Source organism: Hydrogenophaga sp., assembly GCF_030651625.1.
Classification (GTDB): Bacteria; Pseudomonadota; Gammaproteobacteria; order Burkholderiales; family Burkholderiaceae_C; genus Hydrogenophaga.
On record NZ_JAUSCF010000030.1, the window covers coordinates 1 to 113077 of the forward strand.

At 61.8% G+C, this 113077-nt stretch carries 111 protein-coding genes and 1 tRNA gene (1 of these 112 cut by a window edge); 50 read left to right on the forward strand and 62 right to left on the reverse strand.

Annotated features, from left to right (window positions below):
• The first annotated feature begins 166 nt into the window (after nt 1-166).
• The 7 genes from Q7V46_RS13615 to Q7V46_RS13645 all read left to right on the forward strand — a co-directional run bounded on the left by Q7V46_RS13615 (nt 167) and on the right by Q7V46_RS13645 (nt 6030).
• Nucleotides 167-403, forward strand: a complete 237-nt coding sequence (locus Q7V46_RS13615) for a hypothetical protein (protein WP_304914096.1) — start codon at nt 167-169, stop codon at nt 401-403.
• Nucleotides 404-408: 5 nt separating this feature from the next.
• The gene (locus Q7V46_RS13620) at nt 409-1143 is read left to right on the forward strand and encodes an ABC transporter ATP-binding protein (RefSeq protein ID WP_304914299.1); all 735 of its coding nucleotides are present in this window, start codon (nt 409-411) and stop codon (nt 1141-1143) included.
• A 309-nt stretch (nt 1144-1452) separates the two neighbouring features.
• Nucleotides 1453-2394, forward strand: a complete 942-nt coding sequence (locus Q7V46_RS13625; RefSeq protein ID WP_304914097.1) for a fumarylacetoacetate hydrolase family protein — start codon at nt 1453-1455, stop codon at nt 2392-2394.
• Between the two features lie 11 nt (nt 2395-2405).
• Nucleotides 2406-3407, forward strand: a complete 1002-nt coding sequence (locus tag Q7V46_RS13630; RefSeq protein WP_304914098.1) for a fumarylacetoacetate hydrolase family protein — start codon at nt 2406-2408, stop codon at nt 3405-3407.
• A 34-nt stretch (nt 3408-3441) separates the two neighbouring features.
• Entirely contained in the window at nt 3442-4554 is a 1113-nt protein-coding gene (locus tag Q7V46_RS13635) for an FAD-dependent monooxygenase (RefSeq protein ID WP_304914099.1), read from the forward strand.
• A 61-nt stretch (nt 4555-4615) separates the two neighbouring features.
• The gene (locus tag Q7V46_RS13640; RefSeq protein ID WP_304914100.1) at nt 4616-5182 is read left to right on the forward strand and encodes a cupin domain-containing protein; all 567 of its coding nucleotides are present in this window, start codon (nt 4616-4618) and stop codon (nt 5180-5182) included.
• 266 nt (nt 5183-5448) lie between these two features.
• Complete coding sequence (locus Q7V46_RS13645; RefSeq protein ID WP_304914101.1) at nt 5449-6030, forward strand: TetR/AcrR family transcriptional regulator; 582 nt, start codon at nt 5449-5451, stop codon at nt 6028-6030.
• A 25-nt stretch (nt 6031-6055) separates the two neighbouring features.
• Here Q7V46_RS13645 and Q7V46_RS13650 read toward each other — a convergent pair whose 3' ends face one another.
• The 3 genes from Q7V46_RS13650 to Q7V46_RS13660 are packed head-to-tail and all read right to left on the reverse strand — an operon-like array spanning nt 6056 to nt 8235.
• Complete coding sequence (locus tag Q7V46_RS13650; RefSeq protein ID WP_304914300.1) at nt 6056-6907, reverse strand: ABC transporter substrate-binding protein; 852 nt, start codon at nt 6905-6907, stop codon at nt 6056-6058.
• A gap of 5 nt (nt 6908-6912) precedes the next feature.
• Nucleotides 6913-7284 carry a Rieske 2Fe-2S domain-containing protein gene (locus Q7V46_RS13655; protein ID WP_304914102.1) on the reverse strand — a complete coding sequence of 124 codons (372 nt, stop codon included), beginning with the start codon at nt 7282-7284 and terminating at the stop codon, nt 6913-6915.
• Between the two features lie 12 nt (nt 7285-7296).
• A complete protein-coding gene (locus Q7V46_RS13660; RefSeq protein WP_304914103.1) occupies nt 7297-8235 on the reverse strand; it encodes a VOC family protein in 939 nt (312 codons plus the stop codon).
• 346 nt (nt 8236-8581) lie between these two features.
• Here Q7V46_RS13660 and Q7V46_RS13665 point away from each other — a divergent pair, with 346 nt between their 5' ends.
• The 5 genes from Q7V46_RS13665 to Q7V46_RS13685 all read left to right on the forward strand — a co-directional run bounded on the left by Q7V46_RS13665 (nt 8582) and on the right by Q7V46_RS13685 (nt 13279).
• Nucleotides 8582-10060 carry an NAD-dependent succinate-semialdehyde dehydrogenase gene (locus Q7V46_RS13665; RefSeq protein WP_304914301.1) on the forward strand — a complete coding sequence of 493 codons (1479 nt, stop codon included), beginning with the start codon at nt 8582-8584 and terminating at the stop codon, nt 10058-10060.
• A 74-nt stretch (nt 10061-10134) separates the two neighbouring features.
• The gene (locus Q7V46_RS13670) at nt 10135-11139 is read left to right on the forward strand and encodes an ornithine cyclodeaminase family protein (RefSeq protein WP_304914104.1); all 1005 of its coding nucleotides are present in this window, start codon (nt 10135-10137) and stop codon (nt 11137-11139) included.
• Nucleotides 11140-11172: 33 nt separating this feature from the next.
• Nucleotides 11173-12183: a dihydrodipicolinate synthase family protein gene (locus Q7V46_RS13675; RefSeq protein WP_304914105.1), complete on the forward strand. Its 1011-nt coding sequence runs from the start codon at nt 11173-11175 to the stop codon at nt 12181-12183.
• Nucleotides 12180-13160, forward strand: coding sequence for a tripartite tricarboxylate transporter substrate binding protein (locus Q7V46_RS13680; RefSeq protein ID WP_304914106.1), 981 nt, complete (start codon nt 12180-12182; stop codon nt 13158-13160). Before Q7V46_RS13675 ends, Q7V46_RS13680 begins: the two co-directional genes overlap by 4 nt.
• Before the next feature lie 29 nt (nt 13161-13189).
• Nucleotides 13190-13279: a PLP-dependent transferase gene (locus tag Q7V46_RS13685; protein ID WP_304914107.1), complete on the forward strand. Its 90-nt coding sequence runs from the start codon at nt 13190-13192 to the stop codon at nt 13277-13279.
• 89 nt (nt 13280-13368) lie between these two features.
• Here the strand turns inward: Q7V46_RS13685 and Q7V46_RS13690 are convergent, their stop codons facing one another.
• Both Q7V46_RS13690 and Q7V46_RS13695 read right to left on the reverse strand, forming a co-directional pair.
• Nucleotides 13369-14010, reverse strand: coding sequence for an FMN-binding negative transcriptional regulator (locus Q7V46_RS13690; protein WP_304914108.1), 642 nt, complete (start codon nt 14008-14010; stop codon nt 13369-13371).
• Between the two features lie 10 nt (nt 14011-14020).
• A complete protein-coding gene (locus Q7V46_RS13695) occupies nt 14021-14671 on the reverse strand; it encodes a LysE/ArgO family amino acid transporter (protein WP_304914109.1) in 651 nt (216 codons plus the stop codon).
• A 73-nt stretch (nt 14672-14744) separates the two neighbouring features.
• On the opposite strand from Q7V46_RS13695, the gene Q7V46_RS13700 reads away from it, so the two are divergent.
• Nucleotides 14745-15641 (forward strand): LysR family transcriptional regulator ArgP, encoded by an 897-nt coding sequence (locus Q7V46_RS13700; protein WP_304914302.1) that lies wholly within the window; start codon nt 14745-14747, stop codon nt 15639-15641.
• Between the two features lie 50 nt (nt 15642-15691).
• Here the strand turns inward: Q7V46_RS13700 and Q7V46_RS13705 are convergent, their stop codons facing one another.
• Entirely contained in the window at nt 15692-16576 is an 885-nt protein-coding gene (locus Q7V46_RS13705; protein WP_304914110.1) for a LysR substrate-binding domain-containing protein, read from the reverse strand.
• Between the two features lie 189 nt (nt 16577-16765).
• On the opposite strand from Q7V46_RS13705, the gene Q7V46_RS13710 reads away from it, so the two are divergent.
• The 9 genes from Q7V46_RS13710 (at nt 16766) to Q7V46_RS13750 (ending at nt 24517) form a co-directional block, all read left to right on the forward strand.
• Nucleotides 16766-17515 carry an SDR family NAD(P)-dependent oxidoreductase gene (locus Q7V46_RS13710; protein ID WP_304914111.1) on the forward strand — a complete coding sequence of 250 codons (750 nt, stop codon included), beginning with the start codon at nt 16766-16768 and terminating at the stop codon, nt 17513-17515.
• A 13-nt stretch (nt 17516-17528) separates the two neighbouring features.
• Nucleotides 17529-18380, forward strand: a complete 852-nt coding sequence (locus Q7V46_RS13715; protein ID WP_304914112.1) for a transketolase — start codon at nt 17529-17531, stop codon at nt 18378-18380.
• Nucleotides 18377-19375, forward strand: coding sequence for a transketolase family protein (locus tag Q7V46_RS13720; RefSeq protein WP_304914113.1), 999 nt, complete (start codon nt 18377-18379; stop codon nt 19373-19375). Before Q7V46_RS13715 ends, Q7V46_RS13720 begins: the two co-directional genes overlap by 4 nt.
• Before the next feature lie 129 nt (nt 19376-19504).
• Nucleotides 19505-20482 (forward strand): TRAP transporter substrate-binding protein, encoded by a 978-nt coding sequence (locus tag Q7V46_RS13725; RefSeq protein WP_304914114.1) that lies wholly within the window; start codon nt 19505-19507, stop codon nt 20480-20482.
• Entirely contained in the window at nt 20479-21042 is a 564-nt protein-coding gene (locus Q7V46_RS13730) for a TRAP transporter small permease (RefSeq protein ID WP_304914115.1), read from the forward strand. Before Q7V46_RS13725 ends, Q7V46_RS13730 begins: the two co-directional genes overlap by 4 nt.
• Nucleotides 21039-22298, forward strand: coding sequence for a TRAP transporter large permease (locus tag Q7V46_RS13735; protein WP_304914116.1), 1260 nt, complete (start codon nt 21039-21041; stop codon nt 22296-22298). The genes Q7V46_RS13730 and Q7V46_RS13735 overlap by 4 nt, the downstream gene beginning before the upstream one ends.
• A 43-nt stretch (nt 22299-22341) precedes the next feature.
• On the forward strand, nt 22342-23256 hold the full coding sequence (locus tag Q7V46_RS13740) for an NAD(P)-dependent oxidoreductase (RefSeq protein WP_304914117.1): 915 nt from the start codon (nt 22342-22344) through the stop codon (nt 23254-23256).
• Between the two features lie 94 nt (nt 23257-23350).
• Complete coding sequence (locus Q7V46_RS13745) at nt 23351-23689, forward strand: hypothetical protein (RefSeq protein WP_304914118.1); 339 nt, start codon at nt 23351-23353, stop codon at nt 23687-23689.
• Nucleotides 23690-24517, forward strand: a complete 828-nt coding sequence (locus Q7V46_RS13750; protein WP_304914119.1) for an SDR family NAD(P)-dependent oxidoreductase — start codon at nt 23690-23692, stop codon at nt 24515-24517.
• A 366-nt stretch (nt 24518-24883) separates the two neighbouring features.
• Here Q7V46_RS13750 and Q7V46_RS13755 read toward each other — a convergent pair whose 3' ends face one another.
• From Q7V46_RS13755 to Q7V46_RS13775, 5 genes are all read right to left on the reverse strand, one after another.
• Nucleotides 24884-25324, reverse strand: a complete 441-nt coding sequence (locus tag Q7V46_RS13755) for a hypothetical protein (RefSeq protein WP_304914120.1) — start codon at nt 25322-25324, stop codon at nt 24884-24886.
• A 199-nt stretch (nt 25325-25523) separates the two neighbouring features.
• On the reverse strand, nt 25524-26327 hold the full coding sequence (locus Q7V46_RS13760; protein ID WP_304914121.1) for a hypothetical protein: 804 nt from the start codon (nt 26325-26327) through the stop codon (nt 25524-25526).
• Between the two features lie 118 nt (nt 26328-26445).
• Nucleotides 26446-26973 (reverse strand): hypothetical protein, encoded by a 528-nt coding sequence (locus Q7V46_RS13765; RefSeq protein WP_304914122.1) that lies wholly within the window; start codon nt 26971-26973, stop codon nt 26446-26448.
• A gap of 205 nt (nt 26974-27178) precedes the next feature.
• Nucleotides 27179-28654, reverse strand: coding sequence for an Arm DNA-binding domain-containing protein (locus Q7V46_RS13770; RefSeq protein WP_304914123.1), 1476 nt, complete (start codon nt 28652-28654; stop codon nt 27179-27181).
• Entirely contained in the window at nt 28647-28892 is a 246-nt protein-coding gene (locus tag Q7V46_RS13775; RefSeq protein ID WP_304914124.1) for a hypothetical protein, read from the reverse strand. The genes Q7V46_RS13770 and Q7V46_RS13775 overlap by 8 nt, the downstream gene beginning before the upstream one ends.
• Nucleotides 28893-29034: 142 nt before the next feature.
• Between Q7V46_RS13775 and Q7V46_RS13780 the strand changes: the two genes are divergently transcribed.
• Complete coding sequence (locus Q7V46_RS13780; protein WP_304914125.1) at nt 29035-29229, forward strand: hypothetical protein; 195 nt, start codon at nt 29035-29037, stop codon at nt 29227-29229.
• 819 nt (nt 29230-30048) lie between these two features.
• Here the strand turns inward: Q7V46_RS13780 and Q7V46_RS13785 are convergent.
• The 4 genes from Q7V46_RS13785 to Q7V46_RS13800 form a co-directional block, all read right to left on the reverse strand.
• Nucleotides 30049-31056 (reverse strand): DUF4238 domain-containing protein, encoded by a 1008-nt coding sequence (locus Q7V46_RS13785; protein WP_304914126.1) that lies wholly within the window; start codon nt 31054-31056, stop codon nt 30049-30051.
• A gap of 89 nt (nt 31057-31145) precedes the next feature.
• Nucleotides 31146-32057: an AbiJ-NTD4 domain-containing protein gene (locus Q7V46_RS13790; RefSeq protein WP_304914127.1), complete on the reverse strand. Its 912-nt coding sequence runs from the start codon at nt 32055-32057 to the stop codon at nt 31146-31148.
• Nucleotides 32058-32069: 12 nt separating this feature from the next.
• Nucleotides 32070-33599 carry a UvrD-helicase domain-containing protein gene (locus Q7V46_RS13795; protein ID WP_304914128.1) on the reverse strand — a complete coding sequence of 510 codons (1530 nt, stop codon included), beginning with the start codon at nt 33597-33599 and terminating at the stop codon, nt 32070-32072.
• A complete protein-coding gene (locus Q7V46_RS13800; RefSeq protein WP_304914129.1) occupies nt 33596-35455 on the reverse strand; it encodes an ATP-dependent endonuclease in 1860 nt (619 codons plus the stop codon). Before Q7V46_RS13800 ends, Q7V46_RS13795 begins: the two co-directional genes overlap by 4 nt.
• 715 nt (nt 35456-36170) lie before the next feature.
• On the opposite strand from Q7V46_RS13800, the gene Q7V46_RS13805 reads away from it, so the two are divergent.
• Both Q7V46_RS13805 and Q7V46_RS13810 read left to right on the forward strand, forming a co-directional pair.
• Nucleotides 36171-37400 carry a hypothetical protein gene (locus tag Q7V46_RS13805; protein WP_304914130.1) on the forward strand — a complete coding sequence of 410 codons (1230 nt, stop codon included), beginning with the start codon at nt 36171-36173 and terminating at the stop codon, nt 37398-37400.
• Nucleotides 37397-39655, forward strand: coding sequence for a hypothetical protein (locus tag Q7V46_RS13810; RefSeq protein ID WP_304914131.1), 2259 nt, complete (start codon nt 37397-37399; stop codon nt 39653-39655). Before Q7V46_RS13805 ends, Q7V46_RS13810 begins: the two co-directional genes overlap by 4 nt.
• Before the next feature lie 188 nt (nt 39656-39843).
• Here Q7V46_RS13810 and Q7V46_RS13815 read toward each other — a convergent pair.
• From Q7V46_RS13815 to Q7V46_RS13935, 25 genes are all read right to left on the reverse strand, one after another.
• A tRNA-Met gene (locus Q7V46_RS13815) sits at nt 39844-39920 on the reverse strand.
• Between the two features lie 17 nt (nt 39921-39937).
• Nucleotides 39938-40333, reverse strand: coding sequence for a 50S ribosomal protein L17 (gene rplQ / locus Q7V46_RS13820; protein WP_304914132.1), 396 nt, complete (start codon nt 40331-40333; stop codon nt 39938-39940).
• A gap of 72 nt (nt 40334-40405) precedes the next feature.
• Complete coding sequence (gene rpoA / locus Q7V46_RS13825) at nt 40406-41392, reverse strand: DNA-directed RNA polymerase subunit alpha (RefSeq protein WP_304914133.1); 987 nt, start codon at nt 41390-41392, stop codon at nt 40406-40408.
• Between the two features lie 90 nt (nt 41393-41482).
• Nucleotides 41483-42106 carry a 30S ribosomal protein S4 gene (gene rpsD / locus Q7V46_RS13830; protein ID WP_304914134.1) on the reverse strand — a complete coding sequence of 208 codons (624 nt, stop codon included), beginning with the start codon at nt 42104-42106 and terminating at the stop codon, nt 41483-41485.
• Nucleotides 42107-42270: 164 nt separating this feature from the next.
• Nucleotides 42271-42675: a 30S ribosomal protein S11 gene (gene rpsK, locus Q7V46_RS13835; protein WP_304914135.1), complete on the reverse strand. Its 405-nt coding sequence runs from the start codon at nt 42673-42675 to the stop codon at nt 42271-42273.
• Nucleotides 42676-42693: 18 nt separating this feature from the next.
• On the reverse strand, nt 42694-43059 hold the full coding sequence (gene rpsM / locus Q7V46_RS13840; RefSeq protein ID WP_304914136.1) for a 30S ribosomal protein S13: 366 nt from the start codon (nt 43057-43059) through the stop codon (nt 42694-42696).
• A gap of 22 nt (nt 43060-43081) precedes the next feature.
• The gene (gene rpmJ, locus Q7V46_RS13845) at nt 43082-43195 is read right to left on the reverse strand and encodes a 50S ribosomal protein L36 (protein WP_084236402.1); all 114 of its coding nucleotides are present in this window, start codon (nt 43193-43195) and stop codon (nt 43082-43084) included.
• Nucleotides 43196-43393: 198 nt separating this feature from the next.
• The gene (gene secY, locus Q7V46_RS13850; RefSeq protein ID WP_304914137.1) at nt 43394-44707 is read right to left on the reverse strand and encodes a preprotein translocase subunit SecY; all 1314 of its coding nucleotides are present in this window, start codon (nt 44705-44707) and stop codon (nt 43394-43396) included.
• A gap of 22 nt (nt 44708-44729) precedes the next feature.
• Complete coding sequence (rplO, locus tag Q7V46_RS13855) at nt 44730-45161, reverse strand: 50S ribosomal protein L15 (RefSeq protein ID WP_304914138.1); 432 nt, start codon at nt 45159-45161, stop codon at nt 44730-44732.
• 16 nt (nt 45162-45177) lie between these two features.
• A complete protein-coding gene (rpmD, locus tag Q7V46_RS13860; RefSeq protein WP_304914139.1) occupies nt 45178-45360 on the reverse strand; it encodes a 50S ribosomal protein L30 in 183 nt (60 codons plus the stop codon).
• A gap of 11 nt (nt 45361-45371) precedes the next feature.
• Entirely contained in the window at nt 45372-45890 is a 519-nt protein-coding gene (gene rpsE, locus Q7V46_RS13865; protein WP_068174947.1) for a 30S ribosomal protein S5, read from the reverse strand.
• An 18-nt stretch (nt 45891-45908) separates the two neighbouring features.
• Nucleotides 45909-46274: a 50S ribosomal protein L18 gene (gene rplR / locus Q7V46_RS13870; protein ID WP_304914140.1), complete on the reverse strand. Its 366-nt coding sequence runs from the start codon at nt 46272-46274 to the stop codon at nt 45909-45911.
• A gap of 11 nt (nt 46275-46285) precedes the next feature.
• Entirely contained in the window at nt 46286-46819 is a 534-nt protein-coding gene (rplF, locus tag Q7V46_RS13875) for a 50S ribosomal protein L6 (RefSeq protein ID WP_304914141.1), read from the reverse strand.
• A 23-nt stretch (nt 46820-46842) separates the two neighbouring features.
• Nucleotides 46843-47238, reverse strand: coding sequence for a 30S ribosomal protein S8 (gene rpsH / locus Q7V46_RS13880; RefSeq protein ID WP_304914142.1), 396 nt, complete (start codon nt 47236-47238; stop codon nt 46843-46845).
• A gap of 18 nt (nt 47239-47256) precedes the next feature.
• A complete protein-coding gene (gene rpsN, locus Q7V46_RS13885; RefSeq protein ID WP_304914143.1) occupies nt 47257-47562 on the reverse strand; it encodes a 30S ribosomal protein S14 in 306 nt (101 codons plus the stop codon).
• An 8-nt stretch (nt 47563-47570) separates the two neighbouring features.
• The gene (gene rplE / locus Q7V46_RS13890) at nt 47571-48110 is read right to left on the reverse strand and encodes a 50S ribosomal protein L5 (RefSeq protein WP_304914144.1); all 540 of its coding nucleotides are present in this window, start codon (nt 48108-48110) and stop codon (nt 47571-47573) included.
• Between the two features lie 2 nt (nt 48111-48112).
• On the reverse strand, nt 48113-48433 hold the full coding sequence (gene rplX, locus Q7V46_RS13895; RefSeq protein WP_304914145.1) for a 50S ribosomal protein L24: 321 nt from the start codon (nt 48431-48433) through the stop codon (nt 48113-48115).
• A gap of 9 nt (nt 48434-48442) precedes the next feature.
• Nucleotides 48443-48811, reverse strand: coding sequence for a 50S ribosomal protein L14 (gene rplN / locus Q7V46_RS13900; protein ID WP_300861544.1), 369 nt, complete (start codon nt 48809-48811; stop codon nt 48443-48445).
• Nucleotides 48812-49007: 196 nt separating this feature from the next.
• Nucleotides 49008-50594: a glycerol-3-phosphate dehydrogenase/oxidase gene (locus Q7V46_RS13905; RefSeq protein ID WP_304914146.1), complete on the reverse strand. Its 1587-nt coding sequence runs from the start codon at nt 50592-50594 to the stop codon at nt 49008-49010.
• 71 nt (nt 50595-50665) lie between these two features.
• On the reverse strand, nt 50666-52399 hold the full coding sequence (locus Q7V46_RS13910) for an ABC transporter substrate-binding protein (protein ID WP_304914147.1): 1734 nt from the start codon (nt 52397-52399) through the stop codon (nt 50666-50668).
• Between the two features lie 108 nt (nt 52400-52507).
• A complete protein-coding gene (locus Q7V46_RS13915; RefSeq protein ID WP_304914148.1) occupies nt 52508-52816 on the reverse strand; it encodes a DUF2160 domain-containing protein in 309 nt (102 codons plus the stop codon).
• 141 nt (nt 52817-52957) lie between these two features.
• Nucleotides 52958-53770 carry a carbohydrate ABC transporter permease gene (locus tag Q7V46_RS13920; RefSeq protein ID WP_304914149.1) on the reverse strand — a complete coding sequence of 271 codons (813 nt, stop codon included), beginning with the start codon at nt 53768-53770 and terminating at the stop codon, nt 52958-52960.
• A gap of 29 nt (nt 53771-53799) precedes the next feature.
• On the reverse strand, nt 53800-54693 hold the full coding sequence (locus Q7V46_RS13925) for a carbohydrate ABC transporter permease (RefSeq protein ID WP_304914150.1): 894 nt from the start codon (nt 54691-54693) through the stop codon (nt 53800-53802).
• A gap of 126 nt (nt 54694-54819) precedes the next feature.
• Nucleotides 54820-55896: an ABC transporter ATP-binding protein gene (locus tag Q7V46_RS13930; protein WP_304914151.1), complete on the reverse strand. Its 1077-nt coding sequence runs from the start codon at nt 55894-55896 to the stop codon at nt 54820-54822.
• On the reverse strand, nt 55896-56972 hold the full coding sequence (locus tag Q7V46_RS13935; RefSeq protein WP_304914152.1) for an ABC transporter ATP-binding protein: 1077 nt from the start codon (nt 56970-56972) through the stop codon (nt 55896-55898). Before Q7V46_RS13935 ends, Q7V46_RS13930 begins: the two co-directional genes overlap by 1 nt.
• 162 nt (nt 56973-57134) lie before the next feature.
• Between Q7V46_RS13935 and Q7V46_RS13940 the strand changes: the two genes are divergently transcribed.
• From Q7V46_RS13940 to Q7V46_RS13975, 8 genes are all read left to right on the forward strand, one after another.
• Complete coding sequence (locus Q7V46_RS13940) at nt 57135-57917, forward strand: DeoR/GlpR family DNA-binding transcription regulator (protein ID WP_304914153.1); 783 nt, start codon at nt 57135-57137, stop codon at nt 57915-57917.
• Nucleotides 57918-57946: 29 nt separating this feature from the next.
• Complete coding sequence (glpK, locus tag Q7V46_RS13945) at nt 57947-59440, forward strand: glycerol kinase GlpK (RefSeq protein ID WP_304914154.1); 1494 nt, start codon at nt 57947-57949, stop codon at nt 59438-59440.
• A 163-nt stretch (nt 59441-59603) separates the two neighbouring features.
• Nucleotides 59604-60431 (forward strand): pyrroline-5-carboxylate reductase, encoded by an 828-nt coding sequence (gene proC, locus Q7V46_RS13950; RefSeq protein WP_304914155.1) that lies wholly within the window; start codon nt 59604-59606, stop codon nt 60429-60431.
• 793 nt (nt 60432-61224) lie between these two features.
• Complete coding sequence (locus tag Q7V46_RS13955; RefSeq protein WP_304914156.1) at nt 61225-61968, forward strand: Crp/Fnr family transcriptional regulator; 744 nt, start codon at nt 61225-61227, stop codon at nt 61966-61968.
• A gap of 144 nt (nt 61969-62112) precedes the next feature.
• Nucleotides 62113-63072 (forward strand): Crp/Fnr family transcriptional regulator, encoded by a 960-nt coding sequence (locus Q7V46_RS13960; RefSeq protein ID WP_304914157.1) that lies wholly within the window; start codon nt 62113-62115, stop codon nt 63070-63072.
• Nucleotides 63073-63379: 307 nt separating this feature from the next.
• The gene (locus tag Q7V46_RS13965; RefSeq protein ID WP_304914158.1) at nt 63380-67681 is read left to right on the forward strand and encodes an ATP-binding protein; all 4302 of its coding nucleotides are present in this window, start codon (nt 63380-63382) and stop codon (nt 67679-67681) included.
• Nucleotides 67678-68502 (forward strand): response regulator, encoded by an 825-nt coding sequence (locus Q7V46_RS13970; protein WP_304914159.1) that lies wholly within the window; start codon nt 67678-67680, stop codon nt 68500-68502. The genes Q7V46_RS13965 and Q7V46_RS13970 overlap by 4 nt, the downstream gene beginning before the upstream one ends.
• A complete protein-coding gene (locus Q7V46_RS13975) occupies nt 68502-69272 on the forward strand; it encodes a Crp/Fnr family transcriptional regulator (protein WP_304914160.1) in 771 nt (256 codons plus the stop codon). Before Q7V46_RS13970 ends, Q7V46_RS13975 begins: the two co-directional genes overlap by 1 nt.
• 716 nt (nt 69273-69988) lie before the next feature.
• Here the strand turns inward: Q7V46_RS13975 and Q7V46_RS13980 are convergent.
• The 3 genes from Q7V46_RS13980 to Q7V46_RS13990 form a co-directional block, all read right to left on the reverse strand.
• Nucleotides 69989-70930: a UbiA family prenyltransferase gene (locus Q7V46_RS13980; protein ID WP_304914161.1), complete on the reverse strand. Its 942-nt coding sequence runs from the start codon at nt 70928-70930 to the stop codon at nt 69989-69991.
• Between the two features lie 150 nt (nt 70931-71080).
• Nucleotides 71081-71584 carry a Dps family protein gene (locus Q7V46_RS13985; RefSeq protein ID WP_304914162.1) on the reverse strand — a complete coding sequence of 168 codons (504 nt, stop codon included), beginning with the start codon at nt 71582-71584 and terminating at the stop codon, nt 71081-71083.
• A 32-nt stretch (nt 71585-71616) separates the two neighbouring features.
• Nucleotides 71617-72576, reverse strand: a complete 960-nt coding sequence (locus Q7V46_RS13990) for a hydrogen peroxide-inducible genes activator (RefSeq protein ID WP_304914163.1) — start codon at nt 72574-72576, stop codon at nt 71617-71619.
• Nucleotides 72577-72710: 134 nt separating this feature from the next.
• On the opposite strand from Q7V46_RS13990, the gene Q7V46_RS13995 reads away from it, so the two are divergent.
• Nucleotides 72711-73247 carry a hypothetical protein gene (locus tag Q7V46_RS13995; RefSeq protein ID WP_304914164.1) on the forward strand — a complete coding sequence of 179 codons (537 nt, stop codon included), beginning with the start codon at nt 72711-72713 and terminating at the stop codon, nt 73245-73247.
• A gap of 90 nt (nt 73248-73337) precedes the next feature.
• Here Q7V46_RS13995 and Q7V46_RS14000 read toward each other — a convergent pair whose 3' ends face one another.
• Nucleotides 73338-75788, reverse strand: coding sequence for an ATP-dependent DNA helicase RecG (locus Q7V46_RS14000; protein WP_304914165.1), 2451 nt, complete (start codon nt 75786-75788; stop codon nt 73338-73340).
• Nucleotides 75789-75891: 103 nt separating this feature from the next.
• Here Q7V46_RS14000 and Q7V46_RS14005 point away from each other — a divergent pair, with 103 nt between their 5' ends.
• On the forward strand, nt 75892-76509 hold the full coding sequence (locus Q7V46_RS14005; RefSeq protein WP_304914166.1) for a flavin reductase family protein: 618 nt from the start codon (nt 75892-75894) through the stop codon (nt 76507-76509).
• A 78-nt stretch (nt 76510-76587) separates the two neighbouring features.
• A complete protein-coding gene (gene queA, locus Q7V46_RS14010; protein WP_304914167.1) occupies nt 76588-77688 on the forward strand; it encodes a tRNA preQ1(34) S-adenosylmethionine ribosyltransferase-isomerase QueA in 1101 nt (366 codons plus the stop codon).
• On the opposite strand, the gene Q7V46_RS14015 is transcribed toward queA, so the two are convergent.
• The 3 genes from Q7V46_RS14015 to Q7V46_RS14025 all read right to left on the reverse strand — a co-directional run bounded on the left by Q7V46_RS14015 (nt 77680) and on the right by Q7V46_RS14025 (nt 79935).
• Nucleotides 77680-77991 carry a non-heme iron oxygenase ferredoxin subunit gene (locus tag Q7V46_RS14015; protein ID WP_304914168.1) on the reverse strand — a complete coding sequence of 104 codons (312 nt, stop codon included), beginning with the start codon at nt 77989-77991 and terminating at the stop codon, nt 77680-77682. The two genes, queA and Q7V46_RS14015, sit on opposite strands and share 9 nt — an antisense overlap.
• 133 nt (nt 77992-78124) lie before the next feature.
• Nucleotides 78125-78619, reverse strand: a complete 495-nt coding sequence (locus Q7V46_RS14020; RefSeq protein WP_304914169.1) for an aromatic-ring-hydroxylating dioxygenase subunit beta — start codon at nt 78617-78619, stop codon at nt 78125-78127.
• The gene (locus tag Q7V46_RS14025) at nt 78616-79935 is read right to left on the reverse strand and encodes an aromatic ring-hydroxylating dioxygenase subunit alpha (RefSeq protein WP_304914170.1); all 1320 of its coding nucleotides are present in this window, start codon (nt 79933-79935) and stop codon (nt 78616-78618) included. Before Q7V46_RS14025 ends, Q7V46_RS14020 begins: the two co-directional genes overlap by 4 nt.
• A 267-nt stretch (nt 79936-80202) precedes the next feature.
• Here Q7V46_RS14025 and Q7V46_RS14030 point away from each other — a divergent pair, with 267 nt between their 5' ends.
• The 4 genes from Q7V46_RS14030 to Q7V46_RS14045 all read left to right on the forward strand — a co-directional run bounded on the left by Q7V46_RS14030 (nt 80203) and on the right by Q7V46_RS14045 (nt 83878).
• Complete coding sequence (locus Q7V46_RS14030; protein WP_304914171.1) at nt 80203-81147, forward strand: LysR family transcriptional regulator; 945 nt, start codon at nt 80203-80205, stop codon at nt 81145-81147.
• Between the two features lie 111 nt (nt 81148-81258).
• Complete coding sequence (locus tag Q7V46_RS14035) at nt 81259-81411, forward strand: hypothetical protein (protein ID WP_304914172.1); 153 nt, start codon at nt 81259-81261, stop codon at nt 81409-81411.
• A 46-nt stretch (nt 81412-81457) separates the two neighbouring features.
• Entirely contained in the window at nt 81458-82648 is a 1191-nt protein-coding gene (gene tgt, locus Q7V46_RS14040; protein ID WP_304914173.1) for a tRNA guanosine(34) transglycosylase Tgt, read from the forward strand.
• Nucleotides 82649-82696: 48 nt separating this feature from the next.
• Nucleotides 82697-83878 (forward strand): nitrate/nitrite transporter, encoded by a 1182-nt coding sequence (locus Q7V46_RS14045; protein ID WP_304914174.1) that lies wholly within the window; start codon nt 82697-82699, stop codon nt 83876-83878.
• Nucleotides 83879-83885: 7 nt separating this feature from the next.
• Here Q7V46_RS14045 and Q7V46_RS14050 read toward each other — a convergent pair whose 3' ends face one another.
• The 8 genes from Q7V46_RS14050 to Q7V46_RS14085 all read right to left on the reverse strand — a co-directional run bounded on the left by Q7V46_RS14050 (nt 83886) and on the right by Q7V46_RS14085 (nt 94844).
• Nucleotides 83886-85046 (reverse strand): response regulator, encoded by a 1161-nt coding sequence (locus Q7V46_RS14050; protein WP_304914175.1) that lies wholly within the window; start codon nt 85044-85046, stop codon nt 83886-83888.
• A 27-nt stretch (nt 85047-85073) separates the two neighbouring features.
• Nucleotides 85074-87974 carry a PAS domain S-box protein gene (locus tag Q7V46_RS14055; RefSeq protein WP_304914176.1) on the reverse strand — a complete coding sequence of 967 codons (2901 nt, stop codon included), beginning with the start codon at nt 87972-87974 and terminating at the stop codon, nt 85074-85076.
• 9 nt (nt 87975-87983) lie between these two features.
• Nucleotides 87984-88394, reverse strand: coding sequence for a hypothetical protein (locus Q7V46_RS14060; protein WP_304914177.1), 411 nt, complete (start codon nt 88392-88394; stop codon nt 87984-87986).
• A 139-nt stretch (nt 88395-88533) separates the two neighbouring features.
• Nucleotides 88534-89169: a response regulator transcription factor gene (locus Q7V46_RS14065; protein ID WP_304914178.1), complete on the reverse strand. Its 636-nt coding sequence runs from the start codon at nt 89167-89169 to the stop codon at nt 88534-88536.
• Nucleotides 89166-91796, reverse strand: coding sequence for a PAS domain S-box protein (locus Q7V46_RS14070; RefSeq protein WP_304914179.1), 2631 nt, complete (start codon nt 91794-91796; stop codon nt 89166-89168). The genes Q7V46_RS14065 and Q7V46_RS14070 overlap by 4 nt, the downstream gene beginning before the upstream one ends.
• 162 nt (nt 91797-91958) lie before the next feature.
• Nucleotides 91959-93005: a serine endopeptidase gene (locus Q7V46_RS14075; protein WP_304914180.1), complete on the reverse strand. Its 1047-nt coding sequence runs from the start codon at nt 93003-93005 to the stop codon at nt 91959-91961.
• A gap of 500 nt (nt 93006-93505) precedes the next feature.
• On the reverse strand, nt 93506-94345 hold the full coding sequence (locus tag Q7V46_RS14080) for a dioxygenase (protein ID WP_304914181.1): 840 nt from the start codon (nt 94343-94345) through the stop codon (nt 93506-93508).
• Between the two features lie 43 nt (nt 94346-94388).
• Nucleotides 94389-94844: a DoxX family protein gene (locus Q7V46_RS14085; RefSeq protein WP_304914182.1), complete on the reverse strand. Its 456-nt coding sequence runs from the start codon at nt 94842-94844 to the stop codon at nt 94389-94391.
• Nucleotides 94845-94965: 121 nt separating this feature from the next.
• On the opposite strand from Q7V46_RS14085, the gene Q7V46_RS14090 reads away from it, so the two are divergent.
• Nucleotides 94966-95883, forward strand: a complete 918-nt coding sequence (locus Q7V46_RS14090) for a LysR family transcriptional regulator (protein WP_304914183.1) — start codon at nt 94966-94968, stop codon at nt 95881-95883.
• Between the two features lie 290 nt (nt 95884-96173).
• Here the strand turns inward: Q7V46_RS14090 and Q7V46_RS14095 are convergent, their stop codons facing one another.
• Nucleotides 96174-97583 (reverse strand): DUF2130 domain-containing protein, encoded by a 1410-nt coding sequence (locus tag Q7V46_RS14095; protein WP_304914184.1) that lies wholly within the window; start codon nt 97581-97583, stop codon nt 96174-96176.
• 461 nt (nt 97584-98044) lie between these two features.
• Between Q7V46_RS14095 and Q7V46_RS14100 the strand changes: the two genes are divergently transcribed.
• Nucleotides 98045-98797 (forward strand): ProQ/FINO family protein, encoded by a 753-nt coding sequence (locus Q7V46_RS14100; RefSeq protein WP_304914185.1) that lies wholly within the window; start codon nt 98045-98047, stop codon nt 98795-98797.
• Nucleotides 98794-100056, forward strand: coding sequence for an MFS transporter (locus tag Q7V46_RS14105; RefSeq protein ID WP_304914186.1), 1263 nt, complete (start codon nt 98794-98796; stop codon nt 100054-100056). The genes Q7V46_RS14100 and Q7V46_RS14105 overlap by 4 nt, the downstream gene beginning before the upstream one ends.
• 7 nt (nt 100057-100063) lie before the next feature.
• Here the strand turns inward: Q7V46_RS14105 and Q7V46_RS14110 are convergent, their stop codons facing one another.
• Genes Q7V46_RS14110 through Q7V46_RS14120 form a run of 3 tightly spaced genes read right to left on the reverse strand, consistent with a single transcriptional unit; the run spans nt 100064 to nt 103436 of the window.
• Nucleotides 100064-101365 (reverse strand): FIST N-terminal domain-containing protein, encoded by a 1302-nt coding sequence (locus Q7V46_RS14110; protein WP_304914187.1) that lies wholly within the window; start codon nt 101363-101365, stop codon nt 100064-100066.
• A 54-nt stretch (nt 101366-101419) separates the two neighbouring features.
• Entirely contained in the window at nt 101420-102577 is a 1158-nt protein-coding gene (locus Q7V46_RS14115) for a PhaM family polyhydroxyalkanoate granule multifunctional regulatory protein (RefSeq protein ID WP_304914188.1), read from the reverse strand.
• A gap of 19 nt (nt 102578-102596) precedes the next feature.
• Nucleotides 102597-103436, reverse strand: coding sequence for an enoyl-CoA hydratase/isomerase family protein (locus Q7V46_RS14120; RefSeq protein WP_370690347.1), 840 nt, complete (start codon nt 103434-103436; stop codon nt 102597-102599).
• Nucleotides 103437-103538: 102 nt separating this feature from the next.
• On the opposite strand from Q7V46_RS14120, the gene Q7V46_RS14125 reads away from it, so the two are divergent.
• Both Q7V46_RS14125 and Q7V46_RS14130 read left to right on the forward strand, forming a co-directional pair.
• Nucleotides 103539-103892 carry a TraR/DksA family transcriptional regulator gene (locus Q7V46_RS14125; RefSeq protein ID WP_304914189.1) on the forward strand — a complete coding sequence of 118 codons (354 nt, stop codon included), beginning with the start codon at nt 103539-103541 and terminating at the stop codon, nt 103890-103892.
• Between the two features lie 284 nt (nt 103893-104176).
• Nucleotides 104177-104614, forward strand: a complete 438-nt coding sequence (locus Q7V46_RS14130; RefSeq protein ID WP_304914190.1) for a VOC family protein — start codon at nt 104177-104179, stop codon at nt 104612-104614.
• A gap of 317 nt (nt 104615-104931) precedes the next feature.
• On the opposite strand, the gene Q7V46_RS14135 is transcribed toward Q7V46_RS14130, so the two are convergent.
• Entirely contained in the window at nt 104932-105942 is a 1011-nt protein-coding gene (locus Q7V46_RS14135) for a fumarylacetoacetate hydrolase family protein (RefSeq protein ID WP_304914191.1), read from the reverse strand.
• 231 nt (nt 105943-106173) lie between these two features.
• On the opposite strand from Q7V46_RS14135, the gene Q7V46_RS14140 reads away from it, so the two are divergent.
• From Q7V46_RS14140 to Q7V46_RS14155, 4 genes are all read left to right on the forward strand, one after another.
• The gene (locus Q7V46_RS14140) at nt 106174-107067 is read left to right on the forward strand and encodes an IclR family transcriptional regulator (RefSeq protein WP_304914192.1); all 894 of its coding nucleotides are present in this window, start codon (nt 106174-106176) and stop codon (nt 107065-107067) included.
• Nucleotides 107068-107072: 5 nt separating this feature from the next.
• Complete coding sequence (locus Q7V46_RS14145) at nt 107073-108329, forward strand: DUF3108 domain-containing protein (RefSeq protein WP_304914193.1); 1257 nt, start codon at nt 107073-107075, stop codon at nt 108327-108329.
• A gap of 213 nt (nt 108330-108542) precedes the next feature.
• Nucleotides 108543-108827, forward strand: coding sequence for a DUF3567 domain-containing protein (locus Q7V46_RS14150; RefSeq protein ID WP_304914194.1), 285 nt, complete (start codon nt 108543-108545; stop codon nt 108825-108827).
• 154 nt (nt 108828-108981) lie between these two features.
• Complete coding sequence (locus tag Q7V46_RS14155) at nt 108982-110133, forward strand: ABC transporter substrate-binding protein (RefSeq protein WP_304914195.1); 1152 nt, start codon at nt 108982-108984, stop codon at nt 110131-110133.
• A 2-nt stretch (nt 110134-110135) separates the two neighbouring features.
• Here Q7V46_RS14155 and Q7V46_RS14160 read toward each other — a convergent pair whose 3' ends face one another.
• A complete protein-coding gene (locus Q7V46_RS14160) occupies nt 110136-111221 on the reverse strand; it encodes an AbrB family transcriptional regulator (RefSeq protein WP_370690350.1) in 1086 nt (361 codons plus the stop codon).
• A 60-nt stretch (nt 111222-111281) separates the two neighbouring features.
• On the opposite strand from Q7V46_RS14160, the gene Q7V46_RS14165 reads away from it, so the two are divergent.
• Nucleotides 111282-112154, forward strand: a complete 873-nt coding sequence (locus tag Q7V46_RS14165) for a ChaN family lipoprotein (RefSeq protein ID WP_304914197.1) — start codon at nt 111282-111284, stop codon at nt 112152-112154.
• A gap of 182 nt (nt 112155-112336) precedes the next feature.
• Here Q7V46_RS14165 and Q7V46_RS14170 read toward each other — a convergent pair whose 3' ends face one another.
• A protein-coding gene (locus Q7V46_RS14170) for an aminotransferase class III-fold pyridoxal phosphate-dependent enzyme (protein ID WP_304914198.1) crosses the window boundary here: on the reverse strand, nt 112337-113077 show its 3' portion. 600 nt of this gene lie beyond the right edge of the window; the window shows 741 of its 1341 coding nt (coding positions 601-1341); its start codon lies off the right edge, out of view — the gene reads right to left on this strand; its stop codon occupies nt 112337-112339.

Here is a 113077-nt window from a genome sequence, read left to right on the forward strand (position 1 = left end):
CCATCGTTCTTGCGACCCGTGACCAGGCGCCGTACCACCTCTGCGTCGATCTCTGACATACGTGTCCACCTTGTTCTACATGGACACGTAGCTTCCCCTCTCAAGCGCTCTGTGGGAAGACGTAGTTGGATGACCGCTTACCATAGGGGAACCCCGCCTAGTGCTCATGGACGAACCTGCAGCGGGTCTGAACATGTCCGAGAAGGCCGAGATCGCAGATCTGATCAAGGGCATTGCAGCCCAGGGGGTTTCAATCGTGCTGGTCGAGCACGACATGAAGTTGGTAATGGGTGTGTCGCAAAGGTTGCTGGTCCTCAACCACGGTCGCCGCCTTGCCTTCGGTGCCACGAACTTAGTGCGCCAGGATCCGGCCGTTATAGAAGCCTATTTGGGTGCAGCATGACCGAACTGCTTCGCATTGAGGGACTTTCAAGCTACTACGGACGTATCCAGGCTCTGGACTGCGTAAAGCTGGAAGTCGGAGCCGGTGAGCTGGTAGCGCTAATTGGTGCAAACGGGGCGGGCAAAAGCACGCTCTTGCGTTGCATCTCTGGTGTTCAACCGGTGTCGGCTGGATGCATCCATTTCGGAGGCCGTGACATCTCCCGCATGCAGCCCAAGGGGCGCGTGCAAGCGGGCATTTGCCAAGTACCGGAAGGACGGCAGGTATTCGGACCAATGTCGGTTGAAGACAACCTGACACTCGGAGCCTTCTGCCGGCCACGGGACAAGTCGGTCGCGGTGGATCTGGACGCCGTGTACACAATGTTCCCAGTGTTGTACCAGAAGCGAAATCTCGCGGCAGGCACCCTGTCGGGTGGACAACAGCAGATGCTCGCTATGGGTCGCGCGCTTATGGGGCGCCCTCAGCTGCTGCTGCTCGACGAGCCTTCAATGGGGCTGGCCCCGCTCATAGTGCGAGAGATATTCGAAATCATCGGGCGACTGCGATCTCAGGGAACAACGATTCTCCTCGTCGAACAGAACGCGCACTTCGCGCTTTCTGTAGCGGATCGCGGGTACGTGATCGAAACCGGTCGCATCACACTGACAGGTGCGGGGCATGACCTGATCGCACGCCCAGAGGTGCAAGCCGCCTACCTCGGTATGCAGGATCCTGCGGAACGCGAACACCCGGGCTAAGCGGGCCGTCTTGCTTGACTTCTTCTAACCGGAAGTATTGTGGTGGGCGTCACCCACTAAGACGCCTGGCGGCGACAGATGACATGTTTTAGATACGATCCGTATCGCTGTCACAACGTGCGATCTTCGAACAAGTCTTGCTATGAGATTATAGAAATATTACTTTGCAATACTAGGGAAAACACCAGTATGTTTTGTTTATTTCGAGACGCATAGTATCGTAATCAAAACAGCCGTTTTATTGGAGCTATTGTGAAACTTGGAAGGTTTGTTATCCAGGGCCTCGACGGCCCAGTCCAGCGCATCTGCATGGTGCTGCCAGAGCAATCTCGTGTGATCGACCTGCGCGCGGCCGAAGCCTTGCGACAGCAGTCGCGCGGCGCCAGCCGTGATGCAGCCCTGCGCTACGCCTCGATCTTGTTCCCTGAAAGTATGTCGGCCGCCATCGCTCTGGGGGAGCAGTTTCTGGAAACGGCGGCAGAAGCCGCGCTCAAGCACGGGGATGACGCATCCCTTTCGTTTGAAGGGCTGCATTGGGGCTCGGCTTGTGATCCGTCTGTCGTGCGTGACGGCCTTACCTTCGTGAAGCACATCCGGCAGTTCCATGAACGCATGAATCTCACCCCCGCACCTGCGCTGCTGCAAGTGCCCGGCTACTTCAAGGGCACACCGTGGACGGTGATAGGCCATGATGCCGAGGTGCCCTGGCCAGCCCGCGCGGAGAAGATGGATTACGAACTGGAGATCGGCTGGGTCATGGGGCGTACCGCTCACAACATCACTCCGGATACCGCGCGATCCCACCTGTTTGGCGTCACCATATTCAACGACTTCTCTGCTCGCGACCTGCAGGCCAACGAGTTCGCAATCGGCATGGGGCCCACCAAAAGCAAGGACTTTGCCTATGGCATCGGCCCCTGGATTACCACGATCGACGAATTCCCCCGACTGGACAACATACGCATGTCGGTGCGAGTCAACGGGGAAACCTGGGGCGAGGGCGACAGCTCGGAGTTGCTCTGGAGCGTTGAAGAATTGATCGCTTACGTCTCGCTAGGCGACCATGTGCAGCCGGGCGACGTTATCGGCTCCGGCACCATGGGCAACGGCTCTGCACTGGAATTGGGTCGCAGCCTCACACCTGGCGACATCGTGGAGCTGGAGGTGTCGGGCGTCGGCGTCCTGCGCAACCGGATGGGGCCGCGCCAAGAGGGCACCTGGTGGCCTACTCCGCGCAAGCCCTTCATGTAAGCGGACGAGCGATGAAATTTGCCCTGGGTACTTTCTCTCGGCAGGGTGAGCCGCGCTTCGCCGGCCTCTGTTTTGGCGAACACGTACTTCCCTTAGGTGACGTACACGCCAATGCCGTGCGGTGCGGAGCCCGGTGGTCCAGCAGGGTTTCGGTTCTCGAGCTCCTGCAGGACTGGCCTACCAACCTGGCGGTGATGCGCACGCTGGCGGATCAGTTGTCCCCCAAACACCCTGGCTCGTTGCTGATGTCCAGCCTTCAGGTCCATGCGCCTGTTGACCTGCCGCGTCAAGTATTGTGCACTGGAGCGAACTACCGTAAGCATGTGGTGGACCTCACTCTGGACATGGGCGTCGGCCCGGCGGGTCTTAAAGGTGACGCACTGCGAAAGTGGGCGGAGGAGATGATGGACGAGCGGGCGAACAACGGGGAGCCCTATGTTTTCCCGAAGCTGCCTTCAGCCATCACCGGTGCCTTCGACCCAGTCGTCCTTCCCGACACCACACAAAAGCCGGATTGGGAGCTGGAGCTCGCGGTGATCATTGGTCGCCCGGCTCGCAACGTTTGCCGTGCTGATGCGCTCAGCTATGTCGCCGGATACTCGATCGTAAATGACGTCTCTGCACGCGACCTAATTGCCCGCACTGACTACAAGATGCTGGGCACCGACTGGCTGCGGTCCAAGTCACCCCCCACTTTCATGCCCTTTGGCCCAACCCTGGTGCCGGCATGCTTTGTGTCGGACCCACAGAACCTTCGCATGAACCTGAAGCTGAACGGTCAGACCATGCAGGACGAGTCCACGGCCGACATGCTGTTCGACGTGGCGCGACAGATTGAATACATCAGCTCGCACGTCGCGTTGTGGCCGGGTGATCTCATCGCTACCGGCTCACCTGCAGGTAACGGCACCCATTACAACCGCTTCCTCCGGCATGGCGACGTGATGGAAGCGGAAATCGAAGGCTTGGGCAGGCAACGCAACGCTTGCGTGCGGCACGAGCAGAACAATTAAATCCATCACCCTCTGGCGAACAAGGAGACATGACATGACACAAAAGAAAAAGGTACTGGTAGTGGGCAGCGGCATAGGTGGCTCCACCCTGGCATACACATTGCAACGAGCAGGTATCGACGCTCACTGCATTGACATCAAGTCGTGCATACCGATGACCGGATCGGGCATCAATTTGATGCACAACACACTGCGCGCTTTGGGCAGCATCGGACTTGCAGAGCAATGCATGGACAGCGGATTTCCCTTTCAAGCATTCAAGCAGCATGCAGCCTCCGGTCAGTTGCTAATGACCAACCCCGCACCTGCTTGCTGCGGTATCCGAAGGCCCGAACTTGCCCGGATTCTCGAGTCAGCAGCCGAGGGGGTTGGTGCCGTGCTCGAAAAGGATCTGACCGTTACCGATCTGACGGACCGCGCCGACCAGGTTGAAGTCACACTGTCGGACGGTCGCCAGCAGTCCTACGACCTCGTGGTGGCGGCGGATGGCGCCTATTCGAAACTTCGCGACCGGATCTTTGGCCCGGAACACAAGGTCTGGTTCGCAGGCCAGAGCTGCTGGCGCTTCAACGCGCCCCGACCCAACGACGTAGATGCCTTCTGCCTGTGGCGCTCAGCCGACGGCAGACGCACCGTGGGAGCTTTTCCCACCTCGAAGGAGACTTGCTACTTTTTCTTCCTTGAGAGCAGCGATAAACACCTCCATCTTGACAAAGACCAGTTGCACACACTGCTGTTCGAGAGGCTTGCAGCTTTCAGTGCACCCGCCCTACGCGACTCCCTCGCACACGTGACCTCCGCGAATCAGGTGATTTTTCGACCCTTTGATATCAATCTGGTGCCGCCTCCATGGCACAGAGGAAGGGTAGTCCTACTGGGTGACGCAGCGCATTCACCTACCCCTCAGATGACGTCCGGTGGCGGCATGGCCATCGAGGATGCGGTGGTGCTCACCGAATGCCTCTCACAGACTGCAAGTGTCCCTGAGGCATTGCAGAGCTATTCGAATCGCCGGTTCGAACGGGTGAAGACCGTATGGGATGCGTCACTACAGCTTTGCCGGTACGAGCAAGAGCCCGTACCAAATCCACAGCGGTCGGCGGCTTTGTTGCTGCAGACCTATCAGTACCTCGGTCAGCCCATGTGATTACCCAACCGACTCCCAACAAAAACCAACAAAACCAACAGATCCAACAGAAAGACCAGGCGTGACCACTGCAACCATCAATGAGAGTCAACCGACGAAGACATCGGGGCCACGGCGACCTGTTCGCCGAATCGTGACCGGCGAAAACGCGGCGGGCAAATCCATATTTCTTTCGGACGGGCCAGCCCCGAACCATACAAGTGGCGTTGGTTCTCCACTGGCCCATGTGGTCTGGGTGACGGGCGATGCCGCAGCGCCCGGCTCTGACCCGGCGCCTGCCGGTCAAGCCTTTGGTTTTCATTCAAAAGGTGGCTCTTTGCTGCGCATCGTCGATTTTCCGCCCGACGAGAGCTACGACACCGAAGAGCTTGCACGCTTCCTAGACGAGCATGGTGTTCGTGACAACGACAATGCCCGTCACTTCTGGTTTCACAAGACCCAATCTCTAGACTATGCCATCGTCCTAGAAGGAGAAATATTCGCCCTGATGGACGAAGGCGAAACTCTGATGAGACCGGGCGACATCCTGATCCAGCGGGCCACCAACCACAGCTGGTCGAATCGTTCCGGCAAACCCTGTCGGATGGCCTTCGTTCTGCTAGACCTTGAGCATGGCGCTAAGGACTGAGATCGGCCCAGGCTTGCAGTTGCAGCGCATCTACAACGTCCGAAGCCAAGCGCTGGGTCTGGGTTGGTGCTGGGTATGCATGTCCCGGATAATGGTCTTGTCATATTCGATCGCGGACCACCTTGCCTACCAAATCGACCTCTAAAGGCGCTGCGGCCAAAGCCGGCATCTCAGCATCCATCCGTAAACCTGTGCGCTCAGGCAACGCCGGCACCGGTTCCCTTCGGGCTCGCCCACCCGGAAGAGCGCGTAGCGACACCTCCAGGGTGGCCATTCTCGATGCCACGCTCAAGCTCCTGGAAACGACTCCGCTGCAGCAGATATCCATCGAATCCATCGCACGCGAGGCTGGCGTTGGCAAAGCGACTATCTATCGCTGGTGGGAATCGAAGGCCGCAGTGGTCATCGAGGCATTTGTGCGCGCTCACGTTAGCCACACGCCGATGCAAAAAGGTGGGAGTCCGCGTGCGGCACTGACCCGTCACATCCATCTGCTGGTCGACGAGTACAGTGGATGGTCGGGACGCATCGTCGCACAGATCCTCGCAGAGGGACAAGGTGACAGGGACGTGCTGCGCGAGTTTCGGGAGCGCTTCTGGTACGGGCGTCGTGCGGTGGTCCGCGAGGTAGTGGAGGATGCCCGTCGCTGCGGTGAATTCCGCATTGACATGGATGCGGAGCTGCAAATGGACGTTCTCTACGCGCCCATCTACTTCCGACTGCTGGTGGGTCACCTTCCCCTCGACAAGAAGTTCGCGGAAACACACTGCACCACAATGATGCAGATGCTTGCCCCACCCGATTCAAACCTTGGGGCAAAGCCTACGCCCAGGCGCAAGGCAGCCTGATTTTGAAGCTCAATGCACTCCTGCTTTAGGCTTGAGGCAGCAAAGAAATATCGACAAGTCGTTCATAGGTGGTTTCTGCACCAGGCAGCCCTGCGCTGCGACGTTGTTCGATCAACAAGGCCACGCCAGCCGGATCAGGCTGCAGCGAAGCCGCCGTAGTGCGGATCATGACCTCGACTGCAGGCGCAGGAAAGCCAAAGTGGGTCAATACCTGGCGCGCCGTGCCTGGATCCCTGACCATCCGAATGCGTGCCTCGTCCAATGCACCTATCCAGGCCGTGAGCACTGGACGCAACTGCTCTATAGTGCGTCCGCTCACCACCAGACCTTGCCCGGGAAATGAGGGATAGCGATCCTGAATGCTGGCAAGGCGGCTCATGCCTGCCTCGATCGCCATAGCATCGAATGGCGGGCCCAGCAAAGTGGCGTCACCTCGGCCGCTCACCATAGCATCGAAGCGCTCCTTCACGCCACCCACCGGTGCAAGCGAATAGGCATGTTGTCCCAATCCGGCTTCAGCCAGCATCGCGCGCAGGGCAACGATGAAACCATTGCTCGGCCCGTCAACCAGGACGGTTGCGCCGCGCAGATCATCCAGATGGTTCAAACCGGGCCGGGAAATTATTGACAACGGCGTAGTGCTCTCCAATTGTGCAACGACGCGAAGGTCCTGGGGACCCATACGCAGGTTCCAGTCCATCACGTTGTCCATCGCGGTGACTACAGCATCCGCCGCGCCTGAGGCGAGCGCATCGAACTGCATGTCGGACGAAGCGTTGCGCTCGGCCTGAAGTGTCAGCCCCTCTGACAGCTTCCAATTTTCGGCAAGGATGGCCAATGGCGAAGGAACGAACCAAAGCAATCGGAGTGTGCGCACGGCTTTCAACCCTTGTCCTCCAGTTTGGACGCTTCCGCGGGAATGACCGCATGAATGCGCCACTCGGCGTCGATATCCAGTTTCACTGGTTGAAGCGAATCACCCAGGCAGGGGCCGTGGGTACAACGACCCGTATGAATCTCGAACTCCGCGCCGTGACCGCTGCACACGATGCGGGTGGCATCCCGATTCAAGTAAGCATCACGTCGCCAGGCCATTGGACTCCCTGGCCAATGTGGGCAGTCGTTCAACCAGGCGTGCAAGCGCCCTTGGTGCTTCACCACGAACAGCTTGTCACGACCAGGGCTTTTGTATGTGAAGCCCATGGCAGAGCCATCCTCGAGTTCGTCGACGTGACACAGAGGTATTCGGATCATGTCCAGATCAGTCTAGCCAGCGTTGGGCGGTGGACCGCCTGGGGCCCATTTTTCACGCCAGTCAAAGAGGAAGATCTGCGAAAGGTCGGTTTCTGCCATCACTTCGCGCGGCACCCAACTGTCATCGTGAAGGTCCATATCCGCGTCATATTCGATGTGACAACCGAACGGGGTGTTGAAGTACCAGAACCAGTTGGAGCCAAAGCGGTGCCGGCCCGGCCCCCAGTAAGACTGGTACCCCTTTTTCGCCAGCTCCCATCCGGCGGTCATCACCTCACCAGGTCCACCCATATGAAACGTAAAGTGCTCGCAGCCCTGCATGTGAGGTGGGGTCTGGATGAGGAACAGCGTATGGTGTTCGATCGTGCCAGCTGGTCTCAGGAACGGCCCCATGCCAATAAATCGATCACTCACACGGAAGCCCAGTCTTTGGGTGTAGAAGGCTTCAGTGCGCTCGATATCCGGAACGAAATACACCACGTGGGACAAGGTGCGCGGCCGAGGTTGCGCGCTTGGTCCCGCGGCGGGTGATACGGGAGTGTTGACTTGTCGATTCAGATCTCCTGGAGCATTAATCCGTTCTGCTGGGAGACCGACTGGACGCCGCTGGGTGACCTTGAAGCCCAGCACGAAGCCAACATCATCCACGCACTCGAGCGAACCGTCTGGCAAGTGCTTGACTTCCCTGTCACGCCCGACCTCATCGGCGATCGCGCGCAGGGTCGCAGCATCAGCGACCCCATACACCGTCTTGCGAAGCAAGTTCGCCGTATCCAACGTCTTGAGGGGGAGCGTGGGATCGCTTTCCTCCTTTACAACAACGGCAGTGCCATCAAGCGCTTCGAAACGTCCTTTCCCTTGCGACAGCAGGCCGTAGTCGACAAGGAACTGCTCGCAGGCCGTGACGTCTTTTACGCCGAATACAAGCTCGTCTGGTCCGATGATGTTCATGGAATCACTCTCCTTGGGAAATGTGCTTAAGGTCAGCTTAGGCGCTAATGGCATGACTGGCTTTGGGACACTATCAACTCTTAAATACGATACGCTCAGTCTCGTTATCTGATAATGTCATGCAGGGTGACGATGACCGGTATCGGGAAAAACCCGAATACCTCTGAGAAGACACATACAGACTCAAGCAAGAAGCGGGTCTCTAGTGGTTAGGGTTTTCCCAGGGTTCAAAACCTTAGGTCATTTATACAATACGTTCCGTATCGCATTTAATCTGTGCACACCTGCGGATCTGGCGCGCATCCAGACCCTGGGCTTCGGAACAGAAACCTCCTCAAGGATTGTCGTGATTCAACATCTTTTCAAGAACCCCACTCTGTTCCGCCAGGCTGCACTGATCGACGGGCAATGGATCACCGAGACGCCACACGGGCACACGGAACTGCACAACCCTGCCACTGGCGAAGTTCTGGCCAAGCTGCCGCGTTGCAAAGAAGCCGAGACCACGCGAGCTGTCGTCGCAGCGGACAAAGCATTTCGGATGTGGCGCAAGACCACGGCCAAGCATCGCTCTCAAGTTGTGCACCGTTGGTGGGAACTCATCGTCGAAAACAAGGAGGACCTGGCTACTCTAATCACGCTGGAGGAAGGCAAGCCATTGTCGGAGGCGCGTGGAGAGATCGACTACGCTGCCGGGTTTGTGCAATGGTTTGCCGAAGAAGCAAAGCGGGTGCGCGGCGACGTGATCCCCTCACCCAGGGAAACACAGCGCATCGTCACGCTCAAACAGCCCATCGGCGTGTGCGCGGCCATCACCCCCTGGAACTTTCCTGCGGCCATGATCACCCGCAAAGCCGGACCCGCGTTGGCCGCAGGTTGCACGATGGTCGTCAAGCCTGCCAGTCAGACGCCGCTGACCGCATTGGCTCTGGGAGAACTGGCGATGCAAGCGGGATTCCCGCCCGGTGTGTTCAATGTGCTCACAGGCAACGATACGCGTGCAATTGGCGGTGTGTTGACCTCCCACCGCTTGGTGCGCAAGGTGACATTCACTGGTTCGACCGAAGTCGGCAAGGTGCTGTTGGAGCAGTCTGCCTCGTCCATCAAGAAATGTTCAATGGAGTTGGGAGGCAATGCGCCCTGCATCGTGTTCGACGACGCCGACATTGACATCGCCGTTGAGGGCATTCTGGTCGCGAAATTTCGCAACACTGGTCAGTCGTGCATTGCAGCAAACCGTGTGATGGTGCAGGAGGGAATCTACGATGCACTGGCAGCGCGTCTGACTGCGCGAGTGAAGCAGTTCAAGGTCGGTAACGGGCTGGAAGATGGTGTGCAGATTGGCCCGATGATTGACGCAGGTGCGGTGAGCAAGGTCGAGGAGCATGTCCAAAATGCTGTGGCTGGCGGTGCGCGCGTGTTGACAGGTGGCAAGCGCCACGCGCTTGGCGGCGGCTTCTATGAACCTACCGTGCTGGCAGACGTGACAGTGGGCATGGCCGTGGCGGTCGAAGAGACCTTCGGACCGGTGATGCCACTGGTGCGCTTCAGCACCGACGACGAAGCCATCATCATGGCCAATGACACCGAGTTCGGTCTAGCTTCTTATCTATTCAGCAAGGATGCAGCGCGCATCTGGCGAACGGCCGAGGCAATTGAATCCGGCATGGTGGGCATCAACACCGGCATGATCTCTAACGAGCTCGCTCCGTTTGGTGGCATCAAGCAAAGCGGACTGGGTCGGGAAGGTTCTCACTATGGCATCGATGAGTACCTTGAGCTGAAGTACCTGTGCTGGGACGGTCTACAACCCGCATTCGGCTGACCTGGACCTCATACACCCTTGAGGGCATGAAACGTATCCCCTGCATAGCCACAGTCCCCATTGATACCAAATCCATGACCACACTTTCTAACAGCCCAGTCTTCGTATCCGGTGAAGTCGTCCGCCAAGTATTTACTTGGAGCGAAGCAATCGAGTCACTGCGCGCCACCTACCGACTGCCCCCGCAAGCGGGTACCTCGCCGCCTCGCACCGTTGCCACCGTTGGCAAAGCCTGGCTGCGCACCCTACCCGCGTTTCCGCCGACTGGCCGCTACTTCGGGGCCAAACTGATGGGCGCAGGCGTACAAGGGGTTTCCGCTGGAGTCGAGTACGTGATCGTTTTGTTTGATCGAGAAACGAGCCGGATCGCGGCCTTTCTCGACGCGAATGCCATCACAGCCTTCCGCACAGCGGCCACTTCAGCTCTTGCACTGGATGGTCTTGCAAGGGCAACCCCAGCACGCCTCGCGGTGCTGGGCAGCGGTCTGGAGGCCTCCAATCATGTAAGGGCCTTTGCAGCGGTACGCAAGCTGACGGAAGTTGTAGTACACAGCCCCACTCCAGAGCGCCGTACGGCTTTTGCCGAGGCATTAACACGCGACCTAGGTGTGCCCGCGCGCGCCGTGGCGAGCGGGGAGGCTGCCGTGGACGGTGCCGACATCGTACTTGCAGCAGCACGCTCCCAGGGCGAAAAGCCGATTCTCTTCGGCAACTGGCTTCAGCGGCATGCCACAGTGGTCTCAATCGGGTCCACCATTCCGCAGCAGCGCGAGATTGACGCCAGTGTGGTCGAGCGCAGTGACCTAATCATCTGCGACAGCCTTGAAGAAGTGCTGACCGAGACCGGCGACATGATCGCTGCCGAGGCCGCCGGTATCAAGTTTCACGCAAAGTCTTTCAGCCTCAACGATCTGGTGAGCGGTTCCTGTGAGGACCGCGTGCGCGCAGCCGACATTCGCATGTTCAAGTCAGTTGGAGGCGGACTTCAAGACATCGTTGTCGCGGAGCTCCTTGTGCGCAAGGCGTTGGAGGCGGGCCTTGCCACGTCGCTTCCTATCCAGTTCGAATCCAAGCGCTGATGCGCAACCATCCACCCAACAGAGGAGTACAAAATGGCTAAATACAACCGTATGCAAGCGCGCGAATGGGCGCGTGAGCACATGAACGGAGTCGCAAACGTCACGATCCCAACAATGACGTCCGACTTCCAGCGCATCAACGCCAAGGCGGCAAGACACGACGTTGAAACGGCAATCGGCCATGGCTTTGTCGGCACGTTGGCTTGTTCCGAGCACGCGATTACCCTCGCTCAGTACGCTGAATTCACGCGGGCTATGGTGGAGCAGGCTGACGGGCGCATTATGGTAATTCACCATGCGGTGTTCAATTCGCTTGAAGAAAACATCGAGGCGGCCAAGCTTGCCGAGGAAGCCGGCGCGGATCTGGTCCTGCTTGGCTACCCGCCTTTCTTCCACCCCACTTCGCTGGAGGATATATACACCTACACAAAAGCGTTCTGCGACGCGACCAACCTGGGTGTGATCCTCTTTCCGGTACCGGCCTGGGGATTCAGCAGCCTCCACCCTGCGGACATTCCCCTGCCCCTTTTGCGGAGGCTGGTAGACGATTGCCCGAACGTAGTGTCAATCAAAGCCGAAGGCGGCATGCCATACATCATGTCGGCCATCGAGGTGCACCGTGAGTTCCACAAGGAAGTGGTGATCTCCTGCCCCTTGGAATACGAGTACGTTCCACTCGCGCAGGTGATCCCCATACCATTCTGTGGCACAAACTACTCAGCCTACTTCGGCCCCTGGCTTCCGAGCGTGCACAAGCTCATTCAAGCGGGCAAGTACGATGAAGCTACTCAGGCTTGGTACAAGATCGATCCTGCACGCAAGGCATTCGGTAGCCTGCCGATGGCAATGAGCGGCCTCCTCAATCGGACCATCTGGAAGTACCAGGCCTGGCTTCAAGGCTACAACGGCGGTCCCATCCCGCACCCGACACCACGCCTGCATGCTCGCGATATGGCGGCGTTGCGTCGCGGTCTCGAGGCCTCCGGCCTGACGCCCACGTCCGAACCCGACGAGGCCTTCTTCGTCGGACGGAATCCGCTATGAGCACGTCGCGCCGCCAACTGCTTGCACTTGGCGCCATGGCCGCATTTCCCGGCCTGTCGCTCGGCCAAGTGCGCGAAACGTACCCATCTCGGCCGCTGCGGCTAGTCGTACCGGTGCCACCAGGCGGCCCGGCTGATCTGGCTGCTCGAGCGATTGCCGAACGTCTACGCGAAGAACTGGGCCAACCAGTGGTTGTGGACAACCGGGCTGGAGCGGCGGGTACGCTGGGCTCTTCTCTTGCCCTTCAGGCTCCTTCTGACGGTTACACGCTATTGCTGTCCTTGCCTTCGGCACAGATCACCGCGCCGCTTCTGTTCGCGAAGCCGCCCTTTGATGGCGCAAAGGACTTCACCGCCATAGGCCAGTTTCTACGCACAACGGCCGTTCTCTTGGTGAACAAATCCGTGCCCGTTAGTAACTTCCAGGGTCTGGTGAACCATGTCAAGGCTCGACCTGGGCAATTGAACTACAGCTCGACAGGTATCGGCAGCAATCCACACTTGATGATGGAGCTGGTCAAACAAACCACCGGCATGCACATCGTCCACATTCCCTACAAGGGCGGAGCCCCCATGCTGCAGGCCGCAATAGCCAACGAGGTGCAGGTGCTTTTCGGTGAACTGTCCACCGCGATGCCTTGGATCCAGGCAGGCCAACTGAAACCGTTGGGTATCGTTTCCCGCAAGCGCTCTGCCCTGCTGCCAGACGTGCCGTCACTTGTCGAAGAACAAGTGATCGATGCTCCAGCGGACTTTTGGATGGGTTTGGCAGGCCCACCACGCATGCCCGCTGACAGGGTGCAACAACTAAACCAAGCCTTGGCAAAGGCCGTTGAACACCCCGAGATGAAACAGTTCTTCGCGAAGACGGCAACCGAGGCGGCATTCACCACACCCGAGTCCTTCGCCGCTCTTTGGCAGGCGGAACAAAGCCGGTGGGAGAACCTGATTAATACTCGCAAGATTCGAGTCGAGTAGCGACTTGCAAGTGAATGGTGGGCGTGAACATGGATTTGATCCGTCTGTCTGTTGGACTCGAAGATCCGGAAGACCTGCTGGCCGACTTGAAACAGGCCCTGGATCCGTTGAGCGCATAGCAGCTTGGAGAGTCCGTCCGAGGGGCTTGCAGCCAAGTTCAATCGATTCCTAGATTCACCTAGCTCCGGGGGGATCCCTGGACTCTTGGTCAGCCTGCTTCTATTTCCTTACGCACGAGTCCTGCCATGACATGCGCCTGGGTGTCGGGCTCCTGCATCAAACCCTCGACCGTGCCCAAACGGTCTTCATGATTCTCATCCTGGCTGACCTTGAGCCTGCCTTCCATACGCCCGATCACTATTTCGATGCCGACAATCGCCCCCAGCATCTTTCGAACGTAATCGTCAGGCGCATCGGCAACGCTCCAAGGATTGGACCGAGACCTTTCCTGTGACTCCGTCAGGCGCTGAAGCATGTCCAGTATCCAGTCGGGATCTTCCACCGCGCGTGCCGCACCATGCGCATGAACTGTGACGTAGTTCCAAGTGGGAACGACCTTGCCGTGCGTGCGCTTGCCCGGGTACCAACTCGGGGTGATGTAGGTCTGCGCACCCATGAACATCACGACGGAAGGCATACCCACACCCAGCTGTCTCCAAACCGGATTGGCGCGTGATACATGACCGATCAACCGCCCATACGGTCCAAGTGTTCTGTCCAGGATGAACGGGATGTGATTGGCGACCAAGGCTCCATCTTCCTGGCAGACCCAGGCACCCAGAGCGTGATGTTCAATGTGCGTTTGCATCGCCTCCAAGTCGGTCAAGGCATGGTATTTTGGAAGGTACATCTGAATCTCCTCAGGCCACAATCAGCGCGTGGCGCACCAGCAGAGCTGAGAGCACCCACATGGTGACGCCGATGAGTCCGTCCAGCACTTGCCAGGCCCGTGGTCGGGCAAACCACGGGGCGAGCCACCGAGCGCCAAAACCCAGCAATGTGAACCACGCCATGCTTGCCGCGCTGGCCCCTGCCACGAACCAGCCTTGCAGCATGGCGGGCTGTTGCGCGCCGATGCTACCCACGAGCAACACAGTATCCAGATAGACGTGCGGATTGAGCAAGGTAAACGCGGCAGCCTGAGCCAGCGCCGCACCTCGATGCAGGCCATCGCCGCCGGGCGCAGCCTGCAAGCGACCTGCGTGTCGGACTCTCAGCAGCGCTTTCCATCCGTACCATGCAAGAAACAAGGCGCCCGCCAATGCCAATGCACGTGCCAGTTGGGGCCGATCGCCCAAGGCTTGGGCCATTCCGAAGACACCCGCAGCAATCAGCACTGCGTCGGCCACACCGCAAAACAGCACGACACTGCCCACGTGTTCACGACGCAAACCTTGCCGCAAGACAAATGCGTTTTGAGAGCCAATGGCCACGATGAGCCCGAAGCTCAGTGCGAGGCCTTGCAGGAAGACCGGCCATGCGACGGCCATGGTGGAGGGAAGCGAGTTCATTCGCATAGCTTGCCGAAGTGGCCTCATGAATGCAAACTACATTTCATTAGCCAACATTAGCAATACTTACTTCATGCTGGACTACCCTTCGCTGTACGCCCTCGCCGCCGTGTTGCGCGAAGGGAGCTTCGAGCGCGCGGCTCGCACACTTCATGTCACACCTTCGGCCATCTCTCAGCGCATTCGGTTGCTGGAAGAGCGTGCAGGCTGCGCGCTGGTGATCCGTGGTCAACCCTGTGAAGCAACTGAAACGGGACGCCAACTGTGCCAGCACGTCGATCGAGTTCTTTTGCTTGAACACGAGCTTCAAAGCAACGTTCCCTCACTTTTGCGTGATGAACAGCTCTGGATAAATGTGCCTATCGCAGTGAATGCGGACAGTCTGGCCACCTGGTTTGCAAAGGCCATGCCTCAGATGGTGGTACACGGGCCGGTCCTGTTGCAACTGTCCGTGGACGATGAGGGCCACACAACAGAATGGTTGCGCAGCGGCTCGGTACTGGCCGCCGTCACAGCCACTGAACAGCCAGCGGTCGGCTGCAGCAGTCAGCCCCTGGGTGCAATGAGGTACGTGGCGGCAGCCAGTCCGAGCTTTGTGGCGCGCCATTTTCCGAATGGTGTTGACCTAGAAGGCCTGCGCACAGCCCCAAGTCTTCGGTTCAACGCTAAGGATGAGCTTCAGCAACGGTGGATCATCCGCCTGTGCGGCCACCAGGTGGAGCCGCCTCGCCACGCACTGCCATCACCACAAGGGTTTGTGGCAGCTGCCATGGCTGGAATGGGCTGGGCGATGCATCCATTGGCTTTGATTGCGGATCAGCTGCGCAGCGGACAAATGGTCGAACTGGTGCCGAATACCCCTCTGGATGTACCCTTGTACTGGCAGCACACCAGGGCCGCCTCCACGTTGCTCGACTCCTTGACAAAAACTGTGGTCAAAGCCGCAAGCGAAGAGTTGCGGCAAGCGTAGTGGCTGCATCGATAGATTCACCGCCAAAGCGTCGTTTATCGCCCTAAAGCTCAAGTCTTCGCTGCTTCGCTGTGCAACCAGGACAAGAACGCTTCGACGGCGGGACGTTTGGCATGGCGCTCAGGGTATACGGCGAAGTGCGCCTTCACCCGGATCGCCTTCTCCATACCAAAAACCGCCTTCAGCCTGCCGTCAGACAGGTGGCCACCGGCATTCACCGCACTGTCCAGTGCTACGCCCAAACCTTGCATGGCAGCATCGAGCGACATCTGCGTTCGGTCAAATCGCAAGGGAAAGCGGTCAGGCGCGCGCATGTTGGTGAAACGTGCAAACCAGTCCGACCACTGCACCACATTCACATTGCTCTGTATCAGGGGGAGCTCCAGCAACTGCTCCATTCGCTTGAGCTTGTGCTGCTTGATGAACGCCGGACTGGCCATGGGTACGATGGACTCCTCGAACAATGGCTCCACGACCAGGTCGCCCCACTGCGGTGCGCCGTAGCGGATGTCAATGTCCGCCTGACCGAGCGCGAAATCGCTCGGCGTGTGCGCGGCAGAAAGGTTCAAGGAAATGTCGGGGTAGGCCTGCGCAAAGCGGTGAAGGCGTGGCATGAGCCAGAGGCTGGCCAGGCTGGGAGCCGAATGCACGTACAGACTGTTGCGAATGCCCTGGCGCAAATCATCGGTGGCCACCGCAATGGCATTGAGCGCGGACCCCACATGCAAGAGGTAGTGATCGCCTGCCGGGCTCAGGCGCACCCCGTGCGCGCTGCGCTCGAACAGGCGAATGCCCAGTTGAGCTTCCAGTCGAGAAATCTGATGACTGACTGCAGACGCCGTGAGGTGCAGTTCCGCTGCAGCGAGTGCAAAGCTTCGACGGCGCGCTACGGCTTCGAAGGCCTGGAGATTGGCAATGGGGGGCAAGGCAGACATGGGGACAACCCTGACTTCAGATGACGTTTCGTCATCTTACGCTGACATTTAATCGCTTGCCATCAACTTAGGCGGGTTTGAGAATCCGTTTCCAGAACAGGAGACAAGGCGCACAAGTGCCACGCCACACAAAGCCCGCCCGGGTCGGCGCGTCTCCTGCCTTTGTTCAAACCACAGGAGACAAGACTCATGTTGCTCATAGACCAGGTTGCCATCATCACCGGAGGCGCCGGCGTCAATGGCCTGGGGTTCGCCACCGCCCGCCTGATGGCTGCCCAAGGCGCCAAGGTGGCCATCCTCGATTTGGAACGTGCCGACCCCGTTGCAGCTGCCGCCCAATTGGGCGCAGGCCACATCGGCCTGATAGCAGACGTGACCGACAAGGCCTCTTGTGAAGCCGCCGCTGCGGCGGTACTCAAGGCCTTCGGCCGCATTGACACGCTGGTGAACAACGCAGGCATCACCCAACCGGTGAAGACGCTGGAGATCACTGGCGCCGACTACGACCGCATCCTCGACGTGAGCCTACGCGGCACGTTGTACATGTCGCAGGCTGTGTTGCCTTCCATGCGCATGCAAAAGAGCGGGTCCATCATCTGCATCTCTTCCGTGTCTGCGCAGCGCGGCGGCGGCATCCTCGGTGGCCCACACTATTCGGCCGCCAAGGCCGGGGTGCTTGGTCTGGCCCGCGCCATGGCACGCGAATTCGGTCCCGAGAGCATCCGGATCAACTGCATCACGCCCGGCCTGATTGGCACCGACATCATCAAGGGCAAGCTCACCGAAGAGAAGAAGGCCGAGATTGCAGAAACCATCCCGCTGGCCCGCCTTGGCCGCGCCGACGACATCGCCGGCGCCTGCGTTTTTCTGGCCAGCGACCTTTCCACCTATTGCACCGGTGTCACGCTTGACGTGAACGGCGGCATGCTGATTCATTGAGAAAGCCCCTGCCATGAACACTCCCACGAACACCCGCAGCTTGGCCGAGCGCGCGTACCGCATTCGCCGGTACGCCCTGCAGATGGGCGAGATCCAGGGCCAGGGCTACATCGGGCAGGCCCTAGGCTATGCCGATGTGCTGGCCGCCGCCTATTGCCACTCCATGCAGTTCCGCCCGAAGGAGCCCGAGTGGGATCAGCGGGACCGCTTCCTGCTTTCCCACGGGCACTACGCCATTGCCCACTATGCCGCCCTGATCGAGGCCGGCATCATCGAAGAAGCCGAGTTGGAAAGCTATGGTTGTGATGACAGCCGCCTGCCCATGTCCGGGATGGCAACCTACACGCCCGGCATGGAGATTTCGGGCGGATCGCTGGGCCAAGGGCTGCCGATCGGCGTGGGCATCGCGCTGGGCCTGCGCCACCAGGGCATCCCTGCGTTCGTCTACAACTCGATGTCCGATGGTGAACTCGACGAAGGATCGACCTGGGAAGCGGCCATGTCGGCTGCTCACCATCAGCTTTCCAATCTGATCTGCATGGTGGACATCAACAACCAGCAAGCAGACGGTCCCTCCGGCAAGGTCCTCGGCTTCGAGCCACTGGCTGACAAGTGGGAAGCCTTTGGCTGGCACGTACAGCGCGTCAACGGCAACGACCTGGCCGCTGTGGTGGCTGCATTTGATACCGCACGCAACCTCACGGACCCCCTGCCACGGATCATTCTGTGTGACACGCTGATGGGCAAGGGCGTGCCCTTCCTCGAACAGCGAGACAAGAACCATTTCATTCGCGTAGACCCGCCCGAGTGGCAGCAAGCCCTCGCAATACTGGACGAATCCTTCCATCAGGGAGCTGCAGCATGAACGCCACCACCGAGAAGAAACCTCGTCTCACCACCTCGGCCATGATCGCATCCATCGCCAATGAGGGACAGAAAGTGAAGGCTGCTCCGTTCGGCAAGGCGCTCGTGGAACTCGCCCAGACACACCCCGACATCGTGGGCATGACGGCGGACCTTGGCAAGTACACCGACCTGCACCTGTTCGGCCAGGCCTACCCCGAGCGCTACTTCCAGATGGGCATGGCAGAGCAGTTGCTGATGGCCGCTGCAGGGGGCATGGCCAAGACCGGCCTGATCCCTTTCGCGACCACCTACGCCGTGTTTGCGACCCGCCGAGCCTATGACTTCATCCATCAGGTCATCGCAGAGGAAGACCTGAACGTGAAAATCTGCGCCGCCCTGCCCGGGCTGACAACAGGCTACGGACCCAGCCACCAGGCCACAGAGGACATTGCCATGATGCGTGGCATCCCGGGACTGACGATTGTTGATCCCTGCGATGCGCTGGACACCGAACAGGCTGTGCCAGCAATTGCTCTGCACAAAGGCCCCGTCTATATGCGCCTGCTGCGCGGCAATGTGCCGCTGGTGCTCGACGAATACGACTACAAGTTCGAACTGGGCAAGGCCAAGATGCTGCGCGATGGGCGTGGCGTGCTGATCATTTCCTCCGGGCTGATGACCATGCGTGCACTGGAGACCGCAGCCAGACTGCAGACCGACAGCATCGATGTAGCGGTGCTGCATGTGCCCACCATCAAGCCGCTGGACGAAGCCACCATCCTGCGCGAGGCTGCAAAGCCAGGGCGCCTGGTGATCGTGGCAGAAAACCATTCGGTGGTGGGCGGATTGGGTGAGGCGGTTGCCAGTTTGCTGCTGCGCTCGAGGGTCACACCAGCGTTCCGTCAGATCGCCCTACCCGACGCCTTCCTTGATGCCGGCGCATTGCCCACCCTTCACGACCGCTACGGCATTTCAACCGAGGCCATGGTGCAGAGCATCAAGTCCTGGCTTTGATTCCATCCTTTCATTGGGAACATGCACACCGAGCGCGGCGCCGATCAGCGCCGGTGAGTACAACGCAAACCACACTCTTTCCGACAACGCCCGAAACGCCGGGCACCCCATCATCCACAGGAGACAAACATGAAAAAGCTACTCATCGCCATCGCCGCGGGCCTGACACTCGGCTCTGCCCCCGCCTGGGCCCAGGCGCAGAAAGTACTGCGCCTCTCGCACAACGCGGCCCCCGGCAACCCCAAGGCCGAAGCCTCTCTGAAATTCGCCCAGCTGGTCGAACAGAAGACCCAGGGCCGGCTAAAGGTTGAAGTCGGTGGCAGCGCACAGTACGGCGATGATGTCGAATCCCTCACCAACATGCGCCTGGGCACACTGGCCTTCAGCGCCAATTCACAGGGCACAACGTCGGGTGTGATCCCGCAGTTTTCTGTCATTGGTTTGCCCTTTCTGTTCCGCGATCTGCCCCACGCCTACAAGGTGGTAGACGGTCCGGTTGGCGAAAAACTCGGAGAGATGGCGAAGGCCAAAGGCTTGGTGCTGCTGGCCTTCTGGGACAACGGCATTCGCCACACCAGCAACAACAAACGACCCATCACCAAACCTGAAGACCTGGCAGGGATCAAGCTGCGCACGCCTCCAGACCCGATCACCATGGACATCTTCAAGGCCCTGGGCGCCAATCCGGCGCCACTGGCCTTCTCCGAGCTCTACATCGCATTGCAGCAAGGCGTGTTTGACGGCCAGGAAAACCCATTGATGAACATTCACTCATCGAAGCTGCATGAGGTGCAAAAATTCATCTCGCTGACCGGCCACAAATATGAGACCACGCCTCTGCTCGCCAGCCGGATGTTGTTCGACACGCTTTCACCTGCCGATCAGAAGGCTGTTCGCGAAGCTGCCGCCGAAGCGGGCGAGCTCAATCGCCAGGCTTCGCTGGCTGCAGATGCAGACCTGCGAAAAAAGCTGGCTGCTGCAGGGGTTCAGATCAATGAGGTTGATCAGGCGCCCTTTGCAGCCAAGACAAAGTCCGTCTACGACAAGTGGTCCAGTCAGTTTCCAGAGTTGGTTCAACTGGTGATCAGCGAAGCGGCAAAGCCATGAAGAACGCCGCCCAGCCAAGCGGCGCGGGCGGGGCCGGTCTGGCGGCCACGCTGGTTCGCTATATCGACGGCACCTTGGTGATCGCTTGCATCGTGCTGGCGATCTCCAGCCTGGTGGTGATGTTCTTGTCACTGATGGCCGAGGTGGTGGTGCGCTACGTCACCAGCCAGGGCATGGGCTGGCCAAGCGAAATGCCAAATATCCTGTTCCCATGGCTGGTAATGAGTGGCGTGGTGCTCGGTGCACAACGTGGCCAGCACATCGCCGTGACCGCGCTGCTCAGGTTCCTCGGACGTACGGGCAACCGCATCCTGCTGCTGGCGCTGCAGGTATTGATCGCCGTCACGTTCTTCTACCTTGCTTATGTCGGTCTCGATGTGCTGGAGATCACCGGCTCCGAGGAATTTCCCGTCACGGGTATCACGGCCTTCTGGGCCTATCTGGCCCTGATCGCTGGCTTTATCGGTCTTGGCGTGACGGCGTTGACGACGCTCGTTCAACTGTGCCAGGCAAGCAATCCACTGAGCGTGCGCATGCACCACATTGAGGACGACATATGACGCTCATGATGCTATTGGTGTTTGGTTTGCTGCTGGTATTGGCATTGCCGGTTGGCTACGCGCTCATCATCAGCTCTGGCCTGGCGGCGATCACCGTGGGTGGCATACCCAGTGTGGCAGCTGTGGTCAAAATTTTCCAGCCTACCCAGAGTTTCCCGCTGCTGGCGATTCCGTTCTTTGTCCTTTCTGGACATCTGATGATGGGCGGCATACTGGGCTCCAAGCTGATCCATTTCGCCACCTCGCTGGTTGGCCGATTTCATGGGGGCCTGGGCCAGGTCACCGTGGTGGGCTCTACCGTTTTCGGCGGTGTCTCTGGCTCAGCCGTCGCAGAGGCGTCGGCGCTCGGCTCGATGCTGATTCCCTGGCAGAAGCGAGAAGGCTACCCAGGCGCATTCTGCGCTGCGGTGACCGCGTCCTCCTCGGTGATCGCTGGCCTGATTCCGCCGTCGATTCCGCTGATCGTCTACGCAGCTGTGTCCAATGCGTCGATTGCTTCTTTGTTTCTGGCGGGTCTGATCCCAGGAGGGCTTCTCTGCCTGGGGTTCATGCTGGTGTGTTACCTGACGGGTCGCCTACGAGGCTTCCCTCGCCTCACGCAGGAAGTGACCGCCCGTGGCGTTCTGAAAGCCGCACTTGCCGCCGCCCCTGCGTTGGCCATGCCAGCCTTCATCGTGATTCTGCTTCGAGCCGGCATCGCTACGCCTACCGAAGTGAGCGTGATGGCCGTGTTCTACGGCCTGCTCGTCAGCTCGATGCTCTACCGCGATCTCAGCATGCGACGCCTTTACGACGCGTTGGTGCACACAGCGGTCACCACCGGTGTGGTGATGCTGGTGATCGCCGCATCCAATCTGGTCGGCTATGTTCTGACCGTTGAGGCTGTGCCCACATTGGTGGCCGAATGGTCGGTCGACGTTCTGAAGAACCCGATCCTGATCATCCTCATGATGAATCTCATCATGCTCGTGGTGGGCATGTTTCTTGACCTGCCGGCTGCCATCCTGCTGCTAGGGCCCACTTTCGTGGCCATTGGAAGCGTGATCGGCCTGGACCTGATACAGCTTGGGATCATGATGGCGGTGAACCTGAGCATTGGTCTCTTCACCCCACCTGTTGGCACCACGCTTTTCATCGGGGCGGCGATCTCCAAAGAGCCGGTTGGGGCGATTGTGAAAGAGCTCTGGCCGTTCTATCTGGTGGCGCTGGCAGTGCTGGGCATTGTGTCCTTCGTGCCAGCGGCCACGTTCTACTGACTGTTGCTTGCTCCTGCGGTCACGTCATTCTGAAAGGCACACCATGTTCCAACTTGCATTCATCGGCCTGGGTGCGATGGGATTACCCATGGCCAGAAATCTGCTGCGAAATCGTTTTGCTGTGCGGGGCTTCGACATCAACCCTCAGGCAATGCAGCTCCTCGTGGCAGAAGGGGGCGTGGCAACCCAATCGACTCGGGAAGCAGCTTGCGACGCTGAGCTGTTGATCCTCATGGTGGTCAACGCGGCACAGGCCGAAGACATTCTGTTCGAGGGTGAGGCCCTGGATGCAATGGCACCCGGCGGCATCGTATGCCTGATGGCCACCTGCCCGCCCGGATCGGTCGAACGAATCGCCGCAAGAGTGACCAGCAGCGGCCGCCGCTTTGTCGATGCCCCCGTATCGGGGGGAACCGCCGGTGCCATTGCCGGTACGCTCACCGTCATGGCGGCGTGTGAAGCCTCCACCTTCACCGCCGTCAGGCCAGTTTTCGAAGTCCTGGGGAAACGCATCTTTCATGTCGGCACACAACCAGGACAAGGTGCCATGGTTAAAACGGTGAACCAGTTGCTGTGCGGTGTGCACATCGCGGTGGCGGCAGAAGCGTTCTCTCTAGCAGCCAAAGTCGGAGTTGATCTGAAAGTGCTGCTGGACATCATGGGGGGGTCGTCGGCATCCAGCTGGATGCTCAAGGACCGGGGGCCACGAATGATTCAGCCAGACCCCCAAGTCACCAGCGCAGTTGACATCTTCGTCAAAGATCTCGGGATCGTTCTCGAAACCGGACGAGAAACACAGACCGCCTTGCCAATCGCAGCCGTTGCACACCAGATGTTCCTGGCCACGGCTGGCCGGGGTGATGGGCGTGCCGACGACAGTCAGGTCATTCGGAGCTACTCTGCTCTTAGCGGAGTCGCATCTCTTTCATCTGGGTGCGGATCTGTGTGTAATATTTAGCATTGATCGGGATTCACGCCAAGACCTCTGCCGCACGGACCCCTTTCAGGCCGATGTGAGGTTGAAGTTGGAGTGGTTTTATGGAGGCTGTTCCTTGGCCCACCTTTTTTGTACTGAACACATCACCTCATTGGGTATCTCCGAGAAACTTTGGAAAGCCCGGTTTGACTCCACACCCCCCTGTGTCGTCCAGGATGGCCACCGCCAACGCTTGTTTGGCCGGCTTCAATGGTTGAGCCAGACCTTGATTAGAAAGGCCTATCTGCTAGGAGAGCACTATTCGATGGGCAATACCTACCTTTTTGTGATCCGTGGTTGGAGCAAGCTGGTGGGCTTGAACCTATCGGACTTCACTCACCCGCAAGTGCTATTGGCCCGTGTCGGCAGTCACCCAGCGGTGCAGCGGACGTTGGCTTTCGAGGGGATGGCGTAAGTGAAAAGCTGGTTCATTACTGGTATTTCCCGCGGCTTGGGTCTGGCCTTGGCCCGGGCGGTGCTGGCGGACGGCGACACCGTCGTCGGTACCGTGCGGGGGACGGCCGCACCGCTGACAGCCGATGCAGGACGACTTCGGCTGCTTCACGCGGACATGGCCGACGAAGCCGCCGCCGTGTCAACGGTTCATGAGGCCTTCCAGGCACATGGGCCGATCGACGTCGTCGTCAACAACGCCGGCTACGGGCTGCTGGGTACGGTCGAAACTTCCACCGACGAGGAATTGCGGCACCTCTTCGAAGTGGACGTCTTCGCCCCGATCCGTGTCGTGCGAACCGCCTTGCCATACCTGCGGACACAAGGTAGCGGACACATTGTCAACATCACATCCATCGCCGGTCGCGCGCCGGGACCGGGCATTGCGCTCTACGCGGCGGCAAAGCATGCACTCGAAGGGTTTTCGGCGTCGCTGGCCCAAGAACTCGCGCCGCTGGGAATTCGAGTCACCGCTGTGGCCCCCGGCCAATTCCGCACGGATTTCCTGGACCAGCGTTCGGTGCGCATGAGCCGCCCAGCCGACTCGGCCTACGACACCTCCGTGGGGACCAGTCTGGTAGCACTGGACAAGATCAACCATCATCAACTGGGGGATCCCGCCAGGGCGGCGCGCGCCATCATTGAGGCCGTGCGCTCGGACAAACCACCGCTGCATCTGCTGCTGGGCTCCGACGCCCTGCGGCGTGCACGCGAGAAGTCGGCGGCTCAGGCCAGCGAGATGGAGGCCTGGGAAGCACTAAGCAAGGGCACCGACTGCGACGACCTCTGAGCCTCTGGCAGCCTCAATGGCATAGATGCGTACGACACTGCCGCGCCACAGAGCCTCGTGCGCTGTGAAACTTCGGGCCTTGAGCGCCTTGGACACCATCAGCACCTTCTGGCTGGCGAATGCGCTGTCGCCATACGTGCACTGTTAGTGTCCGTACCGACCTGCCTCCTCGAGACGTACCATCCAAGAATTGGGGAGTCCCCGCAACGGGCCTACTCACTTTGCAAGTATCAAATGTCTCCGGGTGGAGGCAAGGCCGTCGATCCCGGTGGCGAACGACATGACTGTAGCTAAAGGACGGCACAGAGCCAGTGGCACTCCACCAAAAGTCGATCACCGCAATCTCACGGCCTCGACCATGAACCATCATTGAGAAGGCGTCCTCGCACACTGACTCCGGTCGCTGTTGCAGATGAACCGCGTTCCCGTTTCCCGTATCTCCATCTTCAGCTCCTCGCCCTTCTTCAGCACGATCACGTCGAAGAGCGGGTAGAAGGCATCGGCGGTCTCCACCACCATGCCGTGTGGCCGAAGAGCACGACCTGCATCCGCTGGGGTAACGGAGATTGCAGGACCAATGGAAACGACCTTCGCCACCCGAAAGTACATCAGGAGGCCCCACACATGTATGAGCAGCGCAGCGATGGCGGCGGTCAGCAGGATGTACCACCACCATCGGCTTTCGTATCCCTCACTGTCGCTATTCGGCGATGTCGTCGGATGTTTCTCTGGCCACGAACTGCCGTTTCTGTTGGTTGGTTCTGATTCGCTCGGTGTCGATGGTGGCCGGGATGGATCGGGGGTCATGAAGTGGCTTTCAATGTTGTGATGAATGAAGATGTTTTGGGCTGGCTGTGCCGAGGGAAGCGCTTGACAAAGCGTTCACGGCAAACTCAGACACACCCTCTCAAAAAGGCTCTCATGCAAGTGCTCGCTGTCAAGGGTGACTCGTGTACTCCGCAGACCGATAAACATCGCTGCGGGTTGTTTGGATTGAGTCAATCGATCAAACGCCTTTGAGCACCTGCCCTGCTCCCCACTCCGCCTGAATCGGCAGGTTGCTCAAATGCACCGCTGCGGCAATGCGGGCCACCTGCTCAGCGTTACGCACATCGCGCGGCGCTTGGTCCAGCACGGCGGTCATAGTCTCTCCCCTGGCTGGGTCCTGGCTACGCAGATCGCGCAATGCGTCTTCCAGCAGCAGTAGCTTGATCTTCTGCACCTCTGCGGGCGTGATCCCGTCCGGCCCGTAGTGGGTTTTCACATAAGGGTGTGCGCAGTGGAACAAGGCGCAGGACTGCACAAAGGCGGCCGTGAAAACAAAGCCACGTTCCCGGGTATCGATCACCTTCATGCCCGCAGCTCTCTGTCCAGCCCGAATGGCTTCACGCAGGGGAAGAAGCGCCGGCATGGGTACAGCTGGGTCACCACCCTTGGGCAGGCGCATGTGGTGGAACACCTCCACCATCAGGTTGTCCTGGAACACCTTGTTCAGGAAGCGTTCCAGGAAAGTGTCATTCACCTGCGGGCGTTCAGCGTGCATGCGGTTGCGCAGCAGGCTGACCCACTTGGGATGCATGCGCATCGGATCACCGGGGAGGTAGACCTCGGGCACTTCTCGCGTGGGAGGAAGCGCCACCGGGCCGGTCAGGCCCTGCAGGATGAGTGAATCCGCGGGCACCAGTGGTGCATGCTGAGCGAGGCCAGCGCTGGGCACTGGTGGAAAAACACTCACCTTCTGCGCGCGCACCGGGCGGCTGGTGCTGTTTGCAGAAGAAGCGTGAACATTGCGTCGGATGGGATTGTTCATGATGTGTCCTTTGGTGCAATGAAGGTTTCAGAGATTGGTCTCAGGGGGCAAAGCAGTCGTGGACGGAGTGAAGCGCGCACAGACAGAAGTGGCTTGCGGTTTCACCCCTCCAAACCGGTCAGGTCGCCTTGCGCAGCGGTGAGTTCTTGTTGGGAGACTTGGGCGCCATATCCGTCCTATCCGCCCTATTCGCCCTATTCGCCCTCTCACCCTTCTCCGCACGGTCTGCAGGCGCTGGCTGTTTCGCTCGACCACCCGGCATCACCGGAAACACCGTTTCAGGGGCCATCAAGGCAAGCGTGATTTCGAAAGCATCGGTGTCGGTGAAGACAGCCAGTGGCAGGACGGCTTTATCCAGCGCCTCTCTCAGTCGCATGGCCGCCTCTTTGCCCAGTGCGTTGTGGCACCTGTCGGAGAGGCCGACGAGCCCGATGGCGAACAACTTGTGCACTTTCACGGTGTTTTCAGCTTGAGGTGGCCTTGGCCCACTGGCCGTGGCGCTACCTGCTGCTTGGGTGGCTTGAGTGGTTTCGGCATCCGGCTTGTTTGTGCTGGCCTTCGCCCTGGATCGGCTTTTCTTCGTTGCAGCTGCACCCGGCTTGTTTGGTGCGGCAGCTGGTTTGGTGCTGGTGGTCTTGCGGTTCATGGGAATCCTTTTCATGGGTGGCGTTGAAGGGAAACGGTTCGAGGTGTCTGGTCTGCCTTGCGGCGGTGGCTTCTGCATTGGCTGAGCGCTGGCTGAGGTCTGATCTGACGTTCGACAGGCAAAGCTCCGCCCTGCCCTCTGGCTCACCGTTTCTGAAACTCGGTAGCTGAGAGGGTTGAAGGTTTTGGCTGGGAGGTTGGAGGGCTTAGCAGCCCATGGCGGTTACTGCGTTCGCTCTGCTGTATTGCGGGTGCGGCACAGAGAACGAATTCGCAGGAAACCACCGGACACCCGGCGGTGGCTGGGCATCACCGGGGGCCTGTCGCTGTGCTTTGGCGCGTTGGCCTGAGATGCCCCTGGGCTTGGGTGTGGGTTGTGGGCTCTGCTGGTCGGCCGTCACGTACAGCGGAAGGCCGGGCGCACCAGTCTGGCTTGAAGAGGCATCCGGCTGGTGGCGCACCAGGGGGCCGTGGTTCATCCGGTTGGCCAGCAGGCGTTCCATGGCCGAGCCGTCCTGGCGGGTCATGTTGGGCACGTACCGGCTGTAGGTGCGAAACAGCATTTCGGTGCTGGTGTGGCCCAGTTGCCGTGCGATCCATTCGGGTGCTTCGCCCGAGGCCAGCCACAGGGTGGCGGCGGTGTGCCGCATCTGGTACGGGCGGCGCTGCTCGTAGCCCAGGTGGCGCAGCAAGGGATACCAGACCCGCTTGGTGAAGTTGGTGTTGTCCAGGGGTTGGCCCAGCAGGTTGCAGAAGACGTATTCCGACACTTTCCCGGTGACTTGATGCTGGCGCAGCAAGGCATCGAACACCGGCTGGCTCATCTGGATGTCGCGCTGGCTGCCGTCGGTCTTGGTGTAGTCGTCTTCACCCAGCACGTGGGTCTCACGCACCAGGATCAGCCGATGATCGAAGTCAAGGTATTTCCATTTCAGTCCATTGATCTCGCCGGTGCGCATGCCGGTAAAGAAGCGCACCATCAGGTAGTCCTTGAAGTCAGAACGGATGGTGGCCAGGATGGTTTGCACCTGATCCAGCGAGAACGGCTGGATATCGGCCTTGCGCACCCGAAGGCGTTTCACGTTCACAGCGGGTGAGGTGAACTCGAAGCGTTCTGCGGCTTCGGCCATGATCTGTCTGAGCGTGCCCATGATCTCGTTGATGCGCTTGGCAGACAGGCCCGTGCTTTCTCCACGACCGGGTTCTTTGGCCAAAGCGGCACGAAATGCCAAGACGTCCGTCTTGGTGATGCTGGCGATGGGCTTCTGACCGAAGTGCGGCTTGATGCGGCCATCGAGTGTAGAGAGCAGCGAGCGGATGTGGCTGCGGCGCCATTCGATGCTGCGTTCTTGTACCCACTGGTCCGCGAAGTCGCTGAAGGTGGGGCCTGCAGCTGACTCGGCCAACACCTCCGGCGGGGCAGGTGCAACTGACAGGACCGATGGGGTCTCCTCCACCTGAGGTTTCGTGAAACGCGCCAGCGCCTTGCTTGAGGGGAAATAGGCTTTGTAGTCAAACGAGCCTGCCTCGATCTCTGCCTCGATGCGTGCCAGTACTTTTTCCATTTTCCGGCGGTTCACAGGGCTGTCAGGCAGCGCGGTGTATTCGCGGCAGCGTTGACCCTGGTAGCGGAAGTCGAAAAAGAGCATGCCATTCGGCTTGTGCACACGAATGTTAGGCATGGAGCATTCCTCCATTCGCCATAGGGATCCCCGTCATGCCCACCGGTCTCGTCTGGGAGACGGACTTCATGTCCCGCTCGATCGTCTCCCACACGTAAAGGATCTTTCGGCCCCCAAAGGGCCGAAAGTAGTGAACGCCCTCAATCAACACGCTGTCCTTGAGGCGTTCGCGGATGGTGCGCACGTCGTACTTGATCCGTGTGGACAGTTCGTCAGTGGTCAACAACTCAGATGTCATCGCTTACTCCTTGTTATGTCTACCGTACGTATTGGTAGACAAACAAATACTAAGCGACATCAACAGAAAAGCAAGAGGTCTACCGATGATTTTTTCTAGAGATATGGCGATTGGCTAAAATATCGGCAACCAGGACTGACCCATGGAACGAAGCCAACTGAATTTGCGCATGTCTGAACAACTGGGGAAGCTCATCGATGCCAAGCGCATTGAGCTTTCTCAAACCATGGGCGTGATCCCGAGTCGCTCAGACATCCTGCGCTTCGCGTTGTCGCAGTACCTCAACGTGGATCTGAGTCAAACGGAACAAGACCGGCGGCGGACCGGCGAGGCATAGCTTGCCGTTTCCGTCCTTAAGGAAGCTTGCGCCGCCCTGATCAACCGCCCACCGCTGGCGGTCCTAGGCACCCACTGGAGGCCAGCGGGCGGAAAGCACACATTGACAGACAGGTTGCCCTTGGACCGCAGGGGGTCGTTCAATCGCATGCACTGTTTCAGCATCTGCTGAAACAGGCGTTTTGAATGAAATTCTGCGGAATACCTGTAGCTTCCATCCTGAAGTGCCCAGCATTCTGAGCACGTAAACAGTCACGGTCCAGCTCCCAGCTTGGAACCCGGTGAAGCTTGTGCCTCCAGTTCGTCTGCAGGCTTGCGACTCACGCTGGTGTGGAGGGCCGATGCAATGGGCGACCGGTCGCGATGCAGCGGGTGCAGTCGCTCGTACTGCACGCCATGCGTCCGCTGACAAATGCTAGTCACCAATCGAAGACAGTCGCGGAATACTTCGCAAGTGCCGCAAAAAAGAAAAAGCGTCCTAAGGACGCTTTTTCAAATTGGCGGGGGATGGGGCACTCTTAGGGCCTAAGTCTTCCAAAGCGAATCCGTGACTTCCCTGCAGTGTCCAGTGCGCATACCCCCAGTAACCCCGCGCCCTTTCGATTGCTTTTCAGCTTGAGTTTTAGCTTGATTTTTTCCCCTTTCGCTGCATCTCGAACTCCAAAGAGATCTCGAACACCATGAACAAGGAAGCAAACAACACCAGACACCCGCTGAGGAAGTCTCCGAACAACGCCGTGGTAGACACAGCACCGAAGACGGAAATTTGGTACCAGTGTAAAGCAACCGCGAGGTGCATGCCCAGCACCCGCGTTGATGGTTAGAAGTGGCCTGAGCCTTCCACAAATCTCGTTCCCCAACGAACGGATTCGTCTTCCTGGATCATCTCACTGACCATGGAAAAATCATTCTTGACGGAGAACACGTAACGCTCCGCTTCCAGCACCTGCAGCGAATTGAAGTGTTCAACGTTCTCGGGGCGGACTTCCGTCATGGAGCCTGCCAGAAGCGCCTCTACGATGCCGGAAATCTCCTTCCGCTGCGCTCTGAGCGAGCTAGGCTCCCCGAGCCTGCCCACAAGCAGCCGATCAATGCGCTCGGTCCCATCGATCATCATTTCTAGAAATGTAGGGCACATCAAGGAAAGCGCTAGTGTTGGAGACAGCGGAAAGTACAGCTGAACCCCGATGGACGCCAAGCCGAGCTTCCAGCGGCCTTCCGCATTGGGGTCATTGAACCGAACGACCGGATGATCCCCCATGAAAAAAGGCGTGTCGTCGGTGGTCTTGATCAGATGCCACACCTTCTGCAGCAGCAGGGGCGCCCAGTCCCTCGACGCATTGGCTATCAATGCCGCGTAGTGGGCCTTTCGCGCGTTCTCCTTGCTGCCGACCAAAGGGTCGGGCTGGAAGAACTCCTCCGGGGCGCCCTCCGCACGAAAAAACCCTTCCATGCGACTAGAAAGATCGTCGAAGTTTGCCATCGTCGCCTTGGTGCGCACGAGCTGTACCGCCATGAAGCTGGCGAGAATTGCCTTCTCTTCATGCCAGGCAGGGGGAAGCGCATGAGCCGCGATGACCCGCGCAGTGACATCGGCGGCCTTGGTTTCAAGGCTGCTCAGTGCGGGTTCCAGTGTCAGGGGAACCCCCTGAAAATCAAAATCGTAAATGGCCCGCTCCGCCGCGACACCTACTTTAGATTTCTTCGACGTGGAGAACGCAAAAATCTTGTCCTGGTGCTTGTCGAACGCATGCACCAATTCACGCCCACCAGAGGAGAACCGCCGCAGCATGAACTTGGGCACGTAGTGCTGCAATGGTTCGCTCATTGAGCCGCTCCCAGGGCCAAGCATGCCCCGATCGAGACTTGCAGCCCTGCTTCAATGAGATCTGAACCCGAGCACATGAGCCTTGACTCCTAGCGAGGTGCGTTCTTGCGAATCACCAGATCCACCAACGAAAAGAGCCTGTGAAACAGGTAGTCGACATGTTCTGTGTCAATCACAGGTGTTTGGCTTCGCTCGTGATGGCGCAACAGATAGCTGTTCCCAATCTCTCGAAGCTCCAAGGCCTCCTTCTCAAGAAGCTGCCGAAATGCCGGTTCGGGGCTTGCTCTGTCCAGAACCAACTTCGCCGACTTGGCCTTGTTTTCGTCTGCCAATGTCTTGATGCGCTCCCATGAATCGAACAGTCGCTCCAGTGCTTCACGGCGGATCAGTGGATCGGGATCGGAAAATTTCCTGCGCGCTTCTTCCAGCATAACGTCGAGCAATTGGTCCCCGGTCCGAAAGTAGGTCCTCGCGAGCAAGTCCCCGATGATTGCTGGCAAGATCCGTCGGACATCGCCGCTTTCGGTAATCTCATAAGCCAGCCCGTTACGCGCGAGGATGCGGTTCACATCGGTCACGAACGCAGAACGCCCGTCCGCACTATCGAAAGTCAGATGGTGATGGCGGTAGTGATCGTGAACTCGTCCCAGAATCGGCCGTGAAACGCTTCTCCATACGAACTCGATGAAATCGAGCGCCACAAGGGTCGGGGGAGCCCACGGCTTTCCCGACCGCATGAAATCATCTTCATCGATCTTGTCACGTTGCAGTGGCCATGACAGGCCCTCGATCTCCGCTTCGATTGCGCTTTTCAGCATGTCCGTGTCGTTGCCACAGATTGCATGACCATCAGGACATTCTTGCGGAAACGACGCCCCGAACGCTCCGGACTTCGCCAGGGCCTCAACCAGGACCGCAATGCCGGCCCATGCCACTGGACTCATCGTCTGCTCGGTACGGGCCCTCGGCCCGAGCTCCCGATCACTGAAATAGTTGCCCATGGGATCGGTCCTTCAACGGAGCTTGAACAGGGGACTTGGATTGGATGTCGGAACCACCAAGGTGAGCGACTTTTTCGCCCTGCTAAGGGCTACGTACATCTTGGACTTGGCGTACAGGGTCGATGTGAACTGCGCCTTGTCGCAGGCCATCAGCATCACGTGGTCGCACTCGAGGCCCTTCGCCTTGTGAATACTGCTGAGCACCTTTTTAGGTAATGAAGGATGGGAATAAGAGCGCATGCGCGACACCTCCGCAAATCCTTCGTCGGGACCTGCAAACTGGCCGATGCGCACAGCATCCCGCAGCTCGGATCTGTGATCGATCTTCACGGTGTCGAAGCCCGCAGCAGCGTCCTTAGCCAGCGTACAAATTTTTGAGAGCGCGTCCGACACACCCGTGTGCGAGGGATTGTTCAGCAGGCATCGTGCGACTGCTTGGATGTTGGCCGGCTTTCCTGTGGTGGGGCGAGCTGCCCCGGTGCGGACTTCCTGCAAAAGTCGGTCACCGTGGCTGGATGGGCTGAATCCCGCCGCAACGCTGCCCATGAAGGTGATGACACCCTGTGCCAGCGCTTCCGGATCGCCATGACCGGTGCGCAGTGTCTGCACAAGCGCCGCCAGCGCATCACGCGTATGCCCTTCCCAGATCGGTACTGTCCGAAACCAAAAGGCTCGGAGTGCCGACACCAAGTCGTTTTGCGACGCGAGAACCATCAACTGTGTGTTGTCTTTCAGCACCTTGTCGATGGGCGCCCTGTGGTCCTTGGACAGTTGGTAGCCCGTTCGCATCTGAGCTGTGTTGTTTCCGATAAGCACCCTCACGGAAAGAGGCAGTCCTCCTGTCAGGTCGATCGGAGTTCCGCGCTCCAGACTCGCGCGCGCCTCGATGACCCAAGCTCCCAACAGGGGACAACCGGTTTGCCAGCGATGAGGCGTGATCAGCTTCTCGCCGGCTCCCTGCGCCTTCAAAGCGTCCCAGCGAACAAGATCCTCGCGCGCGGCTTTGTCGGTCTTGGCCCCGTAAATCCGCTGCATGGGATCGCCAAAAATCCGGACGGTTGATCCAGCGGACAGCAAGGACATGACAACACTGTGCTGATCGACACTGGAGTCCTGATGTTCATCGCACACGATGACTGGATATCGTCGGGCCAGTGCACGAGCCACCATTGGCTGATGGCGCAGGAATCCCGCAACCTTGGTCGCCATGATCTCAAAGCCTTGTCCACCACCCTGCCACGCCCAGGATGTCAGATCTCGCGGCAAATCCAGTGGCTTGTGGTACGCCAGGGCTATCTGCGCAATCAAGGCATCGATGGTCTTGATTTCAACGCGTGACCCAGCCTTCTTCGTGCGTTCTGCGAAGACACCGCAAGCAGCGTGAGTGTGCGTCAGGATGAGCAAGCGGCCATCACCGAGCCCTCCAACCACCTCCTGCGCGTACGCAGCCCCTTGGTATGTCTTGCCGCAGCCCGCTGCAGCTTCGATGATCACCAGTGGCTCGGGGGAGCGGAGAAGCTTGGCGACGGCCTGGTCTCTCATAGATCGAGCTTTTGCAAGGCTTTGCGACCCACGGCTGTTAGTACCACATTGATCAACGGAAGCAACTGCGGCTGGATGTCCGCCCAAGCGCCTAGCGCGACCATTTTCTGGGCCAACTCCTGCCCACCGACAGTGGACTTGAACCACTGCTGGGAATGCTTCTTCCAAGCCTTTTCTTGACCTGCGGGCGCCCCGTCCTTGCTGCCGCTGGCGGCGGCAGTGATCAGCGCGCGCCACGTTTTTCCAGAGGCTTTCAGCGCCGCGTCTATCGCCTCGGTGCTCTTGTCTTGAAGTCCAAGGCGTTCCGCCAAAGTCCGAAGTCGATAGCCGTCCAGTTCGCCTTCTGCATCCTTCAGCAGTTCGAGAAGATTTGCTTCGGGAACGGCCCCGATCACATGATCTTCAGTGCAGCCCTTCTGCCATTGGTGCAGCCGCCCGTTGAGCTTGTCCTTCAGCTTCTTCCAACGCTCCGGAGCGGTGCCCTCGTCGTCCGCCAAGCCGGCAAATAGCAAACCGGAAGACGCGAGCGTCTCCAACAGATCCAAGGTCGCTCCATTGCCCTGACCATCGCAGACTCGCACCCCGTGATCGAGCGGGTTGCCCTCGAAAGCCTTCTCTAGTAGGTACTGCAAGAAACCAACTTCGGTGGGTCCTTCTGCAATGACGGCCACGCGCGCCAGGAACGTTTCAGGGTCGCGCTTCTGCTGTGGCCCGATCTTGGCCCGAGGTAGCGCACCGATGGAGCCCAGGCTGTCCAGATACCAGAGGTGTGCGTCCTCTGCACACGAAATGGCGACAGGGCTGTGTGTCGTGAGGAAGATCTGCCCGTGTTGGCCAGCCAGGATATTGATGAGCTTGCGCAGACGGTACGGCTCAAGCCCGCGCTCGATCTCATCGATGAGCGTAACACTTGCTTCTTTGTCCGTTGACGATGCTATCTCGAGTGCAGCCATCCGTCTGGTACCCGCACCCCAACTGCTCAGAGGCAACGCCACCCCGTGTTTAGTTGCCATCAAACCAATGAGCGCGCCGATGGACAACCCCTGACTGGTAGTAAGGCCGAGTTTCAATTTACTGGGAAGCGCAGCACCGGCCATGCGCGCATCCAGTGATTCGATCGCCTCCTTACCCTTCTCATTGAGCGAGTCGTGCAAATTGAGCCCCGCCACCTCCTTGCCGATACGCGCCCGCAGTGCATTGTCGGCAAGCAACCGATCCAGAGCGGAGCCATAGACAAGTCGCATATCGCGATCATTGCGCTCATCAGCGCTCATACGGACTAGACCGATCCGCCGGCGTACGGTTGTCGAGAAATGGTCAAATTCTTCGTTAGGCTGCATAACCTCCCACGCGAGTTCTAACTCCGTGGTCCCCCGCAAGCGCACGCGATACACCGGCTGGCCGGGCACTGGAAAGTCGCCCTCACCGTCGGCGGAGGGGGCAACAGCATCTTTCCCATTCCACGCCCATGGCCAAGCGAAGGTGTTTTGCGAACCTATACCGGTTGCCTCGGGAAGTGCCATGACGGCCTCGATGATGAACTCCTGCCCACTGTCCCGCGCCCAGTAGTCGGCCTCGGAGAGGACCGCAGTGTTGGACGGCGAGAGCAAGAGCGCAATCGCTTCGAGGACTGTCGTTTTTCCTACGTCACCCCCACCCAGGAGAATGTTCATCCCCTCCGCAGGCAGCCATGTCAGGGACTGGATGCCCCTAAAACGTAGGATGGTCAGTTTGTGAATACGTGCCGTTTGAGCCATGTTATAGCTGTTTGAGTGGAATAGGCGCGCGGCCAAAAGCCCGATTTCTGAACATCGATGGAACGCGAGCTTCGAATTCCCTCGCAGGTCCGCGATCAAATGTATTTCGATACTTGCAACAAGATGCTAAACGCATTGGCGTAGCATTACCCACCCGAATGAGCAGTCTTGGAACAAACAGTCGTTGCAAAAGAACGGCGAAAGATGGCCATCAGCCTTGCGCTGCCGGTAAGGTCGACTCCCAAAGCCGGTCACGGCAAACAGCGGGAGTACGTCTTCGCGTCAGCGACTCGATCTCTGATTCGGGTCAATCGGGGGTCGTGAGCTCACGCTCTAGCAACAAATGCGCGCAAAGCACTTTGCATACAGCGTAGATCCCACCCCGCACCTGATGTGTTTATGCAGTCTGCATATTGCATAAAGCGACGACGGATGTCAGTCGCCCAATAGGTGAGTGCTTCGTCGATGTCAATGTCGACGTCGACGTCGCGACCTCGCCGGTCCCTCGTAGGCCGGCATTGAAGGCTGTGCCGCAGAGCCAAGTGGTTTCGTGCCCAGCCGACTTTGATCCAGTGTAAGGTGATCACTCATGCGTCTGGCGCCATGGAAAATGACTTGGCTGCTCCGACTTACTTTAAGTGCAAGAAGATCGAAATGGTGGGGGTTGAAATACCCCGGAACCGGCAACTTCTGAGCGGCGCTACGGCAGGAGAGAGGTGGTGTCGTTCGTCGTTCATAGAAGTATCTGGGCGCCACCCGAATTTGAGATCACACTCCCGGTCTCGATTCTGTCGGCATATCATAGGATTTACTCATGGCTGAGCCCAGATCGACAATCAACCTCCTGCTTTCGGACCTTGCGACAACCGCGCCGTTGCCGCAGGCTGGGCAGAGCGTCGTCATCGCAGTTCCAGACAGTTACCTCACTGATGAGCGATTCGAGCTTGCAGGTGTCGAGGGGCTGGCCATACAACGGCTCATTACGCTGGCACACAATGCCACTTCTTTGAAGGTCATTTGGGATACTGCCGCCGCCCGACGCTTGCTGGATTCGCCCTCGGTACATCCCTTAGCTGCAGTTGCTCTGTGCTTGAACAACGCTGAGCACTCGCTGGCCGAGAATGCACAACTTCCCCTAGACGCCTTTGAGCGCGCCCGAACAAAACTGCTGGGCCACAAGCTCGCCACCGATATGTTCTCGGATCGGCAGGCGCTCATCTGCTTGGACTTCGAACGACCGAGTCTACCCTCCGACCTTTATGAGCCTTCCACTCGCAGGCTTAGGCCGGAAGCTGATTTCGAGTCCCTAATCGACGATCTCGTGTACGCCCAACATGGCGCGGGCTTCAAGGCGGAAAGACTTTCCAAATTGAGAATGGCTCTGGCAATCATTCTCCGTGAGCTCCTCGAGAATACGGATGATCACGCAAAGACAGGCTTCGACGGTAGCGTGCTTAAGCCCAACTCCATCCGGGGACTGTTGGTCAAGCGCATTCTCGAGACCCGGCGACTGCCTAACCGCGCTGCCACAGATTTGCCACCAGTTCCCTGCTTGGAATTCACCATCTTCGACTCGGGCATTGGCTACTACAACTCCTATCGGCGACAGCTGCTGCGCGGTCAAGCCAGAGGTGATCCGGTCGCCGTGGGCGACAAACAGGCCGACCTTGTTCGTAGGTTTGAACTAGGCCCTGACCTGTCCGTCGAGACCGAATATGCCATCGTTTTGAAATGCCTTGAACGGCATTCCGAGAATGCAATACCCGACCCAAGGGCTGGTCATCGTGGGATGGGACTCTACGAGGTGCTTCGAGCTCTGAAGATGATGCAAGGCATGCTCGAAGTCCGCACGGGGCGTATCCACGGCTACCGTAGCTTTCTAGAAGGTGAACTTCGTATTCAACTTGAGCCAGAAACATCCGAGACTCGGCCCGGTATGCCGAAGGCATCGCTGCTCGATGTTGATAGAAGGATGCTTAAGTCCCCTGCGCCCCGCGACTTGGTACGCGGCTCTGTTGTTCGTGTTGTCGTACCTCTCGCATGAGCTACCAAACCGAGATGCAGGGCCTCTGGCTTCATACGAGGTATCGGGAGGCTCAGTATGAAGGCGAGGCCTGCCTATTGGTGTACGACGTCGATTCCTTCGATGACGCCTTGGTGGGCGCGGACGTTAAGCAGGTCTTCGAGAGGCGCGCTGGAACTGCCAACATCTTCATCGCAGCTCCCTTCCTTAGGAGTGAGACGTGCAGGGAGGCACTTGGGACTGGCGTGGCGCTACAACGCGCAAGCGCATACATGTCAGCCAAGAGCGGACGCGTCTATCTGCTTGAGATGCAGGTCGACACCAACACGACGGAGGTTTCAATCGTGACTAGTTTGCTGAGTTGGGACAGCACCTTGATGAAAGTTCAGTTCGAGGAGCCCAAGCTCCTCGAACCGATCCTCCGCGAGGGATGGCTTTTCGATCTGTTCGACTCCAACGAAGGCCTTGTAATCGCTCCACCTGGCGTCCATTTCCGCAAGAGTTCTAGCAAGCACACGGACAAGTTCCTGCGGGCTGCCAACACCCTTACATCGTCCAGCGCATGCGGCTTGCTGGCAATGTTCGCGTTGGCGACGCTCGCTCCGCGGACGCCCAAGCGCATCTTGGTCGATACGGCACCCCTGCTATCGCTGGCCTACGCCATGATGCGTGTGGCGAGAGTTCACGACATTTGGGAAGCAGACGTTCCGGCACGTTCCTTCAGCTCGTACGGTGGCCAGTCGAGATTGCGCCGGTTGTCTATCAACGACGTGATCCTCATCTCCGCGACGACCTCTGGCTCTCTAGCCGCCAGCCTCAAAGCCCAGCAGGCGCATGAGGATTCGATCGTCACCCTCTTCTCCCTCTGCTCAAAAGAAGCGGTGCCTCCTCCAAACGTGCTGTGCGACTTGACCGTGACTGCAGAGCGTAGCTTTGGATACCCGCCGGTAGAAAACTACGCTGCATCTGACTGCTCACTGTGCAAGTCCGAGTTCATTCTTGCGGAGCTTGAGGGCGATCAGTTCCTTCTGCAGCAGCGACAGCATCGTCTATTGAAGTTTGTGCAGACCACTCAGTCCAACGATGCTCGTACAACGCTTACCGAGCTTTATGGCTTCAAAGCAATCGAAGTTGTCCTGCGTCCCGACGCGACAAGGCCTTCAACAATCGAGGTTAACGAAGCGCACCTTCTTGAATGTCCAGACATCCGTAAGGACCTCATTCGTCATCTTCGTCGGTACGCTCCTCAACCGCTTGCCCTGATCGTGCGGGTCAGTATTACCGAGAGTCAACTCCATAGCTTGATCACCGAAGCCGGCATCGGTGCTGCGGTTGCGGGCGCTAGCGTCGTGGAGTGGGCAGACGTCGCCTCTCACGCTGTTTTGGGCGATGGCAAGGGCGCCTTGGTGATTTTCGGTTGCCTGTCCAGCCATACGGTGGCCCGGCAAATCAACGCATCGCTCCGGTCAAAAGTCAATAACGGAAACGTCGCGTATGTGTCGGCACTAACTCTCGCTGAAACGCCTGAGCAGTACCTGGATCTCAAGATGTTCCTCGGGTATGGCGAACGAGGTTCTGACACCTTCACATACCGAGACTCGCGCAGACTAGCGTTGCCTGGCCGCAGTGCCGACAGGAGCCCCTGGGCGGAAGAACTTGATCTTCTAAATGATCTTGCAGGTCATAGCATCGCTGAATTCGAAGCTCGACGTTCAGTGCTATCCACAGCGTTGACTGGAAGAGACGCGATCTTTTGGCCTGGCCTCAACGGCCCACTCGCGATCCAGCGCGACTTCGTTTACCTTGACACTGGTTCGGGCACTGAATCAATTTCACAGGCCGACGTCTTCGCTGTCGTATCAAACCTGTTTGCCTCCGCCCGTTCAGGGAGTAACGAGTTGACTAAGAAGCCGTCAGGGAACGATGCCATCGCTTTAACGCAGTCCGTATACGGCCACGTACTGTTGACGCCCGAAGCATTCATGACTTTCAACGACGGGGTGCTGAAAGCGAGTCTTCTGCGGGCAGCTCGAAAGAGCGACCTGATGTACGACGTCGATGCTGGTTACAGCACACGTATGTCGGAGATCGTGCTTGCAGAACTCTCAGGGTGGCCTGCCGGTACCGGCGATGCGCTTCCGGAGATGCTTCTTGCCCTAGCTACGAATCGCCTGCGGTTGCGTGATGCCGAGCGGACTGCGATTCGCAGCAGGGCAATCGCCGCAGATTTACCACTTTACCTTTCGGCGCTCGCGCAGGCGATTCCGAACGGATAGTCGTCTGCAATTGTCTGGGTGGCTATCTACCCAACGGTCGTATTCAGATGAACCGACCCAAAGGTCGCAAATCCGAATGGGTCAACCATGGCTGTCTACAGATGGGCTAGAAATGGGCTACGGATGGGCTACAACAAAAAAGCCCTCGTCTCCGAGGGCTTCAATGACAAGCAAGTGCTTGATTTTGTTGGTTGCGGAGGCAAGATTTGAACTTGCGACCTTTGGGTTATGAGCCCAACGAGCTACCAGGCTGCTCCACTCCGCGTCAAGCCTTGTATTCTATCACGCTTTGTCGGCGTCTTCAGCAGCGGTGGTGTCTTCTCCACGATCGACCAGTTCAACCAACGCCATAGGGGCGTTGTCGCCCACGCGAAAACCCATTTTCAGGATGCGCGTGTAGCCACCTGGACGCGCTTTGAAGCGTGGGCCCAGCTCGTTGAACAGTTTCACGACCACGTCGCGATCGCGCAGGCGGTCAAAGGCCAGACGGCGATTGGCGACGGTGGGGACCTTGGCCAGGGTGATCATGGGTTCCACCACGCGGCGAAGCTCTTTGGCTTTCGGCACCGTGGTCTTGATGGCTTCGTGCGTGAGCAGCGAATTCATCATGTTGCGGAGCATGGCGAGGCGGTGCTCACTGGTGCGGTTGAGTTTACGTAGTCCGTGTCCGTGACGCATTTGAGATTTCCTTTCGATGTTTTGCCCCCAGCCGTATCAGGTACTGGAGGTTCGTCAGACAGTTGAATGTCTTCAGTGTTTGTCGAGACCAGCCGGCGGCCAGTTTTCGAGCTTCATGCCCAAGGTGAGCCCGCGCGAGGCAAGCACTTCCTTGATTTCGTTGAGTGACTTGCGACCCAGGTTGGGGGTCTTGAGCAACTCGTTTTCAGTGCGCTGGATCAGGTCACCGATGTAGTAGATGTTCTCTGCCTTGAGGCAGTTGGCCGAACGCACCGTAAGTTCGAGCTCGTCGACAGGACGGAGCAGAATCGGGTCGAACTGCTGCGAGCTGCGCTGTGCGGGCTGGTCGAACGCTGAGAGTTCGACACCTTCGAGCTGCGCGAACACGGCCAGCTGCTCCACCAGGATCTTGGCGGAGGCACGCACGGCTTCTTCAGGGCCGATGGAGCCGTTGGTCTCGATTTCGAGCACCAGCTTGTCCAGATCGGTGCGCTGCTCCACACGAGCGCTTTCCACGGTGTAGCTGACGCGCTTCACTGGGGAGAACGAGGCGTCGAGCACGATGCGACCAATGGAACGCGACTGCTCGTCGTTGCGGCGCAGGCTGCCAGGCACATAGCCACGGCCCTTTTCCACCTTGATCTGCATGTCGAGCTTGGCGCCGGCAGACAGCGTGGCAATCACGTGACCGGGATTCACGATCTCGACATCGTGTGGGGTCTGGATGTCGGCCGCAGTGACCAGGCCTTCGCCGTCCTTGCGCAGGCTCAGCGTGACTTCGTCGCGGTTGTGGAGCTTGAACACCACGCCCTTGAGGTTGAGCAGCATGTTGACGACGTCTTCCTGAACGCCATCGATGGAGGAATACTCGTGCACCACGCCCGCGATGGTCACCTCGGTGGGCGCATGGCCCACCATGGAAGAGAGCAACACCCGGCGCAGAGCGTTGCCCAGCGTATGACCATAGCCACGCTCGAAGGGCTCGAGTGTGACTTTGGCGCGATTGGTCGACAGTTGCTCGACGTTGATGGTTTTGGGCTTCAGCAGATTGTTCAGCATTCAAACTTCCTTCAGTACCCTCGGCTCGTTACACCGATAAGGCAGACGGAGCATGGCCCGACCGCACTTGCATGCAGGCCGGGAACGAAATTAACGGGAATAGAGTTCGACGATCAACGATTCGTTGATGTCGGACGCGAACTCGTCGCGATCAGGCGCCTTCTTGAACACGCCTTCGGCTTTGTCGACGGCCACATCGACCCACGCAGGGAAACCGATTTGTTTGGCGAGTTCGAGGGCTTCGATCACACGAGCCTGCTTCTTGGATTTTTCACGCACAGCGATCACGTCGCCTGCCTTCACCGAGTAAGAAGGGATGTTCACGGACTTGCCGTTCACGGTGATCGCCTTGTGAGAGACGATCTGGCGGGCTTCGGCGCGGGTGGAGGCAAAGCCCATGCGGAACACCACGTTGTCGAGGCGGGCTTCCAGCAGGAACAGCAGGTTCGCGCCTGTGTTGCCACGGCGGCGATCGGCTTCAGCGAAGTAGCGGCGGAACTGACGCTCCAGGACACCGTAGGTGCGCTTGACCTTCTGCTTCTCGCGCAGCTGCACACCGAAATCGGAGGTGCGCTGGCCAGAAGTGCGGCCGTGCTGACCGGGCTTGGAATCAAATTTGGCCTTGTCGCTGATCGAGCGACGGGCGCTCTTGAGCAAAAGGTCGGCGCCTTCACGGCGGGAGAGTTTGGCCTTTGGGCCGAGGTAACGTGCCACGTTGTGTTCCTTGTGTGTCTGCCGCAACCCACATCAAAGCGATGTCATTGCGGGAGCCAGTCCCAGTGGGTATCTGGCAGTGGGCTTAGTAAAAACGCCACCGCAGGAAACTGCGGTGGCTCGCTAAGAGAAAAGCCTTTGATTCTACCCTGAACGGGAGAATCTCAGATGCGGCGACGCTTCTGTGGGCGGCAGCCGTTGTGCGGCACAGGGGTCACATCAGAGATGGAGTTGATGCGAATGCCCAGTGCACCGAGTGCACGAACCGAGGACTCGCGACCTGGCCCGGGGCCCTTGATCTCGACATCCAGGTTCTTGATGCCTTGCTCGATTGCGGCGCGACCAGCCACCTCTGAAGCCACCTGGGCTGCAAAGGGCGTGGACTTGCGCGAGCCTTTGAAGCCCTGACCACCAGACGAAGCCCATGAAAGCGCATTGCCTTGACGGTCGGTGATGGTGATGATGGTGTTGTTGAACGAAGCGTGCACGTGCGCGATGCCGTCGGCAATGTTCTTGCGGACTTTCTTGCGAACGCGGGCGGATGCGTTGCTGGAGGGTGACTTAGCCATAGGAATCCTTCAAACCAATTATTTCTTCAGCGACTGGGCAGCCTTGCGAGGCCCCTTGCGCGTGCGGGCATTGGTCTTCGTGCGCTGGCCACGCATGGGCAGACCACGGCGATGACGGAAGCCACGATAGCAACCGATGTCCATCAAACGCTTGATGTTCATCGTGGTTTCACGGCGCAGGTCACCCTCGATCGTGAATACACCGACCTGATCGCGAACTTTTTCCAGTTCTGCGTCGCTCAGATCTTTGATCTTCTTGGTGTAGTCGATACCACAGGCCTCGCAAATCTTCCGAGCGCGGGTGCGACCAATGCCAAAAATTGCCGTCAAGCCGATTTCGGCGTGCTTGTGCGGCGGAATGTTGATGCCTGCAATACGAGCCATGATTTACCTCTGAACTTACCAGTCAGCCTTGACGCTGCTTGTGACGCGGATCGGTACAGATGACCCGCACGATACCGTGACGCTTGATGATCTTACAGTTGCGGCACATTTTCTTGACCGAAGCTGAAACTCTCATAGTTTTCTCCTAAATATTCCAAATACACCCATCAACCATCTGGCTAACCTGTCCTGAAACGGTGCTTGCCCGGGGTCTGGTCGCAGGGCGCGTGCGCCACTTTGACCGTGCTTCCGGTTTGACTCTGAACGTTGCAGCGGGAACGTCTTCAACCACCTCAGTCTGCACCTCGCTCACGTCGTCGCTTGGACAAGGACTTCAGCCAGAAGTCTTGAAATTGGCCTTCTTGAGCAGCGATTCGTATTGCTGCGACATCATGTAATTCTGAACCTGGGCCATGAAATCCATCGTGACCACCACAATGATCAGAAGTGAGGTTCCACCGAAGTAGAACGGCACGTTGTATTTCAGAATCAGGAATTCGGGGAGCAAGCAGACGGCGGTGATGTAGATGGCACCTGCCAACGTCAACCTTAGCAAAATCTTGTCGATGTACCGCGCCGTTTGATCACCTGGGCGAATACCCGGGATGAACGCGCCGCTTTTCTTCAGGTTGTCGGCCGTTTCGCGGCTGTTGAACTGGAGCGCTGTGTAAAAGAAACAGAAGAAGATGATGGCGCCAGCATAGAGTGCGACATAGATCGGCTGACCCGGCGACAACGCAGAAGCGATGTCTCGCAGCCAGCGGGTCGAATCACCTGTACTGATCCAGCTCACCAACGTCGTGGGCAGCAGGATGATGCTCGAGGCGAAGATGGGTGGAATGACGCCAGCCATGTTCAGCTTCAAGGGCAGGTGCGAAGACTGGCCACCGTAAACCTTGTTACCCACCTGGCGCCGCGCATAGTTCACCAGGATCTTGCGCTGTCCGCGTTCAACGAACACCACAAAGTAGGTCACCAGGATCACCAAAGCGATGATGAACAGCGCTATCAGAATGTTCATGGCGCCGGTACGAACCAGCTCCAGCAAACCACCGATTGCGCTCGGCAGACCGGACACGATGCTGGCGAAGATCAGCAGTGAAATGCCATTGCCCAGACCACGCTCGGTGATCTGTTCACCCAACCACATCAGGAACATCGTGCCGGCCACCAAGCTGACCACGGCCGTCAGGCGAAAGCCCATGCCTGGGTCAATCACCAGACCCTGCTGACCTTCAAGCGCCAGGGCAATGCCCATGGACTGGAAGATGGCCAGCGCCAGCGTGCCATAGCGTGTGTACTGGGTGATCTTGCGACGACCCGCCTCACCCTCTTTTTTCAGCTGCTCAAACGTGGGCACCACGTAGGTCATCAGCTGCATGATGATCGACGCCGAGATGTACGGCATGATCCCCAGTGCAAAGACCGCAAAGCGCGACAAGGCTCCACCCGAGAACATGTTGAACAGGTTCAGGATGCCGCCTTGCTGCCCCTGGAACAGCTGCTGGAGCTGGTCAGGGTCGATCCCCGGAACGGGAATGTGCGAACCGATGCGATAGACGACCAAAGCCAGCAACAGGAACACAAGTCGGCGACGAAGATCGCCGAACTTGCCTGTTTTGGCCAGAGAGGTGGGTCCAGTTGCCACAGAATGCCTTCAGCGTTTCTGTTTAAGCCAGCGAGCCACCAGCCGCTTCAATGGCCACTTTGGCCCCTGCGGTGGCTGCAATGTTCTTCAGCGTGACCGCGCGCGCGATTTCGCCGGTCTTGATGACTTTCACGCGCTTGGCCATGTGAGGCACCAGGCCTGCTTGCTTGAGCACGAGCATGTCGACCTCGGCAGCTTCCAGACCGTTGAGGTCGGTCAGCGTCACTTCGGCGTTGAACTGCAGTTGCGCGGACTTGAAGCCACGCTTGGGCAAACGACGCTGAAGGGGCATCTGGCCGCCTTCAAAGCCGACCTTGTGGTAGCCACCCGCGCGGGATTTTTGACCCTTGTGACCGCGACCCGCGGTTTTGCCCAGACCCGAGCCGATGCCGCGACCGACACGGCGCTTGGCATGCTTGGCGCCTTCAGAAGGCTTGATAGTGTTGAGTTCCATGTCTTGCGACTCCGGTTCAGAGTACCTTGACCAGGTAAGCGATCTTGTTGATCATGCCGCGCACGGCGGGCGTGTCCTGCAGCTCGCTGATGCTGTTGACTTTGCGCAGGCCCAGGCCTCGCACGGTGTCGCGGTGGGATTGCTTGGTACCAATGGGGCTGCGCACCAGTTGGACCTTGACGGTGGTTTGTGTGGTCATGATCGTTCCAATCAGCCCAGAATGTCTTCGACCGACTTGCCGCGCTTGGCAGCCACGTCGGAGGGCGTGGTCGAGTTCTTCAGTGCGTCCAGCGTGGCGCGCACCAGGTTGTAGGGGTTGCTTGAGCCGTGGCTCTTGGCCACGACATCGGTGATGCCCAGCACTTCGAACACCGCGCGCATCGGGCCGCCAGCGATGATGCCGGTACCCTTGGAAGCTGGCAGCATCATCACATTGGAAGCGCCGTGCTCGCCGTGCACGCTGTGGTGCAGCGAACCGTTCTTGAGCGACACCTTGATCATGTTGCGGCGGGCCTGTTCCATGGCTTTTTGCACGGCCACCGGCACTTCGCGCGCCTTGCCCTTGCCCATGCCCACGCGGCCATCGCCGTCACCGACCACGGTCAGTGCTGCGAAACCGAGGATGCGACCGCCCTTGACCACCTTGGTCACGCGGTTGATCGCGATCATCTTTTCGCGCAAACCGTCGTCGTTCGCTTCGTTCTTGATGTTTGCCGTAAATTTAGCCATTGTGTGTATTCCGTTTGATCAGAACTGCAGGCCAGCTTCACGAGCCGCGTCTGCAAGGGCTTTCACCCGGCCATGGTAGGCAAAACCGGAACGGTCGAACGCCACCTTCTCGATACCTGCCGCCTTCGCCTTTTCTGCGATGCGCTTGCCGATCAGGGCCGCTGCCGTGGCGTTGCCGCCCTTGCCTGCACCACCGATTTGCGCACGCACTTCGGCTTCTGCCGTGGAGGCGGTGGCCAGAACTTTGCTGCCATCGTCGGAAATGACGCTCGCATAGATGTGCAGATTGGTGCGGTTCACGGTCAGGCGAACGGCGCTCTGCTGCGCAATGCGGATGCGCGTTTGACGGGCGCGGCGGAGACGTTGCTCTTTTTTGGTCAACATGATCCTGATCCTTATTTTTTCTTGGTTTCCTTGATCACGACCTTTTCATCCGCATAGCGAATGCCCTTGCCCTTGTAGGGCTCAGGGGGGCGCACTGCGCGCACCTCGGAAGCGATCTGGCCCACGCGCTGGCGATCCGCACCCTTGATCAGGATTTCGGTCGGCGTCGGGGTTTCCACCTTGATACCGGCGGGCATGTCCATCACCACAGGGTGGGAGTATCCAACCGTCAGGTTGAGCTTGGTGCCTTGAGCCTGGGCCTTGTAGCCCACACCCAGCAGCGACAGCTTCTTCTCGAAGCCCTTGCTCACACCATTGACCATGTTGTTCACCAGCTGACGCAGGGTGCCCGACATGGCATTGGCTTCGCGAGAGTCGTTCACCGGGGTGAACGACAGCGAGCCGGCGTTGTTTTCAATCTTGACCAGGGCGTTTTCAGCCAAAGCCAAGGCACCGAGAGCGCCCTTGACATTGACCAGGCCGTCCTTGATTGCCACTTCCACCCCAGCAGGGACGGTGACGGGCAGTTTTCCAATACGTGACATTCAGTTGCTCCTCAATGCCCGCATCAGGCGACGTAACACAGGACTTCGCCACCGACACCGGTAGCGCGCGCCTTGCGATCGGTCATCACACCCTGGGGCGTGGTGACGATGGCCACACCCAGACCGTTCTGGACCTGGGGGATGGCGTTGCGACCGCGGTAAACGCGCAGGCCGGGACGGCTGACGCGCTCGATGCGCTCGATGACGGGACGACCGGCGTAGTACTTGAGAGCGATCTCAAGTTCGTTCTTGCCGTCGGCGCTCTTGACCTGGAAGCCATCGATATAGCCTTCGTCCTTCAGGACCTGGGCGATAGCGGCCTTGACCTTGGAAGCCGGCATCGTCACAACGGTCTTTTCGACCATTTGCGCGTTGCGGATGCGGGTCAACATGTCGGCGATAGGATCACTCATGCTCATTTGTGGTTCTCCTAGGGCTTACCAGCTGGCTTTGGTGATACCGGGGATTTCACCGGCAAAGGCCATTTCACGAACCTTGGCACGGGCCAGGCCGAATTGGGCGAAGGTGCCACGCGGGCGACCCGTGATCTCGCAGCGGTTGCGCTGACGGGTCGGGTTGGCGTTGCGGGGCAGCTTTTGCAGACCCAGGCGGGCCGCATCGCGCTCTTCATCGCTCTTCTTGGCGTCGTTGGCGGTTGCCTTCAACTCGGTGTATTTCTTGGCAAACTTGGCGGCGAGCTTTTCGCGCTTGAGTTCACGTTGGAGAAGTGCTTGTTTAGCCACGCGCCACCTCAGTTCTTGAACGGGAAACGGAAACCGGCCAACAGCGCTTTGCACTCTGCGTCGTTCTTGGCGGTTGTCGTGATGCTGATGTTGAGGCCGCGCAAGGCATCTACCTTGTCGTACTCGATCTCAGGGAAAATGATCTGCTCTTTGACGCCGATGTTGTAGTTGCCACGGCCGTCAAATGCCTTGCCCGAAATACCACGGAAGTCACGCACCCGGGGCAGAGCCACAGTAACGAAACGGTCCAGGAATTCATACATGCGGGCGCCACGCAGGGTAACCATGCAACCAATGGGCTGCTGCTCGCGGATCTTGAAACCCGCAATGGCCTTGCGCGCCTTGGTCACCACCGGCTTCTGGCCAGCGATCTTGGACAGGTCGCCAACAGCGCTGTCCATGACCTTCTTGTCGGCAACCGCCTCGCTCACACCCATGTTGAGCGTGATCTTGGTGATGCGAGGCACTTCCATGATCGACTTGTAGCCGAACTTTTCGACCAGGCTCGGCGCAACGGTGTCGCGATAGATGTCTTGCAAACGTGTCATGCTCATGCCACCTTGATTTCTTCGCCGCTGGACTTGAAGACGCGCACTTTTTTGCCGTCGGCCAGGAGCTTGATGCCCACGCGATCTGCCTTGCCCGTGGCGCCATTGAAGATGGCCACGTTGGACTGGTGGATGGGCATGGTCTTTTCGATGATGCCGCCGGTGATGCCCTTCATGGGGTTCGGCTTGGCATGCTTTTTCACGGTGTTCACACCTTCGACGACCAGCTTGCTGTCGTCGGCACGGAGCACCACCTTGCCGCGCTTGCCTTTGTCGCGACCGGCAATCACGATGACTTCATCGCCACTACGAATCTTGTTCATGATGATTCCTCAGAGAACCTCGGGAGCCAGCGAAACGATCTTCATGAACTTTTCGGTGCGCAGCTCGCGCGTGACCGGTCCGAAGATGCGGGTGCCGATCGGCTCCAGCTTGGCATTCAGCAACACCGCAGCGTTGCCATCGAATTTGATCAGGGCGCCGTCAGGGCGACGAATGCCCTTGGCGGTGCGAACCACAACAGCGCTGTAAACCTCGCCTTTTTTGACGCGGCCACGTGGAGCGGCTTCTTTGATGGTGACCTTGATGACGTCGCCCACACTGGCGTAGCGACGCTTGGAGCCGCCGAGCACCTTGATGCACATCACGGACTTGGCACCCGTGTTGTCGGCAACATCGAGTCGAGATTGCGTTTGAATCATTTGATTTAAGTCCCAACTTGAATCCTCCCCGCCACCACGGCCGGGAGTGATCAGTCTTGGGCCCGTCGTTGCCAACCACAACCTCTTGCATTGCACAAGATCTGCTGCGGCCTGCTTCGGTGGGCAGAAAGCCTCGCCTTTTCAAGCGAAGCCGCAAATTATGGCATGGGATTTCGTTCGCGTCAACAAGCTGCCGTTAAATTGCTTCGGTAGACATTGTGTGATGCTGGCAAAGCCCCAGGAATTCCTCCAGCTGGCTCGATGGACAGCCTTCTTCCCGGAGGATGGTCGCCACCCCGGGCGCCATGGCGGCGGCGGCGGCGGCATCCAGGTAAAGCACCCGCCAACGGCGGGCCAGCACATCTTCCACGGTCTGGGCATGTTCATGGCGCACAGCGAATCGCACCATGGCTTCGGTGAGCCCCATGCCCAGCTGGGTATCGGCACCCGGACATTCGTTGACATGGACGGCCTCTGTCCCGTACAGATGCAGACCTGGTACCGCATAGATGGGAGCCGCCGCAGCACCTGGTCCAGGCGCACCCAGCATGGCGTGACGCTCCGTCAAGCCACCCGGCCTTGCCGTGAGGAAGCCTTCGTCGAAACAACGCTCCAGCACATCCTCAGCCATTGCCCGGTAGGTGGTCCATTTGCCACCCGTGACGGTGATGAGCCCATTGGGGTCGGTGATGATGGTGTGCTCCCTGGACAGGGTCTTGGTGGAACCCTCGGCATTCTGAGGCGGCGCCACCAGAGGCCGCAGCCCCACCCAGACGCTGCGCACGTCTTGCCTTCGCACCGGGCGGCTGAGCGCGCGGCTGGCTTCGGACAGGATGAAGTCGAGCTCTTCTTCGAAGGCCCGGGGCTCACGGGGGAGGTCCTGGCGCGGCGTATCTGTCGTACCCAGCACCACCTTGCCCAGCCAGGGCACGGCAAACAGCACACGGCCATCGGGCGTCTTGGGCACCAGCAGAGCCGTTTCACCACCCAGAAACTCGCGGTCGACCACCACGTGCACGCCCTGGCTGGGGCTGACCATGCGCTGGGGCGGGGCTTGCGGCACCCGTCCATGGGTGACTGCGCGCAATTCGTCGACCCAGACCCCGGTGGCGTTCACCACACACTGCGCCAGAACCGTTCGGTTTTCGCCGCCAAAGTGATCGCACACATCGACCTCGAAACGGGCGCTGGTCGACTCAGCCTGCTGGCGAACGGCGGTGACTTTGGCGTAGTTCAGCACCACCGCCCCTGCGGCTTCGGCCGTTCGTGCGAGGGCAAGGGCGAAGCGGGCGTCGTCAAACTGGCCGTCCCAATACTTCACGCCGCCGCGCAGACGGTGGGCGTTGACGCCTGGCAGAGCGATCACCGTGCGCGCAGCGTTCAGAAATTCGGTCCGGCCCAGTCCGGCAGCGCCAGAGAGGAGGTCGTAAAGCTTGAGGCCGATGCCGTAGAAAGGGGTCTGCCACCATTGGTAGGAAGGCATGACGAAGGGAAGTGGTTGCGCCAGGTGCGGCGCCATGCGCAGAACAGTGGCTCGCTCGGCCAGTGCCTCGCGAACCAGCGAAAGATTGCCCTGAGCCAGGTACCGCACACCACCGTGCAACAGCTTGGTTGAGCGGGAAGAGGTGCCACCGGCAAAGTCGTGCGACTCCAGCAATATCACGGAAAAACCGCGCAGCGTTGCGTCCAAAGCCACCCCGAGCCCGGTGGCGCCACCACCGACGACCGCCAGGTCATAAACGGGCTGTCGGGACAGCGAAGCGAACAGTTCTGCGCGTTTCATGAAATCGAAATATGACCCCTCGCGCCTGGTGGGCACGAGGGGCGGGTTGCTACAGGATCATGAGCGCTTGATCAGCGCACCTTGCCATTCTTCCATGCGTTGAGCAACTGGTCGTAGGCGATGGTCTCTCCTTTGGGCTTCTCGTTGGCCAGTTTCTTCCAGGGCGCGGCCTTGTCGCTGAGGTACTTGTTGGGATCGCCCTTGGGATTGAGTTTGGGCGCGCAGCGCTCCATGCCGGCGCGCTCGAGGCGGGCCATCACCTGGTCCATCTGCTCGGCCAGGTTGTCCATGGCCTGCTGCGGCGTCTTCTCCCCCGTGACCGCCTCGGCCACGTTCTGCCACCAGAGCTGCGCCAGACGCGGGTAGTCGGGCACGTTGGTGCCGGTCGGGGTCCAGGCCACTCGCGCCGGGCTGCGGTAGAACTCGACCAGGCCACCCAGCTTGGGCGCCATGTCCGTCATGGCCTTGGACTGGATGTCGGACTCGCGGATGGGGGTCAGACCGACGATGGTCTTTTTCAGCGAGGTGGTCTTGGCGGTGACAAATTGGGCGTAGAGCCAGGCAGCAGCGGTCCTGTTTTCGTCGTGCTTCTCGAAGAAGGTCCACGAACCCACGTCCTGGTAGCCGTTCTGCATGCCCTGTTTCCAGTACGGGCCGTTCGGACCCGGTGCCATGCGCCACTTGGGCGTGCCGTCGGCGTTGACCACCGGAAGGCCGGGCTTGGTCATGTCGGCGGTGAAGGCGGTGTACCAGAAGATCTGCTGGGCGATCTGGCCCTGTGCGGGCACCGGACCTGCCTCACCGAAGGTCATGCCGGTGGCTTCCTTGGGCGCGTACTTCTTCATCCAGTCGATGTACTTGGTCAGTGCGTACACGGCAGCCGGCGAGTTGGTGGCACCACCTCGCGACACCGAGGCGCCCTGGGGGTGGCAGCCATCAGCCGAAGCACGGATGCCCCATTCGTCCACTGGCTTGCCGTTGGGAATACCCACATCGGCGGTGCCGGCCATCGACAACCAGGCGTCGGTGAAGCGCCAGCCCAGCGAGGGGTCTTTCTTGCCATAGTCCATGTGGCCATAGATCGGCTTGCCGTCGATGGTCTTGACGTCTTCGCTGAAGAAAGCGGCGATGTCTTCGTAGGCGCTCCAGTTCAGCGGCACACCAAGGTCGTAGCCATACTTGGCCTTGAACTTGTCCTTGAGGTCCTGACGCGCGAACAGGTCGGCTCGGAACCAGTACAGGTTGGCGAACTGCTGGGTGGGCAGCTGGTAGAGCTTGCCGTCAGGCCCGGTGGTGAAGCTGGTGCCGATGAAGTCCTTGATGTCCAGGCCCGGGTTGGTCCACTCCTTGCCCTTACCCGCCATGTAGTCGGTCAGGTTCATGATCTTGCCGTAGCGGTAGTGCGTACCGATCAGGTCGGAGTCGCTGATCCAGCCGTCGTAAATGGATTTGCCCGACTGCATCGAGGTTTGCAGCTTCTCGACCACGTCGCCTTCCTGGATGAGGTCGTGCTTGACCTTGATGCCGGTGATTTCTTCAAACGCTTTGGCCAGCGTCTTGCTTTCGTATTCGTGCGTGGTGATGGTCTCCGAGACCACGGAGATCTCCCGCACGCCCTTGGCCTTGAGTTTGGCAGCGGTATCGATGAACCACTTCATCTCGGCCGCCTGCTGGTCCTTGCTGAGAGTCGATGGCTGGAACTCGCTGTCGATCCAGCGCTTGGCGGCGGCCTCGTCGGCCCAGGCCACCTGGGAACCCAGGGCGAGCATTGCTGCCAGCGCCAGGGTGGTGTGTCGCAATTTCATGTTGTCTCCTCATTCAATGCACTTCCCCGGTGGTTGACACGGAATGGCTCGGCCCCGGGGAAGCAATGGGCCGAATTCGCAAAAGAAAGAGGGTGGATTTGGGTCGCTTCAGCCCTTGCGCATGACCACGACCATCCACACCGCCGCAATACCCAGAGCGATCCAGATGCTGGGTTCCTGCTCCAGTGAGAACCATTGCGCGATCCAGCCGGTCATGCCGACGAACGCCAGGTGGATGTAGGCAGAGCCAAGCAGACCGATGAAGAGCCGGTCGCCACGCGTGGTGACCATGGGCAGAAACCCCTTGCGCTCGATCGTGGGCGACTTGATTTCCCACACCGTCATGCCGATCAGCATGAGCACGATGCAGGTGAAAAAAACAGCAACAGGGGTGGTCCACACCATCCAGTCAAACATCAGAGCTCTCCAAAAAATCCAGCCAAAGCAGAGGCAGACGAGCGACGTGCCTCCCATCCAGGGCCACCGTGGAACCGGCTCTGCCGGGCCACTGGTGGCGCCCCCTTGAAGGGGAAGCGCCGAAGGCGCATCGGGGGTGGGTCATACCCTGCCCATGGCAAAGCCCTTGGCGATGTAGTGCCGCACGAACCAGATCACGATGGCGCCCGGGACGATGGTGAGCACGCCGGCGGCGGCGAGGGTGGCCCAGTCCATGCCACTCGCGCTCACCGTTCGTGTCATGGTGGCCACGATGGGTTTGGCGTTGACGCTGGTCAGGGTGCGCGCCAGCAGCAGCTCGACCCAACTGAACATGAAGCAGAAAAACGCGGCCACGCCCACGCCGGCCTTGATCAGGGGCAAGAAGATGGTGAAGAAGAAGCGGGGAAAGCTGTAGCCGTCGACATACGCGGTCTCGTCGATCTCGCGCGGTATGCCGCTCATGAAGCCCTCCAGAATCCACACCGCCAATGGCACGTTGAACAGCAGGTGGGCCATGGCCACGGCGATGTGCGTGTCCATCAGACCCAGCGTTGTGTAGAGCTGGAAGAACGGCAGCAGAAACACCGCAGGCGGTGTCATGCGGTTGGTGAGCAACCAGAAAAAGACGTGCTTGTCACCCAGGAAGCGGTAGCGAGAAAATGCGTAGGCGGCTGGCAGGGCCACGGTGAGTGAGATCACGGTGTTGATCCCCACATAGATCAGGCTGTTGATGTAGCCCGAGTACCAAGAGGGGTCGGTGAAGATGGTCTGGTAGTTGGCCCAGGTGAACTCGGCCGGCCAGAGCGTGAACGAAGACAGGATCTCCTGGTTGGTCTTGAAGCTCATGTTGACCATCCAGTAGATGGGCAACAGGGCGAAGATCAGGTAGGCGAAGAGAAACAGGGTGCGTTTCTTGAACCGGCGCTCAACCATGGTCGACCCCCCTCCGGATGGCGTGCAGATCAGTCATGCGCGTGCTCCTTCTGGGTCGTTCCCAGGCTTTGCATCCAGTTGTAGAGCACGAAGCAGAACAGCAGGATGATGAAGAAATAGATGAGGGAGAACGCAGCAGCCGGGCCCACGTCGAACTGGCCGACGGCCTTGGTGGTGAGGTACTGCGAGAGGAAGGTGGTGGCGTTGCCGGGGCCGCCGCCGGTGAGCACGAAGGGCTCGGTGTAGATCATGAAGCTGTCCATGAAGCGCAGCAGCACCGCGATCATGAGCACGCCGCGCATCTTGGGCAACTGGATGTAACGGAACACCGCCCACTTGCTGGCGCCGTCGATGCTGGCGGCCTGGTAATAAGCATCAGGAATGCTGCGCAGGCCGGCGAATGCCAGCAGGGCCACCAGAGGGGTCCAGTGCCACACATCCATGGCCAGCACCGTCCACCACGCATGTGAGGCGTTGCCGGTGTAGCTGTAGTTGAAGCCGGCCTGCTTGAGGTAGTAGCCGAGCAGACCAATGTCGGTGCGGCCAAAGATCTGCCAGATGGTGCCCACCACGTTCCACGGGATCAGCAGCGACAGCGCCACCAGCACCAGCACCGCCGACGATTTCCAGCCCTGGGCGGGCATGGACAGTGCGAGCGCAATGCCCAGCGGAATTTCCACCAGCAGCACCGCGAGCGAGAACTGGATCTGGCGCCACAGGGCCTGGTGCAGGTCCTGGTCGCGCATCACGGCGGTGAACCACTCGGTGCCCACGAAGATGCGGCGGTCGGGCGAGAGGATGTCTTGCACCGAGTAGTTGACGACCGTCATCAGCGGCAGGATGGCGGAGAACGCCACACAGACGATGACGGGCAGCACCAGAAACCAGGCTTTCTGATTGACGGGTTTGGTGGTTGTGCTCATTCGGTTGCCTCCGTGCCGCGCACTGCGGCGCGAGCTTGTTTGGAGCGGTGCTGCACTGCGCTCACTGGACTACCCTCCGTGCTACACACTGCGGGGCTACGCGCCTTCGGAGCGGCCGTGCGGCGCTCATGAAACCAATGCCTCGTTTTGATAGAAGCAGGTGTGGTCGCCCAGCACCTGCAGGTGGACGGTGTCGCCGGGCGATGGCGCGGCGGCTTCGGGCGAGAGCCGGGACTTCAAGCTGTGTTCGCCGACCTGGCAGGTGACCATCAGGTAGGTACCGATGTCTTGCACTCGCTGCACCTGTGCAGGCAAAGTGCCCGCTTCTCCGGCGGCGGACAGCGCCAGGTATTCCGGGCGGATGCCCAGGGTGAGCGGGCCCGATGGGAGGTTGCGCTGCTGGGACACCTCCAGCGTCTGGTTCAACACCTGCAGCTGGCCGGCCTCGTGTTGGGCGGGCAGGAAGTTCATGCCGGGGGATCCGATGAAGTGGCCGACGAAGGTGTGGGCCGGGCGTTCGAACAGCGCTTCGGCGGGGCCCACCTGCACTGCGCGGCCGCGTGTCATGACCACCACTTCATCAGCAAATGTGAGGGCCTCGACCTGATCGTGTGTCACGTATATGAGCGTGAGCTTGAGTTCGTGGTGGATCTGCTTGAGCTTGCGGCGCAGTTGCCACTTCAGGTGCGGGTCGATCACGGTCAACGGTTCGTCGAACAACACCGCCGACACGTCAGAGCGCACCAGGCCGCGGCCGAGCGAGATCTTCTGTTTCTGGTCGGCACTCAGGCCGGCGGCGCGCATGTCGAGCTGATGGCTCATTTCCAGCATTTCTGCGATGCGGCCCACGCGCTGTTTGATTTCTTCCGCTGGCACCTTGCGGTTCTTCAGCGGGAATGCCAGGTTCTGCGCCACGGTCATGGTGTCGTAGATCACCGGGAACTGGAACACCTGCGCAATGTTCCTTTGCTGGGGACTGAGTCGGGTGGCGTCGCGGCCATCGAACGTTACCGTGCCCTGGGACGGTTGCAGCAGGCCCGACATGATGTTGAGCATGGTGGTCTTGCCGCAGCCTGAAGGACCTAGCAAGGCGTAGGCGCCGCCGTCCTCGAAGGTCATCTTCAGGGGCAGCAGGGCGTAGTCTTCGTCCTGCTGGGGGTTCGCCTTGTAGGCGTGCGCGAGGTCGAGTTCGATACGGGCCATCAGACGGCCTTTCCAGGTCTTGCCGGCGCCCGCACCAGCGGGCCCTTGGCGTCAAAGACAAACAGGCTCTCGGGGTTCAGGTAGAGCGTGATCGGGTCGCCCAGCGGGCAGTCGTGCACGCCGGTGAGCTGTGCCACGAGTTCGCCGACCGCGGTGTGCACGTGTACGAAGGTGTCGGACCCGGCGATTTCGGCCAGTTCGACGCGCCCGGGCAACGGCACGTCGCCGGGGCGCGGGTTCACCCGCAGCGTGCCAGCGCGCGCGCCCAGAATGAGCTGGCTCGGCGCGTGCGCGGGCAAGGCCATCTGCCAAACCGCATCGCCGCCCACCCGAACGCCACCTGCCACCGCTTCGGCTTCCATCAGGTTCATGGGCGGATCGCTGAAGGCGCGCGCCACGCGGATGCTTTGCGGCGCATGAAACACCTCGGCGGTGGGGCCGTACTGCAGCAGTTCGCCGGCGTCCATGACGGCGGTGTAGCCGCCCAGCAGCAAGGCCTCGCCGGGTTCGGTGGTGGCGTACACCACCGTGGAGTCGCCCGTGGAAAACAACTGTGTGAGTTCCTCGCGCAGCTCCTCGCGCAGCTTGTAGTCCAGATTCACCAGCGGTTCGTCGAACAGCATCAGCGGTGCCTGCTTGGCCAACGCACGCGCCAGTGCCACGCGCTGCTGCTGCCCGCCGGAGAGTTCGGCCGGCAGACGGTCGAGGAACATCTCGATGTGCAGACGCGCGGCCAGTTCGCGCACCTTGCGATCGGCGTCGCGGTCGCCGCGCAGCCGCATGGGCGAGGCGATGTTCTGCGCCACTGTCATGGAGGGGTAGTTGACGAACTGCTGGTAGACCATGGCCACATTGCGCTGGCGCACAGGCACCCTGGTCACGTCAACGCCGTCGGCCACCACGCGGCCGGTGCTGGCCACGTCCAGGCCAGCCATGATGCGCATCAGGCTGGTCTTGCCGGCCTGGGTGGCACCCAGCAGCACCGTGACGGCACCTGACACCAGCTTGAGGCTTTGGGGGTAGAGGTGGACAGAAGGCCCCACGGTCTTGCCCACTTGCTCCAGAGAAAGCTGCATTCGAATCCCAGTGTGAAAAAACGCACATCCGGAAGCGGCGTGTTGTTTCGTTTCGCCAATTTTATTGTTCGTTTATGTTCCTTTTTATTCGGTATTTACCCTGAGTCGGGTGATTTTGTTTTCCGTTATGTTCGAGCTGTCCCATCTTTGTCTGCCCATCGAATGAACCTGAATCCGCGCCACACGCAACTGCTCGACGAGGTGCGCACCAGCGGACCGCAAACCATTGAGGCACTGGCCGAGCGCTTTGGCGTGACCCTGCAAACGGTTCGCCGGGACGTGCAACGCCTGGCCGAAGCCGGTCTGCTCTCGCGCTTCCACGGCGGCGTGCGCCTGCCAGGATCAACCACCGAAAACATTGCTTACCGGCAGCGTCAGGCCATGTCCTCAGAGGCCAAAACCTGCATTGCGCGCGCGGTGGCACGACGGGTACCCAACGGCTGCTCGCTGATCATGAACATCGGCACCACCATCGAGGCGGTGGCCCACGAACTGCGCCACCATCGGGGCCTGCGCGTGATCACCAACAACCTGCACATTGCATCGCTGATGAGCACCCACCCGGATTGCGAAGTGATCGTCGCCGGCGGCCAGGTGCGCAGCGCCGACCAGGGCATCGTGGGTGAGGCCACGGTGGATTTCATGCGCCAGTTCAAGGTCGACATCGGCCTGATCGGCATCAGCGGCATCGAAGGTGACGGAACGCTGCGCGATTTCGACTACCGTGAGGTGAAGGTGGCACGCACCATCGTCGAACAGTCGCGTGAGGTGTGGCTGGCGGCCGATCACAGCAAATTCAACCGGCCAGCCATGGTGGAACTGGCACGGCTGGACGACATCGATGTGCTGTTCACCGACCAGCCGCCCCCGCCCCCGTTCGATGAACTCATGGCGCTGGGCAATGTGGAATGTGTGCTGTGCGTCGCCGACCCTGACATCCACTGATCCTGCCTATTTTTTTTCCGAAAGCCGAGATGACCTACCTGTTGGCCCTGGACCAGGGCACCTCCAGCTCCCGCAGCATCGTGTTCGATCGTGAGGGGCGCGTCGTGACCATGGCGCAGCGCGAGTTCCCGCAGATCTACCCCCAGCCCGGCTGGGTGGAACACAACCCGCTGGATCTCTGGCAAACGCAGCTGGCCACGGCCCGCGAAGCCTTGAAACAGGCCGGGCTGCGTGCCGATCAGATCCACGCCGTGGGCATCACCAACCAGCGCGAGACCACGCTGGTGTGGAACCGCAAGACGGGCGAGCCGGTGTACAACGCCATCGTCTGGCAGGACAGGCGGGCGGAAGCCACTTGCGCGGCGCTGCGCGAGCAAGGCTTGTCGGACACCGTACTGCAGAAGACCGGCCTGCGCATCGACGCTTATTTCTCAGGCACCAAGCTGAAGTGGATCCTCGACCACGTGCCCAGCGCCCGCGCACAGGCCAAGCGCGGTGAGCTGGCCTTCGGCACCGTGGACAGCTGGCTGATCTGGCAATTGACTGGCGGCGCGCGCCACGTGACCGATGTGAGCAACGCCTCGCGCACCATGCTGTTCAACGTGCACACGCGTCAGTGGGACGCCGAGTTGATGGCGGCGCTGGACGTGCCGGTCAGCCTGATGCCAGAGGCTCTGCCATCGAGCGCGCACTTCGGGCAGATGGACGCCGAGTGGCTGGGCGCACCGCTGGAGATTGCCGGCGTCGGTGGTGACCAGCAGAGCGCATTGTTTGGCCAGGCCTGCTTCTACGCGGGCATGGCCAAGAACACCTACGGCACGGGCTGCTTCATGCTCATGCACACCGGCGAGCGCTTCCAGACCAGCCAGAACGGCCTGATCACCACCGCCACCGCGCAGCCGCCTGGCACGCCACAGTACGCGCTGGAGGGCAGTGTGTTCATTGGCGGTGCGGTGGTGCAGTGGCTGCGCGACGGCCTGCGCGCAATCGAGTCCAGCAGCGAGGTCCAGGCCCTGGCCGAGAGCGTACCGGACGCCGGTGGCGTGGTGCTGGTGCCCGCCTTCACCGGCCTGGGTGCGCCCTACTGGCAGCCCGAGGCGCGTGGCAGCATCACCGGCCTCACCCGCGGCACCACCATGGCCCACATTGCCCGCGCAGCGCTGGAAAGCATCGCATTTCAGAGTGCAGCGCTGCTGGACGCAATGAGCCGGGATGCGGTTGCCGCAGGGGGCGTGCCGGTGAGCGAGCTGCGCGTGGACGGTGGTGCCTGCGTGAACGACCTGCTGATGCAGTTCCAGGCCGATCTGCTGGGTATCCCCGTGGTGCGCCCGGCCGTGATCGAGACCACGGCCCTCGGCGCGGCCTACCTGGCCGGCCTGCACACCGGGCTGTACACGGGGCTGGAAGAGTTGTCGAGCCAGTGGAAGGCTGAACGAACCTTTCACCCCACGCTGTCGCGCGAACGCGCAACCGAGAAGATGGCGCAGTGGGAACATGCGGTCAGACAAACTGTGGCGGCGTAGCCGCCACACCCCCCGCGCCGCTTCGCGTCACCCCCCTGGAAGGGGGGCGGCACCTTGGACCGGCGAAGCCGGATCTTCGGTGCCCCTGGACTGGTGAACTTCGCTCCGGAGCCGCGCTTGGTTCGCTGCTTGGATTTGACTTGCCTCGGGCGACAATGGCGGAATGAACACTCCTACCCATCCCACCATCACTTTCATCGGCGGCGGCAACATGGCCAGCGCCATTGTGGGCGGCTTGCTGCGTCAGGGTCATCCGGCCAGCGCCATTCAGATTGTCGAGCCCTGGGACGAACAGCGCGTCAAGCTGGGTCAGCAGTTTCCTGGCGTCGCCGTTCTGCCCGCTGCTGGCCCGGCGCTTCGGCCCTCCGACCTGGTGGTCTGGGCGGTCAAGCCGCAGACTTTCAAGGAAGCGGCCACCAGCAGCCAGCCGCACCTGGCCGGCGCGCTGCATTTGAGCGTGGCGGCCGGCATCACCAGCGAGAGCATGGCTGGTTGGTTGCAGACGCAGCGCATCGTGCGGGCGATGCCCAACACCCCTGCCTTGGTGGGGCTGGGCATGACCGGGCTGTTTGCCCGTGCGGGTGCCAGCGATGCCGACCGCGTGCTGGTCGAGACCGTGGTGAAGACCACGGGTGAGCTGGTGTGGGTAGCGTCGGAGGAACAGCTGGACGCAGTGACCGCGATCTCAGGTTCAGGCCCGGCCTACGTGTTCTATTTTCTGGAAGCCATGCGCGACGCAGGTGCCCGCATGGGCCTGCCACCCGAGGTGGCCTATCAGCTCGCGGTGGGAACGTTCATTGGGGCCTCCACACTGGCGCAGCGTTCGGACGATCCGCCACAGACACTGCGGGAGCGTGTCACTTCCAAGGGCGGCACCACCTATGCGGCGCTTACCTCGATGGAAGCGGCGGGCGTGAAGGTCAAGTTTGAGGAAGCGCTGTTCGCCGCGCAGAAGCGAGCCGAAGAACTCGGCCGCGAATTCGGCGAATAAGCTTCGCGCGGCTCGCGGACGCAGTGTGCTCTGCTCCGCGGCTGTCCCCCGCCATGGGCCTTGCCCTTTGCTCCTCCTTTATGCCGCTGCGCAGAGCACACTGCATCCTCGAAAAGGAATGGCGAGCGAGGACTGGAATGGGCACATTGCTGTCACCTGCGAAAGTGAACGACGGTCGAGCAGCGATTGCAGACGATGGAGATGCAGCGATGAGCACTTGGTCGTTGCCACACTGCAGTCATTCAAGCTCCTGCAGTGAGAGGGCTTGAGAGTCAGCCATCGGGGGTGCTGCAGACTTCGCAGGACCAGGTGTGGCACACACACTGAGCTTCGATCCGCCTACCCCAGATGTTCTTCCTTCAGCAAGCGCACTCCTTTGGCATGTCGGACATCGGCCATAAGCTTCCCGCCAGGCGAGGTGGTCGTCGGCAAGACCTACAGCGAACCGTTTCAGGGCTGGAACGTGCTTGACACACGAACTACGGAAATGGATGACTGCAATTCCGGTTGCTGTCGATCTGATCAGCGCGAAACGGCTGGCAGGTGCGCGACGCCGGCCCGACTCGCACCGCACGCTATCGTACAGACGGCGTCGCATGCAGGGTCGACCATCGTGATCACGATGATCGACGGCGGGCTTTCGATCGACGCGGCTCCTCCTCAAATGCGAGATTGGCGCGTGTCGGTGCGATCGCAACATGCAGCAGACGGAAGGGCGGCAACGTCACTGACGGCCACTGGACAAAGGAAGCTCCGTCATCCATACCGACCCACCCTGTGAGGCCCGCCATCCATGAAACACAAAGAAAATCAACTGCTTGGGGCACTAGACGACGACGTAAGGCAACGGCTCGCAAGTGCGATGAGTCCCGTCGACCTGAAACTCGGGCACGTCGTCTGCGAGGCCGGCGGCAGGCTGGAGCACGCGTACTTCCCGCAAGGGGCCGTGTTGTCATTGCTCACGGTCATGGAAGATGGTTCGGCGATCGAGACCGCCAATATCGGACGTGAGGGTGCGTTTGGCATCTTCGCGGCCATGTACAGCCGTGTCTCCTTCAATCGATCCTTGGTGCAACTGGCGGGGCCGATGATTCGATGTTCGATCTCAGCGCTTGAGCAGGAGTTCTCGAAAAGCAACAAGGTGCAGAACCTCTTCGTTAGTTATTCCGAGACGCTGTTGTCCCAGATCCAGCAGACGGTCGGCTGCAACGCGCTGCATACCGTGGAGGAAAGGATGTGTCGCTGGCTACTCATGATGGACGACCGGGCCGAAGGGGAGGCGATGGCCTATACCCATCAGTTCCTCGCCGAGATCATGGGGGCCAACCGCACGACGGTTTCACTGGCCGCCCAGGCGATGCAGGACAAGGGACTGATCGCCTACCGCCGTGGAAACATGCAGGTGAAGGATCGCGCAGGGATGGAAAAGGCGTCCTGCGAGTGCTATGCCATCGTCAGACGGCGCTTCGATTCCTTTCTGAGTCCCCCTGCTCACGCGGCCAACACGCTGGGCAAAGGCCGGAATACGACCCCCTAGAAGTTCCCCCCACAGGGTTTCTCTGGTGCCGCGTTAACCGGCGTTGCAGATCCCTCTCTCGCCGGAAACTGCGCGCTATGTAGCGTATACAACAGACATCGACCGAGCCAGCGACCACGATACCGCCGTTTGTCGGAGGAACGAGTGCGCTATAAGACACCACTTGAGCTGGCCGAACGCGAGGTGCCGAACTTCGATAGGACCGGGGCCGGGTTGACGCCGCGACGGAAGGTGAAAACCATCACAACGTCGCGATATGGGGAAAATGAATTGATCGAAGAAAATCACCTGCATTTGTCATCGGCCAGTTCGTCCCACCATGAGCAAAACCAACTGCTCGCTGCCATACCTTTCGAGGATTGGCGTCTCATTGAGTCCCACTTGGAGTGGGTTGAACTCCTGGCGGGCAGCACGCTACATGTATCAGGCGGCGCCCTGAGACACGTCTATTTTCCGACGACGGCCGTTGTATCGCTGATTTCGACCATGTTGGATGGCTCAACCGTTGAGGTGGCAGCGGTAGGTCCAGAAGGCATGGTGGGCGTGGATGCTTTCATGGGCAGCAGCAACTCCAACGACGGCACGTCTGCCAGCGGCACCTTTTCTGTTCAGAACACGTCACTTGTGATGCGCAGCGGGCACGGCTACCGCATGAGCGCTCAATCAATCGCAGATCATGCCAAGCGATCAGCGCAAGTAATGCACCACCTGCTCAACTACACCCGCACCTTGTTCTCACAAATATCGCAGACCTCGGCATGCAACCGCCATCACTCGCTCGACCAACAACTCGCTCGCTGGTTGTTGGTGCACCTTGAGCGTCAAGGTGACGATGAACTGAACATTACACAAGAGCGCATTGCCAGCATGCTCGGTGTGCGTCGTGAGGGTGTGACCGCCGGAGCAATGCGCCTGCAAAGAGCGGGCGTGATTCGTTACGGCCGTGGACAGATATCTGTGCTGGACAAGGACGGTCTGAAGCTCCACAGCTGTGAATGTCACGCGGTGATTCGTGGTGCGTATGAACGGCTGTCTCGCGATGCAGCGCCGCAAGCACCGCTTTCGGCTGACGTCTCTCCCATCCGCGGTCACTCTCAAAATTGAGTTGGGCGGCTTTCCAGCTGTTGATCTGGCCTCTTTCTGAGGAACTCCCTCGCATCGCCCGGTTGGTCCGTTAAAGCTGCTAAGTTGCACTCTAGAGTCGTATTCTCGCTACTCCACTGATCGATCACATTGGGCACCCAAAATGCCCAGAGCCAAATTCCTTGTCATTGAATTGAATCGTCGTATTGCAGTGACGTAATCCCGCACCTACAAGGTTCCTTTGAAACACAATGACCAACTAGCCGCTGAACCAAATCCTCTTGCCTTTCTATTGGGCGGTGGCGAGATGGGCAACTTGATTCGGTCGATGGACTGGTCAGCGAGCGCGCTGGGACCGGTTGAGGGGTGGCCGCAGAGCCTGCGTACGACCGTCAGCATCTGCCTGGCCTCGGACCTGCCCATTTGCGTCATCTGGGGGCCGGGCCTGGTCCAGATCTACAACGATGCCTACCGGGTCATTTGTGGCAACAAGCATCCTCGCTCAATGGGGCAAAACTTCTCTGAGTGCTGGAGAGAGGCGTGGCCGGTGATTGGCGAGGCGCACGACTCGGCCCTGGCCGGCGACACGGCCTTCCTCGAAAGCCAGCAGATTTTCCTTGAACGGCACGGGTACGTAGAGGAGTGCTTCTTCACTTTCTCATTCAGCCCCATTCGGGACGAGGCCGGTCGGGTCGGCGGCCTGTTCCACCCCGTCATCGAGATGACGACCCAGATGCTCAGCGAGCGACGGACACGGGCGCTGCGCGACCTTACAGCTCAAACAAACAAAGCCAAGTCTGTCAGCGAAGCGCTCTGCTTGTCCGCTCAGTCCCTCGCAGAATACGTCCTTGACGTGCCGTTTGTCCTGTTCTACGAATTGGACCCCGACGGTGATGAAGCCCGGCTGGTCTGCGCGACCGACCTTCAGGCTGATACTGTCGCCAACACGAACACCGCAGGTTCCGGAATGAAGGAACAGACTCCTTGGCCGCTGGAGGAAGTTGTACGCTCTGGGTCGGCAGTGCAGGTGAACGACATGCGCCAAAGGACCAGCCAGGCTTTGCCTGGCCCCTATCCCGAACCACCGAATGCGGCACTGGCCCTGCCGATCATCCTGCCAGGTGCAGACCGCCCCGCCGCCATCCTCATTGCGGGGGTCAGCTCTCGACTGAGGATGAACGAGGCCTACCGGAGCTTCTACGACTTGCTCGCAGCCGCCGCAACCACCGCCGTCGCGCATGCCCGGGCCTATGACGACGAGCGGCGACGTGCCAGGGCGCTGGCCGAACTCGACCGGGCCAAGATCGCCTTCTTTTCCAACGTCAGCCACGAGTTCCGCACGCCACTGACCTTGATGCTGGGGCCAGTCGAAGACGCACTGGCCGCAACAGATGAGCATTTGCCGCCGTTGCAACGGGAGCGGCTGGAAGTCGTTTACCGCAACGGGCTGCGACTTCAACGCCTCGTGAACAGCTTGCTGGATTTCTCAAGAATCGAGGCTGGTCGGGTTAGCGCGGCCTATGAGCCGACAGCGCTGGCCGACTTCACCACCGACCTCGCCAGCAACTTTCGCTCGGCCTGCGAGAAGGCTGGATTGGAACTTCGCATCGATTGCCCACCGCTCAGCGAGCTGGTGTTCGTGGATCACCACATGTGGGAGAAGATCGTTCTCAACCTGTTGTCGAACGCCTTCAAGTTCACCTTTGAAGGGGAAATCGCTGTGTCTATGCGACAGGTCGACCGCGCCGTCGAACTGCGCGTCCGCGACACGGGCACGGGCGTCCCCGCCGAGGAAATCCCTCGGCTGTTTGAACGCTTCCACCGGGTCGAAAACGCGCGCGGCCGCACGCACGAGGGGAGTGGCATCGGGTTGGCCCTGGTGCAAGAGCTGGTCAATTTGCACGGTGGCTCGATCAGCGCCGACAGCGAGGTCGGACGCGGTACGACGTTCACCATCTCGATTCCGATGGGATCGCAGCATCTGCCCCAGGATCAGCTCGGTAACAGGCCTGCTGCCCCGCAGCCCACTACGGGGGCGAATCCGTTCGTCGAGGAAGCTCTCCGCTGGCTTCCCGACTCCGAACAGCGCTCTGCCCTCGAATCGGAGTTGCCATCGATTCAGGACGATCCAGCAGACACCGCCACCTCGCCAGATGGGCACGATGACAAACGTCCCCTGGTGCTGGTCGCCGACGACAACGCGGACATGCGGCAGTACGTCGTCCGTCTGCTCGGCTCGCATTACCGCACTGAGGCCGTGCAGGACGGGGCGGCGGCGCTTGCGGCGGCACGCAAGCGGATGCCGGATCTGATCCTGACCGACGTGATGATGCCTGGGCTCGACGGCTTCGGGCTGTTGCAGGCGTTGCGCGCCGACCCTCGGATGCGCGGCGTGCCGGTCATCATGCTTTCTGCCCGTGCCGGGGAGGAAAGCCGGATTGAGGGCTTGCAAGAAGGGGCCAACGACTATCTGGTGAAACCGTTCAGTGCCAGGGAGTTGTTGGCCCGTGTGGCGGCTCAACTTCAAATGGCCCGCATTCGGCGGGAGAGCATTGTGGCGATCCAGGCCAGCGAAATGCGCTATCGCGCCTTGGTCACGGCCAGCTCCGATGTGGTTTACCGCATGAGCCCCGACTGGCGCGAGATGCGCGCACTCGACGGCCGCAGTTTCTTGGCCGATGCCCCCGAACCAACGACCAGCTGGCTGCAGGACTACATCCACCCGCAAGACCAAGCGCGCGTGCTGGCCGCGATCGAAACAGCCATTGAGGCCAAGGGCGTCTTCGAGCTGGAACACCGCGTGCTGCGCGTGGATGGCGAACTGGGCTGGACACATTCGCACGCGGTGCCTATGCTGGACGAAGACGGTGCCATCGTGGAATGGTTCGGCACCGCCAGCGACGTCACCGAAATGCGTCGTGCGAAGCAGACGCTGGTTGAATCGGAAGAGCGCTACCGCAGCCTCTTCAATGCGATCGACGAGGGCTATTGCATCCTCGAGATGATCTTCGACAACACCGGCAAGGCCGTGGACTACCGCTTCCTCGAAGTGAACCCGGCGTTCTCCGAGCTGACGGGGTTGGAGAACGCGGTGGGCCGGCGCATCCGCGACATCACGCCCGACCTTGAAGAGCACTGGTTCACCACCTACGGCAAGGTGGCGCTGACCGGCAACGCGGTGCGCTTTGTCAACGACGCAAAGTCGATGGACGACCGCTGGTTCGACGTCTATGCGATGAAAGTGGGCGGGCCGGACAGCCGCAAGGTCGCGGTGCTGTTCACCAACATCACCGAACGGCGGCGCACTGAAAAAGCGCTGCTGGCCAGGGAGGTCGACCTCATCGATGCGCTGGCTGCCGCCGAAGACGCCAACCAGGCGAAGTCGGACTTCCTGTCGCACATGAGCCACGAACTGCGTTCGCCATTGAATGCCGTGCTGGGCTTTGCCCAGTTGCTGCAGTCCGGCACGCCGCCACCCACGCCGCGACAGGAAGAAAGCGTGGAAGAGATCCTAAAAGCAGGTTGGTACCTGCTGGGCCTGATCGAAGAGGTCCTGGACCTGTCGCTGATCGAATCAGGCCGCCTGTCCTGCGTGCTGGAGCCGGTGCCGTTGGCCGAGGTGCTGTCCGACTGCCAGGCGCTGGTGGAAGGGCAGGCCGCAGGACATGGCATACGCCTGAGTGTTACCCAGCCGGGCGACGCGTGCATCGTCATCGTGGACCGCACCCGCCTCAAGCAGGTCTTCGTCAACCTTCTCAGCAATGCCATCAAGTACAACCGCGAAGGAGGCACGGTGCAGGTGCACTGTGAAGCCGCGGGGCGGGGCCGCATCTGCATCCGCATTGAAGACAGCGGCAGCGGCCTGAGCCCCGAGCAGCTCACCCATATTTTCCAGCCCTTTGAGCGCCTGGGTCGGGAGACTGGAGCGATCGAAGGCACTGGTATCGGCCTGGCACTGAGCAAACGCCTGGTGGAATTGATGAACGGCCGCATTGGCGTGCAAAGCGCAGTCGGCCAGGGCAGCGTGTTCTGGGTGGAGCTGGATACGTCTGGCGCCCAGATATCGGCGCCAGCGAGCTCCGCCGAGACCACCCTTGCCAGGCTGCAAGTCGCGGCGATACCCGAACCCGCTGCGGCCGGCCGACGCCCATTCACCGTGCTGTGCGTGGAAGACAACCGTGCCAACCAGCTGCTGGTGCAGCGCCTGCTGGCGCAGCGCACCGATGTGCGCCTGCTGCAGGCTGGGGACGCAGAGCACGGCTTGCAGCTGGCACGCACGATGAAGCCCGACGTGGTGCTGATGGACATCAACCTGCCGGGCATGAGTGGGCTGGAAGCGATGGAGCACCTGGCTGCAGACGCAGCCACTGCGCACATCCCGGTCATTGCGCTCAGCGCGCTGGCGATGCAGCACGACATCGAAAAAGGCCTTCAGGCTGGCTTCTTCCGTTACTTGAGCAAACCGATCAAGATCGATGCCTTCACCGAAGCGCTGGACGCGGCCCTGGACCTTGCCGATCGGCCGGAGGAGGCGCCAGCCAGAGCGGTTGTTGTACAGCCGACACGCACGGCAAGCTCGGTAACCCCGAGACCCGTGGGAAAGAACCCAAAGAAAGTACATACGCCATGATCACTTCCAGCGACATCCTGGGCGCCCGCGTCCTCATCGTCGACGACCAGGAAACCAACGTGCGCATGCTTCAGCGCCTGCTGTCAGACGCAGGCTACAGCCAGGTCACGGCGACCCTTCAGCCGGATGAAGTGTGCGCACTACACCGGCAGCATGACTACGACCTGATCCTGCTGGATCTGCAAATGCCCGGCATGGACGGCTTTCAGGTCATGGAAGGCCTGAAGACCATCGAGCGCGACCCTTACCTTCCGGTGATCGTGCTGACGGCGCAGCCCGGTCACAAACTGCGTGCGCTGAATGCCGGGGCCAAAGATTTCATCAGCAAGCCGCTGGACCTGACCGAAGTCCACACCCGCATCCGCAACATGCTGGAAGTGCGTTTGCTGTACCGCCAGCTGGCGCTGCACAACAGCCAGCTCGAAGCCACCATCCTGGAGCGCACGCAAGAACTGCGGATCAGCGAAGCGCGCTTTCGCAGTTTGACCGAACTGGCGGCCGACTGGTACTGGGAGCAGGACGAATCCGGGGCCTTCACGAAAGTGTCGGGGCCGGTGCTTGAAATGTTGGGCATCCAGGTGGATGCATTGATCGATGCGCCGCAAGACACCCAGCAGATCGGCTGGAACGAATCCGAGCGCGCGGCCTTGCTCAAACGCATCGCCGCGCGCGAACCCTTTCTGGATTTTCACCTTAGCCGCCAGGAGGTGGACGGAGAACATAGGCAGTTCCGCGTGAGCGGGCAACCGATGTTTGACCGAACCTGCCGCTTCATCGGTTACCGAGGTGTGGGTGTTGAAGTTTTGAAGGACAGCCATTGATGGATGCCTTGATACGTCGGCAGCACCTGCCGAATCCGTTGCCGCAGCCCGAACTGCACGGCGCGCGGCTCAACCACCTGTTGGCCGCCTTGCCGGACGTGGACTTCGACCTCATAGCGAGGCACTTGGAGCCGATCAACTTGCGCTTGGGTGAATCCATCTATGAACCCGACAGACCCCTGCATCACGCCATCTTCCCGACCACTTCCATCGTGTCGCTGCACTACGTGACCGCAACCGGCGCATCGGCAGAGACAGCTGCCGTTGGTAGAGAAGGAATGGTGGGCTTGGCGCTTTTCATGGGCGGCCACACCACCGCCAGTTCAGCCCGCGTGCTCGTGGCCGGTGGCGCCGTTCGGCTGCCGGCGGGCGAGTTGCGGCGGGCCTTCGATGGCGTCGGCTCGCTGCGAGGGTTGCTCTTGCGAGACGCCCTCTCGCTCATCGCCCAGATCACACTGTTCGCTGCCTGCAACCGGCATCACCCCATCGAACAGCAGTTCTGCCGCTGGTTGCTGTGTGCCCTGGACCGCCTGCAATCGGGCGAAATGGTGATGACCCACGAACTCGTCGCCAACACATTGGGTGTGCGTAGAGAAAGCATCACCGAAGTGGCGGGGCGCTTGCAGCAGGCTGGCGTGATCCGCTACCGTCGCGGCCACATCTCGGTACTGGACCGTGCCGGGCTCGAACATCGAGCTTGCGAATGCTATGCCGTGGTCAAGGGCGAGCAGCTCAGACTGCTGGCGTCGATTCCAGCAAGCCATGGCTGAAACGCCGCATGGACGTGTGTTGTTGCCGACGGCAGCACCGACCCGGTGCTTCCTCCAGGGCACCTGCAATACCGCGAAATCCCAGGCCGCCGGCACCTTGGTGATCGATGTCCGATAGCGCCGGATCGCCTTCAGCTGCCTGACGCTGACGAAGCGCTTATCGACATCATCAGGCCGAGCGGCACCGGTTTCAGGCCGCTTGAAGCGCCAGGCTACGGGCCGGCGCACGAGGCAGTGCCGGGCGTGGACCGGGGCACCACGGTGACCGCTGGGGCTGCAGGCCGATGGCTTTCACGATGAGCTCCCGAGGTGGTGCTCCCGCAGGGTCTCAAGTCGCGTGCCGCGCCTCAATCGCTCAAACTGCTGCCCACCTGTGAGTGCCTGCGGATGCGGGGACTCACAGGTGGCCTCGGTTCATCTGCCACCGGCGGCTCTCGAGGCGATGAGTTCGGGGCGGCCTATGTCGCAAATGGGTCGCGAAGAGCTGGTCGCCTGGGCGTGCAGGAGACGTTCGGCACCTCGTGCGCCCAACCCTGTTGAGTGGCCGCTGCTGTTGGTGTAGCGGTCGGTCGCCTGGCAGGACGACGAACGACAGGTTCCGGCGGCGGCGGTCATTGGGCTGCGAAATCTGGCCAGCTGCAGCCAGTCTTGACTTGACGATAGACAGGACGAGGTGAACGGCGCTGCGTTGGCCGATCTGAGTCATCGCCGTTGGCTCAAACCAGGCCGACCATCACGCCGAGGAATACCGTAAACCCCAGCCAGTGATTCAGGCGGAAGGCCTTGAAGCAGCCTTCACGGGTGCGGTCTCTGATCAATGTGAAATGCCAGGCCACCTGGGCCAGGGCCACCAGCAACATGGCACCCCACACCCAGAGGTTCACCGTGCCCCAGAGCACTGCGCTCCAGATACCCAGAAACACCAGATAGCAGCCAATCACGACGGGCACGTCCAGATCACCCAGGGTGATCGCCGAGGTTTTCATGCCGATCTTGAGATCGTCGTCGCGGTCCACCATGGCGTATTCGGTGTCGTAGGCGATCACCCAGAACAGGTTGCCGAGCATCAGCGCCCAGGCCAGGGGCGGCACGCTGTGCCATACACCTGGCCAGAAGCCGGGCGCCTGCCAGACTGCTGGCGCCATCAGCTCCCACATTGGCCCGCCATAGACCGCAGCAAAAGCCATGGGAATGCCGAAACTGAACGCCACGCCCAGCACCGCCTGCGGCATGGAAACCACTCGCTTCGCGTACGGGTAGACGATGGCCAGCACCAGCCCCAGGGCAGACCAGACGATGGTGGCCAGGTTGGTGGTGAGCACCAGCAGAAACGCCGTAAAAGCCAGTACCGCGCCCAACGTCAGCGCTTCTTTCACACCAATGCGCCCACTGGTCACGGGCCGCTGGGCGGTGCGCTTCACGTGCTTGTCAAACTCCCGATCGGCCACATCGTTGACACAGCAGCCGGCACTGCGCATGAGGATGGTGCCCAGCACGAACACCAGCAGCAGATGCACGCCAGGAAAACCATCGGCCGCCACCCACAACGCCGAAAGCGAAGGCCACAGCAACAGCAGCCAGCCGGCCGGTCGATTCCAGCGGATCAGGTCGAGATAGAGGGCGAGCCGCGAAGGCGTGGGGGCCGTGGATGCAACCATGAAAAGAAACAGGAAAACGTGACTTCTTAAAACAGCGTATCCGGTGCGAAATGGCTGTGTCCAGAGATGCCGCGGAACTGGCTCCGCCAGGCCGCGGGCATCGCCCCCTTGAGGGGGTGACGCGCCTTCGGCGCGGCGCGGGGGTGTTTTCTATTCTTCCAAAATCGAACGCAACATCCACGCGGTCTGCTCGTGCACCGTCAGTCGCTGAGTGAGCAAGTCGGCCGTGGGCTCATCACCGGCCCTGTCCACCACGGGGAACAACTCGCGCGCCGTGCGGGCGACCGCTTCATGGCCCTGCACCAGGATGCGCACCATCTCCATCGCCTTGGGAGGCGCGGCCGGCGCGTCGGGCACCGAACTGAGCTTGCCAAACTGCGCATAGCTGCCCGGAGCCGAATGGCCCAGCGAACGGACGCGCTCGGCGATGGGGTCCACCGCGGTCCACAGTTCGGTGTACTGCGCCATGAACATGGCGTGCAGCGAATTGAACATCGGGCCAGTCACGTTCCAGTGGAAGTTGTGCGTGGTCAGGTACAGGGTGTAGGTGTCGGCCAGCAGCTTGGACAGGCCTTTGGCAATGGCGGCGCGATCCTTTTCGCCGATGCCGATGTTGATGGGGGGCGCGGCGATCTTGCCGGTGGTTTTGGCCATGAAAAGCTCCAGGGTAACGTTGAAAAAAGCAGTCAGGAGAGGCGTTTGACGCCCGGCAGCCGGCAGGCGTAAATCGCATTTCGAAGTTCGGCGATGGCCTCGTAGCGGGTGAAGCTGCGGCGCCATGCGAGCACGACGCGGCGGGTGGGCGCTTCGCCAGAGAACGGAAGGTAGCGCACATACGACGAATCGCCGAAGTCCTGCCCCGCATTGACAGCCCCTTCCAGCGCCGAGCTCGGCACGGAAAGACGCGGCACGAGGGTGATGCCCATGCCGGCAGCCACCATGTGCTTGATGGTTTCCAGCGAAGATCCTTCAAAGCTCTTGCGTATGCCTTCTGCGTCGTTGCTGAAGCGGGCGAATTCGGGACAGACCTCCAGCACGTGGTCGCGAAAACAATGGCCGGTGCCCAGCAGCAACATGGTCTCTTTCTTGATCTGTTCGGCTGTGATGTGACTTTGCTGGGCCAGGGGATGGGTGTGCGGCACGGCAGCCAGAAACGGTTCGTCGTACAGGGGCGCAATGGCCAGGTTGGTGTCGGGAAAGGGCTCGGCCAGAATGGCGCAATCAATCTCGCCCAGCCTAAGTTGCTCGAGCAACTTGACGGTGAAGTTCTCTTGCAGCATGAGGGGCATCTGCGGCGTGCGGTCGATCACCTGACGCACCAGGTCCGGCAACAGGTAGGGGCCGATCGTGTAAATCACACCCAGCTTGAGCGGCCCGGTCAGCGGGTCCTTGCCTCGTTTGGCGATCTCCTTGATGGCGGCGGCCTGCTCCAGGACCGTCTGCGCCTGGCGCACGATCTCCTCCCCCAGCGGCGTGACCGCGATTTCATTGGCATTGCGCTCGAACACCTTGAGTTCAAGCTCCTCTTCCAGCTTCTTGATGGCCACCGACAGTGTGGGCTGCGATACGAAGCAGGCCTCGGCCGCCTTGCCAAAATGCCGTTCACGAGCCACGGCCACGATGTACTTGAGTTCGGTCAGCGTCATGGACACATTTTGCGCCATGAGCGAATCGCTGACAAAAGCCGTTCGTTGCTGGTCCGCGCGATGGACTCTTCTATACTTTGCCGGTCGCGCTGGTTGAAAAGCCAGCACACCAACCCCTCAAGGACCCCCCACTCATGAACACCCGGACGTCCCTGCTGGCCTGCGTCAGCGCTGCCTTCCTTCTGGTCGCCTGTGGCGGCGGCTCCAGCAGCAGCTCCAATGACGACAATGGATCGGGGACCGCACCTGGCGAAACGGCGGACAAATACGCGGGCAGTTGGCGCACCGAATGCCGGGAAGACTACGCGGTGGGTGAAAATCCGGCATTCCCTGGCGGCCGGTCCCAGTTCACGGGGTTGGTGCTGGCAAAAACGGGCGCGACCGCCATGAACTTTGCCCAGAATACGGCCGAATACGAAACCCCGGATTGCAGTGGTCCGCGCACCGCGCTGTTCACCAGCCGCGGCACGGTCACACTTGATGGCGGCAAGCGGATCGGCAATGTGCAGACCGACAGGGCCACCTTCACCACCACATCAGGCCCGGTGGTGATTGGCAAGGTCCTGCTCTGGGTCAACACTGGCCTGCTCTACAAGGGCACACAAGCGCCCCGAGATGCCCAGGGTTACCCCAACCAGATGGAAACGAACGAGCCCTGGTCGCCCATCTGAGAAGGCTGGGTTCCCGGGCCTGACAATCAGCCCGCCACGTCAGGCGGGCTTTTTTTCGCCCTGGCCACTTTGGCAACGGGTCGCATTCGATCAGGCCTTCAGGTACTCGCTGCGTGCGCCGAGCCAGCGGGCCACATGCTTTTGCGCTGCATCGGGGTGCTCTGCCAGCATCACGGGAGCGGCCGCGCGTGCCCAGGCCAGCAGATGGGTGTCGGTGGCGAGGTCCGCAAAACGCAGCAGCGCAGCCCCTGACTGACGGGCGCCCAGAAATTCACCCGGCCCACGGATTTCCAGGTCGCGCCGGGCGATCTCGAAACCGTCGTGGGTCTCTGCCATGGCGCGCAGGCGCTCGCGTGCGGTTTCACCCAGACGCCCACCGTCTGGCGGCGTGTACATCAGCACGCAGGCCGAAGCAGCGGCGCCGCGCCCGACCCGGCCACGCAACTGGTGCAACTGGCTCAGCCCAAACCGCTCGGCGTGTTCGATCACCATCAGCGAGGCATTGGGCACGTCCACGCCGACCTCGATCACGGTGGTGGACACCAGCACGCCCATGTGACCGCTGGTGAAGAGCGACATCACCGCCTTTTTTTCTGCCACCGGCATGCGCGAGTGCAGCAGGCCCACGGTAACAGTAGCTCCCCCCTGCGCCGCTGACGCGGCTTCCCCCCTCTCTGGCGCGCCTTCGGCGCTGGGAGGGGGGACGCACCCTGTGGCCCGGCCAAGCCGGTTCCACGGGTGCCCTGGAACAATGCCCTTCGCTCCGGAAAGGTTCGGCGCTCCGCCCTGCGCTGTTGACGCGGGTTCCCCTCTCTCTGGCGCGCCCTCGGGAGCCTTGGACACAAACGCCCCTCCCCGGAAAGGCACTGCCGGGCTGTTGAGCGCCGCATTGAGTTCGGCGTGCGTGGCGGTGGCGTTGGAAAGATCGATTGACTCGCTCTCTTCGATCAGTGGGCACACCCAGTACACCTGCCGGCCCTGCGCCACCTGGGCGCGGATGCGCTCGATCACCTCGGCGCGGCGGTTGTCGGACACGACCTTGGTGACGATCGGGGTGCGTCCCGGTGGCAGTTCGTCGATGGTGGAGACATCAAGGTCGGCGTAGTAGCTCATGGCGAGCGTTCTGGGAATGGGAGTGGCCGTCATCATGAGCAGATGGGGCTCCACCACGGTCGATGGCTCGCCGCGCGTGGCCGCATTCCCCCTCAAGGGGGAACCACCTTGCGGCCCGTTCTGAGCCGGTCGAGGCGCGCCATCGCCGCGGCTGTCAAAGACATCCGGTGTCGTCTTTGCTCGCAGCGCCAGCCGCTGCGCCACGCCAAACCGGTGCTGTTCGTCGATGATGGCCAGCGCCAGGTTGCGGAACTGAACCTGTTCCTGAATGACCGCGTGTGTGCCCACCACCAGCGCGGCTTCGCCACTGGCAATCAATGCCAGCATTTCGTTGCGCTGCTTCTTTTTCTGGCTGCCTGTGAGCCAGGCCACGCGTTTGCCTAGAGGTGCCAGCAGCGGCTCCAGCCAGCCGATCAGTTTGGCGAAGTGCTGTTCAGCCAGAATTTCGGTGGGGGCCATCAGCGCGCACTGCCAGCCGGCGTCAATGGCCACCGCCGCGGCCAGGGCCGCCACCACGGTCTTGCCCGATCCCACATCGCCTTGTAGCAGGCGGTGCATGGGCACCGGGCGGGCCAGGTCGGTGGCAATCTCTTCGCACACCCGGCGCTGTGCAGGGGTCAGGGCGAACGGCAGCGCACCCAGCAACTGTTCATGCAGGCCGCCGGGACGTGTGGTCAACGCCGGTGCGCGAAAGGCATCGCGTTCGCGCTTGGCCATGAGCTGCGACAGTTGTTGCGCCAGCAACTCTTCGGCCTTGAGGCGCTGCCAGGCCGGGTGGCTGCGGTCTTCCAGCGCAGCCATCGAGACATCGGGCGTGGGGTGGTGCAGACAGAACAGCGCCTCCCGCAACGAGCTCAAGGGTGCGCGCAGCCCACTCAAACTGTTTTGCAGGCTCTGCAACAGTTCGGGTGACAGGGTTTCGCTCAAATCGGCACGCTGCAGCCCTCCTGCCACCGCCTTGCGCAGGTAGGCCTGTGGAAGCTGGGCGCTGGTGGGGTAAACCGGGGTGAGCGCGTCAGGCAAGGCCCCACCTGCTGCATGAAACGCCGGGTGCATCATGGTCCGGCCCATGAACCCACCTCGGATCTCGCCACGCACCCGCACCCGCGCGCCCACCGCCAACGCTTTTTGGTGCGATGGGTAAAAGGTGAAGAAACGCAGGGTGCAGGTGTCGGAGCCGTCGTCCAGCGTCACCAGCAGTTGCCGGCGCGGGCGCAGTGTGATTTCGCTGTGGGTGACCGTGCCCTCCACCTGCACCAACTCCCCCTCGCGCGCGTCGGCCAGCCGCACCACCCGGGTTTCGTCTTCGTAACGAAGCGGCAAGTGAAGCGCCAGGTCGATGGCACGCTCCAGGCCCAGCTTGCGCAAGGCCTTCTGGGGTGCGGACAGCGCAGTCGTGGCGGGTTTGCCTTCGGCTTGGGCGGGCATGCGCGCATTGTGCCCGGCAAAGCCTGAGCGCCATTTCCACAGCGCGTGCAGGCATCGACGCCTTCCCCTAGGATTGAGTGCCTATTCGAGCCCGACACCCCCAATGGATGCCACCCACTTCTACGAACCCGCCCAGGGCCACGGCCTGCCGCACGACCCGTTCAATGCCATCGTCGGGCCACGGCCCATCGGATGGATCTCCACGCTCGGCGCCGACGGCGTGCACAACCTGGCGCCGTACAGCTTCTTCAACGCCTTCAACTACGTGCCGCCCATCGTCGGGTTCTGCAGCATCGGGTACAAGGATTCGGTGCGCAACGTGGAGGCGACTGGCGAGTTTGTGTGGAACCTGGTGACGCGGCCGCTGGCCGAGCAGATGAACCAGACCTGCGCACACGTTCCACCCGAGGTGGACGAGTTCGCCCTTTCCGGGCTCACGCCGGTGGCTTCGCGCGTGGTGGCCGCACCGCGCGTGCAGGAAAGCCCGGTGAGTTTTGAGTGCAGGCTGTCGCAACTCGTGCGTCTGACTTCGGCCGCGGGTGCGCCCATCGACAGCTGGCTGGTGCTGGGTGAGGTGGTGGGTGTGCACATCGCGCGGCATCTGTTGAAAGACGGCATCTACGACACAGCGAACGCCGGGCACATCCTGCGTGCCGGTGGCCCGGCCGACTATTTCACCATTGGCCCCGAACAGCTGTTCCACATGTACCGACCCCGGTGAGCCACGGGAGTCGGAACTGCGACAATCTGCGTCTTCGTTTTCTTCACTTGGAACGGGCCTGTCCGACCCTCAAGCTGCATGCCTTCTTCTGCTTCCGATGCGCGAACCTTCAGGGTCGCCGACTTCGATTTTTCCCTGCCCGACGAACTGATTGCACAGCACCCGGCCGCCGAGCGCAGCGCATCCCGGCTACTTGACGGCCGTACGCTCCCTCCCGCAGACCGCATCTTTCGCGACCTGCCCGACCTGCTCACCGCTGGCGACCTGCTGGTGTTCAACGACACGCAAGTGGTGAAGGCGCGCCTGTTTGGGGAGAAATATTCTGGTGGCAAGCTGGAACTGTTGATCGAGCGCGTGCTGCTGCCGCACGAAGCCCTGGATGGATCGCCTCAGGAGGTCGTGGGTCATCTGCGGGTGAGCAAGAAGCCCTTGCCGGGCGGCCTGCTGCACATGGCTGGCGGCTCGCAGGGCAGCGGCTTCGACGCGGTGTTTCTGGGGCGCTGGCCCGACGAACGCGGCCAGTTGTTCCGGCTGCGCCTGCAGGGTCCTGCGGGCGAAACGCCGTACGAGCTGATGGCGCGCCATGGCCATGTGCCACTGCCCCCCTACATCACCCACACCGACGACGCCGATGACGAGCGGCGCTACCAGACCGTGTTTGCCCGTGTGCCCGGCGCGGTGGCCGCACCCACCGCTGCGCTGCACTTCGACGAAGGCGTGCTGGCCGCACTGGAGGTGCACGATGTGCAGCGCGCTAACGTGACGCTGCATGTGGGCGCGGGCACGTTTGCCCCCATGAAAACCGAGCGCATTGAGGAACACGTGATGCACCACGAGCGCTACGCGATCCCCCCAGAAACCGTGCAAGCCATCGCCGACTGCCGGGCGCGCGGCGGCCGCGTGGTGGCCGTGGGCACCACCACCGTTCGCACGCTGGAGACTTGGGCGCGCACCGGAGAAACCACCGGCGACACCAACATCTTCATCACGCCGGGTTTCGATTTTCGTGTGGTGGACCTGCTGGTGACCAACTTCCACCTGCCCAAGAGCACTTTGATGATGCTGGTGAGCGCCTTTGCCGGGTACGAAACGGTGATGGCGCTGTACCGTCACGCTATTGCGCAGAGGTACCGGTTCTTCAGCTACGGGGATGCGATGCTGCTGGGGCGGTCAGCCTAGATCCAACAGCACGCGCCCGCTCTCGATCTTCACCGGCCACACCTTGATCGGCTCGGTGCAGGGTGCGAAGGTGGCGGCGCCCGTGCGCAGATCAAACCGCCCCTGGTGGAACGGGCATTCGATTTCGTGCCCCTCTATAAACCCGTCGCACAGACTGGCGTTGCCGTGGGTGCAGAGGTTGCTGGTGGCGAACACCTCGCCGTTCACCGAAAACAACGCGATATCGCGCCCACCCGGCGCCACCGGAATACCCGCACCCTCAAACAGATCGGCCTCGGCGGCCACGTCGGTCCAGTTGCTCATGAACGTTGCTCCAATTGATGGGGGTGATGTCTCCGGCGCGAAATGCCAAAGTCCAGGATGCGGTGGAACCGGCTTGCCGGGCCACTCGCATCGCCCCCTGCAGGGGGTGACGCGAAGCGGCGCGGGGGTGGGCCTAGATGGGATAGATGATGGAATTGGGGATCATCTCGCTGTCGTAGATGCACAGCCGCTGAGCGAACTTCCATCCGCCGGACGTGGGAGCGACGATGTCGAAATAGCGCCCCACGTTGAACACGGTGCTCGGCCCGTCCAGCTTGGTGCGGAACACCGCATAGTTCGCTTCGCAATGCAGCCGCCCTTCGTCCTCGACCTTCCGCACCACCGGCGCACCCACCACATGACGCTGGTAATAGGGGTCGTGGAACAGGGTTTCCTTGATGCCGTAGACGCGATCGCGCAGCATGGCCTGGCTGTCGAACGCCAGCGTAGCCAGCGGAAAACCGCGCTCGAAGTTCTCGCGGGGTTGCAGCTTGTAGACACAGTCGGTGGTGAAAAAGGTGGGCCACAGGTCCCACTGGCCGCTGTCCACTGCGAGTGCGTAATCGGCGTAAAGGGTTTGCAAAGCCTGGTAGGTGGCGAAGTCCAGGGGCGGCGGCGTCGGGTTCATGCCGATGTCTCCGCCGGGGAGGCCACAGCATCGGCTTCCATCACCTTGCGCCAGTATTCGTACATGCCACGGATCAGCGTCTCGGTCACCATGTGGTCGGTATCGCCCACCTCACGGCCGCCGAGTTCGGCCAGGGTGCGGTGCAGCGGTTTGCTCTTGAAGGCCTGCTGCGAGAACTCGATCACTTCGCCGTCATCGGCACTCACGAAGCCGGCCGGGCCAAACAGATTGGCCTGGCGAAGACGACGCTGGGTCATCTCTTCGCTGTCGTCGGCAAAACCGAAATGGGTCCAGACAAAGTCGAACGCCCCGGTTCCATCGGGCTGGATGTGGCGCGTAGACACGCTGTTGACCTGCTGCTGAAAGATCACGCTGGGGAACAGCGTCATCATCACCGCTGAAGGCATTGCTTCGTCCAGTTGCCACCAGGCCTCAGGGACGATGTCCAGAAACCGTGGGTCTTCCAGCTGCATGCTCTCCTTGAAGCTGGACACCTGGGTGACCTGGGAAGCCTGACCGCTGGCCTGGCCAGCGCTGCCACGCGTCGACACCATGGCCGCGTGGCGGTGGTGCTCGTCCATCAGCAACTGGCTCTTGTTGTCGGCACGCCAGAGCCCGAAAGTGACGAACCAGGTGTGCAGCAGGCCCGGGTGGTACGGGTCCTTGATGTTTTCCTGCATGAGCTTCCAGTTGCCCGGAATGCGCTGGCGGTTGTAGCCCAGGATGGTGAGTTTTCGGCCATTGAACAGGCGGTCGAAGTAGGTAAGGATCGCCGGGCCCATGTAGTCTTCGAGCGACTCCACATCATGGTCGAAACTGGCGAACACCACGCCGCCACGCACCGCCACCTTCAGCTTGGTCAGCGAATGTTCCTTGGGGTTGAAGTCGGCCGGCATGCCGCCGTTGACCTTGCCATCCTGCCGCACGCCGCGTCGGAATGGCACGCCTTGCAGGTCGCCATTGGTGGCGTAGCTCCACTGGTGGTAGGGGCAGACAAATTCCTTTTTGTTGCCGTGACGCTCGCGGCAGAAGCGCATGCCTCGGTGGGCACAGACGTTTTCCACCACGTGCACCGCACCGTCTTCGGCCCGGGTCATGATGACCGAGCGCTCGCCGACCACGGTGCGCTTGAAGTCGCCCGCGTTCGGGATTTCGGCTTCCAGGCCCACGTAGCTCCAGTGGCCCTTGTAGAAAAACCGCTCCAGCTCGCGCAGGTGCCGCTGCTCGTCGGTATAGACGGCAAACGGGATGCGGCTGGTGCCGCCCAGTTCCCAGGGCAAGGCATCCGGGCCGGGCTTCGGAATTGGCGTGCTCACGGCTGTCTCCTGTTTTTGTGAGGTCAAGGGTCATGATGGCAAGCTCTGCGTCATCCAGCAATCGAATTCCGGGAATACCCACTATTCATCAATGAAATAATGATGAGGGCCCGTACAGAAATGGGCTGCACAATTTTTCGGGCCCTGGCCGGCGCGCTGCTGCGTTGCGCACCGCTTGCAGTGTTCACACTGCGGCGCGTCGCACGCCTTGCCTCGCATCCGGCGATGGCCGCCAAGTCGCACACCCTATTCCCGCACGGACCCTGCATGGACCTCGCCGACATGGATCTCAACCTGCTGGTGGTGTTTCACCACTTGCTGCGCGAACGGCGCGTTTCGCGCGTGGCTCAGACCCTGGGCCTGAGCCAGCCGGCGGTGAGCAATGCGCTGCGCCGCTTGCGCACCCAACTGGATGACGAGCTGTTTCTGCGCACCCCGGGCGGCATGGAGCCCACGCCGTACGCACAACAGCTGGCCGTCCCCCTTTCGCAGGCGCTGGACACCTTGCGCGATGCACTCAACGTGCGCGCCTCGTTCGACCCTGCCACCAGCTCCCGCTGCTTCACGGTGGCCATGAGTGACGTCGGCGAAACCTACTTTCTGCCGGTGCTGATGGACGCGCTGGCGCAACATGCACCTGGCGTCACCTTGCGCTGCATCTCGGTGGCCGATGCCGCGTTGCGTGATGACATGGCCCAGGGCCGGGTGGACCTGGCGCTGGGTTCGTTGCCGCAACTTCAGGCCGGTTTCTTCCAGCAGGCGCTGTTTCGGCAGCCCTATCTGGCCCTGATGCGCCAGGGCCACCCGCTGGCCGGGCGCAAGCAGGTATCCCGCACACAATACCGGCAGGTGGGCCATGTGCGGGTGATCGCCGCCGGCACCGGTCATGGCCGGGTGGACCGTGCGCTGGACCAGCTCGGCGTGGCACGCCGGGTGCAGTTGACCGTGTCGCACTACGCCGCGCTCGGCCATGTACTGGGCAGTACCGACCTGCTGGCCACCGTGCCCGAGCGTTTTGCGCAGCGCGTCACCGGACCTTTCCGGCTGGTCACCCGGCCGCTGGCGCTGCCCTTGCCCAGCAGCACCATTGCCCAGCTCTGGCACGCCCACCTGCACCGGGACCCCGGGCACCAGTGGTTGAGGGCACTGGTGGCGCGCCATTTCGGCAGCGAAGCCGATCTACCGCTCGAACGGGCGGTCACGGCCCCCTGAGCGCCACGCGTCAGTTTGTAACAACTTCCTGTCCACTCGTGCAGTTATCGCGACCGGTTGCAGCGAGAATCGCGGGCAGCCCTTTTTTTGACGCATTCCCCTGACAGCACCGTGATTGAAATCTGCACCCGCCTCGGCCTCGCCCTCGTCCTTTCATTGACCCTCGCCGTGCTGCTTGCCTGGGGGTGGGACAGTTCCGATCCGTTGCCCATCGAAAGCGACCGCATGGTCGAAGCCTCCGGATCGCAAGCACCGGCGCAGTGATCCCCGGGCGGCGCGTCGCCAGAGGACGCCCCTCTAAAATCGGTCGATGTTGAAATTCGACCAGCTGCTTTCCGACCCGCCCAAAGACGCCTACCCCGGCAGCCACGCCCGCCGCGGCCGGCTCACCCTCAACCATGGCGTGGTTGAAACGCCCATCTTCATGCCCGTGGGCACCTACGGCACGGTCAAGGGCGTCATGCCCCGGTCGCTGCACGACATGGGCGCACAGATCATCCTGGGCAACACCTTCCACCTGTGGATGCGCCCCGGCCAGGACGTGATGAAAAGCTTCGGCGGCCTGCATGCTTTCGAGCAATGGCACAAACCCATCCTCACCGATTCGGGCGGCTTTCAGGTCTGGAGCCTGGGCGCGATGCGCAAAATCACCGAAGAAGGTGTGCACTTCGCAAGTCCCGTCAACGGCGACAAGCTCTTCATGTCGCCTGAGGTGAGCATGCAGATCCAGACCGGGCTGAACAGCGACATCGTGATGCAGCTCGACGAATGCACACCGTACGAGACCAATGGTCACCTCACCACAGAGGCCGAGGCGCGCAAGAGCATGGAGATGAGCCGGCGCTGGGCGGTGCGTTCCAAAGACGAGTTCGCCCGGCTGGAAAACCCCAACGCGCTGTTCGGCATCGTGCAGGGCGGCATGTTCGAGCACCTGCGCCAGGAGTCTCTCGAAGCCCTCGTCGAGATGGACTTCCCCGGCTATGCCATCGGCGGCGTGAGCGTGGGCGAGCCCAAGGAGCAGATGCTGCAGATCATGGCGCACACGCCGCACCGCCTCCCTGCGCACAAGCCGCGCTACCTCATGGGCGTGGGCACGCCGGAAGACCTGGTGCAGGGGGTGGCCGATGGGGTGGACATGTTCGACTGTGTGATGCCCACTCGCAACGCGCGCAACGGCACGCTGTTCACCCGCTTCGGCGACCTCAAGATCCGCAATGCCCGCCACAAGACAGACCACCAGCCGCTGGACCCCACCTGCACCTGCTACGCCTGCGCAGGCCAAAGCGGCGTGAGCTGGGCCGACGGCGGGCGCGACGGCTTCAGCCGCGCCTACCTGCACCACCTGGACCGCTGTGGCGAGATGCTCGGCCCCATGCTGGCCACTGTGCACAACCTGCACCACTACCTGAACCTCATGCGCGAGGTGCGCGAGTCGCTGGACGCGGGGAGCTTCGGCGCGTTCCGTGCGCAGTTCAAGGCCGATCGGGCGCGGGGCGTCTGACACCTTTGCGGCGAGTGCTGGCCGCAATGCGCGTTTAAGCTGCACGCCATGACACAGCCCCCGGTGCCCCGCCACATCTTGCCAGTGCTGGTGCTCGCGCAGTTGCTGGGCACGTCTTTGTGGTTCGCGGTCAACGCCGTGATGCCGGACCTGCAACGCGAACTGGGCTGGTCCACCAGTGCGGTGGGCACACTCACATCGGCGCTCCAGTTCGGCTTCATCCTGGGCACGCTGGTGTTTGCGCTGCTGGCCATTGCCGACCGCTTTGCACCGCGCCGTGTGTTCCTGGTGTGCGCGCTGGCCGGCGCTGCCTGCACCGTGGGCGCCTGGTGGACGGTGCGCGACTTCAACGCGCTGATGGTCTGGCGGTTTGCCACCGGCTTTTTTCTCGCCGGCATCTACCCGGTGGGGATGAAGATCGCAGCGCAGTGGTACAGCAAGGGCCTGGGCGCGGCGCTGGGCTACCTGATCGGTGCGCTGGTGCTGGGTTCTGCCAGCGCGCACGCGTTGCGCGCGCTGGGCAACGCCCTGCCCTGGCCCACGCTGATGCTGGGCGTGGCCGCGCTCGCGGCATTGGGTGGTCTGCTGCTGTTCTTTGCCACCGGCGACCCGCCCGGCGCCGTGGCACGTGTGACCACCCTGCAGTGGCGCGCACTGGGATCGGTCTGGACCGATGCGCGCGTGCGCAGCTCGGTGCTCGGATACTTCGGCCACATGTGGGAGCTCTACACCATGTGGGTGATGGTGCCGCTGGTCCTGGCCACGCGACTGCAGGGGGTGAGCCTCTCGTGGGCGGCTTTCTGGGTGCTGGGCGCCGGCGCGCTTGGCTGTGTCGGTGGTGGCTGGGTGGCGCAACGCTGGGGCAGTGCGCGTGTGGCGGGCAGCCATCTGGCGGTCAGCGGGGCCTGCTGCCTCGCTGCGCCCCTGTTCATGGCCGCACCCGATGCGTGGTTCTATGCCTGGCTGGTGGTGTGGGGCATCACCGTCTCGGGCGACTCACCCCAGCTCAGCACCCTGACCGCGCGCAACGCGCCCCCACAGGCGGTGGGCAGCGTGCTCACGCTGGTCAACAGCATCGGTTTTGCGATCTCCATCGTCAGCATCCTGCTGTTCGTTTCACTCGCTGAAACCGTGGCCCTGGACGCGCTGCTGCCCTGGCTGGCGCTGGGTCCTGCGCTGGGGCTGTGGGGACTGCGGCTGCTCTGGCGCGAAGAATCGCAGCAGCGTTGAAACGGGCTCAATGACCCAGGTGCTGCGCCACCTTCTTCAGCAGGATGTCCCGATTGAAGGGCTTGGCCACGAAGTCCACGGCGCCCGCCTTGCGACTTTCCACAATCACATGCTTTTCGGTCCGGCCAGTGAGCATGATCACGGGAACGTCCACATTCAACTGGCTGCCCTTGAGCTCGCGTGTGAGCAGGATGCCATTGGAGTCAGGCAGAAGAAAGTCCATCAGGATCAGGTCGGGCCTGTTCTTCGCAAGGAAGCGTTGCGCATCCACGGCCGTGCCCACGACCTCGACTTCGTATTGCGCACCGATGAGCACCTGCTTGAGGAGGCGTCGCATGTACTCGTCGTCGTCCACCACCAGCAGCTGTGGCCGGCTTGACCTGGCACGTTGCACCATGTCGCGCGTGGCCTGCATGGGTTCGGACAATTCGCTGGTGATGGTGTCGACCCAGTCCCGCACGGGTTGCACCGACTGCACCACGTCTTCCAGCGTGGGCATGACGGCCTCGCTGCGCAACTTGCCAAACGCTTGCTCGACCCTTGAGGCGTCGCGCACCGTGAGGGCGTTGTCCAGCCCCGTGGCCAGGATGCGTTCGGACAAGCCTCCCATGGCCCGGCTGACCGATTCCTGCGCCAGCCGCGCGGTGGTCTGCGCATGGCGGGCGTGCAGCCGACCCAGTTTGACCTGTTGTGCGAGTTGTTCCTCCAGCGCTTCGGCACGGCGCGCGAGGTTGGCCAGTTCCGACAGCGGCGCCAGCGCCAGCTCCTGGTCCAGCGCGCACAGCGCCAGGTGCACCGACATGGCCAGCCGCCTGGCATCGTGCACCAGGGGCCAGAACAGCACGTAATCGTCGAACACGTCCTGCACGCACAGATCGAAGGCGCGTCGCACGGTTTCCTTGTCGCACAGCAGCAGCGTGCGGTGCGGGAGCGACTGGATCACCTCGCTGCGCCGGTACAGCCCCAGGTAGAAGCGTTCACAGGCTTCCAGCGACTTGAAGGCCAGCACCAGCACCTGCGGCTTGACCCGCTCGAACACGGCATCCGATTTCAGGGCATCGGTCGTGGCTTCCACTTGCGGGTAGCGCTCGCGCAACATGACGCAGACCTGCTCGCCGTCCATCGCGTTGTCGCCGACAACAAGGACCCTGGCCTCTCTGTGTTTCATGTCTGTCTGTTCATGCGGTGGTCCGGCTCAGCTGGTGGTGTCCGAAATCCCGACGCCCTGGTGCTCAGACAACCGGGTCATGACGTGGGCCAACTCGTCTTCCATCTGTGCCATCAGGCGGTGCATCTGTGTGGCGCTGCAGCCGGGTTCGGCGTGTTCGATGCGGTCGCAGCACGCAGCCAGCGACACGGCGCCGATCACCCGGCACGAAGACTTGAGTCGGTGCGCCAGATTGCCCAGCGTGGCAACATCACCGCCGCTGGCGGCACGCCTCATCTCGTCCATGGTGCTGAATGCGGTGAGCACAAAGCGCTGGCGAAACTCGGCCAGCACGACAGGGTCGTCGCCCACCAAGCCTGCCAGCGCCTGGTCGTCGTAAGCGCTGGGGCCCAGCTCCACGTCGACCACGTCCAGCTCTTCACAGACGTCCACGTCGAACAGGCCAGCGTTCTGTGATTCGTGCGGCGGCATCCAGCGCCTGAGCATTTCATCAAGATCGTCGGTCTGGACCGGTTTGCTCAGGTAGTCGTCCATGCCGGCGGACCGGCAGCGGTCGATCTCGCCACGCAAGGCGTTCGCCGACAGCGCCACAATCGGGATTCTTGCGCCATCCCCCTCCTCGGTCCGGATGGTGGCGGCCAGCGTGTAGCCGTCAATCCCCGGCATGTGCAGGTCGGTGAGCAGCAAGGCATGTCGCTGCTGGGCTCGTCCGGTACGCCAGCGCGCCAATGCGTCCAGCCCGTCGCTGGCCACCTCCACCGAGAGGCCCAGCAGGGCGAGCTGGTGGCCAATCACCTTCTGGTTGATCTCGTTGTCTTCCGCCAGCAGCACCAGGGGGCTGCCGGCCATGGCGAACCGAGGCCCTGTCTGCAGAGTGGGGGTGGGCCAGTCGGTGTCCGTCCGGGGAGGGGCCTGTGCCAGCTCATAGGGAAAGGTCACCGTGAAAGTGGAGCCCTGTCCGGCGGTGCTGTCGACCACGATCCAGCCGCCCATCATGCTGGCCAGGCGCTTGCAGATCGACAAGCCCAGACCGGTACCTCCATAGCTGCGGGTGATGGCGCTCTCAGCCTGCACGAAGGGCTCGAAAATGCGTTGCAGCGCCTCGGGAGCCATACCGATTCCGTTGTCGATCACGGTGATTTCAAGGTGCCCGGGAAGCTCCGGCCCACACGGCTGCACCCGAAGCTCCACCCGGCCCGCGCGCCCGGTACCCACGGAGAACTTGATGGCGTTGCCCAGCAGGTTGTTGAGAATCTGGCGCAACCGTCCGACGTCGCTGAGGATCCAGTCTGGCACCTCAGGTGCCACGTTCACACGAAGTTCGACCAACCGTGAGGCGGATGTGGTGCGCAGGGCGTCGCACACGCTGTCGGCCAGTCGCACCAGAGAGACGGGGCCGCTTTCCAGCTTGAGCTGACCCGCTTCGATCCTGGAGAAGTCCAGCAGGTCATCAATGATAGTCAGCAAGGCCAGGGCCGATTCGCTGACGGTGTCGGTCAGTTCGCGCTGGTAAGACGAAAGCGCCGAGCGTTGAAGCAGGTCGATGCAACCCACCACTCCGTTCATGGGCGTGCGGATCTCGTGACTCATGGTGGCCAGGAACGCGCTCTTGGCTTCGTTGGCGGCCTCGGCCGCTCGTCGCGCCTTCACCAGGGCTCCGGTGCGCAGCTCCACCAGCTCTTCCAGGTGCTGCTGGTAACAGGCCAGTTCATGGCTCAGGCGCTCCTTCTCGGTCACGTCCAGCATCAGCGCCAGGTATTGCGTGATGCGACCGTTGGCGTCGCGGATGGGGGTGATGATTGCGTCTTCCTGGTATTCCACACCGTTCTTGCGTCGGTTGAAAAACCGGCCGCGCCAGGACTTCCCTTCCAGCAGGTGTTCCCACATTTCACGGAACGTCTCCGGCGGGGTTCGGCCCGATTGCAATATGCGGGGGTTCTGCCCCAGCATCTCGTACAGCTCGTACCCCGAGCTGGCCAAAGCGGCGGCGTTGACATACTCGAGGTTGGCATCGAGGTCGGTGATGTGAACACTCTCGGCGCACTGCTCCATGGCCATCGAGAGCAAGCGCAGTTTCTGATCCTGGGCCCGGCGCTCCGTGATGTCCCTCAGCACCGACACGTAGCGGTGGGCATCCACCCGGCGGGTGCCCACCTCGGCCCAGAACGCGGTGCCGTCGCGGCGGAGGAGTGGCCATTCGTTCAGGCGACGTTCCGAACCCGATCCTTCGGCAATGACCCGGGTGAGGCGAGCGCGTTCTGCCTCGGGAATCAGATCCATCACATGCTTCGACAAGAGTTCGCCCCTGCTGCATCCCAGCATCTGCAAGACGGCCGGATTGGCGTCAATGACATGGTGGTCCTGGTCCAGCATGAGCACACCATCCGGCATGTGGTCGAGCAGGTCGCGGCGCTCGGCATTGGCTCGGCTGACCTGCTCATGCAGGTGCTGGCTGCGCAGGCAGTGCTCCACTGCCCGCGCGAGGTCACGCAGGATGTCACGCTGGGAGTCGGTGAGCTGGCGCGGCTGATGGTCGAAGGCACACAGCGTGCCCATGGCGTGACCATCCACCAGCAGCGGGACACCCGCATAAAAGGTCACATGCGGCTCCCCGGTGACCAGCGGGTTGTCGGCAAAGCGAGCGTCCAGCCTGGCGTCGGGCACCTCCAGCAGCTCGGGCTGGAGGATGGTGTGGGCACAGAACGCCAGCTCGCGCGGGCCCTCTTGCGCTTCGATGCCGTGTCGCGCCTTGAACCACTGCCGGTCCGCATCGACCAGGCTCACGACGGAGAACGGGCAGCCGGTCAGCTGGGCAGCGGCCCGAACGATGCCATCGAGCACCGGATCGGGCGGCGTGTCGAGCACTCCCAGGGCATCGAGGATGGCGAGGCGACGGGATTCATCAGGGGGCAGGAGGGCAGAGGGCATGGTGGCGTCTCAATGGGGTGAGGAATGGCCGCTGGCCAGGGCATGGAAGGACTGTTTCAGCCGAACAATGGACGGCCGGTTGCAATCGGTTCCGGCACCGGTCGTGCCGTCGAGGGAGTCATCAAACACGTGCACCAGGGCCTGCGGGGCGGCGCGCGCCAGGAAGCGCCTGATGGCGGGCACGAGCACGCTGTCCATCGACAGATCGAGCACGAGCAGATGGGTTTCCAGGCGGGTGGCGCGATCCATGGCGTCGAGGTACGAATCGACCACGACGATGCTGCAGCCGGGCAGGTGATTTCGCACACACCGCTGCAGCAAGGCGTGGCGTCTCGGGTCGTCCACCACCAGCATGACCCGGGGAGGCGGTGCGCCCGACCCGGCTTCAGCGCGGCGATCGGCCGAACGCGTGTGGGGCATTGAGAAACTCGCTGTCGGCTGTCCGGGCTCAGCGAGCCACCAGATCAACAGCCTTCTTCGACTGTAGAAAGCCGCCGGCGCTGCGTCTGTAGGGAGTTCTCGATGCGGTGTGTGGGTGGATCGTGTGCCACACCTGGATTCAGGCGTTTTCCGCGTCGATCAAGCCTTTGCGGATGGCGAATCGCACCAGGGCGGGCACATCGGGCGTGGCCAGTTTGCTCATGATGCGGCTGCGGTAGGAGTCCACCGTCTTCGGGGACAGGTGCAGCGCGCGTCCGATCTCGGCGCTGGATTGCCCCTGAACCACCATCAGCACGATCTGGCGCTCGCGCACCGACAGCATGTCCAGGGCATCGTCTCCGGGCGCCGTGAGGCCCTGCACGGCCAGCTCGGCCACCTCGGAACCCATGTAGCGCTGTCCCTTGCCCACCGCATCGAGCGCACCCAGCAACTCGGAGGCCGGCGAGCCCTTGAGCACATACCCCATCGCACCCAGGCGCAGCGCCTCTGCCACATGGCGTGGCTGGGCCGACATGGTCAGCACGATCGCTTGCGCCTGCGGTGCGCGGCGCTGGAGTTCGGTCAGCAGTTCGAAACCCGAGCGCTGGCCCAGGTGCAGATCGAGCAGCACCACCACCGCACCAAGATCACGCAGGTCGGCCAGCGCCTGCGTCGGGTCGGCCGATTCCCCCACCACCCGATGTCCGGCGGCTTCCAGCACCGCCCGCAATCCATCGCGCAGCAGGGTGTGGTCGTCGACAAGATACAGGTTCATGGCGCCACCCAGTTCAGGCACACGCGTGTGCCCCCGCCGGGTTCGGCGGTGATGACGAAGCGCGCACCAACGGAGATGGCCCGTTCCCGCATGCCCACAATGCCCAGGTGGCCCGGCCGTCCCTGCCACATGTCGGGCGGGATACCGGTGCCGTCGTCGATCACTTCCACATCAAGCCGGCGCGCATCGCCGTCCAGCAGAACCCGGATCAGCGATGCCTGCGCATGCAGGCGGGCATTGGCAATGGCTTCACGCACCACCATGAAGGCGCTGTACTCCACGTCACTCGGCCATCGCTGACGGCTCAGGCCATCCGCGACCTCCAGCAGCACATCGGTGCCCAGGGGCAAAGGCGCGGTCCGGATTTCGTTGTCCAGCGCGGCCGCCAGGCCCTGTTCTTCCAGCAAGGGTGGACGCAGGTCCGCCAGCACCTCACGCACATCCAGCACCGCTTGCGCCAGCACCTTTTCGAGACGCTGGCACTGCTCGGCAAGCACCGGTGGCAAGGTGGTGCCCGCCGTGACCAGCACAGCCTCCAGGTTCAGACGCGCCACCGCCAGCGACTGGCCGAGGTTGTCGTGCAGCGCCTGGGCCAGGCGCCGTGTGGTGTGCCGTTCCTGCTTCATGAGCCGCTGATTGAGTTCGGAGAGTTCGACCTGGTAGGTCAGCAGCGCATGCTGCGCAGCTCGGCGATCGGTCATGTCACGCAGCACCGCGATGTAGCGCGTGGCGTCCAGGGCGCGGATGCTCACTTCCACCGGCAAGACCGTGCCATCGCGGCGCACCACGTTCCACTCTGTCAGGGGCTCCGGACTGGGCGACCGCGGCTGAAGGAAGTCGGCCGGACAGGTCGGCTTCTGGTTCGCCAGCAAGGCCTCCAGCGACATGTTGAGCAGCCCCTCGCCCGCGTAGCCCAGCATGTCCACCGCTTGCGGGTTGGCGTCGAGGATGCGGTTGCCGTGGTCGACCAGCAGCACACCGTCGGCCAGCTGGTCGAACAAGTTGCGCCGGTAGGCCTCGGATTCGCGCAGCGCGGCCTCGGCCTTCTTGCGGGCGCTGATGTCAACGGTGGTGCCGGCCATGAAGATGGCCTGCCCTTCCTCGTTCCACTCGGCCTGTCCCTGCATGTGCATCCAGCGCCATTCGCCAAGCGCATCGCGGACGCGCACTTCCAAATCGAAGGGTGTGCGCGCCTTCAGGTGGCGGCGCAAGGCATCGCGGTGCCTGCGCAGGTCCTCGGGATGGGTCAGCGCGCCCAGACGGCTGCGGTAAACCGTGGCCGGGACCGGATCGAAACCGAGCTGCAGCCAGAAATCGTCGCTGAAGTTGAGCCGGTCACTCCTCGGGTCCCAGTCCCACACCTGCCCGCCCGCAGCAGCCAGCCGGTAGCGCTGTTCGCTGCGCCGCAGGCTGGCCTCACTTTCGCGCAGTGCCTGTTCGCTTTCCACCAGGTCGGTCACGTCCAGCGCAATGCCCTGCACATAGGCGGGGAGTCCATCGGAAGGCGCAATCCGCCGGGACCGGTCCCGAAAATGGCGCCAGTTGCCGTTCGCCTCTCGCATGCGGTACTGAATCTGGTGGTCGATACCGTCCAGGCGGTCACCCGACAGCGCGTCCATCACGCGGTCTCGGTCCTCCGGGTGCAACGCATTGGTCCAGACCTGGGGATCGGCGATCCACTCACTCACGCTGTACCCCAGCTGGCGGACATAGGGACTGATGTACATCGTCGGATAAGACGGTTCCAGGGCCGTGCGGTAGATCAGCGCCGGCATCTGTTCGGCCAGCAGGCGGAAATCGCGCTCGCGGTCGAGCAGCAGTCGCTCGAACAGCTTGCGCTCGGTGATGTCGTTGCAGAAGATCGAGAGGCCCTCCGGCGAGGGGAAAACACGAACCTCCAGCCACTTGTCCCACGGCGCGTAGTACGCTTCAAATACCTCGGCCTTCTGGGTCCGTATCGCATTCACATAAGCGTTGTGAAACACACGTGCGTGCTTCAGCTCGTATTCGTCCCAGACGTATCGACCGAGCAGTTGCTCGGGTTTGTCTCGCTGAAAGAGCCGCAAGGCGGGTGCATTGAGGTAGGAGAACCGCAAGTCCTTGTCAAAGGCAAAAATGGAGTCACTCACCCGATTGATCACATGGTCGAGCAGTTCGCGCGCCGCGCTCGTCTCGCGCATGGCCAGCTCAGCCTTTTGCTCCATGGCAATGCGTTCTGTCACCTCGTTCACCACCACCAGCCGCGCCGGACACCCGTCCCATAGCAAGTCACTGGATGTCACTTCGACTTCGATCAGGTCGCCGTCCTTCAAGGCATGCTTCCAGCGGGTGGTCACCCGCAGCCCATAGGAGCCGATCGGGTCCTTGTCTATTTGCGCCTCTGTCAGGCGCTGGCCTTGCAGCGTACGGCGAATGTCCAGGATGGTGAGCCGCAGGAATTCTGCGCGGGAATAACCGTAGCGCGCGATGGCTGCGGTGTTGACGGCCAGCAAGCGCTTGCTGGCATGGTCGAACACCCACATGGGCTGTGGGTGGGCGTTGAACAGCAGGCGGTACTGCTGTTCGCTGTCCTGGGGCGCTGGGAAATCGCCTGGGTGTTGCGGAATGTGGCCCTCTGGCTTTTGCATCGCTCATTGTGCTCGAGGCTTTCGGGGGTTTCAACCGGAAGGCAACACTCGCTCACGCACCCGCGGGGGAGGAAGTCCTCTTCCTGTGCCACCGCCCGCTGGCGATCCCAAGGATCCACGCCGCAACACACGGCAAAACCATCCTAAGACACGTCAAACAGGTCAGTTTTTCACCGGCAACGCCGGAGCTCCGCAACCATGGCAGTACCGCGCAAAGGCATTCTTGCGGACATGACAGCCACCACATCGGTTGTTCAGGCCCATGCCGCAGTGGGGGCAGAAGTCGTTTTGTGGGTCCTTCATGTCCACCGCACGCTCGCAGCCTGGGCACACACCTTTGCCCAACCGCTTCAGCGCCAGGTCGTAGTCCAGATCGTGACGGCGCTGGCTGTCCGGCAGGGCCTCCACCTGCTTTTGTTTTTCCAGATAGCGTTGCAGCGCACGAATGGCGTAGCGCCCACCCACCACCGTCAGCACGATGCCGACCAGATAACGAACATAGCCACCATAACTGGGCAAATAAGGCACCAGTTTCACGAAAAAGGCAAAGACCGCGAAGAAGATGAAGCCCCATACGAACGGCCAGTAGGTGCCGTGCCGCTTCTTGGCAAACAACCAGCCCGCAGCCACGAGCAGAGGCAAGGTGAGCGCCAGGCGGTACAGGAACACGCGCAGTTCCTGCGCCCGCTGGGCACTCAGGTAGCTGTCGCGGGCGGCATCCTGCAGATCGCGCAACTGGTCTTGCGCACGCTGCTCGGTCTGTCGAGCGTCAAGGGCTGCCTGCTCTTGCGCCTCCACCCCCGCCAGGGCTTCCCGCTCGGCCAGTCGGTAAGCGTCGAGGTCGCGGGTGCGCCGAATCAGTTCTTCGTCCTGCTCGGGCCGCTCGGTGGCGCGCCGCGTGGCCAGCCAGTTGCTGAAGGTTTCGCGCGCCGCGCGGTTGTTGGCCTGTGCCGTCTGCAGCCGCAAGCGCGCCTGATCCAGCGCGTCCTGCGCATCCCGCCCTGCCCGTTGCGCAGCTTCAATGGATTGCTTCAACGCTGGCGCCCGTTGCGTGTCCAGGAAATCGTCCAGCGACTGGCTCTGCTCCACCTGGGGCAGGTCACCCACGATGGTGCCGCCCAGCCCGACCAGGAACCAGGCAAACACAAAGGCCACCAGCCACAGGCCACGGCGAAACCATTTCTCTGACCAACGCATGCTCTGGCTCATCTCCAACTCCTTCGCTTCTTGACGACAGGGAAGTATCTGCGCGAACCGGTGCTCACGGTGCCAGCCGTTCAGGCGCGCTGCCCAGGCCGCTGCGCTCCACGTGCGGGGGGGATGCTGCACGCGGGTTCTATCAACAAGGCAGGTAGCGGCGCTCGCAAAGCGGGTGCCAAAACCGACCACACCGCTTCGTGGCGTCACAGATCGCCGAGAAAACTCGCCCAGACCCTACCGGTAGGGGCCGGTGAAGGTGCCGCACTGGTTGTGCTTGGGCCGCACACCCCCTGGGCAATCCTTGATTTCAGGTCGTTGACGACCACGTTGACAACCTCAGATCCGAAGCCAGGAACAATCGTTTTTCTGATGCCCAACGCGGGGCGAGACCCCGAACGGCACAGGACAAAAGCTCAGACAATGTCGACGATGCCCCCTTCCACCCGCAAGGCAACCCCGGTGGTGACAGAGAACGGCGGTCTTGCCGCTAAGGTCGATGTTCGGCATGTCTAACCTCGAAGAGCGCATGCGTGTGGCGCTTCATTGGCGGTCGAGGCAGGGACCGGCGCAGCAGCGCCGAACACGAAAGCATCCATTGACAGCACACCGTGGGTGATGCCGCCGTCGATCACGCGTCCGGGCACGCCGTCGCCCGCAGCTCCGGCGGCCACCAGCAGCGGCAGGAAGTGTTCGGTCGTGGGGTGGGCTCGCTGCGCGTGCGGGGCGATCTCCAGCGTGCGCTGCAGTCGCGCGCCATCACCCTGCTGCACGGCCTCACGTACCCAGGCCACGAACCCGGTGGCGTAGGCCTCTTCATGCCCGTGCCCGGCGCGGAACTCGTAGAGGTTGTGCGTGAGGCTGCCCGAGCCGACGATGAGCACACCTTCATCGGCCAGCGGCGAGAGCGCCTGGCCGAACGCCCAGGCACCGGCCTCGTCCAGCGTGGCAGGCAGCGACACCTGGAACACCGGCACATCCGCCTCAGGGTAAAGGTAGAGCAGCGGCACCCAGGCGCCGTGGTCCAGACCGCGGCGCTCGTCTCCGTGGGCACTCCAGCCGGCCTGTTGCAACACGGCCAGCGTGCGGTGGGCCAGGTCGGGGTGGCCTTTGGCCGGGTAGCCGATCTCGTACAGCGGCTGCGGGAAACCGCCGAAGTCGTGGATGGTGGCGGGCTGCGCAGACAGGCCCACGCGCGCGCCCTGCGTCATCCAGTGCGGGGAGACGATCAGCACGGCTTGGGGTCGAGGCAAGTCGCGGCCCAGGGTGCTGAGCTGCGGCCCGGCCAGACCGGGATCCAGCGCAAAGGTGGGCGCGCCGTGGGACACAAAAACGGTGGGCAAGCGGGTCATGCGTTTCTCCTGCGGCGCCGGGGCGCCGTGTGGTCCATGAATCTCAGTCGGCGCGGCGGGCCAGCGTGGCATCCACCGAGGCGTTGCCCGCGCCGCTGATGAGCAGCGAGACCGAGGCCGCCAGCAAAGCCAGCGCGTACTCGTAGCCGTTGTTGGCCATGAAGAGCCCCTTGTCCAGGTGCACGGTGGCAATCGCCACCAGCATGGTCACGGCCAGCAAGGCCGCGGCCGGGCGCACCAGCAGACCGATCAACAGGGCCAGACCACCGAAGAACTCGGCGGCGCCGGCCAGCAGCGCCATGAGGTAACCCGGGCTCAGTCCCAGCGAGTCCATGAACTGACCGGTGCCTTCCAGGCCATGGCCGCCGAAGGCGCCAAAGAGCTTTTGCGCACCGTGGGCCACAAAGATGATGCCGATGGAAATGCGCAGGGCCAGTGGCGCCCAGCCGGCGCTGGTGCTCAGCAGGCGTTGCAGGGGGGAAGTGGTCGTGGTGTTCATGGTGGGTTCCTCAGAAAAAAAGGATTGAAAGTGAAGCGATGGATGAACTTTAAAAGTCCCACAAAGAAAGATAAACATGCTCCAATGAGACTGACTATTCCTTCATTTAATACAATCCACGATGGACCGATTTGAAGAAATGCGGGTGTTCGCGGCAGTGGTTGACGCGGGCAGCTTCGTGGGCGCGTCCGACGCCCTGCCCATGTCCAAGGCCGCGGTGTCGCGCCACGTGGCAGAACTTGAAGCGCGCCTGGGTGTGCGGCTGCTGCACCGCACCACCCGCAAGCTCTCGCTCACGGCAGAGGGCGAGGTGTTTCACGCCCGCTGCAAGGAGGTGCTGTCTACCGTGGACGAGGCCGAGGCCGAGATCACCTCGCGCAGCGGCGAGGCCAGTGGTCTGCTGCGCATCAACGCACCCTTCACCTTTGGCCTGCTGCACCTGGCGCCGCTGTGGGTGGAGTTCATGGCGATGCACCCCAAAGTCACGCTGGACGTGACCCTGGCCGACCGCCTGGTCGATCTGGTGGACGAAGGTTTTGACCTCGCGGTGCGGATCGCCCGCCTGCCTGACTCCACCCTCATCAGCCGCCAGCTCACCAGCACGCGCCTGGTGCTTTGTGCTTCGCCCACCTACCTGCGCCAGCACGGAACGCCGAAGCACCCCTCGGAACTGGTGAACCACGCGGTGGCGGCTTACAGCCTGTTTTCGATGGGCGACAACTGGGTGTTCACCGGACCCGATGGCCCGGTGCCGGTGAAGGTGTCACCGCGCCTGCGCAGCAACAACGGCGACACCTGCCGCATGGCCGCGCTGCGCCATCTGGGCATCGTGCTGCAGCCCTCTTTTCTGGTCGGGCCCGACTTGCAGGCTGGCACATTGGTGGAGGTGCTACCCGACTTCCACTCGCTGGAGCTCGGTGTGTATGCAGTCTACCCTTCGCGCAAGTTCGTCTCGGCCAAAGTGCGCCTGCTGATCGAGTTCCTTGTCGATGCTTTCAAGATGCAGGCTTGGCCCTCATCTGCCTCTGCCGCTCGCTGACGGGCCCATCGAGCGACACAGACGGGCAAGCGTTTTCACAGTGACAGGACCGACTGCAGTCCGTTGCCTTGGGATACCGCACGGTAGCAGACCCTCGGACGTCACTTTCAGCCTGGCAGCCGTCGACAGGGCGGAGCGAGAGGCATTGCGGCCGTTCCACAGGCTGCCTGACCAGCGAACTGGGGAATGCCCTCACCGTCTTCTGCTGGCTCAACCTTGGAATATCCGAGGCCAGCCCTGACCCGCCGCTGAAATCAAGGTTCCCCAGGCCATTCACGACCGATACCCGGCTATCCACCATCCGTGGGCTTCTGGTCCTTGAGTTCGGCGAACTTCGCCGCCATCGTCGGGTTCCCGCGCGTCAGCTTCTTGATCGTCACGTCCTGCGCCTTGTCGTTGGCCAGCCGCAGGTTCCGGTCGGTGCCGAGCAGGGCATCTTTTGTCTTCTGCAGGTGATCGATCGATTTGTCGATCTCGTCAATGGCGGTTTGAAACCTTCTGGAGGCGAGGTCGTAGTTCTTCGCGAAGGCGCTCTTGAACTCTTCCAGGCCATTCTCGAAGTTGGTGATGTCGATGTTTTGCGACTTCACGAGCGCCAACTCTGACTTGTACTTCAGCGAGTTCATCGCCGCATTGCGCAGCAGCGTGATGATCGGAATGAAGAATTGCGGCCGCACGACGTACATCTTCGGGAAGCGGTGAAACACGTCAACGATCCCCGTGTTGTAGAGCTCACTATCGGGCTCCAGCAGAGAGACCAGCACCGCATATTCGCACCCCTTCTCTGTGCGGTCTTTGTCGAGTTCCCTCAGGAAATCTTCGTTCCGGTTCTTGGTCGCGGTTCGGTCGTTCTCGTTCTTCATCTCGAACATGATGGAGACGATTTCGGTACCGGCTTCGTCCGCGTCGCGAAAGATGTAGTCGCCCTTGCTGCCCGTGCGGGCGTCGTTGTCTTTTTCGAAGTAGGCCCGGGGAAATGCCGTTGCCCGGATGCGGTTGAACTCGGTCTCGCAGTGCTGCTCAAGGGTTTCGCCCACCATCTTGGTTGAAAGACGGGCCTTCATGTCGCGCAGGCGCTCGATGGCGTCATCCCGGTCCTTGATCTGTGTTTCGTATTTGTCCTTGAGCGACTTCTCGGCAAGTTGTTTCTCAAGTTCCGCGCGTGCGAGGCTGCTCTTCAAGTCGTCGCGCTCTTTCTCGACCGTGCCCACGGCCTCGTTGATCGACAGCTTCTGCGCCACCTCAATGGCGTCCAGCTTCGCCTTCAACGCTTGTATCTCCGCGTCCTTCGTTGCCGCTGCCTGCTGCAGGCCATTGACGAGCCTGGCCTCGGCCAGTTCGGATGCGGCTTGTTTGTCGCGCCTGGCCTGCTCCAGTTCGTTGGCGAGCGCGTCGCGCTGTTTCTCCACCGCGCTCAGTGCCTCGGCCACGGCGAGTCTTCGCGCGATCTCGCCGGCATCGAGCCTGGCCTTCAGTTCCTGGATTTCTGAGTCTTTCGCTGCGGCAGCCTTCTGCAGTTCACCAGCGACCTTTGCTGTGGCCAGCTCGACAGCGTTGCGTTTGTCTTGCTCGGCCAGTTCAAGTCGGTCGTGCAGTTGCTGATCAAATTCGCTGTCGCGCACCTGCTTGAGGATGTCTGCGTACCCGGCCTCGTCGATCTTGAATGCCTTACCGCAGTGCGGGCAGATGATTTCGTGCATGTCTGGTTTCTTCCCGGCTTCGTCAAATGGCTTTGGGTATCTCAGGGCTCGCCCGTAGCGATGCATACGAGCCAAACCGGAGTCGACTGGCTGGAAATGGTCCGGCTGGAACCAATATAAACCAGCCTTTCAGGCCTGCCGGCTGGAACACCTTCTTTCGTACCGCAGTCGCGCTGGATGGCAGGCAGGCCCTCGCCACCATGGAAGCACAAGAGGCAGCTCAGGAGCGTTCGAGCAAGCTCGCCACCCGTTCGTGCCGCCTTCGGCGCCCCCCCCGAGGGGGCGGCACAGGTGGTCCGGCGAAGCCGGCTCCGCGGTACCCCTGGGAGGGCTTCCCCTGCGTCGTCGGCGCCTGTTTCCTCCGGCTGCATGGCGACATGCGTCCGCTCTATCGCCGGGGCTGGCATGATGTCGGGCTTGCCAGAAACCGGGCACATCTCCTTCTTGCTTCACACGTCCACATGAACGCCACCGACAACGACACGCCCGACAACACCGCTCCGGCATCAGATGAAGTCAGTACGGCACCGCCAGCCGGTAGCACACGCGGCCAGCGGCCGAATCGCGGTCGCCGGCCTCCGCGACCCGCTGCCGATCGGCCTGCCGTCCCGGCGCCTTCGCGCCAGCACCCGGTGCTGGACCAGCTGGCCAGCCTGCATCCGGCGCTGTTCGGCGAGGTGTTGCTGCCGCTCAAGCGCGGCATTTTTCAGGACCTGCTGGAAGCGCACCCTGATGTCATCGAGAAAAACGGGCTGAAGGCCGCGCTGGCGCTGCACACGCGCTCCACGCGCTACCTGACGGCGGTGGCCTCTGGCCTGCCGCGCCACGACCTGAACGGCCAGCCGGTCGAAGACCTCACGCCCGAGCAGGTGCACCACGCGCTGATCGAGGTGTTCCGGCGTCGCGGCGCGCGCAGCCGCGAAGACCTGCGTCCCAAGCTGCGCCAGCGCATCCTGCAGGCTTTCGAGGCTTCCGGTCTCAGCCGCGAAGACTACGCCGCGCGTGTACAGGGGCGTGACGAGGAAGTGAACCAGCTCACGCAGGACGCGCTGGCCGAGGCATCGCTGCGCGCGGCACGTGAGGTGGCGTTGCTGCGCGCATTCGAGGCCAGCGGTCAGACGGTCGAGGCCTTTGCCGACATGTACGGCATGCCCGTGCACGAGGCGCGCCGCACCCTGGAGCGGGCGCAGGCCCGCCAGCAACCACGCACATGACCCGCGAAGCGCCCACCGCTGAGTCTGCCTACGCCTGGTGGCGGCTGGTGGTGTCGCTGGCGCTGATGACGCTGGGTGGTGTGGGCATGTACGGCGTGACGGTGGTGCTGCCACCCATCCAGGCCGAATTTGGCGTGGCGCGGGGCGATGCCTCGCTGCCCTACACGCTGACCATGATCGGGTTCGGTTTCGGCGGCATCCTCATGGGGCGCCTGTCCGACCGGTTCGGCGTGATGGTGCCGGTGCTGGGTGGCGCGATCGGTCTGGGTCTGGGGTTCATGGCAGCGGGCATGTCCACCAGCCTGTGGCAGTTCAGTATCGCCCAGGGCCTGATGATCGGCCTGCTGGGCACCTCGGCCACCTTCGCACCACTGGTGGCCGACACCTCGCGCTGGTTCACCCGCCGCCGGGGCATTGCGCTGGCCATCTGCATGAGCGGCAATTACCTGGCTGGCGCGCTCTGGCCACCGGTGATGCAGCACTTCATCGACAGCGTGGGCTGGCGTCAGACCTACATCGGCATTGGTGTGTTCTGTCTTGCATTGATGTTGCCGCTGGCTCTGGTGCTGCGCCGGCGCCCGCCCGCGTTGCCCGCCGCTGAACCCGTCAGCAATGCCACCCTGAAGACATCAACCGCACCGACGACCGAACGTCCGCTCGGCCTTTCGCCTGGCGCACTCCAGACGCTGCTTTGCGTGGCGGGTGTATCGTGCTGTGTGGCCATGTCGATGCCACAGGTGCACATCGTGGCCTACTGCACCGATCTGGGTTTTGGCGCCGCGCGGGGCGCGGAGATGTTGTCGATCATGCTGGGCATGGGCATTGCCAGCCGACTCCTCTCGGGCTGGATTTCTGACCACATTGGCGGGCTGCGCACGCTGCTGCTGGGCTCGGTGCTGCAGACGGTGGCGCTGCTCATGTTCCTGCCCTTTGACGGCCTGGTGCCGCTGTACCTGATCTCGGGCATGTTCGGGCTGTTCCAGGGTGGCATCGTGCCCAGCTACGCCCTGATCGTGCGCGAACATTTTTCACCGCTGCAGGCTGGCACGCGGGTGGGCACCGTGCTCATGGCCACGCTGTTCGGCATGGCGCTGGGCGGATGGATGTCGGGTGCCATTTTTGATCTGACCGGCAGCTACCAGGCGGCCTTCATCAACGGCATCGGCTTCAACCTGCTCAACGTGGCCATCGTGATCTTCCTGCTGCGGCGGGCGCGGCGCAGTGGCATCGGACTGGGCCGCGTTGCTCAGCCAGCTTGACCGAAATTCAAGCTGGCATGGTGAACACGGTGAGCACGGCGGTGTAGCCGTACACGCGGTGGTGCGCGATTTCACCTCCTGCAAAGAAGCCCACCAGCGGCACATCGCCCAGCGCGCGACGAACAATCTGCAGTTCGGCGCTCGGGCTGCCAAAGTGCGGCCCTCCGCGACCCGAGCAACTGACGTAGACCGCGCCGGCAATGCGCCGGGCCGGGTGTGGCGTGGCTTCGGTGTCGCTCGCGGCCAGCGCCGTGGCCAGGGAAAGGCTGCGCTCTTCGGGCTCCAGTTCTTCCCGCACTTCAGCACACACCCGGGTGAGATCCGCGCGCGCGGCCTGCACATGGCGTTCACAAAACGCCATGCGCGTGCCAGCGGGAGCATTCTCCGCGATCGCAATGCCCCGGCGCGCGGTGTCGAGCCCGATGATGTGGCGCACCCGCACGTCAGCACCGAACTGACCGGATACACGCAATGCGACGGGTTCAGGCGACCGATGCGGCGGCACATCCAGTGGGTCGCTCAGGCCCACCAGGGTGGTGCGCAAACGGGCCACCGTGCCAGACAGATCGTCGAGTGAAAGTTGAAACCGCTCCAGCAGCAAGTCGAGTGCGGGTTGGTCGTCCAGCCGCAACACCAGGTTGCCGTCGGCGGCCGTGATGGTTCGCTCCTGATCCACCGGCTGCGCACCCTGCGTTACCCGGGACACCAGGCCCACGTCGGTACCGAACGCCACGCCGCTCAAGCCCCCTTGAAAGACGCCACTGGCCGCGCCTTGTCCACCCATCGTTCCCGCACTGCTCAGTGCAAACTGGGCGCTGGCACCCCGGCTGGCGGTGAGCCCGCCGAACACATAGCCGGATGCGGTGCGGTCCGCCACTTCGGCGATCAGCTCGGCCAGATCGGGCGTGCGACCCTCGGCGTGCACCAGTGCGGTGTGCGGGACAAACCCCGAAGCATCGGCCCCGCTGGCCACCAGCGGCGCCACGCCGCTGAACACACGGTACTGGTCGGGGCTGAGGTCGCACAGCATCACGGCCATGGCCGGTTCGTCAAAATACTCCACGTTGTTGGCCGCCACACCAATGCCCACGGTGCCCGCCCAGTCGGTGACTTCAGGCAGTTCGGCGCTGAGGTGGCCCAGGATGTCCTGCGCGTCTGCTGCGTAGTGATCGGTGATGTAGAGCAGCGCCAGCGAGGGCGCGTCGGCATGGTGGGGCAAGGCCATCTGCGCCCGCAACTGGGCCAGCACCAGCGCAGCGGCCATGCGCCATTGCGGGTGGGTGGCGTGGGCGTAGGGAAAGAGTTTCATCTATGGAATCAAGCCCTGCGGCGCAGGGCAATGGCAAGAACACGGGCAATGGATTCAACGGCGGCGGGAAGGAGCAGCGGCCTTCTTGCCTGGTGCCTTCCTGGCTGCGGTTTTTTTCACAGCAGGTTTGGCTGGCGCTTTTTTGGTCGCAGTCTTGGTGGCTGGTTTTCTGGCAGGTGACTTGGCGCTGGTGGCAGGCGCAGGGGCTGTTTGAAAACCCGGGAAGAAGGCCGTGGGCAGTTGCCAGTCGCCCGCCGCCATGGGCTGGGTGACCACTGGCCCTCGTGCCTGGGCCGGTGCGGGTGCCTTGCTGGTGGGCGCCTTCCGCGATGTCGCCTTGCGTCCGCTGGAGACCGCGCGCACCGCCGCCTTGCCCATCCCGGCCGCAGCACCCACATTGCGTGCCACGTGCGAGGTGACCGCCCGGGTCGCCTTGCCCGCCATGCCGGTGGTGGTCTTGACCGCCTGCTCGGTGAGTCCGCTGGCGACCTTGCGGGTGGTGTCGAGCGTGGTTTGCTTGGCCACGTCCTTCATGGCGTTGGTGGCGATGTTCTGGAATTGCTGGGACAACGCGCCCCACCATTGCAAAGGGTCGATGGTGCCGCCTGCAGGGGCGCCGTCTGCGGGCGCCTTGGGCGCCGCAGAGCGCCTGGCTGCCCTGCGCACGACGGGAGGCGGCGGCTCTTCAGCCTCTTCCTCTTCTTCCATGTCTTCTTCCATGTCTTCTTCGATGTCTTCTTCGGACTCTTCTTCGTCTACAGGCTCGGGAGGCGGCGCGGGCATGCCGTAGGTTCGTTCAGGGATTTCAAGACCTGCAAACTGGGTCGCACCGGATGCGGATGCCGGCGGCGCGCCTGTGAAGCTGGCCATGCTGTCGGCGGCCTTGATCTTGAGCGCGTTGGCCACGTCACCCAGGCTGAAGTTCATGGTCTTCAAGGTGGCCAGCGTCATCTTCTGGACTTCGAGCGCCTGGATGGTGGCGCCCAGCGCCTTGGCGTTCTGGTCCAGCCAGAAATGCACAGCCCTGAGTTCTTCGATGCGCTTTTCCAGATCTTCCACGTTAAAGGTGGGCGCCACCCAGTTGCCCAGGTTGGGCAGTTGCGGAATGCTATTTCCCAACCCCTGGGCCACACCGCCCGCCGCCTGGCCGGCCAGGTTCTGAAGGAATTCGAAACCGGGCACGAATTTGCCGAAACCGCTGGCGTCGCTCATGGGTGTCTCCTGGTGTTGCTCAGCCGTCCACGCCATAACGGGGTGCACGGCGTTCCCGCAAGGATGCCACACCTTCGCGCACATCGGGACCGGCAAAACCCATGAATTCCAGTGCCAGCGACGTGTCGAAAGCCGGTCCGGCCTGTCGCAGCCAGTTGTTGAGCGAGTACTTGGTCCAGCGAATGGCGGTCTGGCTGCCGCTGGCAAGGCGGTCGGCCACCTCATAGGCCTTGTCGATCAGCGCGTCGTCCTCCACGGCCAGCGACACCAGGCCAATGCGCTCGGCCTCTTCACCACTGATGGGGTCGCACAGCATGAGGTAGTACTTGGCCTTGGCCATGCCGCACAGCAATGGCCAAACGATGGCAGCGTGATCGCCTGCCGCCACGCCCAGGCGGGTATGACCGTCCACGATCTTCGCGCTCTTGGCTGCGATGGATATGTCGGCCAGCAACCCTGCCACCAGCCCGGCACCCACGGCCGGGCCGTGCATGGCGCTCACGATGGGTTTGTCGCAGTTGATCACGTTGTAGACCAGATCGCGCGCCTCCTTCCACACCCGGGTACGCACCTCGAAGTCGGTCGCCATGTCCTGCACCAGCGCCAGATCACCGCCGCCTGAAAATCCGATGCCGCTGCCACGCAGCACCGCGCAGCGCACGCTGTCATCGCGCCCAACGTCGCGCCAGATTTCGCTCAGCTCCCAATGCCCTTCGTGGCCAGCGGTGGGCAGCTTGCCGTTGCCGCCGGGGCCGTCGGCCCGCATCTGGATGTCGAGCACACTGGGGATACCGTCCACGCTGGGGCCTCGTCGGGTGATGGCGAGCGTCTGGTAGCGGCTGTAATCGATCGGTGTCATGAAGGTCTCCTTTGCATTTAGGGGCTCGATTGGATTGTGCTTGACCTGAATCAAGGGCACAGGCAACGTGCACCGTCAGTATCCAGCCTCAAAGGAGACACCATGAGCACACCCATTTCCGACACCTTCACAACTCAGCTGAACCAGATGCGGCGCGACCTGATTGACCGGCTCCGCGCCCAGCGTGGTGGTGCGCGCGGTCGCGCCGAGGCCGCCGCCGATGCACGCGAGATGGCCAGCGACGACTGGGCCAAGGCCGACGAGGAGTTCGACCTGAGTGTGGCACTGGAAGAGCGCGAGGCGGCCGAACTACTGGCCATCGACAACGCACTCAAACGCGTGGCCGATGGAACCTACGGTTTGTGCCTGCAATGCGGGGTGTCCATTCCCACGGCACGCCTGCATGCGCAGCCCACCGCCGAGCGCTGTGTGGAATGCCAGGCCAAAACCGAATAACACGTCATACCCCCACGCTCCGCCGCTGACGCGGGTCGCTGCCCCCCGAGGGGGCTGACCTTGCTTGGGGCGGCCCTGCGCTGCGGTCTGTTCGTTACCCCCACGCTCCGCCGCTGCGCGGGTCGCTGCCCCCCGAGGAGGCTGACCTTGCTTGGGGCGGCCCTGCGCTGCGGTCTGTTCGACCCCCCACGCTCCGCCGCTGCGCGGGTCGCTGCCCCCCGAGGGGGCTGACCTTGCTTGGGGCGGCCCTGCGCTGCGGTCTGTTGGAGGGTATGCTCCTTTGCATGAATTCTGAGACCCCCATTAGCACCCGCAGCCTTTTCCACTTCGCTTTCAACGTCACCGACCTGGACACGGCGCGACGCTTTTACGGCGGCGTGCTGGGCTGCCAGGAAGGCAGAAGCACCGACACCTGGGTCGATTTCAATTTTTTCAGTCACCAGATCTCGTTGCACCTCGGTGAACCACTGAAAACCACCCGCACCGGCCATGTGGGCGAACACCTGGTGCCCATGCCGCACTTCGGTCTGGTGCTCTTGCTGCCGGAATGGAAGGCGCTGGCCGAACGGCTGAAAACCGCCGGCACCGAGTTCGTGCTGCCTCCGCAGGTGCGTTTTGAGGGCCAGCCGGGGGAGCAGTGGACGATGTTCTTCTGCGACCCTTTTGGTAACCCGATCGAGGTCAAGGGGTTCGCGTCACTGGATCAAGTTTACGCAAGCTAGGCATCGACCAACCCCTACCACGCAGCGCCGCTCTGTGGAGGAAGTGAAGGCACGTCGCTCGAGGGGTAGTCCGATCCCGATCCCGCATTGCCGAGTGGCCGGGCTGAGCAGCGCAGCGGCGTGGGGACCAGAAATTCGCATGACCGAAGGCCGCGCAGCGGACAAGTTTGCGAATTTCCCCCACGACGCGAGCAGCGCAAGGAAGCCCGCAGGGCCCCGGACTTCGGCACGCCTTTCTTTTGGGTACTTTTCTTTGGCAAAGAAAAGTACCTCGCCCGCCGGGGCGAGACCCGGCCAAGCCAAGCTTCCGGAAGGCCCTACCCCTCCAGCGGCGCAATCTTCTGATCGATCGCGCCAAAAATGCTCTGACCGTCCTTGCCCTTCATCTCGATGCGGATGGTGTCGCCATACTTCATGAACGCGGTCGACGGTTTGCCGTCGAGGATGGTCTCGATCGCGCGCTTCTCGGCGATGCAGCTGTAACCCTTGGGCCATTCCTTTCGGCCGTCCACCTCCACGGCCTTGTTGCTCACGGTGCCGCTGCCCACGATGGAGCCGGCGCGCACCTTGCGCGTCTTGCCGATGTGCGCGATGAGCTGGCCAAAGTGGAAGGTCATTTCGGGGCCTGCTTCGCACATGCCCACCTTGCGGCCGTTCCAGGTGCTTTGCAGCGTGAGGTGCACGCGGCCGCCCTGCCAGGCATCGCCCAGCTCGTCGGGCGTTACCGCCACCGGGCTGAAGGCGGTGGCCGGCTTGCTCTGGAAAAAGCCAAAGCCCTTTGACAGTTCGGCGGGTATCAGATTGCGCAGCGACACGTCGTTGACCAGCATGAGCAGGCGCACGCTGTCAATGGCCTGCTCGGGGGTGACACACATGGGTACGTCACCGGTAACGACCGCGATTTCGGCTTCGAAGTCGATACCGTAATCTTCGCTCGGCACCACGACGGGATCGCAGGGTCCGATGAAATCGTCGCTGCCGCCCTGGTACATCAGAGGATCTTCATAGAAACTCTGGGGCACTTCGCTGTTGCGCGCTGCGCGCACCAGTTCGACATGGTTGATGTAGGCTGAGCCGTCCGCCCACTGGTAGGCGCGTGGCAGCGGCGCCATGCACATGGCAGGATCGAAGGGAAAAGCGTGCCTGGCCTTGCCGCTGTTGAGGGTGGCGTAAAGGTCTTCCAGCTGAGGCGCCAGAAAGTTCCAGTCGTCCAGCACCTGCTGAAGGCGGTCGGCGATGCCGGTCGCATAATGTGCGGTCGAGAGATCGCGCGAGACCACCACCAGTTGTCCGTCGCGTGAGCCGTCTTTGTATGTGGCGAGTTTCATGCAAGTCTCCTGCTGCAGTTGGGTTGGGATGTCCTGATTTTGACCTTGGGCATCCACAGGCTGCAGCCCGGGATCGATGAACGGCCAAAATTACGAATAGTGAAATTAATTAACCTATACGTAAGGCCGAAATTCTAGCTGAAAGCCTGAAAATGTGTGCCCGGTCCGCCTGAAGGCGCACGGAACCCGCTTGCACCCACCGTATCCAAGTCAAGCCCAACCCACCTCTACATGCCTGCTTCAACCTTCAGCGATGCCCGCGCCAAGCGCACCACTTCCCGCACGCCCCCCGCAGAAAGCCCAGACGACGCGGAGCAGTTGCGTGCGGGTATCCAGTCGGTGGAAGTGGGCTTTGCACTGCTTGACGCGCTGGCTCAGGCCACAGGTGCGCTCATGCTGCGCGACCTGGCCGCCGCCGCCGGCATGAGCGCTGCCAAGGCGCACCGGTACCTGGTCAGCTTCCAGCGCATGGGCCTGGTCCTGCAAGACCCGGTGAGCACCCGCTACGACCTCGGTCCTGCCGCGCTGCGACTGGGACTGGCCAGCCTGAGCCGGATCGACGCGGTGAAGCTCGCGCGTGATCGCATCGCCACCCTGCTGGCCGAAACCGGCCATACGCTGGCCATTGCGGTTTGGGGAAACCAGGGCCCCACGATGGTGCACTGGATGGAAGCCCCCCAGACTGTGCCGGTCACGCTGCGGCTGGGTGATGTCATGCCTCTGCTCACCTCGGCCACGGGCCGGTGTTTTGCCGCCTTCATGGGCAATGAAGGTCGCGATGCACAGCGCATCGGACCCATGATGCGGGAAGAGCTCGCGCGGCTGAAAAAGCTGCCTCGCAATGGCCTGCCGCTGGAGGACGTTCCCCAATCGATTCAGGAAGTGCAGGCCTTGCTGGAAGAAACCCGGCATCGTGGCCTGGGTCGCGTGGTGCACAGCCTGTTGCCTGGCGTCGGCGGCTTCTGTGCCCCGGTATTTGACGCACAGGGCCGGCTCGCATTGGGTCTGGTTGTGCTGGGTTCGGTGGCCACACTGGACACCCGCTGGGATAGCCTGCCCGCCCAGTCTGTGCTGCGCTGCGCGCGCCAGCTCAGTGCCGACCTGGGACACAACCCGGTAACCTGACACACGTGAGATCCCCCTCGGAACGCACCTCCTCTGCGCCGCGCTGGCACACGCTGTCTGCGCTGACCGTCGGCGTGCTACTCGCTCACCTGTATGTTCTGACCGGCGGTTGGCCCAGCGGGATCGGCCCAGATCAGGCAGCGTCCTCAGGCGGCTCGCCGAACGCTGCGTCACCTGCCACGCTCACCGCCCAGATCACCCCTGCGGACACGGCGCCCGCCCTGCCCGCACCCATCACCTCCAGTCGGGTGCGCTGGATCCTGCCCAAGCCGCCAGAGCCAGCACCACCGCCAGAGATCAAGGCGCCACCACCCACACCCCGGCAAGCGCCACCGCCGCCCGCCGCCGAACGCCCCCCCGAAGTGGATCCCCCGCCTCCAATCCTGCAAACACCACAGGCGTTGAACGACGAGCCCGCCCAGTTGCCGATGGAAGCGCAGCCGGCCGACCCCGCCGAAGCTTGGATGGCGGAGCCGATCGGTGCGCCAGACCTGACCACCCAGGAGCGGCCTGGTACCGGCCTGGCGGCCGATCCCGCAGCCACCGCCGGCCCTGGCGGACTGCCCGCGCCCCGGCCGGAAGACCCGGTACCCGTCGAGCCGGTGGTCGCCGAACCAGCACTGCCTCCTGCGCAGGTGCCTCCCAGCATGCGCCTGCTGTACGAGGTCACCGGGCGCGTGAAAGGCATCAACTACAACGCCAGTGGCTCCCTGAACTGGGAGAACCAGGATGACCGCTATGAAGCGCACATGGTGGTGCGCGCCTTTCTGGCTGGCAGCCGTGAACAGACCAGCGTGGGTTCGGTGGCGTCCACCGGCCTGGTTCCGGAGCGATTCGGGGACAAGAGCCGCAGTGAACGGGCCGCCCATTTCGATGGTCCGAACCAGCGCATCCGCTTCAGCAACAACGCACCCGACGCCACCTGGCTCGCTGGGGGCCAGGATCGACTGAGCGTTTTCATGCAACTGGCAGCCCTCTTGCAAGCACAGCCTGAGGCCTACCCGCCTGGCACTTTCGTCAACCTGCAGGTCGCTGGGCCGGGCGACGCCGAAATCTGGCGCTTTGAAATGGGCGCGGAGCAAACGCTGACCTTGCCTGCGGGGGAGTTGAAGGTTCGACACATCAAACGCGCCCCCAGAAAACCCTTCGACACCCAGACCGAGCTGTGGCTGGCACCCCAGTTGAACCATTTGCCCGCTCGCCTGCGCATCACACAGCACAACGGCGACCACGTCGAACAATCGCTTCGCTACTTCCCTTGACGGTGGCCTTTATCTCCCTCGCAACGCGGCGCGGGCGATGCATACCCTCCCTGATGCATGGATAAAGGGCAGAAATGTGCCCAAAAACAGACGCATCTTGAAATTGGCGTGAACGTTGCCATGTAAACCTCACTCTCACCTGCAGTTCCCGCATCAATTGCCGATATAAGTTCAACAGGCACACTGGTTTCCCATTTCAAGGATTTTTCAGTCATGAACATGCTCTACGACTCGGACGCCTTCGCCGTTGTCCACATCCTTGCCAATGCTCCACTGGAAGGCGATCTCACGCCTTCGGATGGTCCCCAGATCCCGCGCCACGGCTTCGAGATCGTGGACAAGCGTTCGGGCAAAGAGGTCTACCTGGACGGTTCATGGGCAGAAATGTTCCAGAGCCAGATCACTGTGTGGCAACAAAGCATGCCATCCCAGGAAGAAGTCGAAGACACACTGGAAGGCTACGCCACCCTGGCGCAGATGCCTGTGGTGATGCACTGATCAAACCACGCAAGAACCCGCGTCTCCTAAAGCCGACAGATCTCAACGATCTGTCGGCTTTTTCACGCTTGCGTTGCTTGAATGCGCCGGGCATGGCCGGCAATGCTTTAGCAGCTCTAGACTGAATGAAATCGAAGCCCTTTGAATTGATTTCATGAACAAAACCAACACCTTTAGCCGCTGGTTGCTGTCCGCAGGCATGGTCGGTTTGCTGGCCTGCACCAGTGCACACGCCGAAGATGGCATCACAGCCCGGGAAATCCTGATAGGCCAGAGCATCACGCTTCAGGCCGGGAAGAACGATTACGGCATGGCCGTGCTGGACGGCATCCAGACCCACCTTGCACAGGTGAACCGCCAGGGGGGCGTTGCGGGCAGAAGAATCGTGGTGAAGGTGCTGGATGACAACAACAGTTCAGCCCAGGCGGAGGCGAATGCGCGGCAGTTGATCTCCCAGGACAAAGTTTTCATTGTTTTCGGCTCCATTGAGGGTGGGCCATCCACGGCCGTGATGAAAGCCACCAACGATCTCAATGTGCCCTTCTTTGGTCCGATGGCTGGCTCACCCACCCTGCGCACCCCTCATCAGCCACTGGTGTTCCCCGTCAGGGCCGAGCACAAGGACGAGTTCCAGGCGCTGATGGCGCACGCAAAGAGCCTGGGAATGAGTCGCATCGCGTTCTTTCGGTCTGACTCTGAAACCGGACAACAGCACCTTGACAATGTGCGCAAGCTCAGCCAATCCCTGGGCCTCGATCTGGTGGCCGACTTGCCGTTCAAGTCCGATGTGGACGATGCAGGGATCAACGCCATGGTGGACCAACTCGGCCGAAGCGGCGCGCAGGTGGTGTTCAACCACGGCGGTATCGGTGTCTACGAGAGACTCATCCGAAAGACCCGGGACCGGCAAATCAAGGTCCAGTTCTACGCCGTGAACTCCGGTTCAACCAACCTCGCGGCCAGTCTGGGTGCACTTGCGCATGGCATGATCTTTGCCCAGGTGATGCCCAGTCCCTGGGAGCGCAAGTCTGCACTGACCCGCGCCTACCAGGATGCATTCAAGGCGTACAAGCCTGGTCAGGACTTTTCATATGGCAGCCTCGAGGGATACATGACGGCCCGGGCGTTGGTGGAAGCGCTTCAGCGCGCGGGCACCAACCCTACCCGGGCGAGCTTCGTGGCCGGCTTGAAGAACGCCGATCTGCAGATCGAAGGGATGAAACTGGCCTACCGCGAAGGCGGCCATACCGGGCTGACATTGGTGGACCTGGCCATCTACACACGCGAAGGCAAGTTCCGGCACTGAGCTCAGGGAGCCGGCAGCCGGCCCGCATACCACCAGCGGTACACCGGTTCGGCCAGCACCAGCACGGCCACGAGGCGGCACACCTGAAACGCGGTGACCACGGGCACCCCCAGTTGCAGCACTTTGGCGGTGATCGCCATTTCGGCGATGCCGCCGGGCGAGGTGCCCAGAATCAGGGTGGCTGGATGCAGACCGGTGAGCGCCGAGAGCAGCCACGCGAACCCCGCACACAAAAGCATCATGGCCACACTGGCCACGGCCACCGAGGCCAGCCACCGGGGCGCTGTGTGCAGGAAGGCGGGGGTGAAACGCACGCCCAGACTCACGCCAATCACCAGTTGTGCCGCATTGGACAGCCCGGTCGGAATCGCCGAGAGCGTCACACCTGAGAGCGTGATGGCCATGGTGACCACCAGTGCGCCCATGAACCAGGGATTGGCTCGTCCCAGTTGCGTCATGACCCAGGCCCCTGCAAACGTGGCGAGCGCCAGCACCGCCAGACCTTGCCAATGCCAGTCGCGCACCGCAGCGGGCAGGGTATCCAGCGCGTCGACACCCCAGATCTGCATGGCAAAAGGAATGGAAAGCGTGACCAGCAAGACCCGCAGGCTGTGCGTCGCGGCCACCAGGTCCGTGCGCGCGCCATGGCGTTCGGCGATCAGCGTCATCTCCGAAGCACCGCCGATCGCACCCGCAAAGTAGGTGGTGCACCGCAGTTCCGCCTGGCTGAGCCCAGGCAGGTGGTGTGCGTGCAGGCGGTGCAACCAGCCGCCAAAAGCAAGCCCCAGCGCCAGAGCCCAGGCGATGCCCAGCGCGATCGCCCACCAGAGACCCGCCACCAGCTTGCCCACCTCTGGCGTGAAATACAGCCCCAGTGCGGCACCGATCACCCATTGCCCGGTGTTGCGAAACGGCGCCCAGCTCTCGGTCGGGGCACCGAGTACCGACAACAGCGAAGTGGCCAGCAAGGGCCCTATCATCCAGGGAATGGGCGTGGCCAGCCACACACAGACCTGGGCAGCCACCAGCGCCAGCAACAACGTCAGCGCGACACGCCAGGGCGAGGCAGGAGGGAGAAAATGGGTTATGGTCACAGTGATTGAAAAAGGCCAGCAAACGCCATCAGGCGGGCGACGTAGTATCCACACATGAACTGTCGAAGCGCTGTCACACATGGCTTGTTTGGGGCCTGCATGGCTGTGGGCGCGCTGCCACTGGGTGGCTGCACGCTGGCCGAGCCTTTGCAGACCCCGGCGGCACCGAATCCGGCACGCACCGCCAGCGACATGCTCGAACGCACCATGCCCACGCCGCTGTTGCTGCTGGGTGAACAGCACGACGCGCCGGACCATCAGCGGCTGCAGCGCGAACTCGTGCGGCAACTGGCGTCGCGGGGGGAGCTTGGCGCCGTGGTACTGGAAATGGCGCCGCGCGGACGCTCCACCAGCGGCCTTGCACCCGACGCCACCGAAGATCAGGCCAAAGAGGCCCTCGACTGGAACCAGGCCAATGGCGGCTGGCCATGGCCGGTGTACGGACCGGTTGTGATGACCGCGGTAAGGGCCGGCGTACCCGTGTTCGGAGGCAATCTGCCCCGGGCTGAAATGGCCGCGGCGATGAACCACACCGCGCTGGATCAACTGCTGGACCGGGATGCACTCCTCGAACAGCAGGCCAACATTCGCAAGGGCCACTGTGACCTGCTGCCCGAGGCCCAGATTGCGCCCATGACCCGCATCCAGATCGCCCGTGACCAGTCGATGGCGCTGACCGCGACATCGGCCCTCAAAAGGGGACAGACCGTCTTGCTGGTGGCAGGCAACGAGCATGTCCGGCGTGATCTGGGCGTGCCGCGTTTCCTGCCAGCGCGACAGGCCTTCAGGGTGGTGCAGTCCCGTGCACAGCCGAACACCCTCGAAGACCCGGTGGCCACCACCTCGCAGGCCGACCTTCTGTGGACCTCACCACCGCAGCCGCCACGCGATCACTGCGCCGAGATGAAGCGGCAAATGGCGCGCTGAGAAGCACCCGGTTCTTCAGGCAAGCGCCGAAGGTGCTCAGGTGATGGCGCGCGGCGCGGCAGGATGACCCCATCCCTTTGCGGAGTGAAGTGACCCATTCCAGAGGCTCCGTCGGGCCGGCGCTACCGGACGACTGGTATCGCCCCCTTCAGGGGATGGCGCGCAAGCGCTGCGGGGGTGTGTCAAGCACTCCGCCGGATCGCATCGGCCAGCACGCCCACCATGGTTTCGATGTGACCGCGCTCGACGATGTAGGGCGGTGCAAACACCAGGTTCTCGCCCGCATTGCGCACCAGCACGCCGCGGTGGTAGCAGTCCATGAACACGTCGAAAGCGCGTTTGCCCGGCAGACCGGCGATGGGCGCGAGTTCGACCGCAGCGGCCAGCCCCAGGCTGCGGATGCCGATCACGTTCGGCAGCCCCTTGAGCGCGGCGTGCATGGCGTCACCCAGCACCGGTGCCATTTCGCCGGCGCGCTCGAACAGCTTCTCTTCGCGGAACAGGTCGAGGGTGGCGATGGCAGCGGCACAGGCCACCGGATGGCCTGAATAGGTGTAGCCGTGAAAGAATTCGATGGCGTGCTCCGGCGCGTTGCCGTGGGCGCCCATCATGGCGTCATAGATGCGGTCGGTGCAGACCACGCCACCGAGCGGGAACACGCCGTTGGTGACCGCCTTCGCAAAGTTCAGCATGTCGGGTTGCACGCCGTAGTGGTCTGATGCGAAGGCCGTGCCCAGCCGACCGAAGCCGGTGATCACCTCGTCGAAGATCAGCAGGATGCCGTGCTTGTCGCAGATCTCGCGCAGCCGCTTCAGGTAGCCCTGTGGCGGGATGTACCAGCCGGCGCTGCCGGCCACCGGCTCCACGATCACGGCCGCGATGTTGCTCGGATCGTGCAGTGGCAGGATGCGGTTTTCCAGCTC

Coding starts and splice junctions, on each gene's coding strand:
- Q7V46_RS13615 (WP_304914096.1), top strand. CDS start 167: ATGGACGAACCTGCAGCGGGTCTGAACATGTCCGAGAAGGCCGAGATC.
- Q7V46_RS13625 (WP_304914097.1), top strand. CDS start 1,453: ATGGTGCTGCCAGAGCAATCTCGTGTGATCGACCTGCGCGCGGCCGAA.
- Q7V46_RS13630 (WP_304914098.1), top strand. CDS start 2,406: ATGAAATTTGCCCTGGGTACTTTCTCTCGGCAGGGTGAGCCGCGCTTC.
- Q7V46_RS13635 (WP_304914099.1), top strand. CDS start 3,442: ATGACACAAAAGAAAAAGGTACTGGTAGTGGGCAGCGGCATAGGTGGC.
- Q7V46_RS13655 (WP_304914102.1), bottom strand. CDS start 7,284: ATGATCCGAATACCTCTGTGTCACGTCGACGAACTCGAGGATGGCTCT.
- Q7V46_RS13660 (WP_304914103.1), bottom strand. CDS start 8,235: ATGAACATCATCGGACCAGACGAGCTTGTATTCGGCGTAAAAGACGTC.
- Q7V46_RS13670 (WP_304914104.1), top strand. CDS start 10,135: ATGACCACACTTTCTAACAGCCCAGTCTTCGTATCCGGTGAAGTCGTC.
- Q7V46_RS13675 (WP_304914105.1), top strand. CDS start 11,173: ATGGCTAAATACAACCGTATGCAAGCGCGCGAATGGGCGCGTGAGCAC.
- Q7V46_RS13680 (WP_304914106.1), top strand. CDS start 12,180: ATGAGCACGTCGCGCCGCCAACTGCTTGCACTTGGCGCCATGGCCGCA.
- Q7V46_RS13685 (WP_304914107.1), top strand. CDS start 13,190: ATGGATTTGATCCGTCTGTCTGTTGGACTCGAAGATCCGGAAGACCTG.
- Q7V46_RS13690 (WP_304914108.1), bottom strand. CDS start 14,010: ATGTACCTTCCAAAATACCATGCCTTGACCGACTTGGAGGCGATGCAA.
- Q7V46_RS13695 (WP_304914109.1), bottom strand. CDS start 14,671: ATGAACTCGCTTCCCTCCACCATGGCCGTCGCATGGCCGGTCTTCCTG.
- Q7V46_RS13700 (WP_304914302.1), top strand. CDS start 14,745: ATGCTGGACTACCCTTCGCTGTACGCCCTCGCCGCCGTGTTGCGCGAA.
- Q7V46_RS13705 (WP_304914110.1), bottom strand. CDS start 16,576: ATGTCTGCCTTGCCCCCCATTGCCAATCTCCAGGCCTTCGAAGCCGTA.
- Q7V46_RS13710 (WP_304914111.1), top strand. CDS start 16,766: ATGTTGCTCATAGACCAGGTTGCCATCATCACCGGAGGCGCCGGCGTC.
- Q7V46_RS13715 (WP_304914112.1), top strand. CDS start 17,529: ATGAACACTCCCACGAACACCCGCAGCTTGGCCGAGCGCGCGTACCGC.
- Q7V46_RS13720 (WP_304914113.1), top strand. CDS start 18,377: ATGAACGCCACCACCGAGAAGAAACCTCGTCTCACCACCTCGGCCATG.
- Q7V46_RS13725 (WP_304914114.1), top strand. CDS start 19,505: ATGAAAAAGCTACTCATCGCCATCGCCGCGGGCCTGACACTCGGCTCT.
- Q7V46_RS13730 (WP_304914115.1), top strand. CDS start 20,479: ATGAAGAACGCCGCCCAGCCAAGCGGCGCGGGCGGGGCCGGTCTGGCG.
- Q7V46_RS13735 (WP_304914116.1), top strand. CDS start 21,039: ATGACGCTCATGATGCTATTGGTGTTTGGTTTGCTGCTGGTATTGGCA.
- Q7V46_RS13740 (WP_304914117.1), top strand. CDS start 22,342: ATGTTCCAACTTGCATTCATCGGCCTGGGTGCGATGGGATTACCCATG.
- Q7V46_RS13755 (WP_304914120.1), bottom strand. CDS start 25,324: ATGACCCCCGATCCATCCCGGCCACCATCGACACCGAGCGAATCAGAA.
- Q7V46_RS13760 (WP_304914121.1), bottom strand. CDS start 26,327: ATGAACAATCCCATCCGACGCAATGTTCACGCTTCTTCTGCAAACAGC.
- Q7V46_RS13765 (WP_304914122.1), bottom strand. CDS start 26,973: ATGAACCGCAAGACCACCAGCACCAAACCAGCTGCCGCACCAAACAAG.
- Q7V46_RS13770 (WP_304914123.1), bottom strand. CDS start 28,654: ATGCCTAACATTCGTGTGCACAAGCCGAATGGCATGCTCTTTTTCGAC.
- Q7V46_RS13775 (WP_304914124.1), bottom strand. CDS start 28,892: ATGACATCTGAGTTGTTGACCACTGACGAACTGTCCACACGGATCAAG.
- Q7V46_RS13780 (WP_304914125.1), top strand. CDS start 29,035: ATGGAACGAAGCCAACTGAATTTGCGCATGTCTGAACAACTGGGGAAG.
- Q7V46_RS13785 (WP_304914126.1), bottom strand. CDS start 31,056: ATGAGCGAACCATTGCAGCACTACGTGCCCAAGTTCATGCTGCGGCGG.
- Q7V46_RS13790 (WP_304914127.1), bottom strand. CDS start 32,057: ATGGGCAACTATTTCAGTGATCGGGAGCTCGGGCCGAGGGCCCGTACC.
- Q7V46_RS13795 (WP_304914128.1), bottom strand. CDS start 33,599: ATGAGAGACCAGGCCGTCGCCAAGCTTCTCCGCTCCCCCGAGCCACTG.
- Q7V46_RS13805 (WP_304914130.1), top strand. CDS start 36,171: ATGGCTGAGCCCAGATCGACAATCAACCTCCTGCTTTCGGACCTTGCG.
- Q7V46_RS13810 (WP_304914131.1), top strand. CDS start 37,397: ATGAGCTACCAAACCGAGATGCAGGGCCTCTGGCTTCATACGAGGTAT.
- rplQ (WP_304914132.1), bottom strand. CDS start 40,333: ATGCGTCACGGACACGGACTACGTAAACTCAACCGCACCAGTGAGCAC.
- rpoA (WP_304914133.1), bottom strand. CDS start 41,392: ATGCTGAACAATCTGCTGAAGCCCAAAACCATCAACGTCGAGCAACTG.
- rpsK (WP_304914135.1), bottom strand. CDS start 42,675: ATGGCTAAGTCACCCTCCAGCAACGCATCCGCCCGCGTTCGCAAGAAA.
- rpsM (WP_304914136.1), bottom strand. CDS start 43,059: ATGGCTCGTATTGCAGGCATCAACATTCCGCCGCACAAGCACGCCGAA.
- rpmJ (WP_084236402.1), bottom strand. CDS start 43,195: ATGAGAGTTTCAGCTTCGGTCAAGAAAATGTGCCGCAACTGTAAGATC.
- rplO (WP_304914138.1), bottom strand. CDS start 45,161: ATGGAACTCAACACTATCAAGCCTTCTGAAGGCGCCAAGCATGCCAAG.
- rpmD (WP_304914139.1), bottom strand. CDS start 45,360: ATGACCACACAAACCACCGTCAAGGTCCAACTGGTGCGCAGCCCCATT.
- rpsE (WP_068174947.1), bottom strand. CDS start 45,890: ATGGCTAAATTTACGGCAAACATCAAGAACGAAGCGAACGACGACGGT.
- rplR (WP_304914140.1), bottom strand. CDS start 46,274: ATGTTGACCAAAAAAGAGCAACGTCTCCGCCGCGCCCGTCAAACGCGC.
- rplF (WP_304914141.1), bottom strand. CDS start 46,819: ATGTCACGTATTGGAAAACTGCCCGTCACCGTCCCTGCTGGGGTGGAA.
- rpsH (WP_304914142.1), bottom strand. CDS start 47,238: ATGAGCATGAGTGATCCTATCGCCGACATGTTGACCCGCATCCGCAAC.
- rplE (WP_304914144.1), bottom strand. CDS start 48,110: ATGACACGTTTGCAAGACATCTATCGCGACACCGTTGCGCCGAGCCTG.
- rplX (WP_304914145.1), bottom strand. CDS start 48,433: ATGAACAAGATTCGTAGTGGCGATGAAGTCATCGTGATTGCCGGTCGC.
- rplN (WP_300861544.1), bottom strand. CDS start 48,811: ATGATTCAAACGCAATCTCGACTCGATGTTGCCGACAACACGGGTGCC.
- Q7V46_RS13905 (WP_304914146.1), bottom strand. CDS start 50,594: ATGAAACGCGCAGAACTGTTCGCTTCGCTGTCCCGACAGCCCGTTTAT.
- Q7V46_RS13910 (WP_304914147.1), bottom strand. CDS start 52,399: ATGAAATTGCGACACACCACCCTGGCGCTGGCAGCAATGCTCGCCCTG.
- Q7V46_RS13915 (WP_304914148.1), bottom strand. CDS start 52,816: ATGTTTGACTGGATGGTGTGGACCACCCCTGTTGCTGTTTTTTTCACC.
- Q7V46_RS13920 (WP_304914149.1), bottom strand. CDS start 53,770: ATGGTTGAGCGCCGGTTCAAGAAACGCACCCTGTTTCTCTTCGCCTAC.
- Q7V46_RS13925 (WP_304914150.1), bottom strand. CDS start 54,693: ATGAGCACAACCACCAAACCCGTCAATCAGAAAGCCTGGTTTCTGGTG.
- Q7V46_RS13930 (WP_304914151.1), bottom strand. CDS start 55,896: ATGGCCCGTATCGAACTCGACCTCGCGCACGCCTACAAGGCGAACCCC.
- Q7V46_RS13935 (WP_304914152.1), bottom strand. CDS start 56,972: ATGCAGCTTTCTCTGGAGCAAGTGGGCAAGACCGTGGGGCCTTCTGTC.
- Q7V46_RS13940 (WP_304914153.1), top strand. CDS start 57,135: ATGAACCTGAATCCGCGCCACACGCAACTGCTCGACGAGGTGCGCACC.
- glpK (WP_304914154.1), top strand. CDS start 57,947: ATGACCTACCTGTTGGCCCTGGACCAGGGCACCTCCAGCTCCCGCAGC.
- proC (WP_304914155.1), top strand. CDS start 59,604: ATGAACACTCCTACCCATCCCACCATCACTTTCATCGGCGGCGGCAAC.
- Q7V46_RS13955 (WP_304914156.1), top strand. CDS start 61,225: ATGAAACACAAAGAAAATCAACTGCTTGGGGCACTAGACGACGACGTA.
- Q7V46_RS13965 (WP_304914158.1), top strand. CDS start 63,380: ATGGACTGGTCAGCGAGCGCGCTGGGACCGGTTGAGGGGTGGCCGCAG.
- Q7V46_RS13970 (WP_304914159.1), top strand. CDS start 67,678: ATGATCACTTCCAGCGACATCCTGGGCGCCCGCGTCCTCATCGTCGAC.
- Q7V46_RS13975 (WP_304914160.1), top strand. CDS start 68,502: ATGGATGCCTTGATACGTCGGCAGCACCTGCCGAATCCGTTGCCGCAG.
- Q7V46_RS13980 (WP_304914161.1), bottom strand. CDS start 70,930: ATGGTTGCATCCACGGCCCCCACGCCTTCGCGGCTCGCCCTCTATCTC.
- Q7V46_RS13985 (WP_304914162.1), bottom strand. CDS start 71,584: ATGGCCAAAACCACCGGCAAGATCGCCGCGCCCCCCATCAACATCGGC.
- Q7V46_RS13990 (WP_304914163.1), bottom strand. CDS start 72,576: ATGACGCTGACCGAACTCAAGTACATCGTGGCCGTGGCTCGTGAACGG.
- Q7V46_RS13995 (WP_304914164.1), top strand. CDS start 72,711: ATGAACACCCGGACGTCCCTGCTGGCCTGCGTCAGCGCTGCCTTCCTT.
- Q7V46_RS14000 (WP_304914165.1), bottom strand. CDS start 75,788: ATGCCCGCCCAAGCCGAAGGCAAACCCGCCACGACTGCGCTGTCCGCA.
- Q7V46_RS14005 (WP_304914166.1), top strand. CDS start 75,892: ATGGATGCCACCCACTTCTACGAACCCGCCCAGGGCCACGGCCTGCCG.
- queA (WP_304914167.1), top strand. CDS start 76,588: ATGCCTTCTTCTGCTTCCGATGCGCGAACCTTCAGGGTCGCCGACTTC.
- Q7V46_RS14015 (WP_304914168.1), bottom strand. CDS start 77,991: ATGAGCAACTGGACCGACGTGGCCGCCGAGGCCGATCTGTTTGAGGGT.
- Q7V46_RS14020 (WP_304914169.1), bottom strand. CDS start 78,619: ATGAACCCGACGCCGCCGCCCCTGGACTTCGCCACCTACCAGGCTTTG.
- Q7V46_RS14030 (WP_304914171.1), top strand. CDS start 80,203: ATGGACCTCGCCGACATGGATCTCAACCTGCTGGTGGTGTTTCACCAC.
- tgt (WP_304914173.1), top strand. CDS start 81,458: ATGTTGAAATTCGACCAGCTGCTTTCCGACCCGCCCAAAGACGCCTAC.
- Q7V46_RS14045 (WP_304914174.1), top strand. CDS start 82,697: ATGACACAGCCCCCGGTGCCCCGCCACATCTTGCCAGTGCTGGTGCTC.
- Q7V46_RS14050 (WP_304914175.1), bottom strand. CDS start 85,046: ATGAAACACAGAGAGGCCAGGGTCCTTGTTGTCGGCGACAACGCGATG.
- Q7V46_RS14055 (WP_304914176.1), bottom strand. CDS start 87,974: ATGCCCTCTGCCCTCCTGCCCCCTGATGAATCCCGTCGCCTCGCCATC.
- Q7V46_RS14060 (WP_304914177.1), bottom strand. CDS start 88,394: ATGCCCCACACGCGTTCGGCCGATCGCCGCGCTGAAGCCGGGTCGGGC.
- Q7V46_RS14065 (WP_304914178.1), bottom strand. CDS start 89,169: ATGAACCTGTATCTTGTCGACGACCACACCCTGCTGCGCGATGGATTG.
- Q7V46_RS14070 (WP_304914179.1), bottom strand. CDS start 91,796: ATGCAAAAGCCAGAGGGCCACATTCCGCAACACCCAGGCGATTTCCCA.
- Q7V46_RS14075 (WP_304914180.1), bottom strand. CDS start 93,005: ATGAGCCAGAGCATGCGTTGGTCAGAGAAATGGTTTCGCCGTGGCCTG.
- Q7V46_RS14080 (WP_304914181.1), bottom strand. CDS start 94,345: ATGACCCGCTTGCCCACCGTTTTTGTGTCCCACGGCGCGCCCACCTTT.
- Q7V46_RS14085 (WP_304914182.1), bottom strand. CDS start 94,844: ATGAACACCACGACCACTTCCCCCCTGCAACGCCTGCTGAGCACCAGC.
- Q7V46_RS14090 (WP_304914183.1), top strand. CDS start 94,966: ATGGACCGATTTGAAGAAATGCGGGTGTTCGCGGCAGTGGTTGACGCG.
- Q7V46_RS14095 (WP_304914184.1), bottom strand. CDS start 97,583: ATGCACGAAATCATCTGCCCGCACTGCGGTAAGGCATTCAAGATCGAC.
- Q7V46_RS14100 (WP_304914185.1), top strand. CDS start 98,045: ATGAACGCCACCGACAACGACACGCCCGACAACACCGCTCCGGCATCA.
- Q7V46_RS14105 (WP_304914186.1), top strand. CDS start 98,794: ATGACCCGCGAAGCGCCCACCGCTGAGTCTGCCTACGCCTGGTGGCGG.
- Q7V46_RS14110 (WP_304914187.1), bottom strand. CDS start 101,365: ATGAAACTCTTTCCCTACGCCCACGCCACCCACCCGCAATGGCGCATG.
- Q7V46_RS14115 (WP_304914188.1), bottom strand. CDS start 102,577: ATGAGCGACGCCAGCGGTTTCGGCAAATTCGTGCCCGGTTTCGAATTC.
- Q7V46_RS14120 (WP_370690347.1), bottom strand. CDS start 103,436: ATGACACCGATCGATTACAGCCGCTACCAGACGCTCGCCATCACCCGA.
- Q7V46_RS14125 (WP_304914189.1), top strand. CDS start 103,539: ATGAGCACACCCATTTCCGACACCTTCACAACTCAGCTGAACCAGATG.
- Q7V46_RS14130 (WP_304914190.1), top strand. CDS start 104,177: ATGAATTCTGAGACCCCCATTAGCACCCGCAGCCTTTTCCACTTCGCT.
- Q7V46_RS14135 (WP_304914191.1), bottom strand. CDS start 105,942: ATGAAACTCGCCACATACAAAGACGGCTCACGCGACGGACAACTGGTG.
- Q7V46_RS14140 (WP_304914192.1), top strand. CDS start 106,174: ATGCCTGCTTCAACCTTCAGCGATGCCCGCGCCAAGCGCACCACTTCC.
- Q7V46_RS14150 (WP_304914194.1), top strand. CDS start 108,543: ATGAACATGCTCTACGACTCGGACGCCTTCGCCGTTGTCCACATCCTT.
- Q7V46_RS14155 (WP_304914195.1), top strand. CDS start 108,982: ATGAACAAAACCAACACCTTTAGCCGCTGGTTGCTGTCCGCAGGCATG.
- Q7V46_RS14165 (WP_304914197.1), top strand. CDS start 111,282: ATGAACTGTCGAAGCGCTGTCACACATGGCTTGTTTGGGGCCTGCATG.